The organism is Rheinheimera sp. SA_1, from assembly GCF_001669775.1.
In the GTDB taxonomy this organism is placed as follows: domain Bacteria; phylum Pseudomonadota; class Gammaproteobacteria; order Enterobacterales; family Alteromonadaceae; genus Pararheinheimera.
The window spans coordinates 519043-634385 of record NZ_LXWK01000016.1 but is presented as its reverse complement, the minus strand read 5'-3'; the positions used below and the strand labels follow the sequence as shown (position 1 = coordinate 634385).

The following is a 115343-nucleotide window of genomic DNA, read 5'->3' as shown; positions in this document are numbered from 1 at the left end:
CAGCGTAAACTAAACTTGCAAACTGTGCCGGCGCGCTGGTGCAGTCGCAAAGCTTAAAAAGAATTCTGGTTGACCTTCGTCAATCAAAACCGCTGACACAGTTCTTCTGAGCAGCAGGTAGCAAGAGTTCCGTTACAGCTTCTATAAGAAAGGCGCATCTGTTAAGATGCGCTTTTTTTTTAAGCCAGCATTTTGCCGTTATAAGAGAAGAAGCAAGCATGTTAGAAAAGATCAGAGAAGGTTCAAAAGGGATAGTCGCTCAGGTCATTCTGGGTCTGGTAATCCTGACATTCGCCGTATCCGGCGTTAGCAGCTACTTTGGCAACACCGGCGACCAGGCGGTTGCGGTGGTCAATGGCGAAGAAATCAGCCGGACTAAGTTTGAAGAAAGCCTTCAGACCGAGCGTGGCAGAATGGAGCAGCAATTTGGCGAGATGTTTGCCACTTTGGCCGCTGATCCACAGTATATGAACAACTTCCGCAATTCAGTGCTGGAGCGCTTAATCGGTGAAACCCTGATTAAACAACAAAGCGACACACTGGGTTTGCAAATCAGCGATGACTTGCTGATCAAAACCATCACGCAAATGCAGGAATTCCAGTTAGAGGGTACCTTTAACAATGACCGTTACCTGGCATTATTGCGTCAAAACAATTTAACCCCGAATAAATTCCGCGACATCCTGCGTGAGCAGTTTGTGCGTAACCAATTTATGGTGGGTGTCGCCGGTTCTGAGTTTGCGCTGCCTGGTGAAATGCGCAGTTTGATGTCTTTACAACAACAAAACCGCGACATCGAATATGCAGTGTTAAAAGCTGCCGATTTTGCAGCGGCCGTTGCAGTCACAGACGAAAAACTGGCTGAATATTACCAGTTAAACCAAAGCAGCTACGCGACACCGGAACAAGTTTCGCTGCAGTATGTCGAGCTTAAAGGTACTGATTTAGCCAGCACCATTAAAGTTACTGACGCTGATGTTGAAGCTTATTATCAGGCGCAGTCCGCCCGTTATTCTACTGAAGAACGTCGTCGGGTATCGCATATCCTGTTGGAATCAGCAGAAGAAGATAAAGCGGTTGCTGCTAAAGCTGAAGATTTGTTAAAGCAGCTGCAGCAAGGTGCTGATTTCGCCGCCTTGGCCAAGCAACATTCAGCCGACACTGTTTCAGCGGAAAATGGCGGTGATTTAGATTTTATTACCAAAGACGTGATGGAACCTGAATTTGAAAATGCCGTATATGCGCTGGCCAAAGCTGGTGATTTGTCAGGTGTGGTTAAAACATCCTTCGGTTACCATGTAATCAAGCTGACCGAAATTGAAGCTGGCACCGTCAAGCCTTTATCAGAAGTTCGTGCTGCAATTACCGAAGCGGTACAACAAGAAAAAGCTGCTGAGCAATTCGCCGATTTACAGCAGAAGCTGGCCGAGGTTAGTTTTGAAATCGCCGACAATTTAGAAGAAGCGGCGACTGCAATTAACAGCACTGTAAAAGTCATGCCGTTATTCTCTCGTGAAACCGCAGTTGCACCATTCGCCCTGCCGAAATTCCTCGATACAGTGTTTGGTGATGAATTTATTAGTGCTGGTACAAACACTGAAGTGATTGAACTTGCGCCACAACATGTAATCGTTGCCCGGTTAGTTGAGCATTTACCAGAGAAAGTGAAAACTCTGGAAGAAGTGAAAGCTCAGGTACAAGCTGCAGTGGTTGCCAAAGAGAGTAACACTCTGGCGACGGCAAAAGCCGATGCACTGCTGGCACAATTTAACGAAGGTAAAGACATTCGTGAGTTAATTGCCGCTGAAAAGCTGACGTTGCAAACAGCAGCTGCCACGCCGCGTTTTGGTGGTGCTTTGGATGCAGAAATCAGAACCAAAGCCTTCGAATTGCCAAAACCAGTCGCAACTAAGCCAATCTCTGCCGGAACTGCGGCGCTGGCATCTGGTGACGTTTCACTGGTATTAGTGACGAAAGTGACAGATGTACCATCTACTGCCGAGCCAGCAGCAGCCGAGCTGGAGCAGTTTGCCCAGCAAATCGGCCAGCAACATTTTATCGCAGTGCAGGAAGCATTAAAGCAACAGGCTGAAATTGTCCGGAATTTACCGGCAATGACCAGTCAGGATCTTTAAACCTGAAAGGTTATAAAGCATCGCTTGCATAAAAACCCCGCCAATTGGCGGGGTTTTGTTTTTAAGACTCAGGCTTTAACAAAGGGAAATGAGCAAGCTAACTCGCTACCGCTGGGGCGATACAAATTAATATTCAATACTCTTCATTAGCTTACGGCTGTACTCATGCTGAGGGTTTTCAAATACCGCGCTGGTGTCACCGTAATCGAGGCTTATGCCCTTATGTAGTACCAAGGTTTGATCGGCAATATGGCGCACCAACCGCAATTGATTGGTGATCAGTAGATAAGCCAGGCCGGTTTTTTGTTGCAGCTCCAGTAGCAAGTTCACGATTTGCGCCCGTAACGACGGGTCCAGTGCCGTTAAAGCTTCATCCAGAATGAGAATTTTCGGATCGAGAATTAAAGCTCGGGCCAGTGCGACCCGTTGTAACTGGCCGCCAGAAAACATATGCGGGTAATAGTTACCGTGCTCGTTGAGTAAACCTAACAGTTTTAACGTGTCGGCGATTTTACGTTCGCGCTGCTCAACACTAAGCACCGTACTGTAGCGCAACACGTCATGCAGGATATCGGCGATTTTTTGATTCGGGTTCAGTGAGCGGGCAGCATCCTGAAAGATGTACCGGATCAAATGATTGGTTTTTTGATAATCAGCGCAGTTCAGTTGCTGGCCAGCCAGTAGAATTTCGCCACTGTCCGGTTGTTCAATACCTACCAACAATTTTGCCAGGGTACTTTTACCAGAGCCGGTTTCGCCAACTATAGCGAGCGTCTGACCCGCTTCCAGGCTAAAACTGACATTCGACAATGCCTGCACGGTGTGGCGGCTAAACATGCCTCGGGCTTTTTGGTAGCTTTTGCTCAGGCCTTTGACTTCAATCAGATTACTCATTGGTTTTCCCCGACAACGGAAAATGGCAGCTGAAGTAATGGTTTTGCTGACGCTCGAACAGCGGCGTTTTAACGCATTCTTTGCGGGCATTTGGGCAACGTGGCCCAAGACGACAGCCAATCGGCAAATGTTGCAAGGTCGGAATGCTGCCATGCAGCGCATACAGTTGCTGTTTAAAACCCAGATCCGGCTGAAATTCCGGTACGCTTTTAATCAGCGCATTGGTATATGGATGCAACGGATGTTTTAACAAGGTGGCGGTATCACCAGCTTCCACCAATTGGCCGCAATACAGCACGCTTAAGGTATCAGTGTTGCGGGCAACGGTTTCCAGCTCGTGGCTGATTAATAAGATCGAGGTGCCTTTGAGCTGATTAAAGCTCGCCAATAATCGGAACAACTGCGCCTGAGTAGTACTTTCCAGTGCCGTGGTCGGTTCGTCGGCGATCAGCAATTTCGGATTTTTCGCAATCGCCATCGCAATCATGATTTTTTGGCAAACGCCTTCCGACAGCTGATACGGATAACTACTGAGCACTGCCGCATGGTCGCGAATACCCACTTTGTGCAATAGCGCAATAGCCCGCTTTTTGCGTTGTGAACCGCGTTGCCACCAGCTACCTTCCAGCAAATGATCCGGAATTGACTCGGCCAGCTGCTCACCAATCGGCGAAGTAGGGTCCATGCTGCGACTGGGCTCCTGATAAATCATTGCGATATCGCGGCTGATGATCCGGCGTTGCTCGTGGTAGGGCAGGCGCAGCAAATCCTGACCACACCAATTAAAACGATCGGCCGAGACTTTCCAGCGTTCGTGTAATACACCCATGATGGCTTTAGCAATTAAGCTCTTGCCGGAGCCCGATTCGCCAACCAGGCCACGAACTTCACCTTCCTTTAAGCTCAGATTAACCCGGTCGACCGCCCGGATCATGCCGTCAGGTGTGCTTAATTCCAGCGTAAGATTACGAATATCCAAAAGCTGCATCAGTTTTCCCGCCGTTTTTTCATCGCAACCCGAATACCGTCACCAACCAGATTTACCGCCAGCACTGTGACAAAAATCATCAAGCCAGGTAGCGCGACAGTCCAGGGGGCCAGATAAATTGAATCCAATGAATCGGCAATCATACTACCCCATTCTGCCGTCGGTGACTGTGCGCCAATACTCAGAAAACCAAGCGCAGCGATATCCAGTACCGCGGTCGATAAGGCCATGGTAAACATCAGCACCAGTTGCTCCCAGATATTCGGGAAAATCACAAACAGCAATAATTGCCGTTGACTGGCACCATCCAGCCGATAGGCCGTTACATAATCCTGTTTAAGCTGTTGCTGAATGGCGTTGCGTACGCCATGCACAAATTGTGGTAACAGTGCCAGCATGATGGCCCAGATGGTATTCATCAAACCTGGTCCGAGCACGGCAACAATCACAATGGCCAGCAACAATGAAGGGATAGTCAGCGCTAAATCCAGTAAGTGATTAAAAATACTTGATTTAACGCCTTTACTCATCCCGGAAAGTGCGCCCAGAATTACCCCTACGATCAGTGAACCCAGCACCGCCAAAATCGCCAGACCAAAGGTATAACTGGTTCCAAGCATTAAGCGTGACATCAGATCACGGCCTAAATCATCGGTGCCTAAGGGGTAGGAGACCAAGCCGGAATTTTGCCAGGAGGGTGGGACCAGCAACAGTTGTGAATTCTGCAGATAAGGATCATGGGGTGTTAAAAATGGCGTCAACACTGCCAGTAATAACAACAATAACAAAGTGATAAAACCAAAAAAAGCAAAATGCTGTTGGGTAAAATGCTTCCACAGCAGTTTAAACGGGCCTTTATTGTGTTCTTCGTAATAGAGTCTGAGTTTTTTCATCTCAGAACTTCCTTGCCAGTGGATTCAGCAGTGTATGCAGAATTTCAGTGAACATATTTACTGCTATCACCAACGAAGAGACGACTAACAATCCACCCTGAATTGCCGGAAAATTTCGTTGGTAAATGCTGTCAATCAGCCAGCGGCCAATACCAGGCCAGGAAAAAATGACTTCAGTAATCATTGCCAGGGTGATCAGCGTACTAAATTGCAATCCGACTTGCCGGGTCACCGGCAGCAAGGCATTGCGCAGACCGTGCGTGTACAGTACTTGCAGGCGGGTCAGACCTTTTGCTCTGGCAGTTTTAATGTAATTTTGCTCCAGCACGTCCAGCATTGATTCGCGGGTAAACCGGATCATCACTGTAGTCGGGTAGGTCGCAAGGACTAGCGATGGCAGCAACAAATGACGAATCGCATCGAACAGCGCCTCTTCGCGATAGGGCACGTTTGAAAGTAAGATATCGGGCAACATAAAACCAGAATGTGCCGGAATTTCATAAAGTACACTCAGCCGCCCTGACGTTGGCAGCCAGCCAAGCGTCAGCGAGAACACCATGATCAACAACAAAGCCCACCAAAAAATCGGGATTGAATAGCCGACCAGCGCAAAACCGGAAATCAGTTTGTCCAGCCATTTGTCTTTGCGCACCGCAGCGACGATCCCTAGCGGAATGCCAACAATTAATGACAACAACAAAGCATACGATGCCAATTCCAGTGTCGCCGGCATCACATTGATAATTTCATCCAGCACATTTTGTTGACTGGAAAATGACAACGCCCAGTTTCCGTCGAGAATGCGCTGATTAAAATAGATATATTGCTGCCAGTAGCTTTGATCAAGACCAAGCTGCTGCCTTAGTACAATTTCTTCTGCCGGACTGATATTGCGAAGGCCGGTGAAATTACCCAGCACGTCTCCCGGAAATAAATATCCCAGACTAAATGCAAATACCGTCAGCGCTACAAACACAAAGCTAAGTAAAAACAACCGGCGTAATAAATAATGAAACATCATAAGGATTTACCTGCCGCGGTAAAATTAATACCACCGTATGGGTTGATCCGGACACCGGAGATATTACGGCTGCGCACCTGAAAACGTTTGGAGTGAGCAATAGGGACCAGTGGCATTTGTTCCGCCTGGTATTGTTGCGCTTGTTGGTAAAAAGCCCGTCGTTCTTCCAAAATTGGTGTATGCACAGCTTTTGCGATCAACTCGTCATAGTTTTCATCACACCAATTAGCCCGGTTGCTGCCGGAAATTGCCGCAGCACAGCTCAGCAAAGGCCGCAAGAAGTTATCGGGATCAGCATTGTCGGCTGACCAGCCAATCAGCACCGAATCATGTTCACCCAAACGCAATTTCCGGCGAAAAGTATTCCACTCATACGACACAATTTTTGCACGCACACCAATCTGGGCTAAATCAGCCTGGATCAATTCAGCCATTTTTAACGCATTTGGGTTGTATAAACGCTGTACCGGCATGGCCCAGATATCCATTTGAAATCCTTCTGGATAACCAGCTTCAGCCAATAATTTTTTCGCAAGTAACGGATCATAACGTTGGATGTTCAGATTTTTATCATAGGCCCAGGATGTGGGTGGTAACAATGAATTGGCTGGTTCTGCCTGCCCAAAATATACCGCCTGCAAAATATTTGATTTATTAATGGCATAGGACAGCGCCTGTCGAACCTTTACCTGATCAAACGGCGGCATCCGGGTATTAAAAGCCCAATACCCAACATTCATACTAGTCTGGGCATCGATGACAAAATCATCCCGTTTTGATAATAACGACAACTCTGCTAAGCGCGGAATTGGAGCAACGTCACATTCGTGCGTCAGCAGTTTGGCAATTCGTTTGGTGTTGTCCGGCACTATATCAATCACCAGTTGTTCCATTGCTGGCAATTGGCGCCAATAGTTGGGATGGCGGTAATAGCGGATCAGTACATCTTTTTGATAATGCCGGTACAAAAAGGGCCCGGTGCCGACCGGCAACAGGTCTAAATCAGCCCGTGTATTGTTGCTGATTAGTTGTGCCCCGTATTCTGCGGATAAAATGGCGGCAAAATCGGTGGCCAAAGTTGATAAAAATGAACTGTCGGGTTTACTCAGAGTGAACTCAATCTCATAAGGCCCTGTCACCGTTAGTTTTGCGACCAGTTGCTGCCATTCAACGCTATCGAAATATGGGTATTCGGTGGCCGTCTGATGAAATGGGTGTTGTACCGATAATAATCGACCAAACGTAAACTGTACGTCTTCGGCGTTCATGACTCGGGATGGCGAGAAATAGCTGGTTTGGTGGAACTTAACGTCCTGGCGTAGCTGAAAACGGTAGGTTAAACCATCGTCGCTGATTTGCCAGCTCTGCGCGAGGCCTGGGATCAGTGTGCCGCTATCGGGGTCGATATCCAGCAAGCGGTCATATAAATGTTGGCTGATGGCATCAATGGTGGTACCAGAAGTGACCAATTGTGGATTAAAGCTCTCTGGTGAGCCTTCCGCACAATACACCAAGCCATGGACCCGTGTTGTTGGCAATACTGGCTGACAGGCACTGCTGAGAATACTCAACAGTACAACGGCAGCAAAAGAACCAGATGATTTCATTGTTGGCTGTCTAACAATTTGTATTTTTTCATATAACCACGAAGCTGATGATAGGTCAGGTTGAGTGCTTCCGCCGTTTTTTTCTGATTGTACTGGCAGGCGGCCAGCGCTTGCTTAATCAGTGTGACTTCGTAATGCTCTGACAACACTTTAAAATCCTGTAGCTGATTAAAGTCTGGCTGTTGTGGCAGTTGTTGCGACATCACAACTTCAGCCTGAGCCATAAGTGGCAGTGCATTATCACCTGAATGCAGCGCTTTAGCTATCGGTGGTTTTACACTGGTAACTGTAGCAATGCGATCCTGGGTTCTGACACGCGTCTGCGGCCGATAAGGCGAGGCAAAAGGATCGAGCAAAATATCGTGGACTGGTACATAAGGATTATTGGTGCGGTAGACGCTGCGCTCGACTACGTTTTTTAATTCCCGCACATTACCCGGCCATTCATAGTCGAGCAGCAACCGTTTGGCTTTTTCAGAAAAGCCGCTGAACAGTTCAAAATTAAGTTCACGTGCCATATTGATGGCGAAATGCTCGGCGAGTACCAGAATGTCTTCACGTCGTTCGCGCATTGGCGGTAAGGTAATCACGTCAAACGCTAGCCGGTCCAGTAAGTCGGCTCTGAACTCGCCCCGATCGGCCATCCCCGGTAAATCTTCGTTGGTGGCACAAATCAGTCGTACATCAACCTTAATTGCTCTGCTGCCGCCAACCCGTTCGAATTCACCGTATTCAATCACCCGTAACAGTTTTTCTTGTACCAAACCCGGGGTATTGGCCAATTCATCCAAAAACAGGGTACCAAAATTTGCCCGTTCGAAGCGCCCTTCATGACGTTTACTGGCGCCGGTAAAAGCGCCGGCTTCATGGCCAAATAATTCACTTTCCAGCAAGTTTTCATTTAACGAGGCGCAGTTAAGGGTTAAATACGCTTGATCCCACCGCTGCGACAGGTAGTGTAAGCGCGCGGCAATCAATTCTTTGCCGGTGCCCCGTTCGCCGATAATCAGTACCGGTTTATTTAACGGCGCAATTTGTGAAACCTGGTCAAGGACGTTTAAAAAACTATTGGATTGGCCAATCAGATTGTCTTGCTGGAATGCTCGTGCCATGTCGCTGCTACAAATTAGTGAATTTTACTAATAAGTAGTCTATTTCATACGGCATGATTTCAGAAGTAGTTGCTGAAAATAAATAAAAATTATATAAAACAATGCATTAAGCTTGTTTCGAAAGTTGGCAAGGAAACTGAATAAGGTATCTCGAGTCAATCAGACAATTAATGAGGTAATCATCATGGGTATTTTCTCTCGCTTTTCAGACATCGTGAATTCAAACATCAACGCTTTATTAGATAAAGCGGAAGATCCGGAAAAAATGGTGCGGTTAATCATTCAGGAAATGGAAGATACACTGGTTGAAGTTCGTTCAACCTCTGCAAAAACTATCGCTGAGAAAAAAGAACTGCAACGAGTCGTCAGCCGTCTGGAAGAGGAAGTGGTGGACTGGCAGGCCAAAGCCGAACTGGCACTTGCTAAAAATCGCGATGATTTAGCGCGTTCAGCGTTAATCGAAAAACAAAAATCTGCAGATCAGGCTGCTTCAGTCGCCGCCGACATTGCCAACTTAGATGCACATGTCAGCAAGTTACAAGATGAAGTGGCACAATTGCAGGAAAAACTGGCCGATGCCAAGGCTCGCCAGAAATCGATGCTGATGCGTCAAAAAACAGTAGCTTCAAGATTAGAAGTGAAAAAATCGTTAGACAGCAACCGCTTAAACGATGCAATGTATAAGTTTGAGCGTTACGAGCAAAAAATTGATTCACTGGAAGCTCAGGTTGAGTCCTATGATTTAGGTAAGAAAACGCTTCGTGACGAGTTTGCTGAACTGGCGGCTCAGGACAAAATCGATTCTGAACTGGCTGCATTAAAAGCAAAGTTGAATAACGACAATAACGCCTGATCTTCAGGCGTTTCGGAGTAAATAATGGAAATTCAAGAAGCTTTTGCTGTGCCACTAATGATGTTTATGGTCTTTGTGGCGCCAATCTGGGTCATTATGCACTATCGCAGTAAACGCAAAATGTCAGAAGGTTTGTCAGAAACTGAATTAAACCAACTGAATGACTTGTCAAACCGCGCAGAAAAAATGGCCGACCGGATCAAAACCCTCGAAGCCATTCTGGATGCAGAGTCACCAAACTGGAGACGGGATCATGACAAAGTTTAAGAAAGAATTGTTGCGGGATGACCGCAACGGCAAAATAGCCGGCGTCTGCGCCGGCATTGCAGACTACTTCGGCTGGGAGCTGTGGTTAGTCCGCGTGGTTGCTCTGGCTTCATTGTTACTTGGTTTTGGCGGATTTTTACCGGTACTTTACATTGTTGGCTGGATAGTGCTGGAGAAAAAATCTGTAGCCGAAGCCCGCAAAGGGACGTCATTTGTCCCTTCCATTGAAAAACCGGTGGAAGTGAAAACCAGAATTTGGCAACGTGGCGAAGCACCGAAACAAGCACTGGGCCATATCCAACAACAGTTTGATAGCATTGAACAAAGACTGCGTAAAATTGAAACTTACGTCACGTCGAGTAAATACCAGTTACACCGTGAATTTAACCGACTGTAGCCGCCCGCGGGTGGCTCGCCACTGGAGTGTGCATGAAGGGATGGGCTAAGTTACACGAACAATGGTCGCAGCAGAGTCAGCAATTTGGTCAGCGTCTGCTCGATCGCCATCTCAGACTCGGCATTACTGGTCTGAGTGGCGCTGGGAAAACCGCATTTATTACCAGCCTGGTGCAGCAATTAACCGGTCCTGTTGCTGAAGTTCAGCTGCCGTTTTTTTCTCCATTACGACAACAAAGATATCTGGGTGGCAGACTGCAAGCACAGCAGGCGATGCAAACACCACGTTTTCCTTTTGAACAAAATTTACAACAGCTTCAGCTTGGAAAGTGGCCGGTATCAACCACCAGTTGGAGTCAGTTGTCACTGACGCTGCGCTATAAACCGGCGTCGGGGCTTGCAGCCAGACTCACAGACTTTCGCGAATTGCAGCTAGATATCGTCGATTACCCCGGTGAATGGTTGCTTGATTTGCCGATGTTGCAGCAGGACTATCAGCAATGGTGTGAATTTAGCTGGCAGTTGTTTGCTAAACCACATCGGGTCGCTATTGCTCAGGCGTTTCAGGACTTGTTGGCTGCAACCGATTTAGACGACGATTCGGAACTGCAGATCCAACGACTTACTGACCGTTACTCGGCCTTGTTACAGCAATTCAGAGTCGAGGCAAAAGCCTGCTTGTTGCAGCCCGGTAGATTGTTACTACCCGGTGATTTAGCTGGTACACCATTATTGCAGCTGTTCCCATTGTTACCTTCGCAGCTGGCAAAGCCATCAAAGTTATTGCTGCGGCTGCAGCGCCATTTTGAAAGTTATCAACAATTGGTGGTAACACCATTTTATCAACAATACTTTGCCAGTCTGGATCGCCAGGTGGTGCTGGTGGATTGTTTGTCAGCGTTGAACGCCGGTTACCATGTACTGCAGGAATTACAACAAGCACTGATGCTGATTTTGCAAAGTTTTCACTATGGTCCAGCCGGTTGGTTACAACGGTTATTTAATCCGAAAATCAGTAAAGTGTTATTCGCCGCCAGTAAAGCCGACCAATTAACCCCTGAACAGCATAAAAATCTGACCTTGTTGCTACAGCAGCTATTGCAACAACCGCTGCAGGACAGCCGTTTTCAGTATTGCCAATCCGAAGCCATGGCGTTGGCTGCGGTCGTCACCACCGACGTCGGGCAAGTGCAGACTGGCGAAGGTGTGGTGCCATGTTTACAAGGCATTTCAGCCCTAAGCGGTGAGCGGCAGACCATCTTTCCAGGTGAAGTTCCGATGTCGATGCCATCACCTCTGTTATTTGAACATCATGCTTTTGCTTTTCCGGATTTTTTACCGAAGGTACTCGCGCCACAGCAGATACTGCCACAGCTGCGGCTTGATCAGGCGCTGGAGTTTTTGCTTGGAGATAAACTGCAATGAACGATCTGAAAAAGACCACTGCCTTTTCTGAAGCAGATTTTGTATCGTTGCAGCCAAAGCTGCAGCAAAATGAAGCGGCAGCACTAGCTGGCAAATTGCAGCAAGCACAAGAATTTACCACTGAGCAATTTAAAGTTGAAATTAACGAAGCGCCGGTAGCTGAAACCGCAGAAAGTCGTCGTGGGCTCTGGTTATGGGGTGGGGCACTACTGAGCCTGACCGCTGTAGCGGGTGTGCAATGGTGGCAGTTTATGGCGGACAGTTGGCAAAGTGGCCTGTTGCAGGGGACCGCTGTCACAGCACTGACCGGGCTTTCCGCGCTGTTGCTGGCGCGGTTTGGCTATCGTGAATGGCGATTACGGCGGCAGCTTAAAATGCGGCAACAATGGCGCGAAAAAAGCTTCAGGTTGCAGCAATCAATGCAATTTGGTGAAGCCTATCCAATGTGTCAGCAAATGATTTCGGCGATGAGCGATACGAGTCACAGCGACTGGCAACATTTCGAGCAGCAGCGAAAAGCTGAATTTACTGATGCAGAGTTATTGCAGCTGTTTGATTTAACCGTATTAACCAACATCGACAAAACGGCTGAGCTACAAATTCGCCAAGCAGCTATGCAAACTGGTGTCGCTGTTGCACTGAGCCCATTTGCGCTTGCCGATATGTTATTAGTTTTGTGGCGCGGGGCGTTGATGCTGCGTGAATTGTCGGTGCTGTATGGTGCGCCAGTAGGTAAGTTGCGAAGCCTTGCCATGATGAAACAGTTCGTGAAAACGGTATTTTTTACCGGTGCGGCAGAAATAGCTGTCGATGTTGGGGCCGATTTAGTGGGTGCTGAGTTGTCCGGACGATTATCGGCGCGGTTAGGGCAAGGGGTATTGGCGGGCGTGATGGTGGCAAGACTCGGTCGTTTTGCACAGCAGCAATTACGGCCACTGCCCGGGGCTATCAGCGATAAATCCTTAGTAAAACAGGTGCTGACTGATCTGGTAAAACGGCTGGCTCCGGGAGCAACTGCAAACTAAATGTTACATTTTCGACTGGTCAAAGTTGCATCTGTCATTTGCTCATAGACTGACAGATGTCTGCATGCCTTGTGCTTAATATAACTAATTTGTTTTAGTGATTGAAAAATCATCTAAGGCAATTTGTAGTATGAGCAGTCGCAGTAATCAACAGCCGTTTCAAGCCCCGCAACACCCCGAAACCCAGTGTATTCATGCCGGAAAAGTCAAAGATGCCCAGTATGGCGCACTGGCAACACCGTTATACCAAACCTCGACTTTTGTGTTTGATAGCGCCGAGCAAGGCGCCGCACGATTTGCCGGTGAACAGCCAGGTTATATTTATACTCGGTTAGGCAACCCAACCACCCGCGAACTGGAGCTGAAAGTCGCCGCTTTAGAGGGCATGGCCGATGCTGCTGCAACCGCTACCGGGATGGGGGCTGTCGCTGCTTCAACCATGGCATTTTTACAGCAAGGTGACCATCTGATTGCCAGTAAAGCGATTTATGGCTGTAGTTTTGCGCTATTTAATCATCAGTTTGCCCGTTACGGCATTGAAGTCAGCTTTGTCGATATGACCGATCACCAGGCGGTCGCTGCGGCACTCAAACCGAATACTAAAATGTTGTTTGCTGAAACACCGATTAATCCGAATTTGGTGGTGTTAGATTTAGAATTTCTGGGTAATTTCTGTAAAAAGCACCAGATATTGTCAGTGATCGACAATACCTTTTTGACGCCTTTATTGCAGCAACCCGCTCGTTTTGGGATCGATATTGTTATTCACAGCGCCACCAAATATTTGAATGGGCATGGCGATGTGGTCGCAGGCATTATTGTGTCGGACGCAGACAAAATTCAGACCATCAAACTCACCACACTCAAAGACATGGGCGCAACCATCAGTCCGCACGATGCCTGGCTGATTATTCGCGGCCTGAAAACCTTATCGGTACGGATGGAACGTCATTGCAGTAATGCGCAAAAAGTCGCGGAATATCTGGCAGAGCATCCGGCCATTGCCAAGGTGTTTTACCCCGGTTTGCCTGATCATCCTGGACACAAATTTATCGGTAAACAAATGTCTGCGGCAGGCGGTGTCTTAGCATTTGAGCTTAATGGTAGCCTGGAAGATGGTCGTTATTTTATAAATCAATGCCAGCTGCTGAGTCTGGCTGTGAGCTTAGGTGATGCTGAATCGCTGATCCAACATCCGGCGTCGATGACCCACAGCCCATACACGGCAGAAGAGCGGCAGATGGCTGGCATCAGCGATGGGCTGATCCGAATTTCGGTGGGTCTTGAACATGTTGTCGACATCATTGCAGACCTGTCTCAGGCATTGGTAAAGATGCAAGGACAGCAAAAAAAACCAAATGAAACATTAGCTTGCAACCTATAAGTGATTGCCTGTACAAAAATAATTACATTTATACCAAGGCCAATTTGGCGTAGGTGATTAACAGCCGGATCTCAATCATCTAGGATCCGGCCATCAAAGCCCGGCCGTCAGAGCTGCAGGCTACCCAATTTTCAACAGGTTGTCGTTATGAGTAATTATGTCTCGAAGCAGTCCGACGAGCATGGTTTTATCGCATGGAGCGATGAAGAAAATGCCATTTGGAGTGAGTTAATCGCCCGTCAGTTGTCCTGTATTTCCGGCAAAGCCTGTGATGAATATATGGCCGGTTTAGACAAGTTAAAATTACCTTTAGATCGCATTCCGCAACTGGAAGAAGTCAGCAAAGTGCTGCGCGCCACTACAGGTTGGGAATGTGCCGAAGTTCCCGCACTCATCAGCTTCGATCGCTTTTTTGAGTTGCTGGCCAATAAAAAATTTCCGGTCGCGACCTTTATCCGCAGCAAAGAAGAATTTGATTATTTGCAGGAACCGGACATTTTCCACGAAATTTTCGGCCATTGCGCTATGCTCACCAACCCTGATTTTGCTGAATTTACCCACATTTACGGTAAGTTAGGTTTAGCCGCAAGCAAAGAAGACCGCGTATATCTGGCCAGGTTGTACTGGTTCACTATTGAATTTGGCCTGATGCAAACACCAGAAGGTCTACGGATCTATGGCGGTGGCATTTTATCCTCACCGGGTGAAACGCAGTATGCGATGCATTCAGACATTCCCGAGCGTCATATGCTGGATGTTGTTGAGGTACTACGAACGCCATATCGCATCGATATTATGCAGCCAGCTTATTTTAAAATTGAAAAAATTCATGATCTGTTTGAAATAGCACAGATGGATTTAATGGCATTAGTGCAGACTGCGAAAAGTCTTGGCTTACACGCGCCAAAGTTTCCACCCAAACAGAAAAAAGCCAGTTAGCCGATGGGGGTAGTTGCCGAAGTTTAATCGGATATGCCCGAATTGTTTGCCGCCTAACCTTGTTAAATCCTGATTTTAAGAAACTGAGAATAAACATGACTGAATTAGCTGTAATGAAATGTGAAGCCTGCCGTGCCGATGCACCAAGAGTTTCTGATGAAGAATTACCCACACTGATGCGTCAGATCCCGGATTGGACGCCGGTGGTTCGAGACGGCATTTTGCAATTGGAACGCAGTTATAAATTTAAGAATTTTAAACTGGCCTGGGCTTTTCATAATAAAGTTGCCGAGTTGGCTGAAGCAGAAGGTCATCATCCGGCATTGCTGCTGGAATGGGGCAAACTGACCGTGACCTGGTGGTCACATTCAATTAAAGGTCTGCATAAAAACGATTTTATTTGTGCGGCTAAAACCGACACCTTGCTGGCAGAATAAGCCGGTTGCAAAAATGTCTTTAAAATAGAAAAGGCTGCTGCGGCGGCCTTTTTACTTTTTGCAGGTTCAAAGCGACACCAAGTTCGCTGGCAATCTGCCTGGTAGCGTTGGCTGATTTTGTAAGCGCTTCAATTGCAAAACGGTAACTTGTTCACAAAAGTTTACAAAAAGCACTGGTATCGACGGCTAAAAGTGCCGTATCATGCCTCAAACCCATCAGGAAAAGGTGCGTGAGGCGATGCGTTTAGAGATCCATTGTCAGGACAGGGTTGGTATAGCTCAGGAAGTTCTGAATATTCTGGTGCACTACCAGATTGATTTACGTGGCATTGAAGTCGACCCATTGCTTGGTCGGATGTATGTGGCATTTCCGGGAATTGATTTTGAAAAATTTCAGGAACTTATGGCGAAAATCCGCCGTATTCCTGGGGTTGACGATGTCAGAACCACCTCTTTTTTACCTTCAGAACGTGAACACAACGAGCTGTCAACGCTGCTGAAAACGCTGCCGGATGGTGTGATCGCCATCGATACCAAAGCCAATGTCACTATTATTAACGACGCTGCATTACAAGCTTTATCGGTAGCATCAGAAGACATTCTTGGCCAGTCGCTGGCGAATATGGTCAAAGGTTTTAATTTTCTGCGCTGGCTGGAAAGTGATGACGTGCTGGCGCAAACCCGTCGTTTTGAAATTCATGGCAAAAGATTTATCGCTGACGTGTTGCCAGTCATGGTGCCGGACGATTCTGGCCATGAAACTCTGGCAGGTGCTGTGATCAACTTAAAATCTGAAAGCCGGCTTGGCGAGCAGATGGTAGTGTTTAAAAAAGGCGATCAAGAAAGTTTCAACAGTCTGCACGCCAATAGCAATGTGATGCGAAAAGTGGTGCGCGAAGCTAAAAAAATGGCGCAGCTGGACGCGCCTATTTTAATTATGGGTGAAACCGGTACCGGCAAAGAACTGTTGGCGCGGGCTTGTCATGGCGGAAGTAGTCGGGCTGGCAAACCATTTTTAGCGGTGAACATTGCCGCGATGCCCGACAATGTCGCTGAATCTGAATTATTTGGCTACGGCCCAAATGCCTTTCCAGGAACTGTTGAAGGGAAAAAAGGCATTTTTGAGCAAGCCAACAAAGGCACGGTGTTTTTGGATGAAGTGGGAGAGATGTCCCGCGAGTTGCAAACAAAATTACTAAGGTTTTTGCAGGACGGCAGTTTTCGGCGTATTGCCGATGAAAATGAAGTGCGAGTTGATGTACGGGTGATTTGTACCACTCAAAAAGATTTACCTGGCTTGGTGCAGGAAGGTAAGTTTCGCGAAGATTTGTACTACCGGCTTAATGTCCTGACGCTGGCGTTGCCGCCGCTGCGTGATCGTAAGCAGGATATCGTGCCGCTTAGCGAATATTTTATCAGCCGGTTTTCAGCAAGGTTGGGGCGAAAAGCGCCGAGAATGACCGAAACCTGTGCCCAGTTTGTGCAGCAATATCCGTGGCCTGGCAATGTCCGGCAGCTGGAAAATGCGTTATACCGAGCTGTGACCTTGCTTGAAGGATATGAACTCGATAAAGAACAGCTACAGCTGCCAAGCTACACCAATGATTTTGGTTATCTGGAAAAAGACTTTGATGGCACCTTAGATGAAGCGGTCAAAAGATTTGAAGCAAATTTGCTGCGTAAACTGTTTCCGGCTTATCCAAGCTCGCGGCAATTGGCGAAAAAACTTGGGCTTAGTCATACCGCCGTCGCCAATAAATTGCGTGAATACGGCATTAATCGTAAGAGTGTAAAAATTTAACTACGCTTTGTGCGGTTAGTTGTACTAAATAGCCCCTAAGATCTACCGATCCGGGGCTTTTTTAGCAGGTTTTAGGTAAATAGCATCTTTCGTATAGTTAATTGTACAAAACGGCAGTTTTGAACTGTTAGCATCATGTTAGCCACGACCCTTCCTTTTTTAGCCAAACAGCTCAAGATATCAGTCACAAAACAACTATTTATGTTTGGAGTCTGCTGATGTTTGATCCTATTAATCCGTTAGGAACCGATGGTTTTGAGTTTGTTGAATACACTGCTGCTGACGCAGAGGGCATCAACAAGTTAAAACAGTTGTTTGTCTCTCTTGGTTTTACCGAAGTTGCCCAACACCGCTCCAAGCAAGCCTGGTTATACAAACAAGGCGACGTTAATTTTATCGTCAATGGCGAACCCAACTCTCAGGCCGAAGAATTTGCACGCACTCACGGCCCAAGCGTCTGCGCGATGGCGTTCCGGGTTAAAGATGCGGCCGCCGCGTTAAAACATGCTACCGAAAACGGCGCTAAAGAATACAAAAATCAAATTGGCCCAATGGAGCTGAATATCCCTGCGGTATACGGCATTGGCAGCAGTCTGCTGTACTTCGTAGACCGTTATGGTCAAAGCTCTGTGTACGATGTAGATTTTAAATTTTACGAAAACTGGCAAACCCAAATGGCTGCGCATGGCGTAGGCCTGGAAGTATTGGACCATTTAACGCACAACGTCCGTCGCGGCAATATGAATGTCTGGTCAGGTTTTTACGAGAAAATCGGTAACTTCCGCGAAATCCGTTATTTTGATATCGAAGGCAAACTGACGGGTCTGGTGTCGCGTGCCATGACCGCACCTTGTGGCAAAATCCGTATTCCGATTAACGAATCTTCTGATGATAAATCACAAATTGAAGAGTTCATCCGTGAATACAAAGGCGAAGGCATTCAGCATATCGCTTTAACCACGGAAAACATTTACGAAACGGTTCGTACATTACGTGCCCGCGGTATGGAATTTATGCCAACACCGGATACTTATTACAACAAGGTTAACAGCCGGGTCGTCGGTCATACCGAAGATACCGACATGCTGCGTGAACTACGCATTCTGATTGACGGCGCACCGGAAAAAGATGGCATTTTGCTACAGATTTTCACCAAAACAGTGATCGGTCCGGTATTCTTTGAAATTATTCAGCGCAAAGGCAATGAAGGCTTTGGCGAAGGTAATTTTAAAGCGTTGTTTGAATCGATTGAAGAAGATCAAATCCGTCGTGGAGTATTAGCCGATGCGTAAATGGGTGTCATTTCCGTTAAAAGAAGGTGATGTATCACGTCAGGCGCACGCAGATTTTCCGGAGCAGGCCATTTATGAACGTGAAGTAGGGCGCAGTGGCTTTTTTGGTCCGGCGACTCACTTACATCATACCCATGCGCCAACCGGCTGGAGTGACTGGCAGGGGCCACTGCGGCCGCGGTTATTTAACTTCAATAACATCGGTGAAGATCAGGCCAATTCTCCTTGGGCGGTGCCGGATTTACTGCACAATGCCCATTGTAAAATGCGCACCTGGCGTTTGACTGCGCCGATGGACTATCTGGTGCGTAACGCTGATGGTGACGATCTGCTGTTTATTCATGAAGGCAGTGCTGAGCTTTATTGCGATTATGGCCATTTAACCCTGCGCGATGGTGATTACGTGGTGATCCCACGTTCGACCATGTGGCGGTTAGTGCCAAACGAGCCATTATTTGTGCTGATGATTGAAGCGACCAACGATTCGTATCAGTTGCCAGAAAAAGGCTTGGTCGGCAATCATGCGATTTTTGATGCAGCGATGCTCGATACACCAAAAATCGATGCGGCTTTTCAGGCGCAATACAGTGAAAACCCGACTTCGGTGCAGATAAAACGTCACAATAAAGTGTCGACAGTGACGTTCCCGTTTAATCCGCTGGATGCGATTGGTTGGCATGGCGATTTAAGCGTGATCCGCATCAACTGGCGCGATATCCGGCCTTTGATGAGCCATCGGTATCATTTACCACCTTCAGCGCATACCACTTTTGTTGCGCAGCGTTTTGTGGTTTGTACCTTTGTGCCACGACCCATTGAAAGCGACCCTGGTGCGTTAAAAGTGCCGTTTTATCATAACAATGACGATTATGATGAAGTGCTGTTTTACCATGCCGGCGACTTTTTCAGTCGCGACAATATCGAGCGTGGCATGGTGACGTTCCATCCGGCTGGTTTCACCCATGGTCCGCACCCGAAAGCTTTCCAGGCCGGGCGGGAATATCGGAAAAAATTTACCGACGAAGTAGCGGTGATGCTCGATACCCGTGACTCGCTGGAAGTAGGATCTGCAGCCGAAACCACCGAAAATCCGGATTATGTCAACAGCTGGAAAATCAAACCGGCAACATCAGTTTAATTGGCGGTGCAGCTGACAACACAACGACAGCTGCGGCCCTTGTTTAAGGATCAGTAGTAATGAAATTAGCCAGTCTGAAAAATGGCAGCCGTGATGGCAAATTGGTCGTGGTGAGCCGTGACCTGAAAAAATCAGTGGCAGTGCCACAAATCGCGGCAACCATGCAATATGTGCTGGATCATTGGTCAAGTCTGGCACCGGCATTAGCCGAAGTGTATCAGGGATTAAACCACGGTACTGTGCAGGATGAGTTTGTATTTAACGAACAAGATTGCGAATCACCGTTGCCGCGCGCTTACCAATGGGCGGATGGCAGTGCATATGTCAATCATGTTGAACTGGTCCGCCGCGCCCGTAACTCTGAAATGCCACCAAGTTTCTGGACTGATCCATTGATGTACCAGGGCGGCTCGGACGATTTTATCGGACCACGTGATAACGTCGAAGTGGTCAGCGAAGAATACGGCATTGATTTTGAAGGTGAAGTGGCGGTAATTACCGGTGATGTGGCAATGGCTTCAACCCCGGAACAAGCACGCAAACAAATCCGGCTGGTGATGCTGGTGAATGATGTGTCGCTGCGCGGCCTTATTCCAAACGAACTGGCCAAAGGTTTTGGTTTTTTCCAGTCTAAACCTGCCTCGGCTTTTAGCCCGGTTGCAGTGACGCCGGAAGAGCTTGGCAGCCATTGGCAGGATGCTAAACTGCATTTACCGCTGATTTCGCATTTAAATGGCAAGTTGTTTGGAAAACCTAATGCCGGCGTTGACATGACCTTCGACTTTGGTCAGTTGGTGGCGCATGCGGCGAAGACCCGTAATTTAGGCGCTGGTGCGGTGATTGGCTCGGGTACAGTGTCAAATAAACAAGGCACTGAATACGGCACGTCAATCGACGAAGGCGGTTTAGGTTATAGCTGTATTGCTGAAGTCCGGATGATTGAAACCATTCGTGATGGCAAACCGGCGACAGGTTTTATGAAGTTTGGTGACCGGATCCGGCTGGAAATGCTGGACGCTGAAGGCAAAAGTATTTTTGGCGCTATTGATCAGCAAGTGGTTGCTTATCAAGCACCATAATTCGCCGCGTTTAGGTTAGTAAGTTATATAACAAAAGGCTGCCAGAATTTGGCGGCCTTTTGCTATCAGGCGCAAGCATTCGTTTCCTTGTGCCACACTATTCAAAAAGCCGTATGTTCTCACTAGTGTTTAAGGAGCTTTTTCATGGAGTTTTATAGTTACTGGCGATCTTCCGCAGCCTACCGGGTCCGGATTGCTTTGGCATTCAAAGGTATGCCTGCCGATATGCACTATGTTCATCTGTTAAAAGATGGTGGGCAACAAAGGCTTCCAGAATATAAATCGCTGAATCCGTCACAGTTAGTGCCCACTTTAGTCGATGGCGATCTGACATTAAATCAGTCGTTGGCCATTCTGGAATACCTTGAAATCAAACAGCCACAGCCAGCCTTATTACCGGCTGATTTGCAGTTGGCGATGAAGGTTCGGGCAGTCACTTTGGATATTGCCTGTGATATTCATCCGCTGAACAATTTACGAGTATTGCAGTATTTAACCGGACCGCTGCAATTGTCAGAGCAACAAAAATTACATTGGATCCAGCACTGGTTACAACAAGGTTTCCAGGCACTTGAGCTTCGTTTAGCGCATCAGGCAGGGAACTGCTGTTTTGGTGATACGGTGACCTGGGCGGATTTATGTCTGATCCCGCAAATTTACAATGCGCTGCGTTTTGGCCTCGATATGTCGCCATATCCGACCTTGTGGCGGGTTTATCAATATTGTCAGTCATTACCGGCGTTTATTACTGCAGCGCCAGAGCAACAACCGGACGCGCAATAAAGTCCGTCAACGGTCTGTCGGCGCCTGCGGTAAACTCAACAAAAATTCGGCGCCACCCAGCGCCGATGTTGGTTGCACGCTTAACTCGCCGCCATGTTGCTTTACAATGGTATGGCAAATCGACAGCCCAAGACCGGTGCCTTTACCAACATCCTTGGTGGTGAAAAACGGCTCAAAAATTTGTTGCAGGTGTTCCTGACGGATCCCCGGTCCACTGTCGGCTACAGCGATTAGCACCCGATGATTGTCTTGTCTGACAGAGATCCGGATGGTGCCTTGTGCCTGTCCAATCGCTTGTGCTGCATTAAGCAGCATATTGACAAAAACTTGTGATAAAGCAGCAGCTTGTGCGATAACTACAGGTTCGTACTCACAAAAATCCCGCTTAATTTGGATATGCGCTTTAAATTCATTGCGCGCCAGCCGGATGGTGCTTTCCAACAGCGGAATTAATGCCACTGGTTGCATGTCTGCATGATCAGGATGAGAAAAACGGCGCAAATCCAGCACTAAATCTTTCATACGGATGGCGCCAGCCACTGAATCGGCCAACAAGTCCTCACAGTCCTTCAATAAAAAATCTATATTTTCCTGTTGTTGTAATTCATTGATTTGCCGCTGCAATTGCAGAAACTCTGCCGTTCCGGGTGTACATTGTGCCTGTGTCTGATATAAACGGATCAACTGCTTAAACACCGCCAGGTAGATTTGAAAACTGCCAAGGTTGCTCAGAATGTAGCCAATAGGATTGTTGAGCTCATGGGCGATACCGGCCGCTAATTGGCCTAATGACGCCATGCGGTCAGTCTGCAACAGAAGCTGCTTTTGCTGTTCGGAAGTGGTCATGCCAAGCTCCGCCAATACCAAAAGTGTGGTGCCAAATCATGCGGTGTGGTGTTGTGAGTATATACCCAAAATCATTGAAGATTTGGGTAGGCGACGAGGAACGAGACTGGAACGCCAGCCCGACCCAGGAGCATAGTTGTCCTATGTGACTGGGGCGAGCGAGCGAAGGCAACAACCCCGCATCTTCAAGGATGACGGGTATAGTGGCGAATGTCAAAGACGCGTGCAACCAACAACTGTGCTTTAATCTTGTTAAACCCTTGTCGCTCAACGGCCTGTGGTGTCCATAAAAGCGGAGGTTTGCCATGTCAAAAGCAATACTGCTGGTCGATGACGAAGTTGCAATATTGCGCGCGTTACAGCGGGTATTGACCCGGGCTGGTTACCGGGTGTTTATTTGCGAGTCCGCAGCCGCCGGCCTGGCTTTACTTGAAGGGCAGTCAGTGTCGCTGGTTATTTCCGATTTTCGGATGCCAGGGATGAATGGCAGTGACTTTTTGGCGCAAGTCAAAGCATTATACCCCCAGACGTTAGGGGTTATTTTAAGCGCTTATGCCGATCGTGAAGCTTTATTGGCCAGCCTCAATAGTGGTGCTGCCTGGAAATTCCTGGAAAAACCTTGGGATGACGCACAGCTACTAAAAGACGTGGAAGCTGCATTGGCAGAAAAAGAACGACGACAGGCGGAAATTCAGCGCACTAATTTATTATTGTCCAGCGATGAAGCCTTACTTGAACTTTCCGCCAGTGGCGTAGTGACCCGCTTTAATCATGCGGCGGCAGTGGTACTGTCGATGCCACCGTCTGAGCTTAGGGCAAAGGCGTTGTCAGATATTTTCACCGAGATCAATCCAATCGAACTGGCCACGTTTTTTCATAAAAAAGATCATGATATTTGTCTGCAAAGCCAGCATGGCGATGCCATTAGTCTCAGCCACCGCATTTCGGATATTTATCACTATCTGTTAAAACTGACGTTAGTTGATGCCCTGAGTAGCGATGTATTTGACGGATTGACCGACTTATTGGATCAAAATACCTTGCTTGGGCGAATGGAAGATTTGATTTCCGTGCGAAGCGGACCATTTGCGGTAGTGGTGTTAACCATTGCTAATTTCCAGAACTTCGTCGACACCCTGGCTGAATCGATAGTTGAAGCGTTGTTGCTGAACATTGGCCAGATGTTGAACCGGCAATTGAGCGCTAAAGCATTGTTGGCGTATGTCGCCAGTGACCGCTTTGTGGTGGTGTTTCCAGCGATTAAACACGAAAGCGCAGTGCAGCAACTGATAGGTCAGTTGTTGCAACCATTTGCCCAGCAACTGTCGATTGCCACTGAAAAAGTGCAGCTGGCTTTTACTGTTGGTTATTCCTTGTCGCCGCAAGATGGTGACAGCGCCAAGCAATTATTGCACAACGCTGTTACGGCCTGTCACCACAATGAAATGAATCCAAAAGCATTTTACCTACGCTATGACCGGGCTATCGTTGAGCTGAAGCGGCAGCAATTTGAAATCAGCAATTCGTTGTATGCGGCGGTGGAAGAGCAACAATTGCAGCTGCATTATCAACCCAAAATTTCACTGCTACATGGCCATTGTCAAAGCGCTGAAGCCTTGTTGCGCTGGCATCATCCAAAAATGGGTTGGATCTCACCGGCGTTGTTTATTCCAATCGCTGAGCGCGACGGCCAAATTCAACTGCTTGGGCAGTGGGTGCTGGAACAATGTTTTGCCCAGCTCAAACAATGGCAGCAGCAAAATCTGGGGTTACAGCGACTGGCGATTAATTTGTCCGGCCGACAGTTACAGGACCCTAACTTGCCAGCTCAAGTGCAACAACTGTTGCAGAAGTATCAGTTAAATCCGGACGTGATAGAGCTGGAAATCACCGAAACATTTTTAATGGCCGACATCGAACAAAGCCGGCTGCTGTTACTGCAACTGAAACAACTGGGGTTGCACTTAGCGATGGACGATTTTGGAACTGGTTATTCTTCATTGGCCTATCTGGCAAAATTACCGGTAGATGTGTTAAAACTGGATCGGAGTTTGTTAATTGATCTGGAAGACTCACCACAAAGCGCCAGCATGGTGCGGCATATGATTCGAATGGCGCATGAACTTGGCATGGTGGTTGTTGCTGAAGGGATTGAATCAAAAGGGCAAGTTGCAATTTTGCGCGATATGCAATGTGATTTAATTCAGGGGTATGTGTTTAGCTGTGCCTTAACTGACACAGACTTTGCTGTTTACGTATCATCCAACACGGGTCAAACCCAATGGGAGCAGTTCGCGAATGACTGAACAACAGAAACCGTTGCGGGCAATTATCGTTGAGCAAGACCCAGCGTATCAGGCCGCTATCCGTCGGTTATTACTAAGGGTTGTGCCCCATTGGCAGTGTCATTATCTGTCTGATGCTGCAGCTGCGAGGGAATTACTACATAACGAGCCGATCGATTTGTTGCTGACTGAGCGCCTGGATCCTTCGGACAGCGGTGAAACGTTGCTTGAATTTTCCTGTCAGCACAGCCCGATGACCATTCGGGTGCTGATGAGTGCAGATAATTCCGATGCCATGTTGCTGGCAACAACCCATTGCGCGCATCTGGTGCTTGGGAAACCCTTTACCGAGCAGCAGGTTACCGAAGTTTTTCAGCGGGTTGAATTACTCTGCAACGGACCTTTTACTGCACATAGTCGTTACCAGCTCGGACAAATAAATACGCTGCCGATCCAGCGCAGTAATTATCAGACGCTGATGAAATTGCTGTCCGATGAAGACAGTTCTACGGTCGCACTGGCGTCGTCTTTGGCACGCGAGGCGCCGCTTGCAGCTAAATTATTGCAGATCGCCAATTCAGCTTATCTTGGTTTTAGCCGGCAAACGCTGGATTTAGCCGAGGTTGTCACCAGGCTTGGTCGTTCGATGATCAAGGCAGTCGCCTTTGCGGTGCAGTTACACAGCCAATATGATGGAAAAATTCGCCCTGATTTGCATCAGCGGTTATTAGATGATTCGTTTGAGCTGGCGACGATGGCCAGTCAACTGGCGAAAACCCAACAAAGTGGGGCTCATCTGGCGGAGCAGGCTTTTATGGCCGGTTTGATGCAGGTGCTGGGGCCGTTGGTGTTATTGTCGGCCATGCCGCATCACAGTCAACAACTGACTGAAGAAGATATGTTTCAGGAAGGGATCCCGGACCACTGTCTGATCAGCGCCTATTTAATGTTGCTGTGGGGTTTTGAAACTGAGGTCTGTGATGCCGTGATGTATCGGCTGAGTCTGAATGAAGTTACGCAGCCGACCTTATTAGAGACCATTATGCACCTGAGCAGTTATGTGATAGTTTTCCGCCGCCGGCGTCAGGATGAAGATTTGCCGGTGCCCTGCTGGACGGCGTTACAACAGTTTCAGCTGACGGATACTTTTAGCCACTTACAGCAATCTGAACCGGGTGTTCTCAATGAATAAATTCACAGCGCCGAAGCGGTGGCTCAATGCCTCATTGTTTTATATCGGCTGTTTTGGCGCGGTATTTCAGCTCACCGCGCAGTTGTATAGCTGGTGGATTGGTTTGGGGTTATTCACTGAATTTTGGTGGACATGGCCAGCGCCAGTAATATGTATTTTGTGGGGTTTAGTGCCGTCACTGCAGTTGCAAGTGGAGCCACAACCGCAGAAACCTCAATCAACTTTTGAAGTTTAACGTTTTGGCGTCATCATACTGTCCACTTCAATTTCGGTGATCCCTTTATCACTGAACATAAAGTGGATCTGGCCGCGTTTTTTACTGGTAAAAAAATAATCGGTTTTATCAATGGTCAGCTTGTACTGCCCAGCAATTGTTGATGTAGCTGGCTCTTGTCGGAGTTGCAGCTGATGGTTGCCAATGACCCACTCAAAGCCCGACAGCGGCTGTTTGCTGAAATCGCTGATCCAGATTTGTTGCTGGTCGTTCAGCACCAATTCCAATGTATAACGTTTTGGTACTTCATCGACGGCCATACTGAGCTTGCCTGCATTAAACCTATACTCTCCCTCATGCTGTAAAAACGAGAAGCCAAATTGAAAATTTTGCGCTTGTCCGGAGGCTTCAAACAGCTGGCCCTGACCTGAATACTCAAAATCTGCAACTGCAAACGTGCTCAGCAACATGCCGACAAGCAGAGCACTAACTTGAAGCAACCGACGCATTATTTGCAACATACTGACCTCGCCCGAGAGTTGGTTAAAATATCTGCCTGACCCTTGATTAAATAGACCACAGCAGTTTATTTATTTTAGCTGCAATTTCTGTCCGGGTTGCAGCAGACTTTCTGTTGTTAAGGCGTTCCATCGGAGTAAATCGGCTAATTTCACTTTTTGCTTTTTCGCAATTTTATCCAGCGAATCGCCGGATTTCACCAGGTAGACCCGGTTTTTGTCCGTTGTCCCTACTGTCGCTTTATTTCTGGAAGCAGGTATTTTCAGGGTTTGACCAGGTTTTAACCGACTGTTGGCAGACAATTTGTTGAATTTCGCCAATGCTGCACCATCGACTTTGAACTGTTTGGCGATCAACCACAAATTATCACCCGATTTCACCTGATAGCTGGCAGATTGACGGCTGGCCGATGGTTCTCGTCCATTTGATCCTGCCGTGGACGCTACACTCAGAAACAGTTGCTGACCCACTTTTAATTGATCGGACTTGAGTTGATTTAGTTGCTTGAGTTTCGCGACTGTGGTGCCATTTTTGCTAGCGATTAACCCGAGACTGTCGCCGGATTTTACCCGGTATTGTCTTGTTTCAGTCAGCCGGACGGCGCGCAGTTGTGGGCGGTTTTTGGCAAATAACGCCATTTTTGACAGAGGCAATACTAATGAGTGCTCGCCATGCGCAGTGTAACTACGTCTAAATCCGGGATTCAGGGTTTTGACGTCGGACAGTGACAATTGTGTCAGCTGCGCGACCTGATTTAAATCAACCGGGCCTGTGATGCTGGTAAAACCAATGTAGGGCTCGTTGGCAATTGCCGGCCATTGCACCTGGTATTTTTCTGCGTGCTGCAACAGGTCAATTAACGCCAGCCATTTTGGCAGGTAAATTGTCGATTGTTTTGGCAGGTTCAGTGACCAAAAATCAATAGCTTTTCCTTTGGCCTGGTTCGCGGCAATAGCTTTTTGTACCCGGCCTTCACCCGAATTAAAACCGGCAACGGCATTGAGCCAGTCTTGCCCAAGATTGTTGTAAAGGTACTGCAGATAATCGAGGGCGGCATTGGTTGAAGCGATCGGATCTTTACGCCCGTCGTACCATTCATTGCGTTTCAAGCCAAAATTACGCGCTGTTTGTGGCACCATTTGCCACAGGCCCGCTGGCGCACCAGCCTGGGCAATCGGATTAAAAGAACTTTCAACAATCGGTAACAAGGCCAGCTCGACCGGCATCTTACGACGCTCAAGCTCTGCCACAATGTGATACAAAAAGGGTTCTGCCCGCACTGAGACTTGTTTTAGCAAGCTTTGATGGCGGCGATAAAAGTCGCGTTGTTGCGATACATCAAGCGTATTAGGAACTTCAATCTGAATTTGTTGTTGGATCCGCAACCAGACATCCGGCAGCTCTGACAGAGATTGCCCGGAAGTATGATTAGATAAAGGAACTGGCTGATGGTCATTAGAGAGTTCAGCTTTTGTACCAGCCTGCTGCTGAGGCTCACTAGGCAAAGCTGACACTGAGTCGGTTTTGGGCTGATTTACACAGCCATTCAGCCAGATCAGCAGCGATAATAGCAGCAGTTTTTTCATGTTAAAACGTACCTTTTTGGAGACAACCCGACACCAAGCCGGTAGCAAAAAATGCGTATGTTACCTTTTGCGACACTGATTGCAAGTTTGGATCAAAAGCGGTTTTTCCAGTCACGCAGAAATGTGAACAAGTTTTGAGCATTAGTCTGTTGCCATTGTTGTTGTAATTGAGGCTGCTCGCAGCGCAAAAAAGGGTTGATTAACCGTTCAATTTTCAAAGTTGTCGGCAGGGTTATCTGACCCTGTTGCCGCAAATTCTGACAAAAGTCGAGGTGTTCGACTACTGCCTGATTGTCAGGTTCAACTTCAAGCGCAAATTTCAGGTTGGAAATAGTATATTCGTGGGTGCAAAACACTAAAGTGTCAGCAGGTAACTGATTCAGCAGTGTTAATGACTGGTGCATTTGGGCTGCGCTGCCTTCGAACAACCTGCCACAACCAGCGCTAAATAGCGTATCGCCGCAGAATAACCAGTTTTTTTCTGCATCCTCGGCAACGTAACAGATGTGACCCAGGGTATGACCAGGTGTACTGATGATCCGAAAGTTGATGGCCAGATCCGGGATGGTTATCAGGTCATCCGCGCTAAGGTATTGGTAATTCTGTGCTGCATGTTTGATTTTATGCTGCTCAGCAGCCGGCAGGTACAGTGTTGCATTCTGCCATTGCTGTTGTAATTGTGGTAATCCATCCACATGATCCCAATGATGATGGGTGATTAGGATAGCCACCAGCTGTAAGTTGTTTGCCTGTAAGTAGTGTTGGACAACGTCCGCATCGCCAGGGTCGACGACTATCGCTTTACCAGCTGAGTGGATGCACCAGATATAGTTGTATTTAAAAGCCGGTAAAGCGGTAACTTGGTGCATGTTGAACTCTCTGTAGTTATATTTGGTAAATCGGTATTTCATTGAACTGATGTATATACTGATTTTAATTCATGAAATTCTATTTGCAGCCAGTGGGTTGCAACAGTCAAAGGCGGCTTCGGATGAAACCTGCATTAAGCCGGCATACCCCAGCGACCATTCCGGCAAGTTGGCAACAGTTTGCGCAAGGCAAGGCTTTAGCGCAACAGCTGGAAGCCCAGTTTAATCTGTGGTGGCCACGAATATTTGGTTATCACTTATTAAAAGTGGGCAACCTCAGTAGCGCGCTGGACACCAGTGCCTGCAGTATTAAGCATCAAATCCGGCTGGCAACCGCGCCGGAACTGGCGACGTTGATTGCTGATCCGGACGATTTACCCTTGATTGAACATGCGGTCGATGCCGTGTTGCTGGCGCATTGCCTGGAATATGCGCAGGATCCGCATCACGTGATTCGTGAAGCACACCGGGTGCTGATGCCCGATGGTTATCTGCTAATCAGCGGGTTTAACCCAATCAGCGCCTGCGGGTTACTCAAACTCTGGCCGGGACTTCAAAGCCGTTTGCCGTGGAGTGGCCGTTTTTTTAGTATGGCGCGGGTGACTGACTGGCTGCATTTGCTCGGGTTTGAAATCCTGTATGAGCAGCGTTTATTTTGTACCAGTATGTTGGCGGATAAACATAGTCGGTCCGGGCTGCGGCAATGGGCGGATCAACATTTACATTATTTTGGCGCCGCTTACGTGATGGTCGCCCGAAAACGGACCTTGCCCTTAACGCCAATCAAACCAAAATGGCAATTAACCAACAATTTTAATCCGGCAGTGAAAGGGATCAGTGCCAGGCATCAGGGTTGATTGCGTTTTGGTCGTTTTATGCGATCAGTTATATAATTTAAAACAGTAGATTACGACTTTGGCTGTTGCTGCAGCCAGCGATCAAGGGCGTTGCCAAACTTCTGTTTGTCTTTGTTATCGAGTGGCGACGGACCACCCAAAGACACGCCACTTCCTCTGAGTTCTTCCTGCATGTTGCGCAAGGTCAGACGTTCGGTGATATTGTCGCGGTTCAGCTCGTCACCCCGGGGGGTAATAACGGTGGCGCCAAGGCTGACAACTTCTGCGGCAAGCGGGATATCCTGAGTGATCAGCAAATCTCCAGTGACAATTTCTTCTGCAATGCGTTGATCTGCGCGATCAAAACCAGCCTGTACCCGGATCACTTTAATATTGCGACTGGCTGGCAGTGGGATAGGGTGATTCGAGACAAATGTAAGCATCACGCCAGTGCGCTCAGCGGCGCGGCACAACATGTCACGAACAACTTTAGGGCAGGCGTCGGCGTCAATCCAGATCGGCATTGTGAGTTTCCTGAGGTTGGCAGCTGACAAACGCGGCAGTGAGCTGAAAATGCCAACCTCTGCTAGTGAGCAGTTGTCGCGCATCGTCGCAACTTAATTGCATAAAATATAAACCAGGATGTTCAGGACCTGGCTGTGCGGTTATTTTAAAGCCAAGCTGCTGGTAACAATGCAAGGCGACAGTGTTGTGACGAAAGACAAACAGCGAAAAATCCAGTTTGCTGTTTTGCTGCAATGCCCGGCAGATCAGCGACAATAGCAAAGCATAACTGAGGTTATTGCCACGAGCTTCCGGTAACACCAGCAAACGGGCGAGATGGTGTTTGCCAAAACGCTGACATATCTGACCAAAGCCGATAGTGGCTGCCTGTTGTTTCAACAGGTAGCTGCTGGTGTCAGGGCGATGCAGCTGCAGTAAAAATTGCTGTTGTTGCACTGGAAATACAAATCCTTCACCGCCCCATTCGGTGATAGCTGACAGGTCTTTAAAACAGCGGCTGATTTCGAGACAATCATCAATGTTTGCTTCGAACAGCTGGCAGGCTGCGGATGTCGTCACAGGATCAGAAACCTCCAACCAGCTTTGGCAGCATCAACAGTAGTCCGGGAACCGCAGTCAGCCATAATAACACCGTATTAAAACGCCAGGCGTTGCGATAAAACGGTTGGGCATAATAACTGGGATTGTTCCGGATCCAGAACAGCATCAGTGTCGCGAATATTGCCGGTACTGCATATTCCAGCCGAAAATCCTGGTTAAACCAACTGAGCCAGCTGGCCACGGTGCCAAATAGTGCCAGCACCAGATATGACACTACTGTGGTTTTACTGCGGCTCAACTGCACTCAGCGTTCCTTTTTTTTGGTTCAGATGTTGTATCGATGCGAGGATTACCACATCAAATCGTCTGGAATTTTGAAATCTGCATATGGATCATCTTCTGGCATCGATTCATCTTGCTGATTTAAAACAATAATGGCTTCAGGTAAACGTTGTTGCACTTTTTCAGCGATTTGAATAGGGATCAGATGATATTGTTCGCCTAATTTCGCAATCGCAATCAACCCTTTCACTAATTGCTGTTGAATTTTCGAGGTGACGTGGATCCTTTTTACCAGATTGCCGTCAGTAAAGTTAAAAGCGATGTCACCTTTATATTGCTGCGAGTTTAGTTCGACAATTTGTTTTACCTGCGCCGCCAATGCTTTTTTGGCAAGGGCTTCAGTTTTTTGGCGGTTCAGCTCCTGATCCCGTAAAATTTGCGCTTGCCGGCTTTGTTCAGCCAGAATGCTGGCTTCATTCACCACAACGCCTTTTTTGCCTGCTTGCACACGCTCTTTGTGTTTTTCTTTTTTAATCGCCGTTAATTTTTTAGCATTGCCAAGACCGGCTTTTAACAGTTGTTCCTGCAGTGATTTACTCATTATCTGCTCTTTAGATGATACCAATATTGGTATTGTTTCATGTTCTGCCCGGCTTGCAAAGTAGCGCCAGCACTTGGAAAAGCTGACGAGCAGAGCGATTTTCGGTTATGCTATCAGGGTTTTTCAATCAACAAGAGTGCCGACATTGCCATTTCGTGATTTAAGACTTGATCCCAGACTGATCCGTTCGATAGAGCATCTGGGCTTTACCCAGCCAACACCGATCCAACAGGAAGCTGTTCCAGCAGTGATGGTGGGCAAAGATTTAATCGTATCGTCGAAAACCGGATCTGGTAAAACTTTGGCTTATTTGCTGCCGATGATGCAGCGGATGTTAAAAAGCCGGCCTTTGTCACAGCAAGACCCTCGCGCCGTCATTCTGGCGCCGACCCGCGAATTGGCTTCGCAAATTTACGCCCAGTTGCGACTGTTTGTAGCCAATACCCGGCTAACCTGCGCCTTTATTGTTGGCGGCGAAAATTTTAACGATCAGGAAAAATTGTTAAAGCGCAAACCGCAGATTATCGTCGCCACTCCAGGACGGTTGGTTGACCATCTGGAACATAAGAGCTTTTTCCTGCAAGGTCTGGAAATGCTGATCCTCGACGAAGCGGATCGCATGTTGGACTTAGGTTTTATGCCGCAACTGAATACAATTCATAAAGCTGCTAACCATCGTTTGCGGCAGACTCTGATGTTTTCTGCAACCCTTGACCATGCCGATGTCAATGAACTGGCGTTGTCGTTATTAAAAGATCCGTACCGTGTGGCCATTGGTGCAGGTTACGACCCACATAAAGACATCAGCCAGCGCTGTTATTTCGCAGATAATTTAAAGCACAAAGAAAATTTACTGCAACACTTCCTCAAAGCAGAAAGTATAAAGCAGCTTATTATCTTCACTGCGACCCGGGAAGATACTGACAGACTGGCGTTAGTAGTACAGCAAGCAGGTTTGGCCGCGGTAGGATTAAACGGCAAGTTAACTCAGGCACAGCGAAATGCGGTAATGCAGGCTTTTGCAACCAATAAACATCAGGTTTTAGTCACCACAGATGTGGCGTCCCGTGGTCTTGATTTACTACAAGTGTCGCATGTCATAAATTTTGATCTGCCAAAACATCCGGAAGAATATGTGCATCGGATTGGCCGAACCGGTCGTGCTGGTCAACAAGGCCAGGCTTATTCATTAGTAGGACCAAAAGACTGGGATAGTTTTGTCCGGATAGAGCAGTTTTTACGTCGTCCGCTGGAAATGGCAGAAGTCGAAGGATTAAAGGCGAAGTTCAACGGCGTTAAAGCGGTCGCTGCAACTGTCACTAAAAAGTTGCCAAAAGCTAAACCTAAACCAAAACCTGTAAAAGCTGACGGTGCAAATTCAGAAACAGCTGTAACAATTAAGAAAACTCCGAAGTTTTTTCTGGGGGGAGATGATGGTTCGGCACCAATTAAAAAAAAGCAAAAAATAATTTAATTTGCTTGTTTTATATTCGTTAAATGGTGCTACACTCGAAAAGTTGTCCGCTCAAAAACTAAGCGAGTGTGATGGCAACATATTGTTTGTAAAGGATAGTCTTTCAAACAGTGGGTGCGGTCAGTATGCAGGGAATTTATTTTCTGTTGGGATAGCAATACCTATTGACCCAATTATTAGGTTCACTGATAATGGGGTTGTAATATGTACTAGCTCGAACGTGGCCGGTAATATTTAAGTCGCCAGTTTATGGCAAATCTAGTTAAAGTAAGAGAATGTTATGTCACAATTAATTTCCGGTACCGTTAAGTGGTTCAACGAAGATAAAGGTTTTGGTTTCATCGAGCGTGAAGGCGGCAAAGACGTTTTCGTTCACTTCCGCGCAATCAACGGCACTGGTCGTCGTACTCTGGTTGAAGGTCAGAAAGTGACTTTCGAAGTAACTGAAGGCCAAAAAGGTCCTCAGGCTGAGAACGTAACTGTAGTTGCTTAATTAGCAGCATATAGTCAAAGTTTCTGTAAAGAGCCGACTCATAGAGTCGGCTTTTTGTTGCCTGAAAATCAGGTGATTTTGATATAGTTTCTAGTACCGAAAATTCTAAATTTTCTCCATCTGCCACTAAAAAGTACAACATGAGCCAAGGTATCGCTATTGGAATTATATTTAACTATCAATATTTTGTTCAGGTTGAACAAGCACGCTGATAACTTATGAATTCTATTCAAACCTTAGTAACTCCTGTGAAAGTTCTGAATTCCTTTTATTGGTTGACTGCTTGATCTGTTCTATTAGTCCCAGCTAAACCCTAATTGTGCTTGTTGTTGCGGATTTTTTAAACCGACATGAATTCCAACCAGCCGTACTGCTTTACCTTCACCGCGCTGCCAGGCTTGATCCAATAATTGTTCCAACATCGGAAAGTTGAGCTCATGATGCTGCCGTTCAATAGTGGTCTGGTGGAAGTCCTGAAATTTCAGTTTGATGCCAATTTTTTGAATTTGATCTGCTGCTTCACAGCGTTGCACTCGTTGATGTAGCTTGGTATAGAGTTGTTGCAACCATTGCTGGCCTTGCGATAGTTGTTTCAAATCTGTACTGAATGTATGTTCCACTGCAATAGATTTTCGCTCGCGTTCCGTCTCTACCGGACGGTTATCAATACCCTGACTTCGTTCGAGTAAAACTTCAGCATAACTGCCAAATTCGCGGATCAATAACTGCAAGTCGGCATGCTGAATATCACGGCATAGATGTAAGCCTAATTTCGCCAATTTCTCGGAAGTTTTTTGACCTACACCCGGAATTTTTCGCAGCTGCAATTTTTCGACAAATGCTGCGACTTTTTGTGGCGGTAATACAAACAAACCATCTGGTTTATTTTCATCACTGGAGATTTTCGCCAAAAATTTATTTGGTGCAACACCTGCTGAAGCTGTAAGACCAGTTTCGGCATATATAGTCCGCCTAATATCTTCGGCAATTAAGGTTGCAGAACCAGAAAACATAGAACAATCAGAAACATCTAAATAAGCTTCGTCCAATGACAATGGCTCAACCAGATTCGTATATCGATGAAAAATTGCCTGAATAGCAGTACTCGCGGCCTTGTATTTTTCCATTTGCCCGGCGATTAACACCAGCTGTGGGCATAATTTTAAAGCTTGACCTGTCGGCATCGCTGAGCGCACACCAAAAGCTCTTGCCGGATAATTACAGGTACTGATCACACCACGCTCTGACCGGCTACCACCGATGGCTATCGGAACATCACGATAAGCAGGGTTATCGCGCATCTCCACAGCAGCATAAAAGCAGTCCATATCAATGTGAATGATTTTGCGCATTGGTCAGCTATGCCTCGATTGCTGTGTTTATATACAGCATATTTGCTGTTGCATGCAAATATGTCAAGGCCATAATGATAAGTAAATGATCTGAATGATATTCTTTACATAAGCAACTGCTCCTGCCAGTTAAACTCTCGTATATCAATTCAATAATAGAAGTATGGATGGCTATTTTAACAGTGCATCCTGCTATTTTTCGATGTATCATAGCGCCCAGTTTTTTAGCTACTTTATTCGCAACTTTCAGCCATTGTGCCGCCGCAGGAGTAAGCATGTTAAAGCGTGATATGACCATCGCCGGTTTTGATCCGGAATTAGCCCAGGCTATTCAGAACGAAACGGTACGTCAGGAACAACATATTGAATTAATCGCCTCTGAAAACTACTGCAGCCCACGGGTGCTGGAAGCACAAGGCTCACAACTGACCAACAAGTATGCGGAAGGTTACCCGCATAAACGTTATTATGGCGGTTGTGAATTTGTTGATATTGCAGAAGATTTAGCAATTTCCCGCGCAAAAGAACTGTTTGGCGCTGATTATGCCAACGTCCAGCCACATTCAGGTTCACAAGCGAACGCCGCAGTATTTCTGGCGTTATTAAATGCCGGTGACACCATTTTAGGCATGAGCCTGGCGCATGGTGGTCACTTGACGCACGGTGCTCACGTCAGCTCTTCTGGCAAACTTTACAAAGCAGTGCAATACGGTCTGCACCCTGAAACCGGTGTGATTGATTATGATCAAGCCGAAGCCTTAGCGCTGGAACACAAACCAAAATTAGTGATCGCAGGGTTCTCTGCATACTCAGGTATTGTTGACTGGCAACGTTTCCGCGATATCGCTGACAAAGTTGGTGCATATCTGATGGTTGATATGGCGCACGTTGCAGGTTTAGTTGCAGCTGGTTTATATCCAAACCCAATCTCTATTGCCGACGTTGTGACGACCACGACTCACAAAACGCTGGCAGGCCCACGCGGTGGCTTAATTCTGGCGCGTAAAAACGAAGAAATTGAGAAAAAACTCAATTCTGCAGTGTTCCCAGGCGGTCAGGGTGGCCCATTAATGCACGTGATTGCGGCAAAAGCCGTCGCATTTAAAGAAGCATTACAGCCAGAATTTAAAGTTTATCAGCAACAAGTTCTGAAAAATGCCGTTGCCATGTGTGACGAATTCCAGGCTCGCGGTTATAAAGTGGTTTCTGGTGGCACGCAAAACCATCTGTTTTTATTAGATTTAATTGATAAAAACATCACAGGTAAAGACGCAGATGCTGCGCTGGGCCGTGCTCACATTACAGTCAACAAGAACTCGGTACCAAATGATCCACGTTCACCATTTGTGACTTCAGGTCTGCGTATCGGTACACCGGCCATTACTCGTCGTGGTTTTGGTGAAATTGAAAGCCGGATTGTCGCCAACTACATCTGTGATGTGTTGGATAACATGGGCGATGAAGGTGTGGTTGAACGGGTTAAAGGTCAGGTCACTGAGCTTTGCGGCCGTTTCCCGGTCTATGGTTGATTGAAGGTTCGATGATATGATGGCCGCTATTGCGGCCATTTTTTTAAGGAACAGCGCCTTGTTTTGTCCGTTTTGTCGTGCAGACGATACCAAAGTTATCGATTCCCGTTTAGTTGCCGAAGGCCATCAGGTGCGTCGGCGGCGTGAGTGTGGCGCCTGTCATGAACGCTTCACTACGTTTGAAACTGCCGAACTGGTGATGCCACGCATTATCAAACGGGATGGTTCACGTGAACCCTATAATGAAGACAAGCTCAGAAGTGGTTTACAGCGCTCACTGGAAAAACGTCCGGTGCCGACGGAGCAGGTTGAGCTGCTGATCAGCCAGGTTGAATCGCAATTACGGGCGACCGGCGAACGGGAAGTGCAAAGTGAATTATTAGGCCATTTAATTATGGACGGTTTGGTGAAGCTGGACAAAGTCGCTTATGTTCGCTTTGCGTCCGTGTATCGCTCCTTTAAAGATATCCGCGAATTTGGTGAAGAAATTGCCAGGTTAGGGGATGAATAGGTGAGTTTTTCTGAACTAGATCACCAATTTATGCGCCGAGCACTAGAGTTGGCTGCGCTTGGTCGTTACACAACCTCGCCAAATCCAAATGTTGGCGCCGTGCTGGTTAAAGATGGTGTAGTTATAGGCGAAGGTTATCATCGGCAAGCGGGTGGGCCACATGCCGAAGTGTTTGCCCTGCGCCAGGCTGGTGAACTTGCGAAAGGTGCAACCTGCTACGTCACACTCGAACCTTGTAGTCATTACGGTCGAACACCGCCATGCGCACTGGCGCTGATTGCCTCCGGTGTGCATCGTGTTGTAGTTGCGATGTTAGATCCCAATCCGCTGGTTGCAGGCTTGGGCGTTAAATTGTTGCAAGAAGCTGGCATCAACGTTGAAACCGGCTTATTGCAAACCGAAGCCATCGCATTAAATCCCGGTTTTTTGCACAAAATGCAGTATCAGCGGCCCTTTGTCCGGCTAAAACTGGCGTCCAGCATTGATGGTGGAATAGCGCTTTCGAATGGCCAAAGTAAATGGTTAACCGGCACCGCCGCCCGCGAAGATGTGCAGCTGCTACGCGCGCAAAGCTGCGCTATTTTATCCACTGCCCAGACTGTACTGGCCGATGATGCGTTATTAAATGTTCGCTCAACGGCGATAACGCCACTTGAAAGCGGCCAGATACGGCAGCCATTGCGGGTTATTCTGGATAGTCGCGGTCGCCTGACTGGCTCCGAGCCAATCTTTGCCACTGGCGGTGATATTCTTATAATTCATCAGGCTGGGCTACAATTGCCTGAAATCAATAGTTCGGGATTAAAAATCGAGCGTGTTGCATTGCCATTAAACAATAAGCAACGTTTTGATTTGGAAGCAATACTTAAACTGCTTGCCAGCAAGGCCATTAATTTATTGTGGGTGGAAGCGGGCAGTCAGTTATCGAGTCAGTTCTGGAACGATGGCCTTATTGATGAATTGGTACTTTATCAGGCACCGATGTTTCTAGGGCAAAACGCTCAACCAATGCTGCAGTTGCCAGTTTTTAGCGACATGAGCGAAGCACCTCGCTGGCAATGGCAGGATGTTTGTAAAATTGGTGATGACTTACGTTTGATTGCTCGTCTTAAAGGACATTAACTGATGTTTACCGGTATTATTGAAGCGACCGGCGTGCTGGTGCAATTATCCCCACACGCGACCGATCTTTCTTTACGAATTCAAAGCGATACATTGGACTTTTCCGACGTAAAACTTGGCGACAGTATCGCCAGCAACGGTGTTTGTTTGACGGTGACCGCTTTGGGCAACGATTGGTTTCAGGCGGATTTATCCAATGAAACGTTGGCGCGGACTTTGTTTGGACATTACAAAACAGGTCAGCTGATCAACCTTGAAAAAGCCTTATTGCCAACAACCCGGCTGGGCGGGCACTTGGTCAGCGGCCATGTTGATGGCGTGGCTACTGTTAGCCGTGTCGAAAAAAGTGGGCGTGCCTGGCAGATTTATCTAAAAATGCCGGCCGATCTTAGTAAATATATCGCTGAAAAAGGTTCTATTACCATTGATGGCGTTAGTTTGACAGTCAACGAACTGACCGGTGATGAATTCCGCCTCACTATAGTGCCGCATACGGCGCAGCACACCACCTTACAGATGTTACAAGCTGGCCGTCAGGTTCATCTTGAAGTGGATCTACTGGCACGATATTTAGAACGATTATTGACAGGCCATCAGACACCGGCAAAACAAGGTGTCAGTCTGGAATTATTACAACAACGTGGCTTCCTCTGAGCCTGCAACGTCTTTATAACCCAAGGTGAGTTATGCAATTAAATACCCCGGCAGAAATTATCGACGATATTCGTAACGGTAAAATGGTCATTCTGATGGATGACGAAGATCGTGAAAACGAAGGTGATCTGGTGATGGCGGCCGATTATGTGACGCCTGATGCGATTAACTTTATGGCGACTTATGGCCGTGGCTTGATTTGTTTAACTTTGACCCGCGATCGCTGTAAACAACTGAATTTACAGTTGATGGTCGACAAAAATAAATCGCAGTTTGCCACCGCTTTTACCGCCTCAATTGAAGCAGCTGAAGGCGTAACGACCGGTATTTCAGCCGCCGATCGCGCCCGTACCGTGAAGGCCGCAGTGGCGCGTGACGCCAAGGCTTCTGATATCGTGCAGCCTGGTCATATTTTTCCACTGATGGCGCAAGATGGCGGTGTACTGGTGCGCGCGGGTCACACTGAAGCAGGTTGTGATTTAGCCCGGCTTGCTGGCTTAGAGCCGGCATCAGTCATCGTTGAAATTTTGAATGATGATGGCACTATGGCTCGCCGGCCAGATCTGGAAAAATTCGCCGCCAAACACGGCGTTAAAATCGGCACCATTGCCGATCTCATCGAATATCGTAACTTGCACGAAACCACTATCGAGAAAGTTGCAACCTGTAAATTACCGACTGAAGTCGGTGAGTTCGATTTGGTGACGTTCCGTGACACCATCGATAATCAAATTCACTTTGCGCTGGTTAAAGGTGACATCAGCGCCGAACAACCAACGCTGGTGCGGGTACATTTACACAATACCTTCAGCGATTTACTACTGGCAGACCGTGCAGCTAACCGCAGTTTTTCATTGCACAGTGCAATGAAGCGCATTAATGCAGAAGGCGGCGTGCTGGTATTGCTCGGTAAACATGAAAGCACTGAAGATTTGATGACCACAGTGCAGAACTTCGAAGCTGAAGACAAAGGCGAAAAACCAGTCACAGCACCATGGAAAGGCACGTCTCGCAACGTCGGTGTTGGTTCGCAAATTCTGGCAAGTCTTGGCGTGCGTAAGATGCGTTTGCTCAGTCAGCCAAAGCGTTACCATGCATTGTCGGGATTCGGTCTCGAAGTGGTTGATTACGTCTCTGAATAACCGGCGCGGCCGCAATTGTGAATAAACACTAGTCGGATGAGGCTATTGTTGTGCTATCATATGCGGCCTTTTTAGTTACAGTTTTTTTTACCCAAAATATTTGAAGATGCAGCGCGGCGACCAGCGAGTGAGACCCATGAACATAGCTGTTCTATGTGATTGGGCGAACGAGAGCAGGCAACAAAGCTTCAGCTTCAAGGATGAAGGGTATAACTTCCCACCATATCGAGGATAACTCATGCAAGTAATTGAAGCAGGTTTAGCCGCCAAGGGTAAAAAGTTTGCCATTGTGGTGGCACGTTTTAATAGCTTTATTGTGGAAAGTTTATTAGATGGCGCACTCGATACCCTGAAACGGGTTGGTGATGTGGCCGAAAACGATATAACAGTCGTTCGCATCCCTGGCGCTTTTGAACTGCCACTTGCAGTGCAAAAAGTAGCGGCCAGCGGCAAATATGATGGCATCATTGCCTTAGGTGCAGTGATCCGCGGTGGTACTCCGCATTTTGAATACGTAGCCGGTGAGTGTGTGAAAGGTATCGCCCAAGTGTCGATGCAATTTAGCGTACCGGTCGCTTTTGGCGTGTTGACTGTTGAAAGCATTGAACAGGCTGTTGAACGTGCTGGCACCAAAATGGGCAACAAAGGTGGCGAAGCTGCCATGTCTGCTCTTGAAATGGTTAACGTGTTAGCACAACTGTAGGATTTTTAGATGAAACCAAATGCACGTCGCCAGTCTCGTTCGCTGGCAGTCCAAGGGGTTTATAGCTGGCAAGTCAGCAAAAACCCAATTGGTGATATAGAGCAACAGTTGTTATTGGAACAAAACACCAAGCATCTGGATGTCAGCTACTTTCAGGATATCCTGCGTGGTGTTGCGGTTAATTTCGCCGTGCTGGACGAAGCAGTAAAACCTTTTATTGATCGCCCGTTTGAAGAAATCGATTTAGTCGAGAAAGCCATTTTACGGGTTTCCGCTTATGAGCTGAAATTCCGTCTGGATGTCCCTTACAAAGTGGTCATCAATGAAGCCATTGAATTGGCCAAGGCCTTCGCCGCCGACGACAGTCACAAGTTCGTCAACGGCATCCTCGATAAAGCGGTCAAACTACTCAGACCAAATTGATGGAGAGCCGGCGAAAGTCGGCTTTTTTATGGGCGAATTCGAACTCATTGCACAATGTTTTAGTCAGGCTGGCCGCAGCAGGACTGATGTAGTTATTGGTGTTGGCGACGACGGTGCTGTGGTACAGGTACGTGACGGCTTTGATTTGGTTGTCACCACCGATACAATGGTGGAAGGGGTACATTTTTTCCCCGATGTCGACCCAAGAGCACTGGGACATAAACTGGTCGCAGTGAATGTCAGCGATTTAGCTGCAATGGGTGCCGAACCGGCCTGGTTGTCGCTGGCGATTACGCTGCCGAAAGTTGAGGATGCCTGGTTGCAGGCTTTCGCTGAAGGCTTAAGCGAAACAGCTGACTATTACAACTGCCAGCTGATTGGCGGCGATACCACTCGTGGGCCTTTAACACTCACGGTTATCGCCAAAGGTTTTGTGCCGCGTGGTAAAGCTATCACCCGTGCCGGAGCCAAAGTCGGGGACTATATTTACGTTACCGGCACTTTAGGTGATGCAGCGCTTGGTTTAAAACTGGTGCAAAATCAGGTCGAAGTCAGTAAAAAACATCGCGCACATATTTTGCAACGTTTTCATTATCCGACAGCCCGTGTTGCGCTCGGGCAGGCGCTTCGCACCATCGCCAGCAGCGCGATGGATATTTCCGATGGCTTGTGTGGTGATTTGCCGCATATTCTAAATCGTTCGAAAGTTGGCGCTATTGTCGATGTTAGTAAAATTCCAATGTCGCAGGCGTTAAAAGACAGCTGTGACTGGCAAAGTGCCTTGCAATGCGCTTTGTCTGGCGGCGAAGATTACGAACTGGTGTTCACGGTACCGGAAAATAAACGCGGTTCGCTGGAAGTGCTGTTGTCACCTTATGGTGTACCGATCAGCTGCATTGGCCGCATCACTGGCCTTACCGGTAAGCTTGAATTAAAGCAAGGCGATCAACCGTTTACTTATCAACATAGTGGTTATCAGCACTTCTGATGAAACAACATCCATTTAACCTCAACAAATGGCAACACTGGTTGGCACTTGGATTTGGCAGTGGCCTCGCACCAAAAGCTCCCGGCACCTTTGGAACTTTGGCCGCTATTCCGCTGTTGTATCTGGTGTGGCCGTTTGGCATTTGGTGGGCTGCGGCTTTTGTGGTGCTGGGTACTTTGTTGGGTGTTTATATTTGCGACGTGGTTAGCCGCGATATTGGCACTGCCGATCACGGCAGTATTGTCTGGGATGAAGTGATTGGTTTTGCCATTACGATGTTCGCAGTGCCGCTGTCGCTGACCAATCTGTTGGTGGCTTTTCTATTATTCAGGCTGCTGGATATTGCCAAACCCTGGCCTATCCGCTGGTTTGACCGTAATGTTCATGGTGGTTTTGGTGTGATGCTGGACGATATTATCGCCGGAATACTGGCCTGCGCCCTGTTACATAGTGTATGGTTACCACTCCAGATTTAATCGCCGAACCCGTTGCAGGCTTCTATGCATTTTGCTCGTTTCTGCTTGTTTTGCTTAGCATTTTTCACTCTCAATGCCCAAGCACAGCCACAATCAATTTATGATTATGATATCAAGCAATGGACAGCCGCCGATGGCTTGTCTAACAACTCGGTCCGGGCACTGACTCAGGATCAACAAGGTTTCCTGTGGGTTGGTACTTTAACCGGCCTGAACCGGTTTGATGGTCATCAATTTGATGTGTTCACCGCTCAAACTAACCGTCATTTAATCAGTAATGCGATTACCCGCCTGTTTACGGACAGCAGCGGCTATATCTGGATCGGCACCCGTTCCGGTTTATCTGGCGTAACCTCCAGCACCTTAAAATTCGACCGTTATCCCATTCTTGGCGAAGTAACGTCGATTGTTGAAGTGGCGCCGGATGAAATCTGGGTGGCGGCGGATAATTTGTTCCGGATTAAAGAAGGGCAGATTAGCCGGGTAGAGGAAGTTAAAGAACCGGTCAACCAACTGGAAGTGACGCCGCACCATGTGTGGGTTAGTAGCAGTAAGTATTTGTATAAAATCGCTAAAAATGGCCAACTTGAAAAGCTGAGTCTGCCGGCTGATTTATCACAACACCCGGTGTACGACTTGTTATGGCATAACAACAAAATGCACCTGGCCAGCGAACAAGGTTATTTCCATGTCGGTGAAGATAACGACATTGTCCGCTGTAAACTGCCGCGGCAAGAGTCCAGCCCGGTATACAAATTGTTCCGTGACCAACATAACGGTGACTGGGTCTCTGGCTACAGTGAATTATTTCATCGCCATCAGGGCCAGGACTGGCAAGTGATCAGTCGCGACGAACTTGGCAGCTCTACCTTGTTTACTGATATTTATCAGGATCGGCAGCAAAATGTCTGGCTTGGCAGTTTTGGTGACGGCATTTACCGGGCGTCACGTGGCAAAATAAAACGCGTTGTTGGTAGCGGGCAACCGGACGATGTCGTCAGAAGTGTGGTCGAAGCGCCAGATGGTGAACTATTGCTGGCCTTACAGCAAGGTCTCGGATTTTTAAGCAAAGACAATATGTACCGACCGGCAAAACTGAATTTTACCGGTAATTTAAATACAGTGCAGGATCTGCAACCAGACAACGAGCATTGGTTGTTGGCCACTGACAGCGGTGTTTATCGCTGGCTGCCCCAAACCGGCGCTGTCGAACTTATTGATGGCAGTTTGCGTGGTGTTAAAAGCCGGGTGGTGAAGCCCAGGGCCGCTGGTGGTTATTGGATCGGCACCGCTATCGGCTTATTTACGTACGAGCAAGGTAAACTCACGCCTTTTGCCTTTAACAACGAACTTGAATCCACGGTCATTACCTATATCGAAGAGCAGCAGGACAAATTGCTGATTGGAACCACCCGCGGTGGCTACCAGTTCCAGCAGCAAAAACTACTGCGTATCGGGCTTGGCAGTCCGCTGTATCATGCATATATCAGTAGTTTGTTGTGGCTGAAAGACGGCTCGGTGTTGGCGGCTACCATCGATGATGGTTTGTTTGTCCGGCAATTTGATGGTAAATGGCTGCAATTTGACACGGCCAACGGTTTACCTTTTGAGCCGGTGATCAGTCTGTACGATGACGAACAATCCGGTTACGTCTGGGCCAGTACGCTTAAAGGCATTTTTCGCTTTCACCCGGCCGATTTAGCCCGGCATGATCAAAATAAAGCAGTGTTTGAACAAGTGCTGACCCCCTATGACCGCCAGCTCGGTACTGCGCCGGGGCGTTGTTGTAATGGTGTCGGTCATAGCAAGGTTGCGCGACGCGACCAGCAGTTATGGTACCCAACGTTAAAAGGACTGGTGGCGGTGCCACTTTCGTTTAAAGCCGGTTTAAATACCCACAGTGAACCAATGATGTTGCAGGTGCAGTCAGCGCAGAATTATTTGTTACAGCCGCAACAAGATAAACTGGTGATGGCGATTGATGAGCGAAACCTGACCTTACGCTATACCGCCATCGACTTTTTAACCACGGCGGCACTTGAGTTCCGTTATCAACTCAGCGGATTTGACGCTGGTTGGCAACATGTTGGCGCTCGCCGCGAGGCAATTTATACCAACCTGCCACCAGGCAGTTATCAGTTCAGATTACAAAGCAGGCAAAACAACCAAAGCTGGGAACTAGCGCAACAAACTGAATTGACGCTGGTGATCCCGCGCCGGTTTGATGAAACCGCAATTTACCGCGGCTTATGGCTGTTATTGGCATTAATCATTTTATATGGGTTGTTCTGGCTTGGGCGGCGTAATAATCAATTGCGGGAGAACTCGCTGACCAAGCTGGTGAAACAGCGTACTCAGGAGCTTGAAAACAGCAATTTCCGCTTAAATGAACTCAATGAGCAATTGTCACAGCTGACGCATAAAGATCCGCTGACCGGACTTCGAAATCGTCGTTTTATGTTTGAACAATTGCCAAAAGACATTGAACATTATCAGCGCAACCGTGATTCGATGCTGGCGCAGAATAAATGTATTGCGCTTATTCATCTGGATATTGATGGTTTTAAACTGATCAACGACAAATACGGTAACAGCGCAGGCGACAGTTTGCTGCAACAAATCAGCGGTTTATTGATTAAAGAAACCCGCGGCTCTGACTACGTCGTGCGGTACGCCGGCGAAGAATTTATGCTAGTGCTACGCGATGTGCCGCAAGATCTGGTGAAGGAATTTGCACTGCGCTTAAACGAGCTGGTCGCGCTCGAGCCGTTTCAGTTGCCGGACGGTCGTGCGGTGCCGATGAACTGTTCAGTTGGTTATGCACTGTATCCATTGGAATTATTAGGCGGGCAGTTGATAGGCTGGGAAGTGTCGTTGCAATTGGCCGAGCTGGCGTTGTTTCATGTCAAGCATTCAGGCCGCAACGGTGTTGCAACTATCTTATTTGATAATCAGGTTGATGCGTTTGAGTTTGAAGATAGCAATCACATTGAAGCACAGATTGAAAAGTTACTGGCTGATAGTGTCGCCTGGTTTGATTTAACGTTATGTAAAATATCCAGAAGCTAACAAAAAGCCAGTCGCTCGTCGCGACTGGCTTTTGCATCAAGTTGGGTTTTTCATTAAGTTAGTGTGCGATAAAATCTTTGATCCGCTGCAACATTCCAGCGCTATCCAGCCCCAGTTCTGTGTACAGCTGCTCTTGTGAGCCGTGCCGGATAAATTGATCCGGTAACCCCAGATTTAACATCGAAAATGACAGCCGAAGTGCTGCGACAGCTTCATTGACAGCCGAACCCGCGCCACCGGCAATGGCATTGTCTTCGATCGTCACCAGTGTTTGGTGGTTGGCTGCTAACTTCTGTAACAAAGGCAAATCAAGCGGTTTCACAAAACGCATATCAACCAGTGTGGCATTAAGCTGCTCTGCCACTTCGGCAGCACTGTGCAATAAAGTTCCAAATACCAATAACGCTATGCCTTCACCCTGACGAATAGTGCGGCTTTGGCCTATTGGCAGCAGAGTCATGTTCTCATCAGGTGCGACACCTGTGGCGGAACCACGCGGATAACGTACAGCGGCCGGCCCTTGATGCTGATAGCCGGTGTACAACATTTGCCGACATTCGTTTTCATCGGATGGCGCCATAATGACGATATTCGGGATACAACGCAGATAACTTAAATCAAAAGCACCCTGGTGGGTGGCGCCATCAGCGCCAACGATGCCGGCCCGATCAACTGCAAAGAGTACGTTCAGGTTTTGCAGCGCAACATCATGAATAAATTGATCATAACCACGTTGCAGGAAACTCGAGTAAATCGCCACCACTGGTTTTAAACCATCAATCGCCATGCCAGCCGCCAAAGTAACAGCGTGTTGCTCGGCAATTGCGACGTCAAAATAACGATCCGGGTAGGTTTTTGAAAACCGAACCAAATCAGAACCTTCGCGCATGGCCGGGGTAATGGCTTGCAGTTTGTTGTCCTGCGCCGCCATATCGCAAATCCACTGGCCGAAAATATTGGAAAAACTGGGTTTGCCAGCCTTTTTCACCGGCTGGCAGGAGCTGCTTGGGTCAAATTTACTGACCGCATGATAACCAATTGGGTCTTGCTCGGCCGGTGCGTAACCTTTGCCTTTTTTGGTGACGACGTGCAGCAACTGCGGGCCTTTGAGCATGCGCATATTGCGAATGGTATCAACCAATGTTTCCACGTCATGGCCATCAATTGGGCCAATATAGTTAAAACCCAGTTCTTCGAAAAAAGTGCCTGGGGTGACCATGCCTTTAAAGTGTTCTTCGGCGCGGCTGGCTAATTCATGCAATGGTGGTACACCACTTAAAATCTTTTTGCCGCCTTCGCGCAGGCTGGTGTAAAAGTTGCCGGATAAAATGCGGGCAAAATACCGGTTTAACGCGCCGACGTTTTCTGAAATCGACATTTCATTGTCGTTCAAAATAACCAGCATATCCGGTTTCACTTCACCGGCATGGTTCAACGCTTCAAACGCCATACCGGCGGTAATAGCGCCATCTCCAATCACTGCAACGACTTTACGGTGCTTTTGCTCGGCTTTGGCGGCGATGGCCATACCAAGAGCAGCGCTGATTGAGGTGCTGGAATGGCCGACGGTTAAAGTGTCATATTCACTTTCTTCGCGACATGGAAAAGGATGCAAACCATCGAGTTGGCGGATAGTCGGCATTCGATCACGCCGCCCGGTCAGAATTTTGTGTGGATAAGCCTGGTGACCGACATCCCAAATCAGCCGGTCAAACGGCGTGTTGTAGACGTAATGCAGTGCAACCGTCAGTTCAATAGTGCCAAGACCGGAGGCAAAATGACCACTGCTTTGGCTGACCGTTTTCAGTAAATAATCACGCAGCTCATGGCTGAGTTTTGGCAATTGCTCTTGCGGGATCTGACGCAGGTCGGATGGCACATTGGCTTTGGCTAAAAGTGGGTAATCAAAAATATCGGGAGCCATATACTGAACCTTGGTCAAAAGCTGCGTGCAATTACGTAATGAGCAAATGCGCTGAGTGGTTGGGTGTCATAAGGTAACACAGATAAAGCGTCGTTGGCTTCTGCAAACAGTTGCTGCGCCTTGGCTTTGGCTGCCGGTAAACCGAGCAGGGACGGGTAAGTCGCTTTGTTGGCTTCTAAATCAGATCCCTGCGGTTTACCAAGTGTGGCTGTGTCACCTTCAATGTCGAGAATATCGTCCTGCACCTGAAAGGCCAGGCCTAAAGCGCGGGCGTAACGCACCAGGGCTTCGAGTTCTTCTGGCGCTGTCGCCGGACTTGCCAGCCAGGCCATCTGCACAGCACATTCAATCAATGCGCCGGTTTTTAGCTGGTGCATCGCTTCCAGAGCTTCGACTGTCATCTGTTTATTGGTATGAGCCAAATCAATGGCCTGACCGCCGCACATGCCGCTGTAGCCAGCTTGCCGCGCCAATTGCTGCACCATCTGCAGACGGTTTGGGTAAGCTACCTGCTGATAGGGATGGCTGCTTAACAGTTCAAAAGACAGTGCTTGCAGTGCGTCACCTGCCAGAATCGCGGTCGCTTCGTTAAAAGCTTTATGGCAGGTTGGGTGGCCACGACGTAAGTCATCATCGTCCATCGCCGGTAGATCGTCGTGGATCAGTGAATATGTGTGTAAACATTCGATCGCAGCAGCTGGCGCATCAAGGTCATGCAGGCTTGCACCAAGCATCTGACCAACGGCATAAACTAAAAACGGCCGTATTCTTTTACCGCCAGACAACAAACTATATTGCATCGCTGCCAGCAGTTCTGGATCGGTAATAGGTTGCGCGGCCAATGCCGCCGTCATCACTTGTTCAACCCGTTGTTGATAAAGCGCTAATGAGCTCTTCACCGTGTTATTCTCCGGCAGGATTGTCAAAGGCGGTCAGCTGTTCCTGTGCGTTAGGTTGCAACAGAATTTGTACTTTTTGCTCGGCAGCCTGCAATTGTTGCTGGCTGGCACGAGTTAACGCGATGCCACGCTCAAATTGTGCCAACGCATCATCAAGGGATAAGTCACCTTGTTCAAGCTGCTGCACAATGCTTTCAAGTTCGGCGATCATTTGCTCAAACTGCTGCGGATTTGCTTGTTTTTTACTCATAACCCGACCTTTTGATAAGAGTGCGCAAAGTTACCTTAGCCAACTGTTATGGTCAATCAGAATGGCTTTTACGGCAACTAAATTAGTGAAGTAGTTGAAATTAATTTAAGCAATAAATGTCATTGGTCGATAACTCACGATAAGCTAAGATAAATTCGTTGTTAAGCGTCGATTTAAACGGGAGAGTTTTGTGGATTTAGCAACCATCTTGGGTTTGGTCGCCACGATCGGGATGATGGTCTGGGCAATGTATCTGAGTGCCGCCGGCGATCTCATGATGTTCTACGACTTTATCTCCATCGTGATCGTGTTTGGCGGCAGTATCACCGTCGTATTTATGAAATTTACCCTGTCACAACTAGCCGGCAGCTTTAAAGCCGCTGGTAAAGCTTTTATGTTCAAGATGGAATCGCCGGAAGAATTGATTGAAAAAGCCGTGCAGTTGGCCGACTCCGCCCGCAAAGGTGGTTTTTTAGCATTGGAAGAAGCCGAAATTCCCAACGCCTTTATGCAAAAAGGCATCAATATGCTGGTTGATGGTCACGACGCTGATGTTGTCCGTGGCACCTTAGAAAAAGATATCGATCAGACCTACAGCCGCCATGGTATTTATATCGGCGTATTTAAGCAATTAGGTGACCTCGGTCCGGCGATGGGGATGATCGGTACTTTGATTGGTCTGGTAGCGATGCTGGCCAATATGTCCGATCCAAAGGCAATTGGACCGGCAATGGCCGTTGCACTGTTAACCACTCTGTATGGTGCAATTCAGGCCAACTGCCTCTGTATGCCGCTTGCTGACAAAATGTCCGTTCGCAATGAAGAAGAAAAAACCAACAACCAGTTAATTCTGGACGCAATTATGGGGATCCAGGACGGGCAAAACCCGAAAGTCATTGAAGGGATCCTGCGCAATTACCTGATGTCGAAAAAACGTGAAGTCAAAGTTGACAGCGAATAGGAGGCTCCATGGCTGAATGTCCAAAGTGCCCACCGCCGGGTTTACCGGCCTACATGGGAACCTTCGCTGACTTAATGTCATTGTTGATGTGCTTTTTTGTACTGTTATTGTCGTTTTCCGAAATGGACGTGCAAAAGTTTAAACAATTGGCAGGTTCCATGGCATTCGCCTTCGGTGTGCAGAATAAAATTGAAGTCAAAGATATTCCCAAAGGTACCAGCGTCATTGCACTGGAATTCCGCCCTGGTCGTCCTGATCCAACACCCATCGATACCATTCAGCAACAAACTGTTGATATGACTCAGCAAACCATGGAGTTCCAGGCGGGCGAAGACGATTCAGCTGGCGGACGACAGGAGCAGCGTGAAGATAAAACCGGTGGTGCCAGCGATAGTACCGATGAACAGTCACAGGCACCAACTGAAGCAGAAACTGCTGAAATGCAGGAAAAAATTAATGAAATGGTGAAGAAGATTGCTGAGCAGATGGAGCAGCAAATTCAAGACGGCGCCATTGAACTGGAGTCACTCGGTCAGCAAATTATTATCCGCATTCGGGAAAATGGCTCCTTTCCATCTGGGTCAACTTTTCTGCAGCCAAGATTTAAACCAATCATTCAACAAATTGGCGTGATTTTAAAAGACATTCCCGGAGAAATTACCATTTCTGGTCACACGGATAGCGATCAGGTGTCTGACGAATTGAACAGTAATAACTGGGAGTTGTCAGCCAAACGTGCAGTTTCGGTGGCAGTCGAACTGTTGCAAGGCACCGGTTTGGAGAAAGAACGGTTGGTCGTGGTTGGCCATGCCGATACCAGACCGCTTGTTCCTAATGATACGGCGCAGAATCAACGCCGCAATCGGCGGGTCGAAATTTCTATCATGCAGGGTAAGGCAAAAGAATCTGACCCAATCCAGTTAAATCCGGTGCCACCACCGGGCGGTTAAAGTATGCGAGTTGCTGCTTTGGGTGCTGTGTTTTTGCCTATCACCCGATGCAGCGCCAGTTTTATCGGCGGTAAAACAGCTGGGAATGTTAGTTTTGCCGCACATTCATCAAATATGACGTTATAATGCGCGCCAGTTTTTTTGTGGTGGCAGCGGCTTATGATCGAATTTATTATCAAGTTACATCCGGAAATTTCCATCAAAAGTAAGTCGGTCCGCAAACGCCAGACTATGTTACTGGAGCAAAATATCAAAACGATTTTGCTGCAGCTTGACCCCGCCATCGAAGTTCGCAATTTTTATGATCATTTGACCGTCACTGCCCAACAGGACTGCGACAAACTGCGGCGACAATTGCTTGAGCATCTGCAGTGTATTCCCGGCATCGTGCAATTTGCTGAAATGCAGTCCGGTAGTTTTGAGTCGTTGCATCATATTTTTGAGCAAGTACTGGAGCTGTATCGCGCGCAGCTGGAGCACAAAAGCTTCTGCGTGCGGGTCAAACGCACCGGCGATCATCCTTTTTCTTCGATTGAAGCCGAACGTTATATTGGCGGCGGATTAAATCAACATATTGCCTCAGCGCAAGTGCGGTTAAAAAATCCGGATCTGACAGTTCATGTTGAAATTAAACGCGATAAACTGATGATTGTGCGCCAGATGTATCACGGCATGGGCGGTTTTCCACTGCCATCGCAAGGCGATGTATTGTCGTTAATTTCCGGTGGTTTTGATTCGGCGGTAGCTAGTTATCTGATGATCCGCAAAGGCCTGCGCACCCATTTCCTGTTTTTTAATCTCGGTGGCGCGGCACATGAAACTGGCGTGCGACAAATGTCTTTTTACTTGTGGCAAAAATATAGCCTATCGCACAAGGTCAAATTTGTGTCGGTCGATTTTGCACCAGTTGTCACTGAAATTCTGGAAAAAATCGACAGTGGCCTGATGGGCGTGGTGCTCAAACGAATGATGATGCGCGCCGCCGCAACAGTCGCCGAAAGCCTGAATATCAAAGCTGTGATTACCGGTGAAAGTGTCGGCCAGGTGGCCAGCCAAACCATCGTTAACTTGAATGTGATTGACCGCGTTACTGAAATGCTGATTTTAAGACCACTTATTTATCAGGATAAACAAGAGATTATTGATATTGCGCGGGCAATTGGCGTGGAAGATTTAGCCAAAACGATGCCCGAGTATTGTGGGGTCATTTCAAAAAGCCCAACGGTTAATGCAGTGCTGTCGGAAGTGAATGCTGCGGAACAACGTTTTGACTTCACGATTTTGGAGCATGTCAGCACTAACGCCAAAGTGATGGATATTCGAACCATTGAATATCAGGCTGAGCAGCAGGTTGCGACCGTCTCGCTGGAAACTGTATTGCCGGCAGGTGCCATAGTGCTGGATGTACGGGCGCCGGATGAAACCGAGCGTTTTCCATTGCAATTAACCGATCACGCGGTAATTGAACTACCGTTTTACAAAATCGCCAATGGCTTCGCTGCTTTGGATCAGGCACAGCAGTATTATTTATATTGTGATCGCGGCGTGATGAGTAAGCTGCAGGCTTTGCTGCTCAAAGAGCAGGGTTATCAGAATGTGGCGGTTTATAAAAAGCCAGAGTAAGCGACGACTGGTAATTGTTGCAGAAATTAATACTGCCAGGGCTGTAACCTGGCAGTTAGCTGCTGATAAAGCGTCTGATGTGCCGGAAGTTGGATTTGATTAGCCGCCGCCTGCTGCAATAAAAAGCCGGTGATGGCATTGAGCTCAGTTCGACGTTGGTTGGCGACATCCTGTTGCATTGACGAGAAATTTTGTGCCGTGGTTTGTTGCACTTTTTCAATCAGTTGCTGTAACTGTTCCAGGCTAAATTGTTGGCCACAGGCCTTCGCCACCAATACAAACTCACTCAGCAGTTGACTGATTTGCACCTGATATTCTGCTTTTAATAATTCGCCATTGCGAACCTGCAATAACGCCGTCAGCGGATTAATCACACAATTGATTGCCAATTTTTTCCACAAGTAAGGTGTGATATCCGGCACTTGCTGCAATGGACCTAAAGCTGTATTCAGCTCGCTGGCTATGGTTGTGACAGAACTTCTGGCGGCAGCGTTACAAGCGCCGAGCATGGTTTCGCCAAAACCCGTATGCCGCACTTGCAATGGAGATGGTTTGTAAGCACCTTGGGTGGTGCTAGCGAACCAGAGGCTCTGTGTTGGCAACAGTAACGGCTGGACTTGCTCGAGGGTGCCCATGCCGTTGTGACATAACACGATTTGCGCGTTTTCGGTAAGATGCGGCAATAACTGTTGCACTGCGGCGACGGTATCAAAGGCTTTGACCGGGATCAGCACTTTGGTAAAAGGACCGTGGCTTGCGGCAGCAAGTTGCATTGGATAATCGCGACTGCCAACACTAAACCGGAAATTCAGATGTTGCGGCTGACGTAGCCACAAATGTACCTGCTGATTTGCTAATGCCAAGCGGCTGGCAGCGAGCAGGCCAATAGCACCACGCCCAACTACCAGCCAAGGTGTTTGTGAAATTCCGGTTGAAACCTCTGATTGAAGTTGTTCCATGCGATGACCTTGGGTTTAAGTGCTGACGGTTTTAAAGCGGGCAGGCCGCCATCTCCAAAGCAGCAGCGCCAGTAAAATACCGCAGATATCGGCCAGCCAGTCCCACCAGTCACCCTGACGGACTGTCAGATAATGTTGTGCCAGTTCAATCAGGCCGCCATACATACTCATCAGCACCAACCCTGCCAAGGTGCGGCCGTGAAAACTCAATTGCCATAACAGCATCAGCACCATAAAGACCCCTAAATGCATCAGCTTGTCATTTGGCATCCAGCTTGAGGGTACGCCACTGACATCTTTTAAAAAACCATAGCTGCATATCATCAGCGCCAGGACCAGTAGAATACGGAAAACATGTGGGCTCAGTGTCATAGGTATGTTCATTTATATGTGTTGCCACTTGTATTCGAGTGCCGGTCTTTACCCTAGTTCAGAGCTACTCACCCACAACAGCGATTTCATAAGTTTGCTTGTATAACCGTCATCCTTGAAGATTCGGGGTTGTTGGCCGCCTTCACTCACTGAGGCGTCAGCCCGACTGGGACGCCAGCGCGGCCAGTCACATAGGACTACTATGCTCCGGGTCGGACTGGCGTTCCAGATTCGTTCAGTTGCCGCGGTTCCACCGTGGCCTTTCCGAATCTTCAATGATTTTGGGTATATATCGCAAACCTATTGTCTGTGGTAGCTCTGAATTACAGGTTGATAAAGAACTAACTAGTCTCTAAAGTTTTTAAATTGGAAAGGCTGGCCGAGGTCACTTCCCCGAACCAACTGTATTGCGGCTTGCAGGTCGTCACGATTTTTTCCAGTGACCCGTAACTCTTCTCCTTGAATCGCTACTTGCACCTTAATACTACTTTCTTTGACGATTTTAACGATTTTTTTCGCGAGTTCTTTGTCAATGCCCTGCTTGATCACGATATGGCGCGTAATGTATTTGCCATGACGATCTTCTTTTTCAAGTTTGAAACTACTGACATCTAACTGAAGCTTACTCGCTTTGGTTGCAAAAATATCAAACAGCTGCATCACTTGCTGATCGGCTTCTGCGGTCAATTCAATGTGGTCTTTTTTAAACTCAATTTTGGCATCAACGCCACGAAAATCGTAACGGGTTTCAAGCTCGCGTTTCGCGTTCTCAACCGCGTTATTTGCTTGATTCATATCAATTTCTGAAACAATATCAAATGAAGGCATGGCTTTCTCTTTTTCGATTAAAACTTAGCTGCCTATTATAAGCGAAACTCTGCAACGAGCGAACCTCTTCTGCATCCAATAATTTGACAACCTAAGTGCTTTAGAGGGCAAATAAGCGGTAAACGGTACCATTCAGTTCTGGACAGTTCTATTTCAACAGCTTTTTCTAACATCAGTATCAAAATTTCCGCGAATAAATCAAACTCTAGCGCTACATCTTATTAGCCATCTGGATTTCTATTGACAATGTAGCCGCGGCCGTTACACTGAGGCCGCATTTTTTCAGGTGCTGTTTTAGCCATTGGTCATCCTGCCAATCGCAAACAACAGTGAAACGGGAATCTGGTTCGAAGCCAGAGCTGCCCCCGCAACGGTAACACTCATCATGAACTTCATGATGGAGATCGCTCAACCACTGTCAGTCGATGGGAAGGTGCGATCTTGGTCAAACTGAAAAGTTTGACAGTGCAGCCCGGAGACCGGCCTGAGAAGTTCATTCACTCAACTGCACGCGGTGGGCGTGTACCATGGAGTTATTATGTTGAAGTTCTCAATACTGAGCACTGCTGTGTTCAGTACCTTTGCTTTTGCCGCAACAGCTGCGGTTTCTTTACCAGCCAATAATTTACCAGCCGATCATTCATCAGCAAAAAATACATCAGCAACAACTGACCAGGCAGCAATTGAGCATATCAGCGTCTACGCCAACCGTCAGGCACGGCCGGTATCAGCATCGCTGACCAGCGTCACCGTGCTTGATCGTGTCGACATTGACCGCCGCCAGGTGCGGGATTTACCGGCGTTGTTACAGCAAGTGGCTGGTGTCAGTGTCGCTCGTGACGGTGGTCGTGGTCAGAACAGCAGCGTGTTTATTCGTGGTGGTAGCAGCGGCCATACCTTAGTGCTACTCGATGGCGTGCGGATTGGTTCGGCAACGCTGGGCTATCAGGCATTGGCGATGGTACCGCTGGAACTGGTTGAAAAAATCGAAGTGATCCGTGGCCCGAAAGCGGCCTGGTATGGTTCAGATGCTTTAGGTGGTGTGATTGCCATTACCACCCGTCAGGGCCAAAAGGTTGAATTTAATGCCAATATCGGCAGCTTTGGTCAGGCCGAAGCCAGTTTATCCGGCAGCACCAAGGTGCAGGATAATCTAAACCTGTTTGGCACTGTCGGTACTTCCCGCGCAGAAGGCTTTTCTGCCAAATTAAATGCCGATCCGGATGATGATGGTTATCAGCAAAGTTATCTCAAAGCAGGTGCCGATTATCAGTCTGCCATTGGCTTATTCAAGTGGCAGTCGCAGCTCAATGACGGCTATTACGAGTTTGATACCAGCTTTGGTGGTGATAAAGCCAATACCCAGCAAGATTCACATCAGCTGGACTGGAGCCTGCAGCAAGACGTGGTCAACCATCAGCTGAAGCTTTCACACAGTATTGACCGTGATACCAGCTATGGTTTGAAAGTGGCAGATTCGTTATTTGAAACCAAACGCGAAGAAGCCAGTTATCAGGCAACAGTGACCTTGAACCAGCAATGGAATTTGATTGGCGGCACTAACTGGTATCAGGAGCTTGTTAATAAAAACGCGCCGAAATATTCGCAGGATAAAAGAACCAACCAAAGTGTGTTCAGCGGGATCGGTTTTCAGGGCGAACAATGGTTATTTGACGCGACCGGTCGCCACGATAACGTAACAGGTTACGGCAGCAAAAATACTTATCAGCTGAGTGGCGGTTATCGCTTTACCGAACAGTTGACCGGTCGTTTAAGCCAGGGTACCGCCTTTAAAGTGCCGACCTTTAACGATTTATATTGGCCAGACTTTGGTAACTCATTATTAAAGCCGGAAGAATCAACTTCACGTGAAGTAGGCCTTGCTTATAACGGTTCGAAGCTACAGTTAGATGTGGTGTTGTTTGACCGTGATTTAACCAATCTGATTATCGGCGGCAAAACGGCTAGCAATGTGCTGTTGGCGAGCGTTGAAGGTGGGGAAGTCACTGCTGGTTTTGATTTATTGGGTACCAGTCAAAACTTTAGCTACGGTTATCTCAACGGCAAAGATGAAAAAACTGGCTTAAAACTGGTGAAACGTCCGGCGCATAAAGTAAGCTGGAACAGCAGCAAACAATGGCAAGACTGGACGTTCAGCAGCCATGCTTTGTATCAGAGCCGCTCGTTCTCTGGCAAAACCTGGGATGGTAAATTACAACCGGAATTAGGCAGCTACCTTATTTGGAACTTAGGCCTGGCCTACCAATGGCAGCCGAATATTACCCTGCGGGCAAAAGTGGATAACCTGTTCGATAAAGAATATCAAACCAACCTGGGTTATCGCACCGCTGGTGTTGAGTTTGGGTTATCGGTTCAAGTACTGTCCTACTAGTCTGGTTGTAGAAAGAGATTACTAAAAGTATCAACACCAAGCCGCGCTCGTCGCGGCTTTTTTACAGCTGTTTTTTGATGCGTTTGCTGGCGATGAAGCGCCAGCTAGCTCGGTTTTTGTAATGTCGCAAACTGCTGCCGAAACTTAGCAAGTTTGGGCAGCACTAAAAACTGGCAATAAGGCTGATTGGGGTTTTGCGCAGCGTAACCCTGATGATATTGTTCCGCCGGATAAAAAGTCGCAACTGGCTCTATGCTGGTGACAATCGCTGCCGGGTAAACTTGATGCTGCGTCAGTTCTGCGATGAACTGTTGCAATTCAGCCTGCTGTTGTTCGTTATGCACAAACACTGCTGAACGGTATTGTGTACCCACGTCATTGCCCTGACGATTTAACGTGGTCGGGTCGTGCAGGAAAAACAAAATTTCCAGTAATTGCCGGTAACTCACCACTGCAGGGTCAAACTGCAGTTGTACCACTTCAGCATGCCCGGTCTGGCCGGTACAAATATCACGATAGTTCGGGTTTGCGGTCTGACCGCCCATATAGCCACTGGTGGCGCTGATCACGCCTTGCAGTTGATTAAAGGCCGCTTCGATACACCAGAAACAACCGCCGGCGAAAGTGGCAACTTGTGTGTTCATTAGATACTCCGGTTATTTATCCAGTTGATCTGTCAACATGGGGGCATCGTAGTCTAAACCAATAGTAAGGTAAATTTTAGTGCTGGCTATCGTGAGTAGGGAGTGCTGGTTTGGTTGTTTTTGTATTGAAAACGTGCACTGCTGATTTTTTGGACAATCGCTGTTTTAGATCACAGGAGTTCAAGTGAATATTGCCATTATTGGAGCAGGCGTCAGTGCGGCGGCTGCAGTAAGTGTGCTGAAACAACGAGGCTGTCAGGTCAGTGTGTTTGAGAAATCGCGCGGGCCTGGTGGGCGGATGAGTAGTAAAAGAGCGTTGGCCGGCAGTCTGGATTTAGGCGCGCAGTATTTTACCGCCCGTGATGTTGGTTTTATGGCGCAGGTTGAACTGTGGTGCAGTCAAGGGCTGGCGCAGATTTGGTCGATGCAGCCATGGGTGTCTGAACATGGCGTGTTGTCGCGCTCTGATGATCAACAAACCCGTTATATCGGCACGAGCACCATGCATCAGATGCTGGTGCCGGCTTTTGGCGGTGTTGATATTCATTATCAATGCAAAATCAATGAATTAAGTTTTATCACTAGTAATGTCAGCAGTCATTCGCACGGGCAGTGGCAACTGTGTTCTGAGCAAGGTGAATGCTATGGCGGTTTTGATGCGGTGCTGCTGACCTGTCCGCCGGAGCAGAGCTTTCAGCTCCTTATCGGCGCGCCTATTTGTACACAAATTCCACGGCAGAGTTTGATGCCGTGCTGGGCCGTGTTGCTGGAACTGGCGACTCCCACCCACGTCAGTATGGATGCCATTTTTGTGAAAGATGGCGCTGCCAGTTGGATAACGCGTCAATCCACCAAACCCGGTCGGCAAAGTGCACGCCTGCGCGATGTGCCAGAAGCGCCAGAGCAATGGTTGCTGCATTTTAGCGCCGATTTCAGTGCCCAAGAACTGGAAGCCAGTGCCGAACTGATCACCGAACTTGCCGCAGCCGAGCTGGTTCGGGTGTTAGGGCGCACGGTCGATGTGGCTGCTGCTTTGTGCCATCGTTGGTTATATGCCAGCTACAATCCGGCCATCGCGCCTTGTGGTGTGCTTTATGATGCGAAAATGCAGTTAGCTATAGCAGGCGACTGGACCTTAGGCGGTCGGGTGGAAAACGCCTGGATTTCCGGAGTCACAGCAGCTGAACAGCTACTCAGTGCGCAGCATAAAAGCGGGCCGCAACGTTGAGCGGCTGTTTACTGGTGTTAGGGGCTAGCAGTGGTATTGGTCAGGCGTTGCTGCAATTGGCCGTTGAAAAAGGTTGGCAAGCAATTGGTGTCAGCCGTCAGGCGCGACCAGCGACACTTGTATCGTCAATCGTCTGGCAACAGCTTGATTATCATCAACAAGACCTGCAAGCGCTGGAACAAACGCTTCCAGAAATTTGCCTGCAATATCAACCGCAAGTGCTGTTTATTTGCCATGGTTTACTGCAACTCGCGGAGGTAAAAGCTGAAAAGACTATCCGACAATTGGACGTGGCTGGCGCGGGGCGAAGCTGGTGGGTCAATTATCTGGTGCCAATGCTCCATCTCAAAACCATCTGGTCTTATTTACTGCAGCAACCTTGCAAAGTTCTGGTTTTAAGCGCAAAAGTCGGCAGTAATACTGACAATCAGCTGGGCGGCTGGTACAGCTATCGGGCGGCAAAAGCAGCACTGAATATGGCTGTGAAAACGGCGGCCATTGAGTTACAGCGGCAGCAGCGACAAACGTGGATAGCCACAGTACATCCAGGCACCACCGATACTTTGTTGGCTGCGCCATTTACTAAAAATCTGCCGGTAGGGCAATTACAAACAACGGCAGAGACGGCGCTGCGGTTGTGGCAGGTTGCTGAACATCTGCAAGCGGCCGACCACGGTGCCTTGCTAAATTGGGATGGCAAGCAGTTGCCTTATTAAAGTCTGTGCGAATTTCGATGCGTTGACACCTGCGTCGCGATTAGCGTTTCGCTATTGAATCAGAGGTCACTCGCAGGCTAAGCTAAGGTTTTCGTCAGACAGGGAATTAAAAAATGGGATTATTCAGTGGTTTATTAGGCAATGCCGGTGAAGTTGATGTGGCCGAAGTTGAGCAAGAATTAGCAAGTATCATGGCGGATGGCGAAAAACCGGAACAGGTGTTTAAGCTTATTCGCGATATGATTGTGTTTACCAATCGGCGATTGATTTTGATTGATAAACAAGGCCTGACTGGATCAAAAAAGGAATATATGTCCATTCCTTATCGGTCGATTGTGCGTTTTGCGGCTGAGACCAAAGGTCATTTTGATTTGGAATCCGATTTAAAAATCTGGTTGAGCGGCTCAGAGCAGGCAATCAGCAAAACCTTTAGTAAAGACGGTAATATTATGTCAGTGCAAAAAGCACTGGCGACTTATGTTTGCCGCTAGTTGTCGCTAGTGCAGATACATGACCCGCTGCAGCATCAGCGTAGCGGGTCATGTATCAGTTGGTTTAGCTCGCAACTGCCGGTTGAGCAGCAGCTTTATCAGCTAACGTCTTTTCGCGGAAACTTTGCAAACCTTGCTGAATGAGCTCATAAGTTTCGTCGATGTCTGAAGCTACTTTACCTTCAAGCTGCTGTAATCCTTTAAGAATATCTTTGGCATCAGCAAAACCCTGATCAATACCACCGCCAATTTTCGCCATAAAATCGTCCATCGCTGCTTCTTCAGTCAAATCCTGATTGCGTTCGCGATAATTGGCGTAAAAGTTGGTGGCAAATGCCACGATGCGATCGGCAGTGGCTTGTGGTGAGGTGTCCTGATCCTGGCTATAAGGATTGCTGGCGGTGGTTTTTTCCGGCGCTGCGACACTGTCATCGTCGGCTAAGCGTTTTTCGATGGAAGCGGTGATGGTTTTATACAACAAACTCATCGATTTGTTGTCAGATTTTAAGCTGATTTCAAGTTGATTTTGCAAGATAGTCTGATTCAGTTCCTGCCGGTTGGCCTGGGATAATTCCGCGGCGGATGGTTTGTCTTTGGCTGCTTCAGTGCTGGTTTTATCGGTGTTAGTTTTATCGGTATTAGATGTTTTGGTGGTGCTGTTGCTTGCTGGTTGAATGTTCATGTTGTCGCCGCCTGTCGCTGGATTATGCACACAATAGCCTGCTTATCGGCCGCTTGCTGCCGGAACTTGAGCATAAAATTGCCGACTTTTTGCAATTTCGCGGCAAAGAGTTGCCACCCCATCGAGTGTGCGTAAGGTTGCGCGGTGCAATAAGTCGCTATCTGGTTGAATTATTTGCTTATATTTAGTGGCCCGCAATTCTGGCCAGCGCTGCCACGACACTAAAGTTCTTGGCTCATTTTCAGAAATTGGTTGAATAATTAACGCCGGATTGGCAGCAATCACCTGTTCCAGGCCTACTTGTGGATAAGCAGCGCTGGCATTTTCAAAAATATTCTTCACGCCACAGACGTTCAAATGCTGCTGCGGCCAGGCATCACGGCTAATCGTCGACAGTGGGTTGTCCCATAATTCGTAAAATACGCTGACAGGTGGTTGTGTCTGATACTGACTCTTTAATGCGTTAAGTTGCTGCAAATACGCTGTGGACAGTTCCTGTGCAGTTGTTTGCTGACCAACCAATGCGCCAAGTTGTAGTAACTGGCTGGCGATGTCTTCCAGTTTGGTGGTTTGGAAATGCAGTACTTTCAGCCCCAATTGCTGCATTTTTTTGATGTCCGCCGCTGGTGTGCCGGTATCCCACACCAACACCAGATCAGGTTGCAGCGCGACTACTTTTTCCAGCTGAATGGCGGCGTAATTGCCGACGCGTGGAATGCTGCGAGCCGCCTCCGGATAATCGGCATGATCGGTTGTGGCAATGATTTGCGCGCCACCGCCAAGGCTGAAAATGAGTTCTACCAGATTGGGCGCCAATACGACCAGCCGTTTTGCGGCGGCTTTTTCGGGCACTGCGGGTTCGGCAAAAAGCGGTGGTGCAGTTATCAAGCCAGCAAACAGCATGCCTGTTATCGCAATTTTTAATGATTTGCATGCTGTATAGACACAATGAACTCCGGAACAACCTCTCACCAGTCGACTCCTTGTTGTACCCGTACGCCCGCATCAAAAGCGTGTTTGATGGATTGTACTTCGCTGACGGTGTCGGCAAGTTCAATCAAAGCGCGATGACAAGCACGTCCGGTAATCACAACATGTTGCATGGCGGGGCGGTTTAACAGCGCCGCTAACACCCGATCCAGTGCAATATAGTCGTAAGTAATCATATAAGTGAGTTCATCCAGCAGCACCAAAGTAATGGCCGGATCTTGCAGATAAAGCTCGGCTTGTTGCCAGACTGCTTCTGCCGCGGTTTGATCCACCTCTCGATTTTGGGTTTCCCAGGTAAAGCCGGTTGCCATTACCGCAAAAGGCACGCCATGGCTTTGCAACAAATTACGCTCGCCACATTCCCAGCTGCCTTTGATAAATTGCGCCACAGCGGCGGTTTTACCATGACCGACGCTGCGCGCCACCATACCAAAACCGGCGGTGGACTTGCCTTTGCCATTACCGGTGATTACCAGTAACAAGCCTTTATCCTGCGTGGCAGCAGCAATTCGTTGGTCGACTTGTTCTTTTAGTTTCTGCTGGCGCTGTTGATGGCGGCTGGCGGTTGGTGTGCCGGTTACTGAAACAGTGTCTTGGTGGTTCTCGGTCATATAAAACCTTCTGAAGCGTTAAATTACAGCTGGCGCTGGCCTTTTCTGCTTAACAATAATAAAAAAAACAAACTGCCGATGCCGGCGGTAATCACGCCGAGTGGCAATTCCTGTTCGGGTAACAGAGTACGGGCACCGGCATCTACCCAGATCAAAAACATACTGCCACACAGCATACTGCCGCACAGCAGCACCAGAGTTTGGCCGCCAAACAGTAAGCGTACCAAATGCGGGATCATCAACCCGACAAAACCAATGCCGCCGCAATAAGCTACGATGCAGGCGGTCAGGGCCGCCGTCAGCAACAGGAACAACAAGCGCACCGGAAGTACTGCCACACCCAGACTGTAGGCTGTTTGATCCGACCATTGCAGTGCATCCAGCTGGCGCCGGTATAAACAACCAAGCGCAAAACACAACAACAAACAAGGGGTGATGACTGCAAGCGCCTGGTAATCTGCGCGTGCCAGGCTGCCCATCAGCCAGAACATCACCCGGTTGGCGGCAAAGGCTTCACTTTGATACAACAACAAGGACGTGACGGCACTCAATAAAAAGCTGACTGCAACGCCTGCAAGGATCACCGTATCCAGCCGCTGCCAGCCACCTAAAGCTGCGAAGCCAAGCACCAGCACCATCGCCAGCAACGCACCGGCAAAAGCCGCTAGCGGCAACGCGATGGCGTATTGTGGCAGCAACAAAGTCGCTAATGTCGCGCCAAGTCCGGCGCCGGAAATAATGCCAAACAAATAGGGATCGGCCAGCATATTTCGACTTAGATTCTGCAGTAAAGCACCAGACAGAGCCAAACCTGCGCCCGCCACCAAACCAAGTAACAACCGCGGTAAACGCAGTTCCAGCAAAATTTGGTGCTGCGCAGAAGCATGGCATTGATCAAATAAACAAGGCCATAATAGCTGCCAGTCCAACGCAACAGCGCCGGTATTCAGGCACCACAGGCAGCTGAACAGCAGGAGGAATAACAGCAGTACCCAGCGAAAGGGGCGTAGCAACTTAGTCATTGCAGGCTCCCGGCGCGAAGGTGACTCTGGGTTTGCCATCAAACGGGTTCAAATCAACCAGGCAGCGCCGACCGAATACTTCGCTGATGAGCTTTGGTTGTAACACCTGCTCCGGACTGCCCGCAGCCACCACTTTGCCATGTTGCAGCAACAGCAGTTGATTACAGTAACTGGCGGCAAGATTCAGGTCGTGAAAGCTGGCTATCAGCGACAAATCCGTACTAACGATATTTTGCAGCAATTGATGCTGGTACTGTACGTCGAGATGGTTGGTAGGTTCGTCCAGTAACAAAAGGCGGGCGCCTTGTAATAATACCCTGGCAAACTGGGCACGTTGAAGTTCGCCACCTGACAAACTGCTAACGCTGGCTGTTGCTTTGTCTGCCAGCCCAACCTGCGTCAATACTTGAGAAATTCGTAATTTGTCGTCTTGATCGGTGCGTTGCCATAATTGCTTGTGTGGCAGTAAACCAAGCTCGACCAGCTCAAATACTGTGCTGGCGGTGGCTTGTTCAGTGTCTTGTGCCAATAAGGCCAGGATGCGGGCTTTTTCCGATAAAGCAAAGTGCGGCAATGGCTTACCGCACAACAGAATTTCACCACTGGCCGGGCGTAATAAACCTGCCAGTAATTTGAGTAAAGTAGATTTGCCTGCGCCATTCGGGCCAATAATTCCCAGCCGGTCGCTGACATACAGCGTCAAATCAACCTGCTGCAACCCGGCATGCGGGTGCCAGAGAAAGTTCAGGTTGGTACAGGATATGAGTGGTTGGTTTGACACCTGGAAATTCAGCCCCGACAAATGAAATAAATTCAAAGCGTTGCAGCAGACTTAATACCTTCGCTGCAACAACGCTGGAAGGCTGGCAGTCTAACAAATAATAAGCGGTGACGGCACTAGTTCTGGCAGTTAAAACTGCGGTGAATGCCGGATCTGCTGCAGTGTTGAACGAACACCGTAATGCAGGCGATAAATGCGCCAGATCAGCAGCAGATAAATCAATAACAACCATTGCAGTTGCTTCACCAGTTGCTGAAAAACTTGTTCAAGTTGCAGGTCCATTTGATGTGCCTGTAGCAGCAATTGTTGACACAATTCAGCGCGCAATTGGTAAATTTTTTCCATTCTGGTGCTTGCCAGGGTAAACCACAAGGTCGCATCGCCATCAAAGTCTTGCGCCAGCGCTTGCTCGCGTTGTTCAATAAAAGCCCCATTTTCAAACTGAGATTGCACCATCAGCCATTGTTGTTGCAGTTCTGGCGAACTCAGCGCGGCAAATTGTTGTAAATAATCCATTTGCTCATTCACCAGAATGACATAACTCTGGTAGCGACTGGCAGACATTTGTTGTTCGGCGAAAGCGACATGTAAGGTGGCGCGCTCTTGCCCGGCGAGCTCCAGCGCTTCCGTCAGTACGACAATCGCCGCTAATGGCTTGGTTAATCCGGTCAGTTCATTTTTTTGCTGTAAATAGTCAGCGAGATCCAATAATGGTCGCAACAAAGCTGAATATGCCCGTTTGATGTCGCTACTATTGAGCTGCTGATCAGAAATTCGCTGACGTAGCAACAGTAACTGAGTTTTCTCCGGCAGAGTCTTCAGATAATCCGGAGCGGTTTCGCTGATGGCCTGCTGGTCTGCAAGCGTTAATTCCAGATCGCGCCATGCCGCATCCGTCTGCAATTGTTGTAATTCGATCGGGGGGCGCGAAGGTAATTGCTGGGTGGCGAACCCGGCTAACATGCCGCGTTCGGTCTGCAGTTGTTGCGTCAGTTGCTGGACTGGCAGCAGCAACGGCAATGCGTTGAGCGTGGTTTGCAGTTTGTACTGTTGTTGTTTGTTGTTTAAAACCCAGTTCAGGGTCAGTGCCAGATAAATGGATGCGATGATTAAAAGTAACCAGAAAATCCATCTTTGGCTGCTGCGCTGTGCATCAATCATCTGTGTCATTCCTTGTCACGTGAGCCAGATCCAAAGCTTAGGCTGTTTCTGAAATTATGCCAAACTTAGCGCTGACAAATTTAATACCGAACATTTAACCATCGACTATTTAACACGGTTGAATGAAACAAGGCCTGGCAGCTTGTTGACTGTCAGGCCAGCCGTTTGCTATTGGATGTTTTGATCCTTAGCCTGTTGCAATGCGTCCAGTTCTTTAGCGATTGATTCAGGCGAGCGGGTATGCCGCGCAAGCGCCATATAAGCCACCGGTACCACATACAGGGTCAGTAATGTGGCAAATCCAACTCCGGCACAAATCACCATCCCGATCACCATCCGGCTTTCAGAACCTGGACCTGAGGTGACAATCAGCGGAATACTACTCATCACTGTGGTGAAGGCTGTCATGGCGATAGGGCGTAAGCGTTGAACCGATGCTTGATGAATCGCTTGGCCGAATTCCACCCCGGCATCACGTAGCTGGTTGGCAAATTCGACAATTAAGATGCCGTTTTTGGCCACCAACCCGATAATCATCACCAGACCTATCTGGCTGTAAATGTTTAGTGTCATATCCGCCAGATATAAACCTCCCAGCGCACCGGCAAGGCCAAGCGGCACCGTTAGCATGATGATCAGCGGATGGACAAAACTTTCAAACTGCGCGGCCAGCACCAGATAGGTGATGATTAGCGCCAGCGCGAAAATAATCACCGTTGATTCGCCACTGTCTTTGTACATCAGTGATTCGCCTTTGTACTCTATCCCAACGTTGTCGGTGATTTCAGTACGAACGGTTTCTTCTAAAAATTCCAGCGCCTCGCCCAGGCTATAGCCAGGTGCCAGGTTCGCGGAAATGGTAATAGCCCGCATCCGGTTATAGCGGTTCAGCGTGGATGACGTGGCTTCTTCGCGCAGCGTCACCAGGTTATCCAATGGGATTAGCTGATTGGTCGCTGCTGAGCGGACATAAACGTTCGAAATATTGTCCGGTTTGCTAAAATCCTCGTTCGCGCCTTCGAGGATCACGTCATATTCTTTACCGCGATCAAGGAAAGTGGTGACCCGCCGTCCGCCAAGCATCGCTTCCAAAGCCCGGCCAACCACGCCGACTGAAATACCTAGATCAGCAGCCCGTTCGCTGTTAATTTCGACCAAAATTTGTGGCACCGTTTCTTTGTAGTCATGGTCGAGCATCAACAGATTGGGGTTTTGCTGGGCTTTGGCGAGCACAATATCGCGCCATTTGGCTAATTCTTCATAGGTATTACCCTGCATCACAAACTGCACTGGTCGGCCACCGCCACCCCTGCCGCCACTTAAACCGCTGCGTTGGTTGATAAAGGCTCGCACATCCGCCAGTTCATTAATCTTGCCGCTGATTTCCGGGATCAATTCTGCGGTGCGACGCTCGCCGTTGGTCCAGTTTTCACTACCAACAATCGCCATACCACCAGTATTGCCAAAACCTGGCACCCGGATCAGCAACCGGTTTAATTCACCTTTTTCGTAGTAGGGCAGCAGGATATCTTCAATCAGCTTCATATTGCGGCTGTTGCTGCTGTAGCTGGCGCCTTCAACCGGGCTCATCATCACAAAAAAGGTGCCGCGATCTTCTTGGGGCGCGAGCTCAGACGGGATGATTTTTACCAGCATCGCGCTGGCGATAAAACACAGCGCCAGCACGGCAAAGGTCGGCCATTTATGGGTGGTCACATGTTTTAACTGCGCCAGATAACCTGCTTCAATGGCGGCAAAACGACGGTGCAAAAAGGCACTGAATTTGCTTTCGCGTTTTTGCCGGGTCAACATTTTGCTACACAACATCGGCGTCAGGGTTAAAGCTGCAACCGCAGAAAATGCCACTGCAGCAGCTACTGCCAGGGCAAATTCGGTAAAGAGTTTACCCAGGTCACCTTGCATAAACACCAGCGGCACAAATACCGAAATCAGTACCAGCGTCGTGGCGACCACCGCAAAACCAACCTCACGGCTGCCATGGTAAGACGCCAGTAGTGGATGCTCGCCGTTTTCGATGCGCCGGTAAATATTCTCCAACACCACAATGGAGTCATCGACCACCAGGCCAATCGCCAGCACCATCGCCAGTAACGTCAATAAGTTAATCGAAAAATCCAGTGCATACAGCACGGTAATGGCGCTGATTAACGCTACCGGCACCGTGACGGCAGGAATAAAGGTCGCCCGTAAATTACCCAGGAAGGCAAAAATCACTACCACCACCAACAGCAGGGCAATGCCAAGGGTGTTGTAAACTTCGTGAATAGATTCGGCAATAAATACCGAGGAGTCATAGCCACTGACAATGGTGGTGCCGGCTGGCAAGGTTGCTTTGATGCGTTCCGCTTCAGCGCGGGCATTTTTCACCACATCCAGCGTATTGGCTTTGGATTGCTTGATGATGCCAATGCCCAACACACTTTTGCCGTCACTGCGAAATTCGCTTTCTTCATCTTCGGATGCAAGCACCACTTCGGCGACTTCACCCAGACGAACCAGATAATTGTTGTCGCCTTTTTTAACCACTAGCCGACGGAAATCATCCTGGGTTTTGTAGGTACGAACCACCCGCACGATAAAATCGCGATCAGACGATTTAACATTACCGGCAGGCAATTCGACGTTTTCGTTGCGCAGCACGTTTTCAATATCCTGCACTGTCACGCCACGTGACGCCATGGCGTCTTTGTCCAGCCACATCCGCATCGCATATTTACGTTCACCGCCAATTTGCAGGCGGGCAACACCATCGACCACCGAAAACCTTTCGGTAATAAAGCGGTCGGCGTAGTCGGTCAGTTCGAGGTTGGTCATGTTTTCGCTGGACAGTAAAAACCAGGCGATGGTGTCATCATCACTGTTGGCTTTAAATACTTCCGGTGCCCGCGCCTGATCCGGCAGGTTGTCCATTACCCGCGACACTCGTTCGCGCACGTCATTCGCTGCCGCATCGATATCCCGGTTGATATTAAATTCGATGGTGACGTTGGATCGGCCAACCCGGCTATTGGAGCTGACGTTTTTAATCCCTTCGACGCCGCTGATCATATCTTCAATCGGCTGAGTAATTTTGGATTCGACAATTTCGGCAGAAGCGCCGGGATAGTCGGTACTGATCGATACCACCGGCGAGTCAATATCCGGAAATTCGCGCAGCGGTAACATGCTGAAACAGACGATGCCGAAAATCATCAGCACCAGATTGACGACGGTGGCGAACACCGGGCGTTTGACGGAAACATCAGACAACCACATAGCTATTGCCCCACTCGGGTAATAACCACACCGTTGCGTAGTTTTTGCGTACCTTCAACCACAACTTCATCGCCTTCGGCCAGGCCGGACAGCACTTCAATACTGCCAGGCACCCGTTGCCCCAGAGAAATTTCCACTTGTTTCACACTGTCATCGGCAGCCACCACAAACACATAATGGCGGTTTTGCAGCGGCACTATGGCTTTTTCCGGCACCTGCAATACTTTGTTGTTGGCTAGTTCGACCGTGACGTTTAACAACATGCCGGGTCTGAGTTTCAGGTCGCTGTTGTCGATGGTGCCATGTACTTTAATCGAGCGGGTGACGGGGTCGAGCCGTGGGTCCATCGCTTTAATTTTGCCGACGAATTTGCTGTCGCCATAAGCAACATTGGTAATGGCCAGTGGCATATCCAATTTTAAATCCGCGATGTAACGTTCAGACACGTTAAATTCAACCCGGATCACCGAAATGTCGTCCAGCGTGGTCAGCACAGTGCCGGTTGAGATATAAGCGCCTTCGCTGACCTGACGTAAACCAAGCAGGCCATCAAATGGTGCTTTAATTTGCATTTCACTGAGGCGAGCCATCACCGCATCCAGCTGCGCCTGAGTAGCGTTGACTTTAGCCTGTTGTTCATCTTGTAGCGAAATAGCACTGGCCTGAGTACGTGTCAGGTTATTGAGTCGCGCCAGCTGGCGTTTTTGCTCATTGAGTAAAGCTTTCAGCTCATTTACTCTGGCTTTTTCTTCGGTATCATTCAGCTGTGCCAATAATTGGCCTTTTTTGACCTGCTTGCCTTCGTTAATATCAAGCAACGTCAGGTAATCACTGGTGGCAGCAACAATTTTGGCCGAGTCATAAGCCAATGCTGTACCCAGGGTTTTCACCTGGCGCGATAACTCTGCGCTGGTAATTTTGGCCGTTTTGACCGTGGTTTGGTTGTTGCCGCCGCGTATTTGGGCTGTGTTATTGTCTGCGGTGAACCAGATGTAAGCAATAAAGCCGAGCAATGCAGCTAGAATTATGAAAATTAAACGGGTTGGTTGCTGAGACACTTCGGCTCCGGTGCATATCAGATAAAAATAAAGTACGGTATTGTATGGAAAAGCGGCCATGGTGGATGTTGAAGTTATCGCATCACTGGCGGCGTTGGTCGAATCGTTGGAGGAAATCATGGCAGAAAAACCATGCGAACGTTGCCGGATGATTCGGTTTTATGTGGTCTGGACCATTTTAATGACCGTTTTCACGCTTTATTATCTTGATAGCCCGGGTTAAGCCGATGCGATATTTATACCGAAGCCGCAGTGGCCAGGGCGGCGGCGCATTAATGCTGTCATCGGCTATCGTGCTGATATTGTTGGTGTTGTTACTGGCAATCAGCCCTGATCTAACGTCCATGCAAGGCTGGGTGGTGTTGTTTTTATTGTTGTTGCTGGCGATTTTTGTCGGATATAGCAAAATAACCGAGCCTTATTATGCGGTCGAACTCAACACACAGGGGGTTTGTTACCACCATCGACGTGGCAGTTGGTTATTACCATGGCAAGCGTTTGCGTTTGCCAGCGTGCCGCAGCTCGCTGGCGGCGGCGAGCTGAGTTATGTTGGTTTTAAAGTGACAAATTACCCGGGTTTTCTGCAGCATTTACCGCTGCGGCTGGCTGTAAAATTGTTGACAGAACAACGGCATTTACTGATAGTGGCGTTGCGTCGAAATTGCCCGGATGGCACTTGCCCCAGTGAGATGTTGCTGGAAAGTACCGACCTTCATATCGACAACATTCGTTACCACGGTGTGCTGGCCATGTTTGCGCACCGAATGCGGCATTTATCCGGGTTACTGGGCGCAGAACTGTTTATACCAGCCGACAGTCTGGCTATAACACCTGCTGAATTTTGCCGGATGGTAAATCAGAGCCGTCTGAACTACATCAGTACCCGAGATGGGTTGATGACACCTCCGACACAGTTGTAATGCCGGAAAACCGTTGCTAAACAGCCGTTTCAGGCTCTGGACACATTTTTCTGCCTGTATCATAATGCAGTGATACACAAGCCAAACGATGGTGAAAACAATTATGAGTACTTACGAAAGACCCTTTCTGGTAAGCGGACGCAACACCGTAATTCACAAGCAAAAAAAGCTCGATCTGATCGTTATCAACAATGAAACTGATCCAGTGGTCATCGTATCCCGCACCGGCGTTAGAATTTTCACTGAAGAAGTGCCTGTCAACCGCGTGGAAGCAAAAGAACGTTACATGGATATCGTCGATATCGGCAGCAGTGATGTGTTCGGCGAAACCAAAACTCTGTTATTTGTGCAAGCATTGAACAACAAAGAATATAAAATCGATTACACAAAAATCGGAACGGATTTATTTATCCGGGTACATCAGGAAAACTATATCTGAAGATTGGCTATTGTTCCGATGGTTAACAGGCGCAAAGATTGCGGCTGCTCTATAAAGAAATCGCTACGGCGGTTTTTTTATTGGTCGTGAACCCGCTTCAGATAAATACCAGCGCTGAAGCATTTGACAAACTGCGCAAATAATTTAACGCAAAAATTTGCAGAAAGGTTACTGATTTTACGCAATCACTTGCGTTTACAGTGAAAATTTGCTTCAGTAGCCAGTAATTATGGTTATAGTTGTGATCCCGCTGTGAACTCTATTTCAATGCAATTTAGTCGTAATCAAGACACGATCATTATCGACGTGATGGTGACACTGTTGCCTTTAACCCCAGCGCTGGTGCGCGAAGGCATGGCCGAAGCTGGTTTTGGCCGCTGCTTTGTGGTGAACGATCAACTCACTAATTTACTTGCCGATTATCAGGCACTGCAATCCGAACTTAAACTGAAAAAAATCCCAGATGGCTACCGCGCCCAGCGCAAAATCGCCGTGCGTAAAAATGCTGAAGTTAAATTTGATATCGCACCCGATGCGATGACTGCTACGGCCACTATTGTTGCAGCCTGGGGCGGCGCGCCGGTGTCGGCCAATGATTTAGTCAAAGGGGCTCAGGAATACGGCATCAGCTTTGGCTTTCAAAAAGAACAAATTGTCCATTTAGTCGCGACGGCGAGCCGGGCTGAACCCGGAGTCGTGACAACGCAGGTGATTGCCGTCGGCCGCGTGATGCAACCCGGACTGAATGCGCGGTTTGAAGCCTTAGTTGCCGGGATGTCGGTGCGGGTGAATAAACCCGTGATGATTAGCAACAGTCGTGCTGATTTACGCGACTTTGGCGTGATCCCTGCGGTACAGCTGGGGCAAGGTATAGTGCGTCGCCTTCCGCCAACCAAAGGCGTTGACGGCATTAATGTCCGCAGTGAAGTAACATTGGCACCGCCTGGTACACCTATCGAATGGAATAACGGTGAAGGCGTTGAAGTCAGCCCTACTGATGCGGATTTACTGATAGCGGCGCGTGATGGAATGCCCCGTATTTTGGATGCCGGCGCTACTGTTGATGAAGTGTACGCGGTGAAAAAAGTCGATTTAGCCACCGGTCATATTCAGTTCCGTGGTTCGGTGATCGTCAACGGCGATGTCACCCAGGGCATGAAAGTGATTGCAGGCGGTAATGTCTTTATCAAAGGTGCGGTTGAAGGCGATTTGGTCGAATCAGGTGGTGATATTTCGATTGGCGGTTCTATTATCGGTCATCAGGTAAATGTCGGAACTGATGAAGAACAGTACAGTACGGTGGTCAAAGCAAAAGGTGACATCCGTTGTACTTTAGCGCAGTACGTCAAGATTGAATGCGAAGGTGATTTCCACGCGGTGAAGCAAATTAACCATTGTGATGTATCCGCCAGAATGGTGGTGGCCGGACCCGAAGATAAGCTGACCGGTAAAGTGGTAGGTGGGCATTTTTATCTCGATTTGGGCATTAAATGTGGGGTACTTGGCTCACCATCCGAAAGCTCGCTGCAGCTGAATATCAATCGGCGCATTGACCCGGTTGCCGAAAAACAGCAGGCGCTGCGGCAAAATGTGGCCGCGGTCAAAGTGGAAATGGAACAAATTAAGTCCAGTATTGAGCAGATGAAAAAACTCGAGAAATCGGACGCGACCACCGAGCATATGAATGCTTTTGTGGAAGAATTTGAAGCGCAAAAAACCGTCGCTTTAGCAATGATTGAAGATATCAAACGGCTGGAAGCACAGCGTGTGGCGTTGATGATTGAAACTGCAGTCATCGTCAAACAGCAAATGTTTGGTGGGGTTGAAGTTCACGTGGGGAGTGAAAAGCTGCCGGTCAAACGTGAGTACGGACCAAGTCAGGTGAAAATTATCGAAGCGGCTTTGAAAATTGATCCGTTAATCCACTGAGTTTATTTCGACCCCCTGTTTTGCGACAAAGACGGATAAGCTCAGCGCCACTGCGTGCGATACCAAATGCAGGCCGAGCCCCTGTCTGACGGCACGCTTTGCGTTTATCCGACCTACCAAAAACTGGTTTGACCAAACTTAGATACTCTGTTATCCGATAAATTGTGCGCTGGCTGCGATAATGCCAGCTGCCCTGGCCGTTTTAATAAGTTATGCTGCCATTTCACATCACGAACTTTCGGGCTGGTTGTCAGGAGAAAAAGTTGCGAGTTTTATTGCTATTGTTTGGCCTGCTGAGTTTCCACCTTTTTGCCAATGAATGCCAGATGGCGTTCCGGCACGGCATTCTGATTTCGCCGGATCAAATCCGGGTCATGACCGCTGATCGCACCCAATTTCAGATTAACTATGACCGCCAGTTATTTATTCAGGGACAGTGGATTACCTTATCCGAAGCAGATACTGAAGTTGTTGCCCAATACAGCCAGGGCATGCGCAAATTTGTGCCGCAAGTGGTTGGCATCGCTGTTGACAGCGTCGAGCTCGGTTTATCAGCAATTGAAAGTATGTTGATTGGCGTCGGTAATCCGACCCAACAGGAAGAATGGAAAGCGCTGGTGCAGGAAACCACCTATCAGTTGATGTCGCGGTTTGTCCGAAGTGGCGAGCATTTTTATCTGGCACCACAAAGCCTGAATGAAATGGATGCATTTTTGCATGGCGAGCTGAAAGAAAATCTGACGCAGCTGGCTAAAAATACCGTGGGTGCGGTGTGGGGCGCGCTACGTGACGCACTGCGGCAGACCGACGATAATTTCGAACGTAGTGAAAGCCAGGACTGGCAGAGTGTCGAGCAGCTGATTGATAAAATAAATTTGGGGCTCGATGCCAAAGCCGATGAGCTTGAAGCACAATCGGCGTTATTTTGTACCCGCTTGCTGGAACTTGATCATATCGAAAGTCAGCTGCAACAACGGGTGCCGCAACTGCTGCAGTACGATGTGGTGATTGCCAAGTAGGCCGCTGAGCTCATTTTTACCCCGAATCTTCAAGGATGACGGGTATATACCCAAAATCATTGAAGATTCGGGTAGGCGGCAACTAAACGAATCTGGAACGCCAGCCCGACCCAGGAGCATAGCTGTTCTATGTGACTGGGGTGAGTGCAGGCGGCCAACAACCCCGAATCTTCAAGGATGACGGGTATAGCTCAGACCAACCCAAATTCTCCGCCCATTACCGCCGGCATCGCACTATCGACTTCGTCGCTGATCGCATCAATGGTTTTTTCCGCTTCATCCAGTTCACTGACTTCAGCAATATGGAACAGCGCTTCGCCTTCGTTGATCAGCGGTAAGTTATTGCGGCCAATGATAATACCGCTGAAAGTTGCTACCACAGCGACTTCAAAATCGGAGTAGGGCGAGTAGATATGCGCCAGCACATCACCCACTTCAACTTTTTGGCCTAAACCATAATAATAGCGGGCGATACCATCATGCTCGGCGCGGACCCAGCTACTTTTTTTCGAAAATAACGACTGGGTTTTCTCGACCTTTCGCACCGACCGTAGCATGCCGAGACTGTGCATCACGTTGACGATACCGCGCACACCAATTTTGATCGACTGCTCATCAAAACGCAGCGCTTCACCGGCTTCATACAAAATAATCGGAATACCCAGATTATTGGCGGTGCCGCGCATGGTGCCGTCGCGACTAGCAGCTTTGATAATAATCGGCGCATTAAAACTTTCGGCCATCTTCAGCGACACTTTATCTCTGGAAGTAGCGCGGACTTGCGGCAGGTTACTACGGTGAATAGCGCCAGTATGTAAGTCGATGACATGGGTGCATTTCTTTAGAATACGGTCGGTGAACTGCCAGGCCATCCGACTGCCTAATGAGCCTTTTTCACTGCCAGGGAAACTGCGGTTTAAATCTCGGCGGTCCGGTAAATAACGGGATTGTTGTACAAAACCATAGGTATTGACGATCGGAACCACGATTAAAGTGCCGCGTAAACTATTTATTTTTGGAAGTTTCAGCAAGCGACGGCAAATTTCCACGCCATTAATTTCATCACCATGCAAAGCCGCGGTAATCAGCAGTACCGGGCCAGGTCTTTTGCCATGCAGCACATGGGCGCCGATATTAAGCTCGGTGTGAGTGTAAAGTTTACCAAAGGGGATATCCACCACCACGCGGCTACCTGGGGTGATGGTGCTGTTGCCAAACTCAAAATCTTCGGCGACAGCGGGCGGCGGGCGGTTGCTGACGGCTGGGGCATTATCCGGTTCCGGCACTTCACTCATCAAGACGATCTCCGTTGTTTGCTTTGGTGGCGGCTTACTTGTTGTTCCAGATACTGCACTATTGTGTCAGCAACATCAATTTCGCTTGCAGCTTCAATGCCTTCGAGGCCAGGTGAGCTATTCACTTCCATCACCACCGGCCCCTGATTGGAGCGCAAGATATCAACACCCGCCACATTTAAACCCATGCAGCGCGCCGCTTTTAATGCGGTTTGCCGTTCGGCTTTACTTAAACGGACTTTACTGGCGGTGCCGCCGCGATGCAAATTAGAGCGAAATTCACCTTCTTTAGCTTGGCGTTTCATCGCGGCCACCACTTTATTGCCAACCACAAAACAGCGGATATCGGCGCCTTTGGCTTCGCGGATATATTCCTGCACCAGAATATTGGCGTTCAGGCCCATGAAGGCTTCAATCACACTCTCGGCGGCGGTGCGGGTTTCGGCCAGCACCACGCCGATACCCTGGGTGCCTTCCAGCAATTTGATCACCAGCGGCGCGCCACCGACCATTTCAATCAGATCAGGAATATCACCGGGTTTGTCAGCAAAACCGGTGATCGGCAAGCCAATACCGTCGCGTGCTAATAGTTGCAGTGAATTGAGTTTATCGCGCGCCCGGCCGATAGCGGCGGCGTTATTCAGGCAATACACATTCATCATTTCGAACTGGCGTAAAACGGCGCTACCGTAAAAGGTAATTGAAGCGCCGATCCGCGGGATAATCGCATCAAAAGCCGACAGTTCTTCGCCTTTGTAGTGGATAGATAACGCATTGTGATTGATGTTCATGTAACACAAAATCGGATCAATCACTTCAATCTGGTGGCCGCGGGCTTCGGCGGCTTCGACCAGTCGCTTGGTCGAGTACAATTCGGCATTTCGGGATAACAAAGCTATTTTCATGCAGACTCCGGCTACAGCTGTGGTGATTGTCCACACTGCAAAAAATAATAATGAGTTTAAATAGTTACGACTTGGTGATTTGGCTTTGTTTTAAAAATCTATTGTCAGCGTCAAACTTTGGAATATTTAAGGCAACAGTAACAAGGAGCCTAGACCGAGAAACACAAAAAAACCAATCACATCGGTGATGGTGGTGAGAATAACCGAGCCGGATAATGCCGGGTCAATTTTGACTTTTTCCAGCAGCACCGGGATAACCACCCCGGAAGCTGCCGCCACCAGAATATTAATCACAATGGCCAGGCCAATCACAGTGCCGATGATCAGATCGTTAAACCAGAAGTAAGTAACAACGGCAATCACTGCCGCCCACAACACGCCGTTGATCAAGCCCACCCCCAGCTCCTTTCGCAGCAAAGTCCAGTAGGTTTTGGGAGTGATTTGCCCCAGAGCTAAACCGCGAATTATCAAGGTCAAGGTTTGGCTGCCGGCAATGCCACCCATACTGGCGACAATCGGCATCAGCACCGCCAATGCGACCACCTGTTGCAAGGTTGCTTCAAACAGACCGATGGTCCATGATGCCAGAAAAGCGGTCAGCAAATTAATACCCAGCCATACGGCACGGCGCTTGGCGCTGTTCATTACCGGGGCGAACAAATCTTCGGTTTCATCTAAACCGGCAGTGTGCATAAACTGGCTTTCGAGGCTGCGCCGGACGTTTTCCAGCGCTTCACCAATGGATAACCGGCCGAGCAACTTGCCTTCCTCATCAATCACCGCTAAAGCGGTATAACCGGAGCGTGCCACGATGTCGGAGCCTTGGTCCAAGTCCATTTCACCGTCGACAACCGGCGCTTCGTCATCAATAAATTCCACGATTGGCAAATGACTGGGCTGACCGAGCAAACTAATGCTCAATAACATGCCGACATAACGACCGGTGCGGTCCACCACCATCAGCGCGTCATGGTATTCCGCGTCTTCATTTAGTTTTTTAAATAACCGAATGGCATCACGGATTTTGGCGTTATTGCGAATGGTTAATACATCGTGGTCAGCGTAACGACCACATTGTTCGTCGGTGTATGCAAGAGCGGTGGCCAGCCATTCTTTATCGGTGGCGTCCAGTTTAGAGCAGGCTTCCTGATAAACCGCTGCCGGCAATTCATCAAGCATTTCAATCAGATCGTCAACGTCCATCCGGTCGACCAACACGGACAGTTCAGGCGCTTCTAATTGTTTAAAGATGTTTTCACGCGCATCGTCGCGCATATAAGACAGAGCATGAATTTGCTCATCGGGGTGCAGGCTTTGCCAGGTGCTGATCCGCTGCTCCAGCGGCATCGCTTCAAGCGCAACTGCAATTTCTTCTGGTTCCAGCTGGCTGAGTTTGACGCCAAGCTGTTCAACTTCCTGCTCATCGAAGCTGTCGCGAACAATTTCTTTGATATCAAGTAGTTGAGTGTCAGCCATCGCTGCGTCCTTACACCAGAACTTAACACCAGTTTGGCAGATTGCCGCTGGTGAAACCGGTTATTTTAAAAGTTGGCGATAATACCGCAGCTGCGCGTCAGTTTTATAGTCAATTCAAAGACATTTCCAATCTTTTTTCGCTGATTGACCGAGTTGGCTGGTGACTGTTAAAAATTGTCACCACCAGCGTTTGATTTTAAAGCCCAGCAGCATCGCCAGTGCCAGAACGGTCATGACAGCGATTGTCCAGTAATACCCGGTTTCCAGATGAAGTTCCGGCATATTGTCAAAGTTCATTCCGTACATGCCGACGATAAAGGTTAGTGGAATAAACACCGTCGATACCATGGTGAGGAGTTTCATCCGTTCGTTAATTTGGTGCGATGATGTCGACATATAACCGCTAACCAAATCGCCGAGCTGGTCGTAGTACATTTGCGTCATGCTGAGCAGACGTTCGAATTTTTCGTAAAAGTCACGCAGTTCAACCGGTTGAAACAGGCTTTTCAGCAGGTGTTCGCTTTCCAGATCCAACAAATCGGCAAACATTTCTTTTTGATAAGCGAGGTTACGGTCCAACTTTCGAAACACTGAACGATATCGCATAATTTGCGCCATTTTCTGGTCGTCACCATGGTTAAGCATGGCGTCTTCAAATTCGGACAGTTCATCTTCAAAATTGATCAGTTTTTCCAGATAGCTGGCAGAAACGGCATGAATATAATGTTTTACCCAATCCTTAATCGGCATTGCTGGCTGCTGCAAATCAAAAGTAGGCAGGGCGTAGGCATATTCCTGCTCCGGCAACTGGCATTTGTAGAGCAGCACCTGATTGGAGAACAGCAGGCTGAGCTGGGCATGGCCCGGATAATCCTTAAAATCTTTGCCGGCATAAGCGCGCAAAATCATCAGCGTAAAGCCATTGGAACTTTCCAGCTTTGGCGGGTGGCGTTCGCGCAGGAAGTCTTCGGCTATTTCCGGATGAATATTAAATTTCGCCAGTAACTGTTGCTGTTCGTCTGTGCTGGCATTGGACAAATTCAGCCACAGCCGCTGATCGCCGTGCAGTGGTAACGACAACAGCTTGATATCACCGTTTTGCCAGGTTTCGGTTTCCGGGTTGTACAGATGAAGCACAATCATCTTATTTTCCAATACGTTGTTTTGCCGAGCATACGCAATTGTTTCACAGGCTGGCAAGCAACATCAATGGCTAATGTTCCGGCCAGGCTGTGTCATTACTGCAGTTCTCGACCTGTAGCACCTGTTGTTGCAAATTATTTGGTTGGTTATTTGGCCGGGTATTTGGCAGAAAGACCTGATTGTAAGGGGAGGCGGCATAACTTAGCTGATCAAGAGGGCAAGCGGCACTTTGACCCGGGCCTACGACCAGTTTGCTGCCAACCTTCACCTGGCAGACGCTGATCCGGGTAAGCGGATTCCATTTCGGACAAATAGCGTAGTCAATCCGGTATTGTGCGCGGGTGCTGGCAGGCCTGGTAAAAGTCCACCAGGAGCCAAATTGAGAGTTTGGATCGGCGTGGTTCCACCCGCGGTAAACCAGAACTGGCTGGGTGGCCACAAACACTTTGCCTTTGCACAGTCGGCCCTGCATTGGCTTGCCTATGGCTGCTTGTAATAACTCTGGATCGTCAATGGCAATTAAACCACTGGGCACAGGTTGAATGTCGCCGATGCACGCTGTTGCGTCAATTGTGCTCGTTGAGCCAGCTGTGATCGTTGTGTCAGCTGTTACAGCTTGGTGCGGTGACGTACTGCAGCCAGTGAGCAACCCAACAGTAACTATCAATCCACATAGAAAATGAAAGCGATGCCGCGCTGGTTGTCGATATTCAGTCATCGGCGCCCAGTGTTTATCCTGCTTCAGCATTTGCATGTCTGCATCCTACAAGCGCCAATGCATCAGAATGTAGTTGTTGAACAAGCAGTATGCCAGTTTGCGCAAACGTAAAAGGTCACCGTACGGAGCTACTATGATCTAAATGGCTTTACAGGCCGCCTAAATATTGAACAATTCAACGACCCTGCTACATTCTATTCTCTGTGATCTCAGTTCTAATTATGATTCAGAAAACTTTATGCTGCACGAAGTGAAAAGGAGATTCCCATGGCAATATTTACGGCTGATTTACTCAAAACCTTGCTTCCAAAATGCAAAAATCCTGACAGTTGGGTGGCACCTCTCAATGAGATTTGCCCCAAGTACGGTATTAACTCTAGTGATCGTTTAGCCTGTTTTCTAGCTCAAGTGGCATATGAATCTGGTTCATTTAACATTTTGACTGAAAATCTAAGTTTCAGTGCCAAACGATTAATGGAGGTGTGGCCAAAACGCTTTCCGACATTGGACTTTGCAATGCAATATGCTGGGAATCCCGAAAAACTGGCGAATTATGTCTATGCAAATCGGATTGGGAACGGTGATATCGTTTCAGGAGACGGTTATAAGTATCGTGGGCGAGGTCTTATTCAACTAACCGGACGTTCCAATTACAAGCGCGCAGGAGAACACCTAAATTTACCTCTATTAAATAAGCCTGATTTGTTAGTGGAGCCACACAATTCATTGCTTTCCGCTGCATGGTTCTGGTCTTCTTTGGGACTCAATGAGTTGGCTGATGACAAGACGGATGATGATGATCTAGAAGATTTCACGCTCATCACAAAAAGAATCAATGGCGGACTGAATGGATTAAAAGACCGCTTAAAGCTTGCAATCGAAATTCGGTCAAAACTATAAAGCTTTAATCGGCTCACTCGACTGCTTGTATCGGCGAAGCGGTGTTTTGTTGTGTCAATTTGATACTCTCTCACATCAATATCAGCCTTTGCGTGCACTTGTCGTCTTGATGGTCAGGAGTGGCTAAAAAAGCATACTGCAAGATGCAGGGTCAGGTCTTGTGCAAGACCTGACCCCGGGTTCCTATAAAGCAATCACACTGAAGGTGTAGTTGCTGTTACGGACACGAGCAATCTGCGCAGACCTTGGCTTTAGCGTTATGCCATCCTGACATGAAATACGTGAATCTTTAAGATCTGCTGCAAAAATGTTTATGCAAATATTTGGCGATGAAACGATGGGTGGCCTGAAATTATCAGAGGAGATGGTTCCCTACTTGTTTGAATTATTGGGAACCATCCGTTTTAAAAGCGGGCAATCATGCCAACAAAAGCACCTTTAAATTCAAGATCGGTAGATAAACTGTTTAAATTTTCGAATTCCATTTTCACCACTCGATAACCTAAGTTCACATGAAAATCCGCCATTTTGTTTCTCATCAGATTGTAACTTAAGCCAACTTGATAGTCAGAAAATGTATGGTCATCTATTAATAAAAAGTCAGCTTGGGCAAATACACTTAAACTAGTTAACGGCAAGCTCATGTTGGTGGCAACGTACAACATAGGCTTAATTTCGTCAGTTTTTATTTTACCGCTGGAAATAGCAGTATTTTCTTCGTCTGGACAAGGACTGTCAGGAGAAGGATTAGGATCATCACAATTGTCAACAGAACTTTTTGCAGCCCCGGTAACGGTAACGCCACCATTCAAATCTCTAGCGGTTAATCCCAACTCAAATGAAAATCTTTCATTATCAAACAAATCATAATAGAAGGTGTAATCGACATAACTGACGTTAAAACTGGCATCAACTTTATCACCAATAGGAAAGGTCTGATCGTCGAAGCCAACCTCTTGCGTTAAAGTAGTTTTACCTGAGGTATCCAGTTGGGTATTCGAAATGCGTATATTAGGAAGAAAAGAAATAGGGTGCTTAATATCAATAAAGGCGTTAATTTGCTGTTCTTTTTTTAAATTAAAATCAATGAGCGTATTTTCTTCACCAAAAATACCACTTGGTTCACTTTGCCAGATTTGGACGCCCAGATATAAACCAACATAATCACTTGATTTTGGCGTATAAGTGAATTGTGCAGTGGCTGGGGCGGTAAAAGTAAAAAGTGCTGCAAGAGTTGCAGCAAAAGCTGTTTTTATCATCTGTTACTATCCTTGTTTACGAATCAGGGCGAGAACGTAAGCGTTCTTTTTTTGTTCAGATTGCTTAACAACCGGTCTCGCTGATGTAAAAGACGAAGTTAAATATGCCAGCGCCGTTCACAAAACTTTCAAACATCGGGTTGAAATCGTTTAAAAAACGTTGGTGATCTTGCCCTGGGCAAAGAACTCGCAAGACGCAAATTCTATTGCCTTCGTTCATGAATTTTTCTTAAAAGAAGTTAACCTTTAACTCACGTTAATTCAACCGATTCCGTACATATTAACCAACATAGGTAAGTGCTGGAACCTGATACATGCCAATTTCTTTTGGCAGCATTTCAGTGTACAACCCCTGGTCTTCGACATAGGCAGTATAACCACCAAATTTACGGAACTTCGGCACATTTTCCAGTACCTGGGCGATGGCGATTTGAACACCAAAAGGGTCAGGTCTTTTTGCACCATCGATATGATTATTCATTCGAAGAATGCAATAAACGAAAAGCAGTAATTCATTCGCAAATAGAGACTTCGTCAGACTCAAGCCGATGGTAGCTGTATAAAAATACCCCGTACATTGATGGATTTAAGAGTTCCGAAGATGGCGTTGTGCATCAGTTAAATAGCTAGTGTCTAAAGCAAATCGAACGGTTTTCGATCCAATAGACAGTCGATAAACGCACCGAGCACGGCCGGTCGATGTTGTCGGCTTGGATAGTAGAGGAAGAGTCCCGGACGAGAAATTGTCCAGTCCGCAAGAACCTGGACTAGCTTGCCTTGCGCCAACAGTTCAGCCACGCCGTCTCGTTCAAAGTGATAGGCGATGCCAAGTCCGCTGACCGCCGCGGCAACCCCGATGTCAGCATGATTGGTCACGACTGAGCCTTCCACCGCGATTTCCAGTCGTTGTCCTTGTTTATTAAACTCCCAGCGGTAGTAACTGCCGTCCATTTGGAGCCGCCAATTAATGCATGCATGATGATGTAACTCGTCAGGCGTCTTCGGTGTTCCGCGGCGAGCGAGGTAGTCCGGGGATGCGACAGCAACCATCTTGAGATCTGGCGTCAGACGCACGGCAACCATGTCTTTTTCCAGCTTGCCACCGACGCGGATGCCCGCATCAAAGCGGCCAGCGACTATATCGGCTAGTGCGTCGTCGACGACGATGTCGAGCACCACCTCTGGGTATACTTGACGAAACTTCGCAAGCCTTGGCGCAATGACAGTTCTCGCAGCGATCCCCAGCGTGTTGATGCGAAGTGTGCCGCTGATCTGTCCTGTTGCCTCACTGACTTGTGCGACAGCATCTGTGATCTCCCGAAACAAAGGCGCTATGCGCATATAGAGCAGTTCGCCACTTGCCGATGGTGCAACACTGCGAGTCGTGCGGTTTAACAGACGGGCGCCGATACGGCCTTCCAACTGTCGAATAGTCTGGCTGAGAGCGGAAGGCGACAGGCCAAGATGTTCTGCCGCCCGGGCAAAACTTTGACGCTCGACGACTGCGACAAAGGCCTTGAGCTCAGCAAAGTCTGATCCACGCATTATGCACTCCTTTCTTCATAGCCCATGCTAATTCTATGGTATTCACTAATCTAACGCCAGCGCGCATGCTGTGAACCATCCCAACCAAGGAGTTCACTATGTCAGCTTTCACTCTGCCCGAACCAATTGCCGCTTATTTCGAGGCGGACACTCAAGGTCCCGACGATGTCGCTCGTTGTTTTACAGCACAGGGTATCGTCAAGGATAACGGCCAGACTCATACCGGTCGCGACGCGATTAAGGCGTGGAAGACCGAGTCGTCGACGCTGTACACCTATACCAACGATCCCTTTTCGTTGGCACTGGTTGACGGTGTCCATGTCGTTTGTAGCCACACGGTCGGCACTTTTCCTGGAAGTCCGATCGACCTGAAATTGCACTTCCGCCTTGAACGCGGCCTTATCGTTAGCCTGGAGATCACATTATGAGCTTCGACCTTCATCTGAATGGCCTGCGGGCAGTCGTTACCGGCGGCACGCTGGGCCTTGGCGCTGCAGTGGTGAAAACGCTGCTGGATGCCGGTGCCCGGGTGGCAACATCCGCCCGTACTTTGCCAGAACAGCCGGTAACGGGGGTAACCTACGTCGCTGCCGACCTGTCGACGGCACCAGGTGTGAGTCATTTTGCAGAGACCATGCTGCAGGATTGGGGCGGTGTCGACATCGTGATTAATGTACTGGGTGGCTCAAAGACACCTGGTGGTGGTTTCGCTGCGATTAGCGATGAGCACTGGTTCGCCGAGTTAAAGCTAAACCTGATGCCTGCTGTACGCTTAGATCGCGCACTTCTGCCATCGATGCTGGCTCAAGGCTCCGGTGTCATCATCCACGTGAGCTCGATCCAGCGGGTGCTGCCACTGCCCGAATCCACAACCGCCTACGCCGCGGCCAAGGCGGCGCTCACGACATACAGCAAGTCGTTGGCAAGAGAAGTAACGCCAAAGGGCGTTCGGGTGCTGAGCGTTGCTCCGGGGTGGATTGAAACCGAGGCTTCCGTCGAATTCGCAAAGCGGACGGCTGCCGAGGCCGGAACAGACTACGAGGGGGGCAAGAAACTGATCATGGATTGGCTGGGCGGCATCCCGGTCGGCCGACCAGCCAAGCCAAATGAGGTTGCCGATTTAATCGCTTTTCTGGCATCCCCACGATCCGCTTCTATCGCTGGTGCGGAGTATAGGATTGACGGCGGCACTGTTCCCACGTTGTAGCCGTTTACCTACCACCGCTTTCGGCTATTTGAGCGCAGGCACCAAAAGGGTCAGGTCGTGCGTTTTGCTGTCCAACTAGAATAGGCAAAAATAAGACCTGGCCCTCAGCGTTCAATAAATACGCTGTGCTCGAAGCCGTTTGCGCATTACAAGTAGGATCATTTATCCAATGACTGGTATGAGCGAATTGCAGCTGTTGAGATCAGCCGCTCTTGAAAGAACGAATCTCTGCTTTGCTTTAATGGCGGACATTATTAGTCGTCTTCCTTTTCTAACAACGTTAGACCGCAGACTTAACTTCTGGAAATTTGATCTATAACTTTGTCTCATGTGCAAATTCATTCTTCAATGCATGGAAGCTATCCGGCGTGCGTAACTGACGCATTGCAAAAAATTGAATACTAATGACCTGCTAATATCTGCACTTGATTTCGCCCACGATGTTTTGCCTGATAAAGCACCTCATCTGCAGCTTTCATCATCGCTTCAGCGTCTGAATAGTTAGCAGAGCTACAGACGATACCAGCAGAAAATGTGCATGAAAAATGTTGTGGGCCAGCGCTAAAGTGAATTTCTCTAAAGGAATCTAAAATGCTATCGAGCAGCAATTTTGCATCTGCAGCACTGCACTTTGGCAATACGACTAAAAACTCCTCCCCACCATATCGACCGGCACGATCGCTGCGCCGAAGCCTTTTACGTAACAGTGTTGCGATGGTACTGATGACTATGTCACCCGTAGCATGTCCATAACTGTCATTCACGTTTTTAAAGTGGTCTAAATCAACCATTGCGACGCAGAAATGCTCACCACTGCGGCTCATCCGGTCAAATTCACTGAGTACTGCATCCTTAATAGCACCGTGCTTTACCAAGCCTGTTAGGCTGTCGCGCTCAATCAAAGATTTAATTTCTCGATTGCGTGCCAACCTTAACTTAACTGAGGTCACCAGATTCTCATTAGATATCGGTTTGGTTATAAAGTCGTCTGCACCAAAGGACAATGCTTGTAGCTGCTGGCGAATATCGTGTTCTGCTGATAAAAATGTGACATGCAGGCTACTTAGCGAATCATATTGTCTAATCACACCTGAAATTTCAGCACCAGAAAATGCTGGCATATGCATGTCCAGTAACAAAACATCTGGTTTAAATGTTAACAGTGAAGCAATCACCTCATCAGGATCTCGAATGACCTGAACCTCAAATCCAGCCGATTTCAGCACCCAACCATAATGTTCGGCTAGCAACAGATCATCATCCAAAATGCTTACTTTTTTATCCGAATAAGTACTTTCATCAAATAACTTGCTGATCCGTTGCAGCATACTTGGAATATCAAGTGGCGACACAAAACACCCCTGTGCTTTGTGTCTGACCGCTTCTATCCGAAGTTCAAAACTGTCTTCAGTGGAAAAAACCATCAGCGAGGATTGTTTTTCATTTACCGTTTGCAGTAATTCATACTGGGCGAATAAGACTTCGTTACCCAGAGCCACAGCACAAAACAATAAAGCTGGCGAGCGCTTGCGAAGCTCAATGATACATTCTTGATAGGTGACAAAAGTCCGGACTTCGAAACCAAAAGCATGGAGTTGGGCGCTTAATTCATCTCTTAAGGTTGAAGGTTCAAGTAACAGCCAGACATCCTGTCGTGATTCTGAAAGCGAAAATTGGTTTTTTAACTCAAAATCAGGCTCTAAAGAACCCTTTTCAACCTCTGTGACAAAAACCCGAATAGCTTCAGTCAACTTTTGCACAATCATTAGATCAGGTGCCGTTTGGCGGCTTAAATCTAGAGCATTCACCTCAATTTGCCGGGCAAGCAAGCCTAAATGCGGTAACTGGAATGTGCCACAAGACCCTGCCAGTTGGTGTGCCAGGCTAATAATTTCTTGGATTAAAGTAAAATCGCCTTGCTCAAGTCGCAGTACCATCTCAGAAAAATGGGTTGCTTTTAACCGTAAAGTTGACCAAAAGCTTGTCTGTAGAGAAGCCATTGCCTGTTGAATTTCTTCAAGAGTTTTCTTCGTTGGCAAAAGGTGTACTCCTGATATTTTGCGCGAGAGAACATTAGTTTACTTAGCGATCGGAAGCCTTAAATAGAATCGCGCTCCTGCGCCTGCGCCTGAATGAAAGCCAATAGACCCCTGCATTGCCTCAACAAGCTCTTTACACAAAGCCAAGCCCAAACCGGTTCCGCCTTTCATTTTGGCGCTGCTGGCATCTGCTTGTGAAAATCTCTGAAAAATCTTGTGCTGGAAATCTTCGGGTATACCTGGACCCTGATCCTGAATTGCAATCTCTATTTCATCACCAACATGCATGGCAGACAACACCACTTTACCACCAGAGGGGGAAAACTTGACCGCATTCGAAAGCAAGTTCGTTAAGATTTGCATCAGCCGGTGTTCATCCACTTGCAGTTGGTAACAATCAAGCTGCGGTTCAAGATCAAGCACTAACCTAATTTTTAGCTGATCAGCATAAGGCTGATGATCGTTCATTGCTCTTTTCAGTACCGGTGAAATACAAACTTGTTTCATTTCGAATAACATTTTACCGGCGACAAGTTTTTCAATATCAAGTAAATCATTGATCAGCCGACTAAGCTGCTGACAATTACTGCTGGCAATTCCAATTAGTTTTTCGGCTTTTGGCGGAAGCTGAACTAAATTGCCTGCCTGCAACAAATTTAGAGCACCATAAATGGATGTTAGCGGGGTGCGTAACTCATGACTAACAGTCGAGATAAATTCATCTTTGACTTGCTGCAATTTCATCCTTTCGGTGATGTCTTGCACTGAACCTATCAACATCAAGTCGGGGTTTTCATCTTCAGGCACTAACTGAGCGAGTTCATGTACCCAACGCACTTCTCCGTCAGGGCGAATAATACGGTGAACGACATTATGAATACCGGTTAGCTTTGCTTGCTGCTCGCTTTGTTCCACTTTAGCCACGTCATCCGGATGGACCGTGCTTTTAAATAAAGCAACGCTCGGCACAATTTCATCTGATTCAAAACCAAAGATCTGGTAGATCATAGGTGACCACCATAACGAACCGTGTTTCAGTGAGGCCTGCCAATAACCTATTTTGGCTTGTTCGCTTGCTAAATCAAGACACTGCTGTGCCACTTTTAATTGTTGGTTGAGTGATTCCAATTGCAGGTAATATTCTTTTTTTTGGGTGATATCTTCAATATAACCGTGCCATAAAGTACTGCCATCCGGTAGAAGTTCGGGCGTCGCTTTGCCCGATAACCACTTTAAACTTTGATCGTTTTTAAATACCCGATATTCGTGTTGCCATATTTTTTGCTGTTGGCGCGAATCATCAATACTCTGGGCTACTGCAGCTAAATCTTCAGGATAAATCTTTGAAAATGCAATTGAGGCATCGGTCCTGACATCTTCCGACTTTACACCATAAATTTGTTCGATACCTGCACTGGCATAAGGAAAAGCAGTTTGTCCATCTGGCCACAACTGAAACTGGTAAACTACACCGGGCAATTGCTGAGTTAGTTTAACCAGTTGCTCTTGTAATTTTTGTTCATTACTGACATCCAAAATAAAACCATCAAGATAAAGCACTTGCCCGCGCTCATCAAACTCAGCGGCGCCGCGTTCTTCCGCCCAGCGCACAGAACCATTGGCGTGCAAAATACGATACCTAAGAACCCAAGGCGTTTGATTCGTGATGGCTTCAGCCACTTCCTGTTCTACCGAGGAGCAATCATCAGGGTGGATAACGCTGGCATAACTTCGTACCGCATTATCAATAAAATCACTTGCCGGATAACCAGAGATAAAATCAATATGCCCACTCATAAAAAGCATGGTCCAATGCTCGTCTGCCTTGCAGCGGTAAGTAATACCAGGAATATTAGCGACCAATGTTTTGAATTGATCTCTACTTTGCAACAATGCCATTTCACTCTGCTTTTGTTCGGTAATGTCTGCATGAGTGCCATACATCATCAAAGGTTTACCATCATCGGTCCAAGACACGACCCGTCCCCGATCGTGGACCCAGACATAATGCCCGTCTTTATGTTTCATCCGGCATTTAAAGTCATAAAATGGACTATGGCCCGCAAAGTGCGCCTGCAAGAGTTGCCCTGATTCGTCTAAATCAGCCGGGTGAGCCAACTTCAACCAGGTTTCAATGGAAATAGGAGCTAGTTCTTCAAGTGTATAACCAACGATTTCTGCCCAGCGCTGATTAAAAATGGTATCACCCGTTTGCACGTTCCACTGCCAGGTGCCAATGCGAGTGCCCTCGAGCACAGACCGGTACATTTGCTCGCTGGCTGCAAGTTGCTGATGAGCCTGTTCTTGCAACCGATCTTCAATTTCCTGCTCTACTGTTTTGGCAAATCCGGTCGCAATTTCTCGCTCTTTGCTGGAAAAAAGCCGGGGGGTGGAGTCGATAAAACACAAGGTACCAATCCGCAGCCCACTTCGCGTTAATGGGACTCCGGCATAAAAGCGAATAAATGGCGCATGGATGACCAGCGGATTATCCGAAAAGCGGACATCTAAGCTCGCATCCGGTACTTCAAATATATGCTCGTTGAGAATGGCATGTCCGCAGAAGGAAATATCCCGCCCCGTCTCACATGCATCGATACCCTGTTTTGATTTAAACCACTGCCGCTCAGAATCCACCAGAGATATCAACACAATCTCAGTGCCCAATGCCAGTTTTGCTAAATGAGTTAGTCGGTCAAAGCGCTGCTCTGGCTCAGTATCTAATAAACCCGTGAGTTGGAGCGCTGATAACCGTTCTTGTTCATTCAAAGGCAAAGCAGGAGTTTGCATCTATTAATCCTGAGCAATCGCTACTGAGGACGCGATAAAACGCTGATAAATGGCCTCTAAATCGTCTCCAAGCGACGTCGCTTCAAATGGCTTTTCTATAACCGCAACGGCGCCGGCATCAAAATATTGTTGCTTTTCAGCCTGTTGAATACGAGCGGTCATAAACACCACTGGAATGTTGTGACAATTCGGATTCTCACGAATTTTAACCAGTGTTTGCAACCCATCCATACCTGGCATCATCGCATCCATTAAAATTAAATCCGGCTCAAACTGTTCTACTTGTGCTACCGCATCAGCACCATTCTCACAAGCGAGTAAAGTAAATCCCGACAAATCAACCAACGCCATTTCGACAATCATCCTAATGGATTCATCATCTTCGACATGTAACACTTTATCTAACTGCATGAAGACTCCGGCTTGTGGTTATTTCACACCTAATATCTGACTAATTTGCTCAACTAATGCTGATGGCTCCACTTTAGTTTTACCAAACACCGCTGTCGCCTGATTTTTTTGATTGACACTGACATCTTGCGCTGAAAAAACAATGACCGGGACTTTGGCATGATACAACTGTAAATCTGGTATCAACTGCCAACCATTGCCATCCGGTAATCCAATATCTAATAACACTAAATCATAGCGGTTGCTTCTGAGTTTAGCTCTGGCCTCAGCCAAATTGCCGGCGTGGTGGTAATGAAACTTACATTCAAGCTGCATTTGCATAATGGATACGATGTCATCATCATCTTCCACATGTAATATCCGGGCTGATGTCAGTCGTGTACCGCTTTGCGATAGCAAGTATTCAATTTTTGTACTCAGTAAATCCGTGTTCACCGGTTTCTCTAACCAATCAACGGTATGCGCAATGGCATTCAGCAGCAATTTGCCTTGCTCGATAAATGCGGATACAACTAATACAGGCAATTTTGAAAAATCTGCTGTATCTCTTAATTTTAAAAAGAATTCGCCGCCACTTTCACCATTTAAATTGAGATCAAGCGTGACCAAATCGTACTGCCGTTGCTGCAATAACAACCACGCTTGCTTCACTTCATGGGCAACATCAGCATCATAACCACTGGCTTGCAGTAATTCTTTGAGAGTAAAAGCGGTATCAGCATCATCCTCAACCACCAAAATGCGCTTTTTCTGCACTGGTAAAACCGGTTTTTCCGCCAATGGCAATTCAATCCAGAAGGTGCTGCCTACGCCTGGCTCCGATTCAACGCCAATTTGTCCACCGCTTTGCACCATGATTTCACGGCTGATGGCAAGCCCTAGGCCTGAACCCGGTTGCTCCTTGTTGCTGGAATTATCCAATTGCGAAAAGCGTTCAAATAATTTCGAAATTTGTTCAGCCGTTAAACCGCGACCTTGGTCGGTGACGGCGATTCGAATAACATGCGGTTTTAATTGACTATGAATGAGCACATCTGAATCCGCAGGTGAAAATTTCGCAGCATTAGAAATCAGATTCGCCAGCACTTGCTGGATGCGGTCTGCGTCGATGTAGAGACGGACATCCTGTATTTTCCCTAACCGCAAGCTGACTTTATACAGCTCGGCGAAGGGGAAATTGTTCTCTATCGCGTTTTGCATTAACGCTTGACTGCTAACAAACTCCGGCTTAAACGCAAGTTTGCCTTGGGAAAGTTTTTCCATATCTAGCAAATCATTCACCAACGCAATCAATCGTTTATTGTTTTTAACAGCGATACCAAGCAGTTTTTGTGCTTTGGGTGGCAATTCGCCAGCAGCACCACTGAGTAGTAAATCTAAAGAGCCGTTCACTGAGGTTAAAGGGGTGCGTAGTTCATGACTAACTGTTGAAATAAAGTCTGTTTTCAACCGTTCCAATTTCATATTTTCACGTCGATCGGTAATGATGGACCAAATCATTGGCTCACCGGACGGACTGATAAATTTCACGCCCCGTAATTCGATATCGATTAGTTCACCATTTTTATGCCGGTATTGCTTGCGAAAAGGCCCATATCGTCCCGTTTCGTTGAGTTGGCGAAGCTGCTCTTTTTCTTGCTGTTCATATATTTGCGGCGTCAGGTCAAAGTAACTAAGCTGCTTTAGCTCATCAAAGGTATACCCTGTTAATTCAGTCATAGCCGGATTCGCATCCAGATAGACACCATCCGAAAGTCGGTTTAATAAAATTGAGTCAGGTGACAATTCAAACAAAGCATTCAGTTTCTGCTGTGACCACAACAAGTCTTTTTGCTGCTCAGCCATGGTCGCAGCGGTACTTTCTTGCAGCTTTTTACTGATGAAGTAGACCAAGAGAACGCCGACGACCAGCGTGATAAACCAAATGAGATTAATCATCAAATCAGTCTGAGTTTTCTCCTGGTACATCTGCGTGACATCTTGCCAACTGGCAAGGACAACATCGGCATTTAGGGCAGTTGAGCCAAATTGGTACCAAGGCATCAAAGTCAGTAATAATTGTTTTGAGTCACTTTTGATGAACAAAAACGTTGGTTTATCGATTTTTTCCGGGATTTGCGAAAGAATTTTTGTTTGGTTTAAAAAATCTTGATCGGTGACCCAAGCAGCATCGCTGTTGACTATAAACTGGTCACGAACTTTTCCATCAAGAACCTCAAGCACTGTTTTGTTAAAAATAAACGCAACACCAGCCGAGTAGTTAACAGTCGGTAACTGCTCACCCTGATTCAACGTTAAGATACCCGTCAATCCATACCCAACTTCGACGGCTGCTATTACCTCGCCAGATACAATCAATGGCACCACAGCTCTCAATCCAAGACCATTACGACCCACTTCTAGTCCACTATTCGGTTGTGCCGAATGAAACACATCCATTACTAAAGGACGAACTTCTGCCAGAATATCACTATGAAAATCAGGACGATGTGCACGATAAAGTGTAAACGCATTTGGTGCTAAGTGAAAATGCAGCTGCTTGACGCCACGTTGTTGTAAGTATGTCCAATAGGGATGAGCAATTTGATGCAGTTGCGTGCGGATTGGCAACAGTGCGTCTTCGGCGCCTCCATTCTTCCGGGCTTGGGCTGCATCTACTAACAACTGAACGAAGTTTTGATTTTCTTTGACAAGGTGGGCGGTTAGTAACGCCTGCTGAGTTAACTCGGTTTGAACCCGCTCCATAGCGCGAAGGTCTTTATAATGGTTGTTGTCAAATCGGCTTTCAAATTGATCATTACGTAACACATTCGTTACTATTGCCGCCAGCGCAATCATCATGGCAAACAACAAACAAATGAGTACAGTCCAAAATTGGGGGGAACGAAAACGAAATACATCCATGGACCACGACTCTCCGTTCTAAGCTAGCGCTGAATTTAACTTTTTATACTTAAAAAGTTAAATATGATTAAAGCACAGTTGTGGTTTTTCAGGTACACACTCAGTGAAATCAGCTATAAATTCTAATCTCCAACCTTGTTCTAACCTGAACCACTTTTGGGTGCATAAACTTGATAAAATAGCATCGAATAAAAATGCATATTTTTAGCTGTTAACCATTACCTTATATCAGCTAAAAGCGATATAGTTTCGGCAAGCTTAATTGATTCAGAATTTTCCTACATTAGCGGGTTTAAATTTCAAATCAAGCTAAATTAATTTCTACTGTGTGGGTTAACCAAAAGGCGGATTCTGCGATGAATATTTTGCAGCGTAACAACGTACATATCAATGGCACAAAAGACCGACCAGTCCTAATGTATGCCCATGGCTTTGGCTGTAGCCAGGCGATGTGGAGTGCAATCACTCCCGCATTTAACCAGCAAGCTCGCCAGGTGTTATTCGATTTTGTCGGCAGTGGTCAGTCTGACATTGATAACTACAATTTTGAGCGATATGCAACGCTTGATGGATATGCTAAGGATATTCTTGAAATCTGTGATGCTTTAGAACTGAAAGAGAATGTGATTTTCATCGGGCATTCTGTCAGTTGCAGTATCGGAGTGTTAGCGGCAAATGCCAGACCAGGCCTGTTTCGGAAAATGGTATTACTCGGCCCATCCCCCTGTTTTCTGAATATACCACCTGATTATTTTGGTGGGTTTGACAAAGATGATTTGGAAGGTTTGCTTGAACTGATGGATCAGAATTATCTGGGGTGGGCAAGTTATCTTGGACCCGTGGTCGCAGGCACCGGGAACGATCCTGCCATTTCGGGTCAGCTTTCAGACAGCTTTTGTTCAACCGATCCAATTGTCAGCCGGAATTTTGCTAAAGCAACTTTCTTTGCCGATAACAGAGCGGATTTCGCGAAGCTGCAGGTACCAAGTCTTATTTTACAACACGCTGAAGATGCGCTGGCACCTATAGCTGTAGGTAAGTTTGTTAATCAACAAATAAAAAATAGTCAGTTGCAGGTGCTCAATGTCACTGGCCATGCTGCACATATGACCAATCCACCGTTAGTGATTGATGCAATTCGTCAGTTTATCCAGCCTGAGCTTCAGAATTGACCGCCTCCCTCGAACTTGACGCCTTGCCATGCCCGGTCATCGTCACTGATCTATGTGGGCAAATAATTTTTATCAATAAATTTGCATTAAACGACTTTTACATTGGAAAAAAAGCGCAAGTTAACCGTATTGAAGAATTATTCCCACCTGCTGCAAATATTCTACTACAAACACATCTGTGGCCAATGTTGCGTAAAGAGGGGGTGATCAAAGAGTTTTACCTAAAAATAAAACGAAAATCAAATACGCCATTACCCGTTTTGCTAAATATTCAGGAAGGCCGTTTTGAACAACAAGCGTGTTACCGCTGGGTGATTTTACCCGCAGAGCAACGCGCCAATTTTGAACAAGAATTGTTAAAAACAAAAAATCAACTGCAAGCCTTGGCTAAAGATGCTGAATCTAGCCGGTATTTCTTACGCTCGGTGTTGGACGGCGCAAAGGATATCGCAATCCTTGCTGTATCAGAAACTGGATGTATACGCTTTGCTAATGCGGGGGCGGAAATTTTACTGGCGCAGACACATGCTCGCTTGATGGATGCTCATGTACTCAGCTTTTTTACCGACGACACTTTTTCGGCATACTTCACGAAAACGAAAATTCCAGAACAGGATGCTACGCAAAAAAATCTTCCCGACAACTTTGTGGCAGAGACGTATGAAACGCTGATTTGCCGCAGCAGCGGTGAGAGAATTGATGTGCAACTACAGATCAGACAACTTGATCAAACGCTTCTCGTCGATGATATAAAATATATCGTTCTGCTAACGGATATTAGCCAACGGAAACAGTACGAAAAATTACAGAATGATTTTATCGCCAACATTAGCCATGAACTTCGCACGCCGCTCACCGCAATTCTTGGAAGTCTTCATCTGCTGCATTCAGGTAAATTTGGCGATATCCCGCTAAAAGCCAAGAAGCTTATTGATATCACACTTAATAATGCCAACCGACTGAAGCACTTAATTACCGATGTGTTGGATTTTTCAAAACTTAAAACCACAAAAATGTCAATCGAACTGCAAGCGGCACAACTACAACCAATGCTCGAGGATGCGGTTGCAGAACATCGCTATTACTTAGCAGATAAAAAAATTCAACTTGACCTAAAACCTCTATGCCAGCCAATTAGTATTACCGTTGATCCACAACGATTTATGCAAGTCATGTCAAATTTGCTTTCGAACGCTATAAAGTTCTCACCGCCAGACTCACAGGTGAACGTTGTCGCAACGATAGAAAACTTATTTGTCACTATTGCAATCGAAGACCAAGGGCCTGGCGTAAAACCTGAATTCTTACCTTATTTATTCACCCAATTTAGCCAACAAGACAGCGCTACCAATCGCCAGTTTGACGGTTCCGGTTTGGGTTTAGCCATTAGTAAAAGTTTAGTTGAAGCGATGGGAGGCGACATTGGCTACAAAGCAAGACCAGACGGCGGTGCTATTTTTTGGTTTCGTGTCAAGCGAAGCTTGACGTAGCCAGTTGCTCAATAAAAATACAAGTAAGGCAATTTTTAAAATCTCATCTGATGAGACTTGTTACTTTGCTAATAACTGATGGATATCAGACAATTCTTGCTGCGCGACAAAATTTAACCGGTCGATAAGACCTGAATAAAGCTGGATGAGGTCCGATTCTGAACGGTCAATTTCTTGCTTGCACTTAGTTTCAAGATGACAAATCACTTTATACAAGGTTGCAAGTCCAATAGTACCAGACGTCCCCCTGATGGCATGCAGAATTGCCAGAACTTCCTGATGATCGCTTTGTTTAATTTTTTCCTGTAGGCTCAGTAATTGGCTGGCAAAGTTTTGTTCGAACACTTGGATTAAGCGTCGATAAAACGCCTCTTTCCCGCCAAAAGGCTTGAGCAGCACTTCAAGATTTTTCCTATTAATATGAATCTCCTGCAGTTCAATCTCAGCAAGGTAAGTCGTTTCGTCATGCACTTTCTGGCTTGTCGTTTCAACAAGGCCGCCATCTGCATGACCAGCAACATAACCATCAGCTTTACCAGACGGGCGCATTGCGAGGAGCCCCGAAGGCTCGTTCAACTCATCGGTTAACATGGGTATATGAGTATCTTTATCAACTGACTTGTTGGTAAAAAATAAAATAGTTTCAATAACTTTATCTAAATCAAAAGGCTTGGCTAAATGCCCGTTCATGCCTGCCTTCAGGCAGTCTTCCTGATCGGATGTATAAACATTCGCTGTCATCGCAATAATAGGCAGTGATGCAAAACGAGCATCAGCACGGATTTGTCGTGTGGCTGCTAAGCCATCAACGACAGGCATCTGCACATCCATCAATACCAGGTCGTAACTGATATCTCCTTTCATTACTGCATTAATGCCTTCCTGCCCACCAATGGCCATAGACACCACTGCACCTTCGTTTTCCAGCAGTTCAGAAGCAACCACACGATTAAATTCGTTGTCTTCCACCAGCAATAAATGCAGACCATGCAAAGGCGCGGTGCTTAGTTGCGGTTGCACTTTCAAAGATGGCTTTAATATATCTCCGGAAATAGAGCGCTCAATAACCAATCCGACTTGTAGTGGTGTAACTGGCTTCGTCAGATAAGCCGCGTAAGGAACAACTTCTGTAGTTTGCGCTTTGATAATTTCGTCACGGCCAAAAGCACTGACCATAATCATCACTGGCAAATCGCTTGCTGCGAATTTTGCTCTGATACGCTGAGCCACTTCCAAGCCATTCATGCCAGGCATGCGATAATCCATCAACACCACATGCAGTGCTTGATTTGTAGCAAAGCAGTGCTCAACACAGGCCAACGCTTCTTCACCAGAACGCGCCAGCATGACACTCGCACCGAGTTGCTCTACTGTTTTTTGCAGGATCTCCAAAGCAGTTGGATTATCATCCACAATCAACACCCTAGTATCAGAACCTATAGTAACGGGGCGCTCTGCCTTCATTTCTGTGGCAACATTAAACTCAAGGTCAAACCAAAAACAACTGCCTTTGCCTGGCTCACTTTGCAACTGCAACTCTCCCCCCATCAACTCAACAAGACACTTGCTGATCACCAGCCCAAGACCGGTGCCGCCATACTGACGGGTTGTTGAGGCTTCGGCTTGAGTAAAACCTTCAAAAATACGTTGCTGCTGAGATGGGCTAATACCAATACCAGTGTCACGAACACTAAAACGGATCCGTGTTTTTTTGTCTTGTAATTGCAGTAGCGTTAATTGAAGAACCACTTCACCGTCAGTTGTGAACTTAATCGCATTGCTGGCTAGGTTGACCAATACTTGCTGTAATCTCAGCCTATCGCCTTCGACTGCCGCGGGTAAAGCACTGTCAATATCGAACAGCAGCTCAATATTTTTTTTACCTAGACTGGGGGATAACACCACATCAAGTTCCCTCAACAATGCTTCGGTGTTAAATGGTTGCTGCTCCAGCTCAAGTTTACCTGCCTCAATCTTGGAGTAATCAAGAATATCATTGATTAAATTCAGTAATGATTTGGCTGCGATCTGCGCTTTACTGGTGTAGTCGTGTTGCTGAATCGAAAGTTCCGTTGATTTCATCAGCTGCAACATCCCCAAAACCGCATTCATCGGTGTGCGGATTTCATGACTCATATTGGCTAAGAACATCGACTTGGCGCTATTTGCCGCTTCTGCTAAATGTTTAGACTCTCGCAATTGCAGCTCAAGTTCACGTTCAGCGGTAATGTCCCGATTGATACCCACCACGCGGATGGCTCCGCCTTGAGCATCACGCTGAACATAAGCAGCACCTTGGATATAACGAGTTTTACCGCAAGGCAACTGTAGGCGAAAAATTGGCGTGTATTCGCGGATACCAGCAACCGCATCCTGCAGTAGAGAAGCTGTTGCATTGCGATCATCAGGATGCACTCTGGACTCCCAATGCGAGTAATTCAAGCCGTTGTGATTTAACGCAGTAGGCTGTTCGTATAATTCGAACATTTTGTCATTCCATACCAAGGAATTATCAAGCAACCGCCATTCCCAAATGCCTAGTTCTGCAACTTTATAAGCGAGCGTCAGCTGTTCTGTTTGACTGAGCAGCTGTTGCTGTGTGGCTATCAGTTCAGTTTGTTTTTGTTTTTGCAGAGTAATATCGGTAGCAATAAAGAGATAACCAACCGGCCGATGTTCATCATCACGTATTGTCGTGATCACCAGATTGACATCTATCTGTCTTCCTTCCTTGTTCAAGTAGCACCATTCCATGGAGCCCTCGTGATGCTCAGAAAACTTAATCAGGTTTTGAAAGTCCGGCTGAGATAAGAGCGAATGCTTCTCTTCAACCGCATAGAGACGAAGTGTCAGCTCTTCTACAGAATGGAAGCGCAGCGGCGTTGTTTTACCAATCATCTCATCAGCGCTATAGCCCAACAAAAGCTCAGCCCCCCCATTAAATAACTGGATAGTTCCCCGGATATCTGTGGCTACGATGGCGAAGTCGGATGCTGAGGCTAGTACGTTTTTGAACAATACATTGAGACTGGCGATCTCCGCTGTTCGTTGAGCTACTTTGGCTTCTAAATTGCTGTTTAATTCGCGCACTTTAGCTTCGGCTAATTTTTGTGCTGAAATATCCCGTACTGTTTTTGATGCCGCAACGACCTTGCCGTTTTCAGCGTATATTGGAGATAAAGTGATAGATACATCAATCAGTGAACCGCCTTTGGTTTTATGGACTGTATCGTAATTAGTGATTGATTTACCTTGCGCAACATCGTGCAATCTGGCCGAGAGTTCGTCAGTCAGCAAAGGCTGCGCAATCAAATTTTGTAGCTCTGTGTTTACTGCTTCGGCACTGGAGTAACCGAACAGAGTTTCTGCGCCTTTGTTCCAACTTAAAATTTTGCCATCGAGGGTGCAAGAAATAATGCCATCGGCTGAGCTCTCCACTAACGAAACCAGTTTGGCTTGCTGTGCAAACAATCGTTCTTTATTTCTTCGATTAGTCTCGATTAAGCCAGTCAGCAGTCCCAGAAGCAAAGAGGCAATAGCACCAAACAAACTAAGCTTTACAGGCGATTGCAAATGCATGCTTTGAATAAATGCAGGCTGTGCCGCCATGTTAAAACGCCAGCTGCGACCATAAATAGTCTGCACTGTGTTGATAGGATATAAGCCCGCGGCTTCGGAACCATTACTAAAAAAACGAATTGGAGTTTCTGATTCAGTGACATCATCCAGGCTAAGGATAAATTTGCCGGCATCTAATCTGACATGAGCCAATACCTCGGCCATGATCAGTGGAGCGTAACTCCAACCAAAGGCCTGTTGCTCCCTTTCTGTCTCTGTCTCAGGTGTTTTGACGCTACGGTACAAGGGCATCAACATTAAAAAAGACTGTTGTGGTAAACCTGACGCCTGCACCAGTGTAATGGGTCCGGTTAACCTGACCTCGCCACTAAGCATGGCTGATTTTGCCGCAAAGAATCTATTGTGCTCTGAAGCTATATCTAAACCCACAGCAGCTGTATTCCGTTCTACAGGCTCAATGTATTGGATCACGTACCGCTCGTTTGAGTTCGGCGCCAATTCTCTGATATTAAACTGAGGCCAGCCATCGGCACGTGCTTTTGCTAAAAACTGCTCCTTTTCGCTGGCAGGCACACGACGGATAAAACCAAAACCGCGCGCCCCTGGGAACTCCAGATCAACATCTCGGGTTAAACTATAACGATAAAACAGTGCTCGATTTATACTATGCTCACCAGCGGTTAAAACTGCTCCACGGGCGCCGCGTAAACCATACTGATAAAGCTTTACTTTGGTTAAGATGCTGTCTGAGGCTTGGTCAAGCGACTCTTGCATTGTCTCGTGAATACGCGTCGAATTATTTTGATACGTTTGATATCCCAACAAAACACTGAGCATGATGCCTATTAGAAAAACCAGCAAAGACCATCGGTACTTCAAAAATACTTTTAGCTGCTTTTCCAATACATACTCCTTGTATTTATCATCATACGCCGCTGCAATACCCTAAAAGTAAAGACTTATAAAATTGCTATGTTCAAACCTTACTAGTTTTTGAATATATTCGCAAAATTCGGGAGAGTTAATTCTTCGTAATTCGCGTTATCAGAATTGTAATGGATAATTTCAGCCTCATTTGTAAAAACCTTTAGCATCAAGATGCGATACTTTACTGCGCTTTACCGAACTTAACTCTTTCCTGCTTGGTACAGTGGTAAACGGATTTGATCCCGCCATTATCTTCAAAACGCGCAACCTCTTGAAACGCCATTTGAATGATGCATGCGTTTTTAACAATTTGCGACTGCAGTGAACCCTCGAAATTTTTGTGAGTAGCTGTTTGTTATTTGTCTGAATAGTCCGCTTACAGTGAAATGCGCCGATTTAATCGAATCTCGGTGAATTTCGGCTTTTGGCACAGAACCGGTCAACGCTATGAGCGAAAAACGGCTGTTCAGATCAGGTGCTCTCGAAACAACGAATCTGTATTTGCCTTAGTTGCGGACATGTTACTTTTGCAAGCTTTTAGAGTTTGAATATCAAGCCCGTTTTAGCGGAAGATTTCCTTCGACTTCAGACAATTTATTGGGTGGCACAAAGACTTGGAGCAAGTTTTGAAGCTTTCAATATCGACAACACTTTCTGGATTTCCCTTATCAACTCAGTGGCCTTTAGCAAAATTCAAAAAGTTAACAAATTGATTCAGCGAGTGACTTTAATTAAGTAAATCGAAATATCAATAGGTCGTTTGCTATCATCTATTCCTGATAGTGACTAACTTTCACAGTCTATTTTTCTTGCTAAGATGATGAAAGTTTAATCACATTGAGAACCACAAAAATGAAGTTAAGTCACTTGTCTATGCTCATTGCAAGCGCATTTCTATTCAGCTGTAAGCCAGCAGGCGCTGATGAAGATGCAGTAAATACCACAGCTAAAGTCGATAAATCGGCAATTGTCCTAACGAACGCTGTTATTTATCAACATCAAGCAGCAGACACAATGGTGATCAAAGATGGCCGTATTGCCTTTATAGGTAATGCAGAGACTGCGCAAAAACAGTATCCAAATTTGAGTAACTGGCAAGATTTAGAAGGGGCGTTTATCGGTCCTGGGTTTATTGATAACCACAACCATGTCTTTGAGGCAGACGCTGAAATTGGCGGAGATTGTGATTTGTCTGATGCTCGTAATATCCGTGGTTATGAGCAAGAACTGATTCAATGCAAGCGCGAATTGGTCCCAGAGTCAGATGAATGGTTAATGGGCTATGGCCATGAGCTGGCAACGTTGCTTTCCCTGACAGATGAATCACCACTAGAAATGCTCGATCGCCTGTTCCCGAGTAATCCAGTTGTCATTATGGAGCAAACCTCTCACTCCATGTGGGTCAATAGCAAGGCATTGCAGCTTGCCGGATTGAATGATAAATCTGCCGATCCCCAAGGTGGCCGCATTTTACGTGAAACCGATGGCAGTCTCAGCGGAATTCTGCTGGATAATGCCGGAGATCGCTTGTTTGAGATCGCCTGGAATCAACAACCTGATTTGCAAAATGCGCACAAGTGCGGGCTGCTCAACGGACTTCGCCAATTAGCTGAAAACGGAATCACAACTGTGGGTGATGGTCGGCTGTATTGGAAACGTGGCTGGCTGGATACCTGGCAACAACTTGAACGGCAAAAGAAATTAACTGCGCGCGTGAGCATTCGGCCATGGATTTACCCCGCCGATCCTGCAGCGCCGCAGCTGGAGTTCTTCCGCAAAGTTTATCAACCGGATCCAAACCGGTTGCTGGTGATCAATCAGGTTAAGCTTTACAGCGATGGTTTATTACATAACGGCACCGCTCGATTACTGCAGCCATATCGCCAAACCATTAATCCTGACCTCCCGACAGGGTTGGATTATATAGCGCCAGATCAAATGAAGTGGTGGTTGGTGGAACTCGATAAAATTGGTTACGGCGCGCATATTCATGCCATAGGTGATGGTGGAACGCGAAATGCACTTGATGCAGTTGCATTTGCCCGTCAAGAAGGTTCGGCGCAATTATATGGCTTAACACATCTCGAATTGGTGCAAGTCGAAGATTTCGGCCGATTTAAACAATTATCAGTTGATGCTGATATGCAAATTGGTAATGAAGGTACTTTGCATGCTGATCACCATTGGGCGGAACCATGGTTAGGCCATGAACGCGCAGCGCATTTAATGCCAGTTCGGGCGTTTCTTGCTGCCGGCGCAAATTTAACTCTGAGTAGCGATTGGAACGTCAATGAGCTAAATCCGCTGATCAGTATCGCCAACGCACTGGAGTTAAAAGGTCAGGCTTTCCCTGATGTGGATACAGCTATTGCGGCCTATACCATTAATGCTGCAAAAGCTTTAGGTCTCGCTGAACAAACTGGATCACTGACTGTCGGTAAAGCTGCCGATCTGGTGGTGATTGATCAGGATATCAGTCGGGCTAAACCGGCTAAAATTCGCCAGGCGAAGTTCTTATTGACCATGCTCAACGGTAAGGTGGTGTATCAGAGTCCGGATTATTAAGCGTTTGACAGACCAGCCGCAACCAACAGCTGATTAAAGTTTTGTGCTGGCTTCCCAGAGGCCAGCGCAATTCCAGACGACGGCGAATGGTCGATAACTCATTATTTACCCGCAACAACGCCAATTGACCTTGATGAATGCCAGATGCCACCATCAAGGTTGGTAATAAGGCAACGCAATCCGTTTTTAATAGCACACCTTTGAGCGTGCCAAAGTCAGCAATCTGGCTAGAATGCCCACTGTAACCACTTTCCTCGGCAGACTGTTGATAATGCTCCGTCCAAATTAATTCTCGAAATGGCGCTAACTCTTCGACCCCAACACTTGGCTTTCCGGCAAGCGGATGGCTCGACCGTACAACGAATACTTCATCATAGTAACCGACGCGGCAATAGTCGTACCGGCTGTTATGCAATTCGATACTTTCGTGCAACAGCACCACATCAAATATTCCTTCGATCAAGCCTTGAGTTAAGACTTCTTCACTATGTGTATTAATGCGCATCTGAATCTGAGGCTGCTCTTGCATAAAACTGACAATTGCATCAGTTAACAGTTGCTGTGGAATATGGGGCGCAACCCCAACTACAAGCACCAGTTGCTGATGTTGCTGTAACGCATGAGCTGCAGCTTGCAAGCGGTTTGATTGTGCCAACGCATGCTGTGCCAACGGTAATAAAGTATGGCCATCAGGACTTAACTGCAGGCTGTTACCACTACGAGTAAACAACTCCAAATTAAGCTCTGCTTCCAAATCCTGGATCCAGCCACTTAGTTGCGATTGTCGTTTACCCAATGCTCTTGCCGCAGCAGAAATAGACCCTAACTCGGCACTTAGCACAAAAGCCTGAAGGTAATGGAGCGTAATAGTACTTAACGATTGCATAGCCTCAACCTTGATAACGGCTTTTTAATGATTATAACGCGGCCCACAGTGAAGATGTCATTCAAATAACTAGCGGTTTCATATTGTTACAGACTGTTAGTTTGCAATTAAAACAAGAGAAGTAAAAAATGTTTATGGAATCGTAAACATTATAATGACTGAGAATTTCTAAGTTGCCGACTTCGATATATTCAGCAACGTCCGCTTTCAAGGAAAAGCGCCGATTTAATCGAATCTCGGTGAATTTCCGCTTTTGGCACAAAGCCTCAATTCGTCGAAGTGGTGCTTACACCTTCCCACCTTTTGCATCAGCCAAATAAAACGCCGCTAAAAAGCGGCGTTTGCATCAAAACCATTTACCAATTACCAGTATTAAGCGGCTTTATTGCTCGCAATATACTGATCAACCAGCGTTTCCAGTACATCCAGCGGCACTGCGCCATTTTTCAGAACGACATCGTGGAAAGCACGGATATCAAATTTGTCGCCAAGTGCGGTTTTGGCTTTTTCGCGCAGCTCAACAATCTTGATCATACCAATTTTGTAAGCCGTAGCTTGAGATGGCATCACGATATACCGTTCAATCGCGTTGTCGACTTCAGATTTGGCGTTTGGTGTGTTGGTTGCTAAATAGGTAATGGCCTCTTCGCGGGTCCACTTTTTCGCGTGAATACCGGTATCGACCACTAAGCGGCAGGCGCGCCACAGTTCCATCGCTAAGCGGCCAAAATCGGAGTAGGGGTCCTGATACATGCCGATTTCTTTTGGCAACATTTCAGTGTACAAACCCCAGCCTTCGACGTAAGCGGTGTAACCACCAAATTTACGGAACTTCGGCACGTTCTCCAGTTCCTGGGCGATGGCGATTTGCATATGGTGGCCCGGAATACCTTCATGGAACGCCAGCGCTTCCAGCTCATATTTCGGCATGCCTTTCATTCGGAACAGATTGGCGTAATACACACCAGGGCGTTTGCCGTCCATTGATGGCTGCTCGTAGAAAGCTTTGCCAGCTGATTGCTCGCGAAACGGTTCGACCGCTTTGACAATCATGTCGGCTTTAGGCTTGACCAAAAACAACGAATCCAGTTTGCCTTTCATCTCGTCGATGACGCGGGTCGCTTCGGCTAAATAAGCGGCTTTACCTTCGGCAGTGTCCGGGTAATAGAACTGGGCATCGTCACGCATAAAGCTGAAAAAGGCTTGTAAATCACCTTTAAAGCCAACTTTGTGCATGATGGCCTGCATTTCCTGATGGATACGCGCTACTTCAGACAGACCCAAATCGTGAATTTGATCAGCGGTCATGGTGGTGGTGGTGGTACGGGCTAAGGCATTGTTGTAGAACTCAGCGCCATCTTTAAAGCGCCATACGCCATCATCGGTACCGGCTTTGGTTTCAAGTGTGGTCAGGTAGCTAATCAATTGCTCGTAGGCTGGTTTAACGCTACTGACCAACGCCACTTCGGCTTCTTTGATCAGCATCTGTTTGGCGGCATCGTCAATAGTTAACTTGTTGACTTTACCTCGGAAATCTTCGAGCAGCGTACTGTCAGCGCCTTCCGTGAATGGCGCGCCTTTGATCAAGTTCTGACTGGCGCCAATGACGTGAGGGAACACGAATTTTGGTGGAATGATGCCAAGTTCAACCCGTTTATCCAGCTGCGTCATCAACTGTTGAAACAACGTCTGTACGCCGTTTAACCGCGCGATATAGGCTTTGGCATCGGATTCGTCGGCAATTTGGTGCTGGTTAATCAGTAACGAAGCGACCATCGAGTGGGTGCCGTACATCTGATTGACCGGGTAGTTGTATAAACGCCATTTATCGTCTGCGATTTGTTGTTCAGCTTGTTGCTTAAACAGCTGATAACTCAGTTTTGATTGTTCGTCCAACGCTTCGATATTAAAGCTTTTTAGTTGCTCTAACTGCTGTTTGGTCAGCTCAAGCGTTTTCGCCGCTTGTTCGTCAGTCATTGGCTCCCATTTGTCGTAGTCTTTTTTAATGCCTAAATAGGTGAGCGACGTTGGGCTTAATTCGACTTGATCCATAAAAGCTTTTTCAAAAAAAGCGCTGATTTTTTCGTTTTCGTTCTGGACCGTTGCAGTCGCTGCAGGTGTTGCAGCTTCGGTGCTGGCAGTGCTGGCTTTTTCGGCCGGCGAACAGGCACCGAGCAAGGCTAAAGTGACGGCCAGGGCCAGCGTCGATTTGGTTAATTTCATTGTTACCTCGAGATGTGCTGCGTTTTGTTGTAATTCAGCTGATTGTGGTGTTGATGCGGCAACGGTTACGATAATACCGCCATAGCCAGTTGTTTATCATGTTGCTGCTTTCGCTGCAAAGCTTATAAAAACATCTGCAAGAGATCATTCAGATATCGCACGCCATGTGGCGAAATTTGATAGTGCTGATCTGGTTGGATAACTAATCCTAATTGCATCGCTTTGACAAGGATTGGCTCGACTGTTGCGGCAGGCAGCCCGGTATATGCGGTAAATTCAGCAATGCTGCAAGGTTCTAGCAGCCGGAAGCGATTCATAAAATATTCAAAGGGTAATTCGTCAGCCGGCACAGGCATCGCGCTATCCAGATATGGCTTACTTAAATCCATATAACCCTTGGGATGTTTCACTTTCAACGTGCGGACAATGTGGCCTTGCTCAGGCAGGGTAATTTTGCCATGTGCACCACAGCCAATGCCTAAATAATCACCAAAGCGCCAGTAATTCAGATTGTGCCGGCACTGAAAACCGGTTTTGGCATATGCTGAAGTTTCGTACTGTTGATAACCGGCCGCCGTTAACAAGGCGTGACCTTGTTCCTGAATATCCCACAAAATATCATCTTCCGGCAGGAGCGGCGGCTTTGAGGCAAAAGCGGTATTGGGTTCAATCGTCAGCTGATACCAGGATAAATGCGGCGGCTGCAGGGCAATGGCTTGCTGTAAATCGCTCAGCGCATCGTCGATACTTTGCTCCGGCAGGCCGTGCATTAAATCGAGGTTAAAACTTTTTAACGGGCTGTTGGTAAGTAATGCCGTCGCAAGTTGTGCGGCGTGGTTGGCTTCATCGCCCTGATGAATACGACCAAGCCTGGTCAGTTTATCGTTTTGAAAACTCTGTACACCAATGGAGAAACGGCTGACGCCAGCTTTCACGTAGCCAGCAAATCGATCGGCTTCGACCGTGCCTGGGTTGGCTTCCATGGTGATTTCGATATCATCGGCAAACGGAATTCTGCGTTGCACACCGCTTAAAATAGCGGCAATACCTTCAGCGCTAAATACACTGGGCGTGCCGCCGCCGATAAAAATGCTGTGCAGCGTACGGCCTTGCACGTATTCAAGATCGAGGTCTAAATCGGCCAATAAATGTGCGATATATTCCTGTTCCGGAATACCTTGTTTCACCGCATGGGAGTTAAAATCGCAATAAGGACATTTTTGGATACACCAGGGAATGTGGATGTATAACGACAGCGGTGGCAACTGAAGCCTTGTTTGTAGCATCGTTTGAAGCATTATTTAAGCCTTATGCTGCCATTGTTGTTGTAACAGTGACAACGCTTTACCACGATGACTAATCAGCGCCTTTTGCGCTTTTTCCAGTTCCGCCGACATCATACCCAAGTCTGGTAACCAGAAAATCGGATCATAACCAAAACCATGCTGGCCTTTGACTTCGAAGGCTATTTCACCGGTCCAGATGCCGTGGCTGATCAACGGCGTTGGGTCGTTGGCATGGCGTAAGTAAACCAGCACACAATGAAATTGCGCCTGACGTTCGCCTGCGGGTACATCAGCCATTTTTTCCAGTAACAGTTTGATGTTGTCAGCGTCTGTCGCATTCGCACCGGCAAAACGGGCGGAATAGATGCCGGGGGCGCCACCAAGTGCATCCACCGCCAGCCCCGAATCGTCGGCAATGGCTGGCAGTCCGGTGATGGCCGCCGCATGGCGGGCTTTGAGAATGGCATTTTCAATAAAAGTCAGGCCGGTTTCGTCTGCGTCACTGACGCCAAGACTGGTTTGTGGAATAATTTCACAGCCCCAGGGCGCCAACATGGCGGCAAGTTCGGTTACTTTTCCCGGATTGCCGGTGGCAAGTACAATTTTTTGAGTCATGGGTACCTTCGCCATCAGAGGCTTAATTTTTGATGCGCAATGGCATTCAGCAGGGTGAAAGCGGGAGCCGCTAACTCTGGCTCCTTGCGATTAATCGACGTAAAACGTATGGGTAAATTGCAGTTGCTGGCTGACGTCACCTTGCTTGATTTGCAACGTGAAGGTAAAACGCTCTTCATTGCGATAGGGCAGCTGCGCCAGATAATAGATGGCCTTACCTTCAACAACTTCACGGAAGACCAGCTCTTTTTGTTGGCCCAGCAGATTTTTGGCCACACCTTCGATACTGACTTGCTGCGCCGACAGATCGGCAGTTTTCAAGACCGAAATATTCACTAACCCCTGAAATTTGGTGCGTTCCAACTGATAAGCTTTAGCAATGGCCGGATCAATTAATGTCGATGGCATCGCAATATAATGTACATCCCAGGGGCCTAACTGCGTTTTTTGCTCGGCGCTGGCCTGGCCTGCGCTTAACAAACCCACTGAAAGCAACAGTAGGGTGAGACGGATCTGTGCTCCGAGCAATTGCCCGAACCATTTATCGAGTGAAAAACTGCTTGATTTCATGATTCATTTTCCTTTTTCTGAACAAAATCAACGAATTCTGCCGGTATCACAAAAGGCGCTTTAATCAGCACTTGTTTATGCCGGCTTAATTCGCCTTTGTGTAAGCTTACTTGGCTTTGACTGACCTGAAACAGTTTAGCTAACAATTTGCGGACATGAGCATTAGCTTTGCCATCCACTGGCGGCGCGGTGATTGCCAGTTTAATTTCAGCACCATGTAAACCCATCACCTGATCCCGGCTGGCTTTGGGTTGGACATAAAGTGCCAGCAGCAAATCAGCGCCGAGATACTGTGACGTATTCAACACAAGTTGCTCAAAACAGGCCGGATACCAGGTTTTGCACCAGAATTTGTAAAAATTGCAGGCCAACCAATAACACCAGTACCGATAAGTCCAATCCACCCATCGGCGGGATGATTTTACGGATTGGGCTCAGCAATGGTTCGGTCAGTTGATGCAGCAGATGTTCCATCGGGTTTCGCCCTTGGCTGAACCAACTCATAATGGCGCGGATCACAATGACCCAAAACAACAGGCTGAATGCCTCTTTTACCAAGAGCACCACAGCGCCAAGCACAGTTGCACCCAGGTTAATTTGTCCGGCAAGCAACAACTGGATGGTGACTACTTTTGCTGCTGCAATCAACAATGCCAGCACCAAAGACGCGGTATCAACCGGCCCCATACTCGGAATAAATCGGCGCATCGGGATAATCAGTGGATTGGTGGCTTTCACCACAAACTGGCTGAGCGGATTGTAGAAATCAGCCCGCACCAGTTGCAGCCACAATCGCAGCATTACAACCATTAAAACCAGGGTGAACACGGTGTCAATTAAAAAGAAAAACGCTTCGTTCATAACATCAGGATCCTGCATTAAAAGAAAACATCAGCACGCTTTATATCCGCATCTTTAATGATGTTGGGTATATGCCCGCTCATACCTATAAAGTCGTTGCCATCGCTTCGGCTCTGGCAATTGCTGCTTGCATCGCTGCAGCGACGGTCTGTTCCAGCTCACGCGCCCGGAAAGTTTCAATCGCTTCGTGGGTGGTGCCGCCTTTGCTGGTGACTTCTGCGCGTAAATCGGCAAATGACAAATCAGACTTCGCCGCTAAGGTCGCCGCGCCTAACGCCGTTTGCGCTACCATGGCCCGGGCATCTTCACTGTTAAATCCAAGGGTTTCTGCTTGCTGTTGCATGGCCTGCATAAAATAAAAGAAGTAGGCCGGCGCACTGCCGCTGACCGCAATAATGTGATTAATTTGTGCTTCGTCATCCAACCAGACATTGCGGCCACAGCCTCGGAATAACTGATCGACAAAAGATTTTTCGTAGTTGGAACATTGGCTTGGGAAAAGCCCGGTTACTCCCAGACCAATTTGCGCCGGCGTATTAGGCATAGCGCGAACGATGCGGACATCACCAAGCCAGTCACGATACCGGCTGACTGGTAAACCGGCAGCGACAGTGACAAAAAGTTTTTCGTGGATCTCCGGCGCTCCGGCCAGCATGGCCTGACAAACTTCTGCCATCAGTTGAGGCTTCACCGCCAGCACAATCACATCGGCGACTTGCGCCGCATGCACGTTATCTTCGGTGGTTTGAATGGCAAAGTCGGTGGCAAGCGCGGCCAGTTTTTGTGGATTACGATTGCTGGCGATAATATTTTCTGGCGGATAACCCTGTTTCACCAGGGCGGCTATCAAACAACGCGCCATATTACCGGCGCCAATAAAAGCTACTGTGTTTTCATTCATGAGGTTGCGGTTCCCGCGCGCCGAAAATGGCTGTGCCTAATCTTATCATAGTTGCACCGAAAGTCAGGGCTTGTTGCCAGTCATCTGACATGCCCATCGAGAGAGCCCTGGCCTGCGGAAATTGTTGCTGTAGTTGGGCGGACAATGCTTGCATCCGGGCAAAAGCCAGGCTGTTGTCGCTATCAATTGCGGGGGCAGGAATGGCCATTAAGCCTGCCAGCTGTAAGTTTGGCAAAGCGGCAATCTGGGCTGCAAAAGGCAGAACTTCAGCGGCGGCGATACCTGCTTTACTTGATTCATCGCTGATATTCACTTGGATAAGTACTTTTAATGTCGGCATGTCTGTCGGGCGCTGCGCCGATAACCGTTCGGCGATTTTCAGCCGGTCGACGCTGTGCACCCAGGATGCAAATTTTGCGATATCGCGAGTTTTGTTGGACTGGATTGGACCAATAAAATGCCATTCTAAATCAGTCAGTTCAGCTAATGCAGTGGCTTTATCGACCAACTCCTGCACATAGTTTTCGCCAAAAAGACGTTGACCGGCCAGATATGCTTCTTGAATCAATGAGATGGGTTTGGTTTTACTGACGGCGATTAATTGTGCATCTGCACGCACACTGGGGTTTTTCTGCTTAATTTCTGCAAGCTGCCGGTAGGCTGAATTCAGTCGTTCTGCTATGTTGTTATCCATTGGGACCTGACTTTTCGTGATTATTTTTTTAGTTTCTGGCAAACAGGAGTACATTTTGTCATGGATATTACCGAATTATTAGCCTTTAGCGTGCAGCATAAGTCGTCGGATTTACACTTATCTGCCGGTGTGCCGCCGCTGATCCGGGTCGATGGCGACGTGCGTCGCTTAAACATTCCGCCGCTGACGCATAAAGATGTGCACGCTTTGGTGTACGACATTATGACGGATAAGCAGCGTAAAGAATACGAAGAACGGCTGGAGTCAGATTTTTCGTTTGAAGTGCCTGGTTTGGCGCGCTTTCGGGTCAACGCCTTTGTGCAAAACCGCGGTGCCGCGGCGGTATTCCGGACCATCCCCAGTGAAGTGCTGAGCCTTGATGATTTGGCGGCACCTGACGTGTTTCGCACCATCGCCGAAAACCCACGCGGTTTAGTGTTGGTGACCGGCCCAACCGGTTCGGGTAAATCCACGACGCTGGCGGCGATGGTTGATTACATTAATACCACCCGCCATGAACACATTCTGACCATCGAAGATCCGATTGAATTTGTGCACCACAACAAACTTTGTCTGGTCAACCAACGGGAAGTCCACCGCGATACGTTAAGTTTTAGTAATGCTTTACGCTCGGCATTACGGGAAGATCCGGACATTATTCTGGTCGGTGAATTACGGGATTTGGAAACTATTCGTCTGGCAATGACTGCCGCTGAAACCGGTCACCTGGTATTCGGCACCTTGCACACCACGTCTGCCCCTAAAACCATTGACCGGATCATCGACGTATTCCCGGGCGAAGAAAAAGCTATGGTGCGTTCGATGTTATCGGAATCATTGCGCGCAGTTATTTCACAAACGCTGCTGAAAAAAGTCGGTGGTGGCCGGGTCGCGGCGCATGAAATTATGGTCGGATTGCCAGCAATTCGAAATCTGATCCGCGAAGACAAAATTGCGCAGATGTATTCGGTGATCCAAACCGGTGCCGCACACGGCATGCAAACCATGGATCAATGTTTATTGAATCTGGTAAACCGCGGCCTCATCACCAAACAAGACGCGCTCGCCAAAGCACAAGACAAAAACGCTTTTGGTGCTATGGGCCGGATTTAGGAGCATTAAGGTGGAATTAGTTCAGTTATTGCAAAAAATGGTGGATGCCAAAGCGTCCGATATGTTCGTCACGGCAGGTATGCCGGTCGCAGCGAAGATTAACGGTGAATTGCTGCCGATCGACGACACGCCGCTGACAGCAGAAGACTCGCTGGCCATTGTGCTGGCGGCGATGAATGAAAAACAAAAAAATGAGTTTCTGAAAGTCAAAGAATGTAACTTCGCTGTGGCCAATGAGGCTGGTCGTTTTCGGGTGTCAGCGTTTTTTCAACGCGATCAGGCGGGTATGGTGGTGCGTCGCATCGTTACGACCATTCCGAATGCTGACGATTTAGGCCTGCCGCCGATCCTAAAAGAAATCATCATGTCTAAACGTGGGCTGGTGTTATTTGTTGGGGGTACCGGTACTGGTAAATCAACCTCGTTGGCTGCTTTAATTGGTTATCGCAATAAAACGTCCCGTGGCCATATTCTGACCATCGAAGATCCGATTGAATTTGTGCACGATCACCAAAAAAGTCTGATCACCCAGCGTGAAGTCGGCATTGACACCGATTCGTTTGAGTCCGCGCTGAAAAGCTCGTTACGCCAGGCGCCCGATGTCATTCTGATTGGTGAAATCCGCAGTCAGGATACGATGGAATATGCGTTGTCCTTTGCCGAAACAGGGCATTTATGTATTGCCACATTGCACGCTAACAATGCTAACCAGGCTATTGACCGGATCATGCATTTAGTACCCAAAGAAAAACACGGCAAGTTGCTGTTTGATTTGTCGTTAAACCTGCGGGCGATTGTCGCACAGCAATTGATCCCAACGCCGGATGGCTCACGCCGGATCGCCGCGATTGAAGTGCTGCTCAATTCACCTTTGGTGGCCGATTTAATCAAACGTGGTGAAATTGATGAAGTGAAGGCGGTGATGACGAAATCCCGCGAGCTTGGGATGCAGACCTTCGATCAGGCTTTGTACGATTTATATCAGCGCAGCCAAATCAGCTATGCCGATGCACTGCACCATGCTGATTCACCGAATGACTTACGACTGATGATTAAGCTGCGTAACAATGAAACGTCAGGTGCTGGTTTTCTGGCGAATGTCACAGTGGATGGTCTGGAAAAACCAGAGAAAAACTAAGGTTGAGGAAAAAGGGTTGTTAACGTCGGGGTCAGTGTCAATTGTTAACAGAAAACTGTTAACAATTGACACTGACCCCTGCATTAACATTTACGGTGCTGGGCGTTCAGTACCAACAAACTGAAATCTTGGTACTTCTTCACCCTGAATGGTCACAGTTTCAGTGAACATCGACAACGGGCGCACCCACAGGCCGTAATCACCATACAAAGCCCGATACACCGCGTAAGGCAGTTCATCTTCGCTGTGCATGGCAATCGCCAGCAGTTGGTAGCAAGGGCCTTTGTAATGCTGGTAATAACCCAGTGGCACCGAGCCATCGCCGTGATCCAGCAATGCGGAAATACCATTGTCAGGCAGAATGATTGTCAAACCAGCTCTCCAGGATCAATTTGGCCGACCAGCAATCGACGGCATCTTTACTGAGTTTTTTAAAACCACCTTGCGCAAATAAATCGGCACGGGCATCGACTGTGGTTAAACGTTCGTCCTGCGTCACGACTTTGAGGCCAAAACGACCGTGCAGCCGATTGACGAATTTATGCACCCGGGCGGTAAATGGCTGTTCAGTGCCGTCCATATTTAACGGCAAACCGACGACGACCAGGCCAGGCTGCCATTCGCTGATCAGCTTTTCAATCTGAGTCCAATCTGGCGTACCATCAACAGCTTTTAGCGCTTTTAAGGTGCTGGCGCTGCCGGTTAGTTGCTGACCCACAGCCACGCCGATACTTTTCAGGCCATAGTCAAAGGCCAGAATATTTGGTTTTTCACTCATCAGGCATGTCCTGCCACTGGGCTTAATTGCCATGACTGGATGCCAAGGCGTTTGGTGGCGCCTTGCCATTTTTCGGCATGACTTAAATCAAAAATAATCTGGTTATCGGCCGGGATCACCAGCCAGGAATTGTCCGCAATTTCCTGCTCCAGCTGCCCGGCGCTCCAGCCAGCGTAACCCAAAGCCAGAATGAATTTTTCTGGTGCATTTTCGGAAGTTAACTGCTCCAGAATGTCTTTGGAGGTGGTGACCATCAAATCATCGGTCAGTCGTAAGCTACTGACAAAGCCTTCTTTGGGCGTATGCAGCACAAAACCACGTTCGTTTTGCACCGGACCACCGGCACAGACCCGCGCTTTGGCAGCCGCGCAATCGGCGTTATGCTCAATTTCCAGCTGCCGTAATAAGTCGGAGACGTTAATCGACAGCGGATGATTAATGACAATGCCCATGGCACCATCGGTATTATGCTCGCAAATATAGGTCACGCTGCGGCCGAACAGCGGGTCTTCCAGCGCAGGCATCGCGATTAGTAAATGGTTTTGCAAACTGGCCATGGTGCTATCTGTCATCGACGTCTCCATTTCAGTCTGACTGCTTTTGAAGCAGCAGCTCAATTTGATCAAATAATAGTCCGGTAATGCTGATTGGAAAGGCCGCTTCAATTTCGCGGATACAAGTTGGGCTGGTGACGTTAATTTCAGTGAGCTTATCGCCAATAATATCCAGGCCGACAAAAATCAGTCCTTTGGCTTTTAACGCCGGACCAACAGCCCGGGCGATGGCCCAATCCGAGTCGGTTAACGGCCGCGCTTCACCGCGACCACCAGCTGCCAGATTGCCGCGGGTTTCGCCGCTGGCCGGAATACGCGCCAGGCAATAAGGCACTGGCTCGCCGTTAATGACCAGCACCCGTTTGTCGCCGTCTTTAATTTCCGGAATAAATTTTTGCGCCATCGCATAACGGCTGCCATGTTCGGTCAGGGTTTCAATAATCACGCTGACGTTAGCATCTTCCGGTTTTAAGCGGAAAATCGACGCTCCGCCCATGCCATCCAACGGTTTCAGAATGACGTCTTTTTCCGCCTGATAAAAAGCTTTCAGTCTGGCCGCGTCGCGCGTCACCAGGGTCTTTGGCGTGTGCTGACTAAACCAGCTGGTATAAAGCTTTTCGTTGGCGTCACGCAGGCTCTGCGGTTTGTTAACGATTAAAGTGCCTTCATCTTCCGCCCGCTCCAGAATGTAGGTGGCGTAGACAAATTCGGTATCAAACGGCGGATCTTTGCGCATCAGAATCACGTCAAGGTCAGAGAGCGCAATGTCCTGCTGGCCATTAAATTCATACCATTTGGCCGGGTTTTGCTCGACCTGCAGTAGTCTGGTGCTGGCTCTGGCCTGGCCTTCCAGTAAATACAAATCGGCCATTTCCATATAGTGCAGCTGATAACCACGTTTTTGCGCCTGTAACAACATGGCAAAACTGGAATCTTTTTTGATATTAATGGACGAAATTGGGTCCATTACAATGCCTAACTTGATCAAATCTTTGCTCCCGGACTGGCTTATGCCAAATCACCCATCTGTAATTGCAAGGCGCTGATCGCGGTCAGCGCGGCGGTTTCGGTGCGAAGGACCCGTGGCCCAAGCTGTACTGCGACAAAGCCGGCACTGGTGGTGAGTTGTACTTCACGGTCGCTGAAGCCACCTTCAGGACCAATCACCAGCCGTACTGTGGTTACCGGCGTTAAGGTCTTAATGGTGTCTTTGGCCCACGGATCCAAGGTCAGTTTTAATTCTTCGGTCGGCTGGCCCAGCCATTTGTCGAGATTAAGCGCAGGATGCACAGTTGGCACCACACTGCGGCCACTTTGTTCACAAGCGCTGATTGCAATTTTTTGCCATTGCTCGGTGCGCTTTTGCAGACGTTCAGCGTCCAGCTTAACACCACAACGTTCGGTAAACAGCGGCGTGATTTCTGTCACCCCAAGTTCAACCGCTTTTTGAATGGCAAAATCCATCCGATCGCCTCTGGAAATACCTTGTCCCAGATGAATTTTTAACGGTGATTCGACCTGATTTTCAATTTTAGCGTTAATTTGCACCAGCACCGATTTTTTACCGGTCTCGG

108 protein-coding genes and 1 riboswitch (2 of these 109 only partly in view) are annotated in these 115343 nt (G+C 47.7%); of the genes, 51 read left to right on the top strand and 57 right to left on the bottom strand.

What is annotated here, in order from left to right; translation table 11 throughout:
* Positions 1–13, top strand: the final stretch of a protein-coding gene (gene hupB / locus A5320_RS14815) for a nucleoid-associated protein HU-beta (protein WP_031565609.1). Its footprint begins 260 nt before the window's first position; 13 of the gene's 273 nt are visible here — the last part of the coding sequence; the start codon falls outside the window, past its left edge; the stop codon is at positions 11–13.
* Positions 14–218: 205 nt separating this feature from the next.
* Positions 219–2135, top strand: coding sequence for a SurA N-terminal domain-containing protein (locus A5320_RS14810; protein WP_082971791.1), 1917 nt, complete (start codon positions 219–221; stop codon positions 2133–2135).
* A 126-nt stretch (positions 2136–2261) separates the two neighbouring features.
* On the opposite strand, the gene A5320_RS14805 is transcribed toward A5320_RS14810, so the two are convergent.
* The 6 genes from A5320_RS14805 to pspF are packed head-to-tail and all read right to left on the bottom strand — an operon-like array spanning position 2262 to position 8650.
* Entirely contained in the window at positions 2262–3029 is a 768-nt protein-coding gene (locus A5320_RS14805; protein ID WP_068066244.1) for an ATP-binding cassette domain-containing protein, read from the bottom strand.
* Positions 3022–4017, bottom strand: a complete 996-nt coding sequence (locus tag A5320_RS14800; protein WP_068066242.1) for a peptide ABC transporter ATP-binding protein — start codon at positions 4015–4017, stop codon at positions 3022–3024. Before A5320_RS14800 ends, A5320_RS14805 begins: the two co-directional genes overlap by 8 nt.
* A complete protein-coding gene (locus A5320_RS14795) occupies positions 4017–4910 on the bottom strand; it encodes an ABC transporter permease subunit (protein WP_068066239.1) in 894 nt (297 codons plus the stop codon). Before A5320_RS14795 ends, A5320_RS14800 begins: the two co-directional genes overlap by 1 nt.
* Before the next feature lies 1 nt (position 4911).
* Positions 4912–5931 (bottom strand): ABC transporter permease, encoded by a 1020-nt coding sequence (locus tag A5320_RS14790; RefSeq protein WP_231916742.1) that lies wholly within the window; start codon positions 5929–5931, stop codon positions 4912–4914.
* The gene (locus A5320_RS14785; protein ID WP_068066236.1) at positions 5928–7538 is read right to left on the bottom strand and encodes an ABC transporter substrate-binding protein; all 1611 of its coding nucleotides are present in this window, start codon (positions 7536–7538) and stop codon (positions 5928–5930) included. The genes A5320_RS14790 and A5320_RS14785 overlap by 4 nt, the downstream gene beginning before the upstream one ends.
* Complete coding sequence (gene pspF / locus A5320_RS14780; RefSeq protein WP_068066233.1) at positions 7535–8650, bottom strand: phage shock protein operon transcriptional activator; 1116 nt, start codon at positions 8648–8650, stop codon at positions 7535–7537. Before pspF ends, A5320_RS14785 begins: the two co-directional genes overlap by 4 nt.
* Positions 8651–8834: 184 nt before the next feature.
* Between pspF and pspA the strand changes: the two genes are divergently transcribed.
* From pspA to maiA, 13 genes are all read left to right on the top strand, one after another.
* On the top strand, positions 8835–9503 hold the full coding sequence (pspA, locus tag A5320_RS14775) for a phage shock protein PspA (protein ID WP_068066230.1): 669 nt from the start codon (positions 8835–8837) through the stop codon (positions 9501–9503).
* Between the two features lie 24 nt (positions 9504–9527).
* A complete protein-coding gene (gene pspB, locus A5320_RS14770) occupies positions 9528–9770 on the top strand; it encodes an envelope stress response membrane protein PspB (RefSeq protein WP_068066227.1) in 243 nt (80 codons plus the stop codon).
* A complete protein-coding gene (pspC, locus tag A5320_RS14765; protein WP_068066224.1) occupies positions 9757–10167 on the top strand; it encodes an envelope stress response membrane protein PspC in 411 nt (136 codons plus the stop codon). The genes pspB and pspC overlap by 14 nt, the downstream gene beginning before the upstream one ends.
* A 32-nt stretch (positions 10168–10199) precedes the next feature.
* Positions 10200–11591, top strand: coding sequence for a YcjX family protein (locus tag A5320_RS14760; RefSeq protein ID WP_068066221.1), 1392 nt, complete (start codon positions 10200–10202; stop codon positions 11589–11591).
* Entirely contained in the window at positions 11588–12616 is a 1029-nt protein-coding gene (locus A5320_RS14755; RefSeq protein ID WP_082971790.1) for a TIGR01620 family protein, read from the top strand. The genes A5320_RS14760 and A5320_RS14755 overlap by 4 nt, the downstream gene beginning before the upstream one ends.
* Before the next feature lie 130 nt (positions 12617–12746).
* Complete coding sequence (gene megL / locus A5320_RS14750; protein WP_068066217.1) at positions 12747–14000, top strand: methionine gamma-lyase; 1254 nt, start codon at positions 12747–12749, stop codon at positions 13998–14000.
* 84 nt (positions 14001–14084) lie between these two features.
* Complete coding sequence (gene phhA, locus A5320_RS14745) at positions 14085–14939, top strand: phenylalanine 4-monooxygenase (protein WP_331712113.1); 855 nt, start codon at positions 14085–14087, stop codon at positions 14937–14939.
* Positions 14940–15034: 95 nt separating this feature from the next.
* On the top strand, positions 15035–15376 hold the full coding sequence (locus tag A5320_RS14740) for a 4a-hydroxytetrahydrobiopterin dehydratase (RefSeq protein WP_068066212.1): 342 nt from the start codon (positions 15035–15037) through the stop codon (positions 15374–15376).
* 202 nt (positions 15377–15578) lie between these two features.
* The gene (gene tyrR / locus A5320_RS14735; RefSeq protein WP_231916741.1) at positions 15579–17177 is read left to right on the top strand and encodes a transcriptional regulator TyrR; all 1599 of its coding nucleotides are present in this window, start codon (positions 15579–15581) and stop codon (positions 17175–17177) included.
* Between the two features lie 218 nt (positions 17178–17395).
* Entirely contained in the window at positions 17396–18469 is a 1074-nt protein-coding gene (hppD, locus tag A5320_RS14730) for a 4-hydroxyphenylpyruvate dioxygenase (protein ID WP_068066206.1), read from the top strand.
* Entirely contained in the window at positions 18462–19607 is a 1146-nt protein-coding gene (locus A5320_RS14725) for a homogentisate 1,2-dioxygenase (RefSeq protein ID WP_068066203.1), read from the top strand. Before hppD ends, A5320_RS14725 begins: the two co-directional genes overlap by 8 nt.
* 59 nt (positions 19608–19666) lie before the next feature.
* Positions 19667–20686, top strand: coding sequence for a fumarylacetoacetate hydrolase family protein (locus A5320_RS14720; RefSeq protein WP_068066201.1), 1020 nt, complete (start codon positions 19667–19669; stop codon positions 20684–20686).
* A 144-nt stretch (positions 20687–20830) separates the two neighbouring features.
* Complete coding sequence (gene maiA, locus A5320_RS14715; protein WP_068066198.1) at positions 20831–21469, top strand: maleylacetoacetate isomerase; 639 nt, start codon at positions 20831–20833, stop codon at positions 21467–21469.
* A 6-nt stretch (positions 21470–21475) separates the two neighbouring features.
* Here maiA and A5320_RS14710 read toward each other — a convergent pair whose 3' ends face one another.
* Positions 21476–22315, bottom strand: coding sequence for a sensor histidine kinase (locus tag A5320_RS14710; RefSeq protein ID WP_068066195.1), 840 nt, complete (start codon positions 22313–22315; stop codon positions 21476–21478).
* Positions 22316–22620: 305 nt separating this feature from the next.
* Here A5320_RS14710 and A5320_RS14705 point away from each other — a divergent pair, with 305 nt between their 5' ends.
* Genes A5320_RS14705 through A5320_RS14695 form a run of 3 tightly spaced genes read left to right on the top strand, consistent with a single transcriptional unit; the run spans position 22621 to position 26027 of the window.
* Positions 22621–24621 carry a putative bifunctional diguanylate cyclase/phosphodiesterase gene (locus tag A5320_RS14705; RefSeq protein ID WP_068066191.1) on the top strand — a complete coding sequence of 667 codons (2001 nt, stop codon included), beginning with the start codon at positions 22621–22623 and terminating at the stop codon, positions 24619–24621.
* Entirely contained in the window at positions 24614–25792 is a 1179-nt protein-coding gene (locus A5320_RS14700; protein ID WP_068066188.1) for an HDOD domain-containing protein, read from the top strand. The genes A5320_RS14705 and A5320_RS14700 overlap by 8 nt, the downstream gene beginning before the upstream one ends.
* Positions 25785–26027, top strand: coding sequence for a hypothetical protein (locus A5320_RS14695; RefSeq protein WP_068066185.1), 243 nt, complete (start codon positions 25785–25787; stop codon positions 26025–26027). The genes A5320_RS14700 and A5320_RS14695 overlap by 8 nt, the downstream gene beginning before the upstream one ends.
* Here the strand turns inward: A5320_RS14695 and A5320_RS14690 are convergent.
* From A5320_RS14690 to gloB, 3 genes are all read right to left on the bottom strand, one after another.
* Entirely contained in the window at positions 26024–26476 is a 453-nt protein-coding gene (locus A5320_RS14690) for a hypothetical protein (protein ID WP_157605882.1), read from the bottom strand. The genes A5320_RS14695 and A5320_RS14690 overlap by 4 nt on opposite strands.
* 120 nt (positions 26477–26596) lie before the next feature.
* On the bottom strand, positions 26597–28111 hold the full coding sequence (locus tag A5320_RS14685) for a LysM peptidoglycan-binding domain-containing protein (RefSeq protein WP_068066179.1): 1515 nt from the start codon (positions 28109–28111) through the stop codon (positions 26597–26599).
* 92 nt (positions 28112–28203) lie between these two features.
* Complete coding sequence (gene gloB, locus A5320_RS14680) at positions 28204–28980, bottom strand: hydroxyacylglutathione hydrolase (RefSeq protein ID WP_068066176.1); 777 nt, start codon at positions 28978–28980, stop codon at positions 28204–28206.
* A 122-nt stretch (positions 28981–29102) separates the two neighbouring features.
* Between gloB and A5320_RS14675 the strand changes: the two genes are divergently transcribed.
* Entirely contained in the window at positions 29103–29837 is a 735-nt protein-coding gene (locus A5320_RS14675) for a class I SAM-dependent methyltransferase (protein ID WP_068066173.1), read from the top strand.
* Positions 29838–29887: 50 nt separating this feature from the next.
* Here A5320_RS14675 and A5320_RS14670 read toward each other — a convergent pair whose 3' ends face one another.
* Genes A5320_RS14670 through A5320_RS14655 form a run of 4 tightly spaced genes read right to left on the bottom strand, consistent with a single transcriptional unit; the run spans position 29888 to position 31764 of the window.
* Entirely contained in the window at positions 29888–30340 is a 453-nt protein-coding gene (locus A5320_RS14670) for a YaiI/YqxD family protein (RefSeq protein WP_068066170.1), read from the bottom strand.
* Complete coding sequence (locus A5320_RS14665) at positions 30324–30899, bottom strand: GNAT family N-acetyltransferase (RefSeq protein ID WP_197490125.1); 576 nt, start codon at positions 30897–30899, stop codon at positions 30324–30326. The genes A5320_RS14670 and A5320_RS14665 overlap by 17 nt, the downstream gene beginning before the upstream one ends.
* A gap of 4 nt (positions 30900–30903) precedes the next feature.
* On the bottom strand, positions 30904–31185 hold the full coding sequence (locus A5320_RS14660) for a hypothetical protein (RefSeq protein ID WP_068066163.1): 282 nt from the start codon (positions 31183–31185) through the stop codon (positions 30904–30906).
* 45 nt (positions 31186–31230) lie between these two features.
* Positions 31231–31764, bottom strand: coding sequence for a DUF2058 domain-containing protein (locus tag A5320_RS14655; protein ID WP_068066162.1), 534 nt, complete (start codon positions 31762–31764; stop codon positions 31231–31233).
* 145 nt (positions 31765–31909) lie between these two features.
* Here A5320_RS14655 and A5320_RS14650 point away from each other — a divergent pair, with 145 nt between their 5' ends.
* On the top strand, positions 31910–33238 hold the full coding sequence (locus tag A5320_RS14650) for a DEAD/DEAH box helicase (protein WP_068066159.1): 1329 nt from the start codon (positions 31910–31912) through the stop codon (positions 33236–33238).
* Positions 33239–33518: 280 nt separating this feature from the next.
* Complete coding sequence (locus A5320_RS14645) at positions 33519–33731, top strand: cold-shock protein (RefSeq protein WP_031565533.1); 213 nt, start codon at positions 33519–33521, stop codon at positions 33729–33731.
* 296 nt (positions 33732–34027) lie between these two features.
* Here A5320_RS14645 and dinB read toward each other — a convergent pair whose 3' ends face one another.
* Positions 34028–35083 (bottom strand): DNA polymerase IV, encoded by a 1056-nt coding sequence (gene dinB, locus A5320_RS14640; protein ID WP_068066156.1) that lies wholly within the window; start codon positions 35081–35083, stop codon positions 34028–34030.
* A gap of 275 nt (positions 35084–35358) precedes the next feature.
* Between dinB and glyA the strand changes: the two genes are divergently transcribed.
* The 10 genes from glyA (at position 35359) to A5320_RS14585 (ending at position 45700) form a co-directional block, all read left to right on the top strand.
* Positions 35359–36612 (top strand): serine hydroxymethyltransferase, encoded by a 1254-nt coding sequence (glyA, locus tag A5320_RS14630; RefSeq protein ID WP_068066151.1) that lies wholly within the window; start codon positions 35359–35361, stop codon positions 36610–36612.
* A gap of 58 nt (positions 36613–36670) precedes the next feature.
* Positions 36671–37123, top strand: a complete 453-nt coding sequence (nrdR, locus tag A5320_RS14625) for a transcriptional regulator NrdR (protein WP_068066845.1) — start codon at positions 36671–36673, stop codon at positions 37121–37123.
* A complete protein-coding gene (gene ribD, locus A5320_RS14620) occupies positions 37124–38245 on the top strand; it encodes a bifunctional diaminohydroxyphosphoribosylaminopyrimidine deaminase/5-amino-6-(5-phosphoribosylamino)uracil reductase RibD (RefSeq protein ID WP_082971789.1) in 1122 nt (373 codons plus the stop codon).
* A gap of 3 nt (positions 38246–38248) precedes the next feature.
* The gene (locus A5320_RS14615; protein ID WP_068066148.1) at positions 38249–38899 is read left to right on the top strand and encodes a riboflavin synthase; all 651 of its coding nucleotides are present in this window, start codon (positions 38249–38251) and stop codon (positions 38897–38899) included.
* A gap of 32 nt (positions 38900–38931) precedes the next feature.
* On the top strand, positions 38932–40041 hold the full coding sequence (gene ribBA / locus A5320_RS14610) for a bifunctional 3,4-dihydroxy-2-butanone-4-phosphate synthase/GTP cyclohydrolase II (RefSeq protein WP_068066145.1): 1110 nt from the start codon (positions 38932–38934) through the stop codon (positions 40039–40041).
* Between the two features lie 238 nt (positions 40042–40279).
* Positions 40280–40744 (top strand): 6,7-dimethyl-8-ribityllumazine synthase, encoded by a 465-nt coding sequence (gene ribH, locus A5320_RS14605; protein WP_068066142.1) that lies wholly within the window; start codon positions 40280–40282, stop codon positions 40742–40744.
* A gap of 9 nt (positions 40745–40753) precedes the next feature.
* Complete coding sequence (gene nusB, locus A5320_RS14600; protein ID WP_068066140.1) at positions 40754–41167, top strand: transcription antitermination factor NusB; 414 nt, start codon at positions 40754–40756, stop codon at positions 41165–41167.
* Between the two features lie 28 nt (positions 41168–41195).
* On the top strand, positions 41196–42155 hold the full coding sequence (thiL, locus tag A5320_RS14595) for a thiamine-phosphate kinase (RefSeq protein ID WP_068066136.1): 960 nt from the start codon (positions 41196–41198) through the stop codon (positions 42153–42155).
* A complete protein-coding gene (locus A5320_RS14590; protein ID WP_068066133.1) occupies positions 42155–42631 on the top strand; it encodes a phosphatidylglycerophosphatase A family protein in 477 nt (158 codons plus the stop codon). Before thiL ends, A5320_RS14590 begins: the two co-directional genes overlap by 1 nt.
* A 24-nt stretch (positions 42632–42655) precedes the next feature.
* On the top strand, positions 42656–45700 hold the full coding sequence (locus A5320_RS14585; protein WP_068066130.1) for a ligand-binding sensor domain-containing protein: 3045 nt from the start codon (positions 42656–42658) through the stop codon (positions 45698–45700).
* Between the two features lie 58 nt (positions 45701–45758).
* On the opposite strand, the gene dxs is transcribed toward A5320_RS14585, so the two are convergent.
* From dxs to xseB, 3 genes are read right to left on the bottom strand one after another with little or no spacing between them, the layout of a single operon-like run.
* Positions 45759–47624 carry a 1-deoxy-D-xylulose-5-phosphate synthase gene (gene dxs / locus A5320_RS14580; protein WP_068066127.1) on the bottom strand — a complete coding sequence of 622 codons (1866 nt, stop codon included), beginning with the start codon at positions 47622–47624 and terminating at the stop codon, positions 45759–45761.
* A 14-nt stretch (positions 47625–47638) separates the two neighbouring features.
* A complete protein-coding gene (ispA, locus tag A5320_RS14575; RefSeq protein WP_082971788.1) occupies positions 47639–48523 on the bottom strand; it encodes a (2E,6E)-farnesyl diphosphate synthase in 885 nt (294 codons plus the stop codon).
* A gap of 4 nt (positions 48524–48527) precedes the next feature.
* On the bottom strand, positions 48528–48773 hold the full coding sequence (gene xseB / locus A5320_RS14570) for an exodeoxyribonuclease VII small subunit (protein WP_068066124.1): 246 nt from the start codon (positions 48771–48773) through the stop codon (positions 48528–48530).
* Between the two features lie 190 nt (positions 48774–48963).
* On the opposite strand from xseB, the gene pomA reads away from it, so the two are divergent.
* From pomA to thiI, 3 genes are all read left to right on the top strand, one after another.
* Positions 48964–49734 (top strand): flagellar motor protein PomA, encoded by a 771-nt coding sequence (gene pomA, locus A5320_RS14565; RefSeq protein WP_068066121.1) that lies wholly within the window; start codon positions 48964–48966, stop codon positions 49732–49734.
* Positions 49735–49742: 8 nt separating this feature from the next.
* Positions 49743–50684, top strand: a complete 942-nt coding sequence (locus A5320_RS14560; RefSeq protein ID WP_068066118.1) for a flagellar motor protein MotB — start codon at positions 49743–49745, stop codon at positions 50682–50684.
* Positions 50685–50843: 159 nt separating this feature from the next.
* Positions 50844–52307, top strand: a complete 1464-nt coding sequence (thiI, locus tag A5320_RS14555; protein ID WP_068066115.1) for a tRNA uracil 4-sulfurtransferase ThiI — start codon at positions 50844–50846, stop codon at positions 52305–52307.
* A 26-nt stretch (positions 52308–52333) separates the two neighbouring features.
* Here thiI and A5320_RS14550 read toward each other — a convergent pair whose 3' ends face one another.
* The 3 genes from A5320_RS14550 to A5320_RS14540 form a co-directional block, all read right to left on the bottom strand.
* Positions 52334–53266 carry a ketopantoate reductase family protein gene (locus A5320_RS14550; protein WP_068066112.1) on the bottom strand — a complete coding sequence of 311 codons (933 nt, stop codon included), beginning with the start codon at positions 53264–53266 and terminating at the stop codon, positions 52334–52336.
* Between the two features lie 15 nt (positions 53267–53281).
* Positions 53282–53638, bottom strand: coding sequence for a VanZ family protein (locus A5320_RS14545; protein WP_068066110.1), 357 nt, complete (start codon positions 53636–53638; stop codon positions 53282–53284).
* A 345-nt stretch (positions 53639–53983) separates the two neighbouring features.
* The gene (locus A5320_RS14540; protein ID WP_068066107.1) at positions 53984–54466 is read right to left on the bottom strand and encodes a YajQ family cyclic di-GMP-binding protein; all 483 of its coding nucleotides are present in this window, start codon (positions 54464–54466) and stop codon (positions 53984–53986) included.
* Positions 54467–54739: 273 nt separating this feature from the next.
* A riboswitch (cobalamin riboswitch) is annotated at positions 54740–54968 on the top strand.
* A gap of 36 nt (positions 54969–55004) precedes the next feature.
* Here A5320_RS14540 and A5320_RS14535 point away from each other — a divergent pair.
* Positions 55005–56858: a TonB-dependent receptor domain-containing protein gene (locus A5320_RS14535; RefSeq protein ID WP_082971787.1), complete on the top strand. Its 1854-nt coding sequence runs from the start codon at positions 55005–55007 to the stop codon at positions 56856–56858.
* Positions 56859–56962: 104 nt separating this feature from the next.
* Here the strand turns inward: A5320_RS14535 and msrA are convergent, their stop codons facing one another.
* On the bottom strand, positions 56963–57502 hold the full coding sequence (gene msrA, locus A5320_RS14530) for a peptide-methionine (S)-S-oxide reductase MsrA (protein WP_068066105.1): 540 nt from the start codon (positions 57500–57502) through the stop codon (positions 56963–56965).
* 184 nt (positions 57503–57686) lie between these two features.
* On the opposite strand from msrA, the gene A5320_RS14525 reads away from it, so the two are divergent.
* The 3 genes from A5320_RS14525 to A5320_RS14515 all read left to right on the top strand — a co-directional run bounded on the left by A5320_RS14525 (position 57687) and on the right by A5320_RS14515 (position 59937).
* Positions 57687–58730, top strand: a complete 1044-nt coding sequence (locus A5320_RS14525; RefSeq protein WP_068066103.1) for an NAD(P)/FAD-dependent oxidoreductase — start codon at positions 57687–57689, stop codon at positions 58728–58730.
* The gene (locus A5320_RS14520) at positions 58727–59446 is read left to right on the top strand and encodes an SDR family NAD(P)-dependent oxidoreductase (RefSeq protein WP_068066100.1); all 720 of its coding nucleotides are present in this window, start codon (positions 58727–58729) and stop codon (positions 59444–59446) included. The genes A5320_RS14525 and A5320_RS14520 overlap by 4 nt, the downstream gene beginning before the upstream one ends.
* Before the next feature lie 113 nt (positions 59447–59559).
* Complete coding sequence (locus A5320_RS14515; RefSeq protein WP_068066097.1) at positions 59560–59937, top strand: PH domain-containing protein; 378 nt, start codon at positions 59560–59562, stop codon at positions 59935–59937.
* 64 nt (positions 59938–60001) lie between these two features.
* On the opposite strand, the gene A5320_RS14510 is transcribed toward A5320_RS14515, so the two are convergent.
* The 8 genes from A5320_RS14510 to A5320_RS14475 form a co-directional block, all read right to left on the bottom strand.
* Entirely contained in the window at positions 60002–60619 is a 618-nt protein-coding gene (locus A5320_RS14510) for a DUF5610 domain-containing protein (RefSeq protein WP_068066096.1), read from the bottom strand.
* Positions 60620–60661: 42 nt separating this feature from the next.
* Entirely contained in the window at positions 60662–61522 is an 861-nt protein-coding gene (locus tag A5320_RS14505; protein WP_068066095.1) for a cobalamin-binding protein, read from the bottom strand.
* 65 nt (positions 61523–61587) lie between these two features.
* Positions 61588–62220, bottom strand: coding sequence for a cob(I)yrinic acid a,c-diamide adenosyltransferase (gene cobO / locus A5320_RS14500; RefSeq protein ID WP_068066094.1), 633 nt, complete (start codon positions 62218–62220; stop codon positions 61588–61590).
* 23 nt (positions 62221–62243) lie between these two features.
* On the bottom strand, positions 62244–63242 hold the full coding sequence (locus A5320_RS14495; RefSeq protein ID WP_068066091.1) for a FecCD family ABC transporter permease: 999 nt from the start codon (positions 63240–63242) through the stop codon (positions 62244–62246).
* Positions 63235–64023: an ABC transporter ATP-binding protein gene (locus A5320_RS14490; RefSeq protein WP_197490124.1), complete on the bottom strand. Its 789-nt coding sequence runs from the start codon at positions 64021–64023 to the stop codon at positions 63235–63237. Before A5320_RS14490 ends, A5320_RS14495 begins: the two co-directional genes overlap by 8 nt.
* Positions 64024–64152: 129 nt before the next feature.
* On the bottom strand, positions 64153–65184 hold the full coding sequence (locus A5320_RS14485) for a nitrate- and nitrite sensing domain-containing protein (protein ID WP_068066089.1): 1032 nt from the start codon (positions 65182–65184) through the stop codon (positions 64153–64155).
* 168 nt (positions 65185–65352) lie between these two features.
* The gene (locus tag A5320_RS14480; protein WP_068066087.1) at positions 65353–68460 is read right to left on the bottom strand and encodes an efflux RND transporter permease subunit; all 3108 of its coding nucleotides are present in this window, start codon (positions 68458–68460) and stop codon (positions 65353–65355) included.
* A gap of 2 nt (positions 68461–68462) precedes the next feature.
* The gene (locus A5320_RS14475) at positions 68463–69518 is read right to left on the bottom strand and encodes an efflux RND transporter periplasmic adaptor subunit (RefSeq protein ID WP_068066833.1); all 1056 of its coding nucleotides are present in this window, start codon (positions 69516–69518) and stop codon (positions 68463–68465) included.
* A 58-nt stretch (positions 69519–69576) separates the two neighbouring features.
* Between A5320_RS14475 and A5320_RS21980 the strand changes: the two genes are divergently transcribed.
* The 5 genes from A5320_RS21980 to A5320_RS14455 all read left to right on the top strand — a co-directional run bounded on the left by A5320_RS21980 (position 69577) and on the right by A5320_RS14455 (position 73825).
* On the top strand, positions 69577–69741 hold the full coding sequence (locus A5320_RS21980) for a hypothetical protein (RefSeq protein WP_157605876.1): 165 nt from the start codon (positions 69577–69579) through the stop codon (positions 69739–69741).
* A 4-nt stretch (positions 69742–69745) separates the two neighbouring features.
* On the top strand, positions 69746–70438 hold the full coding sequence (locus A5320_RS14470; protein WP_068066086.1) for a DUF2982 domain-containing protein: 693 nt from the start codon (positions 69746–69748) through the stop codon (positions 70436–70438).
* Between the two features lie 103 nt (positions 70439–70541).
* Entirely contained in the window at positions 70542–70877 is a 336-nt protein-coding gene (locus A5320_RS14465; protein WP_068066831.1) for a hypothetical protein, read from the top strand.
* 252 nt (positions 70878–71129) lie between these two features.
* Positions 71130–72806, top strand: a complete 1677-nt coding sequence (locus A5320_RS14460) for a DUF342 domain-containing protein (protein ID WP_231916740.1) — start codon at positions 71130–71132, stop codon at positions 72804–72806.
* 263 nt (positions 72807–73069) lie between these two features.
* The gene (locus tag A5320_RS14455; protein WP_231916739.1) at positions 73070–73825 is read left to right on the top strand and encodes a DUF2884 family protein; all 756 of its coding nucleotides are present in this window, start codon (positions 73070–73072) and stop codon (positions 73823–73825) included.
* 191 nt (positions 73826–74016) lie between these two features.
* Here the strand turns inward: A5320_RS14455 and A5320_RS14450 are convergent, their stop codons facing one another.
* From A5320_RS14450 to A5320_RS14430, 5 genes are all read right to left on the bottom strand, one after another.
* Positions 74017–75120: a succinylglutamate desuccinylase/aspartoacylase family protein gene (locus A5320_RS14450; protein WP_082971783.1), complete on the bottom strand. Its 1104-nt coding sequence runs from the start codon at positions 75118–75120 to the stop codon at positions 74017–74019.
* Positions 75120–76025 carry a 30S ribosomal protein S6--L-glutamate ligase gene (rimK, locus tag A5320_RS14445; RefSeq protein ID WP_068066084.1) on the bottom strand — a complete coding sequence of 302 codons (906 nt, stop codon included), beginning with the start codon at positions 76023–76025 and terminating at the stop codon, positions 75120–75122. Before rimK ends, A5320_RS14450 begins: the two co-directional genes overlap by 1 nt.
* A 126-nt stretch (positions 76026–76151) precedes the next feature.
* Positions 76152–77501: a magnesium transporter gene (mgtE, locus tag A5320_RS14440; RefSeq protein WP_068066083.1), complete on the bottom strand. Its 1350-nt coding sequence runs from the start codon at positions 77499–77501 to the stop codon at positions 76152–76154.
* Between the two features lie 177 nt (positions 77502–77678).
* On the bottom strand, positions 77679–78644 hold the full coding sequence (locus A5320_RS14435) for a magnesium transporter CorA family protein (protein WP_068066079.1): 966 nt from the start codon (positions 78642–78644) through the stop codon (positions 77679–77681).
* Between the two features lie 70 nt (positions 78645–78714).
* On the bottom strand, positions 78715–79398 hold the full coding sequence (locus tag A5320_RS14430) for a hypothetical protein (RefSeq protein WP_157605873.1): 684 nt from the start codon (positions 79396–79398) through the stop codon (positions 78715–78717).
* 231 nt (positions 79399–79629) lie between these two features.
* On the opposite strand from A5320_RS14430, the gene A5320_RS14425 reads away from it, so the two are divergent.
* Positions 79630–80262, top strand: a complete 633-nt coding sequence (locus A5320_RS14425; protein ID WP_068066076.1) for a glycoside hydrolase family 19 protein — start codon at positions 79630–79632, stop codon at positions 80260–80262.
* A 404-nt stretch (positions 80263–80666) separates the two neighbouring features.
* Here A5320_RS14425 and A5320_RS14420 read toward each other — a convergent pair whose 3' ends face one another.
* From A5320_RS14420 to A5320_RS14410, 3 genes are all read right to left on the bottom strand, one after another.
* On the bottom strand, positions 80667–81521 hold the full coding sequence (locus A5320_RS14420; protein ID WP_068066073.1) for a TIGR04219 family outer membrane beta-barrel protein: 855 nt from the start codon (positions 81519–81521) through the stop codon (positions 80667–80669).
* A 280-nt stretch (positions 81522–81801) separates the two neighbouring features.
* Positions 81802–82002, bottom strand: a complete 201-nt coding sequence (locus A5320_RS14415) for a DUF885 family protein (protein ID WP_068066070.1) — start codon at positions 82000–82002, stop codon at positions 81802–81804.
* A 152-nt stretch (positions 82003–82154) separates the two neighbouring features.
* Complete coding sequence (locus A5320_RS14410; protein WP_068066068.1) at positions 82155–83066, bottom strand: LysR family transcriptional regulator; 912 nt, start codon at positions 83064–83066, stop codon at positions 82155–82157.
* Between the two features lie 98 nt (positions 83067–83164).
* Between A5320_RS14410 and A5320_RS14405 the strand changes: the two genes are divergently transcribed.
* Together A5320_RS14405 and A5320_RS14400 are read left to right on the top strand one after the other, a co-directional pair.
* On the top strand, positions 83165–83494 hold the full coding sequence (locus A5320_RS14405; protein WP_068066066.1) for a nuclear transport factor 2 family protein: 330 nt from the start codon (positions 83165–83167) through the stop codon (positions 83492–83494).
* The gene (locus A5320_RS14400; protein ID WP_068066063.1) at positions 83491–84273 is read left to right on the top strand and encodes an SDR family oxidoreductase; all 783 of its coding nucleotides are present in this window, start codon (positions 83491–83493) and stop codon (positions 84271–84273) included. The genes A5320_RS14405 and A5320_RS14400 overlap by 4 nt, the downstream gene beginning before the upstream one ends.
* 401 nt (positions 84274–84674) lie before the next feature.
* On the opposite strand, the gene A5320_RS14395 is transcribed toward A5320_RS14400, so the two are convergent.
* The 4 genes from A5320_RS14395 to A5320_RS14380 are packed head-to-tail and all read right to left on the bottom strand — an operon-like array spanning position 84675 to position 92417.
* Positions 84675–86312, bottom strand: a complete 1638-nt coding sequence (locus A5320_RS14395; protein ID WP_068066060.1) for a diguanylate cyclase — start codon at positions 86310–86312, stop codon at positions 84675–84677.
* A 39-nt stretch (positions 86313–86351) separates the two neighbouring features.
* A complete protein-coding gene (locus A5320_RS14390; RefSeq protein ID WP_068066057.1) occupies positions 86352–89102 on the bottom strand; it encodes a PAS domain-containing protein in 2751 nt (916 codons plus the stop codon).
* Between the two features lie 3 nt (positions 89103–89105).
* Complete coding sequence (locus A5320_RS14385; RefSeq protein ID WP_068066055.1) at positions 89106–89513, bottom strand: response regulator; 408 nt, start codon at positions 89511–89513, stop codon at positions 89106–89108.
* An 18-nt stretch (positions 89514–89531) separates the two neighbouring features.
* Positions 89532–92417, bottom strand: coding sequence for a response regulator (locus tag A5320_RS14380; RefSeq protein WP_068066052.1), 2886 nt, complete (start codon positions 92415–92417; stop codon positions 89532–89534).
* Between the two features lie 356 nt (positions 92418–92773).
* On the opposite strand from A5320_RS14380, the gene A5320_RS14375 reads away from it, so the two are divergent.
* Both A5320_RS14375 and A5320_RS14370 read left to right on the top strand, forming a co-directional pair.
* On the top strand, positions 92774–93589 hold the full coding sequence (locus A5320_RS14375) for an alpha/beta fold hydrolase (RefSeq protein ID WP_068066051.1): 816 nt from the start codon (positions 92774–92776) through the stop codon (positions 93587–93589).
* A complete protein-coding gene (locus A5320_RS14370; protein WP_068066050.1) occupies positions 93586–95079 on the top strand; it encodes a PAS domain-containing sensor histidine kinase in 1494 nt (497 codons plus the stop codon). The genes A5320_RS14375 and A5320_RS14370 overlap by 4 nt, the downstream gene beginning before the upstream one ends.
* A gap of 60 nt (positions 95080–95139) precedes the next feature.
* Here the strand turns inward: A5320_RS14370 and A5320_RS14365 are convergent, their stop codons facing one another.
* Positions 95140–99561 carry a CHASE domain-containing protein gene (locus tag A5320_RS14365; protein WP_068066049.1) on the bottom strand — a complete coding sequence of 1474 codons (4422 nt, stop codon included), beginning with the start codon at positions 99559–99561 and terminating at the stop codon, positions 95140–95142.
* Between the two features lie 1038 nt (positions 99562–100599).
* On the opposite strand from A5320_RS14365, the gene A5320_RS14355 reads away from it, so the two are divergent.
* The gene (locus tag A5320_RS14355; protein ID WP_197490123.1) at positions 100600–102150 is read left to right on the top strand and encodes an amidohydrolase; all 1551 of its coding nucleotides are present in this window, start codon (positions 100600–100602) and stop codon (positions 102148–102150) included.
* Here the strand turns inward: A5320_RS14355 and A5320_RS14350 are convergent.
* The 9 genes from A5320_RS14350 to A5320_RS14310 all read right to left on the bottom strand — a co-directional run bounded on the left by A5320_RS14350 (position 102113) and on the right by A5320_RS14310 (position 110186).
* Positions 102113–103036: a LysR family transcriptional regulator gene (locus A5320_RS14350; RefSeq protein WP_068066042.1), complete on the bottom strand. Its 924-nt coding sequence runs from the start codon at positions 103034–103036 to the stop codon at positions 102113–102115. The genes A5320_RS14355 and A5320_RS14350 overlap by 38 nt on opposite strands.
* A 372-nt stretch (positions 103037–103408) precedes the next feature.
* On the bottom strand, positions 103409–105259 hold the full coding sequence (locus tag A5320_RS14345; RefSeq protein WP_068066034.1) for a DUF885 domain-containing protein: 1851 nt from the start codon (positions 105257–105259) through the stop codon (positions 103409–103411).
* A 122-nt stretch (positions 105260–105381) separates the two neighbouring features.
* Positions 105382–106557, bottom strand: coding sequence for a radical SAM family heme chaperone HemW (gene hemW / locus A5320_RS14340; RefSeq protein WP_231916738.1), 1176 nt, complete (start codon positions 106555–106557; stop codon positions 105382–105384).
* 3 nt (positions 106558–106560) lie between these two features.
* Positions 106561–107160, bottom strand: coding sequence for an RdgB/HAM1 family non-canonical purine NTP pyrophosphatase (gene rdgB / locus A5320_RS14335; protein ID WP_068066031.1), 600 nt, complete (start codon positions 107158–107160; stop codon positions 106561–106563).
* Positions 107161–107250: 90 nt separating this feature from the next.
* Positions 107251–107730, bottom strand: coding sequence for a DUF4426 domain-containing protein (locus A5320_RS14330; protein ID WP_068066028.1), 480 nt, complete (start codon positions 107728–107730; stop codon positions 107251–107253).
* Positions 107727–108035, bottom strand: coding sequence for a DUF167 family protein (locus tag A5320_RS14325; RefSeq protein ID WP_068066026.1), 309 nt, complete (start codon positions 108033–108035; stop codon positions 107727–107729). Before A5320_RS14325 ends, A5320_RS14330 begins: the two co-directional genes overlap by 4 nt.
* Positions 108036–108045: 10 nt before the next feature.
* The gene (locus A5320_RS14320; protein ID WP_068066023.1) at positions 108046–108591 is read right to left on the bottom strand and encodes a YggT family protein; all 546 of its coding nucleotides are present in this window, start codon (positions 108589–108591) and stop codon (positions 108046–108048) included.
* Positions 108592–108676: 85 nt separating this feature from the next.
* Positions 108677–109492: a pyrroline-5-carboxylate reductase gene (proC, locus tag A5320_RS14315; protein WP_068066020.1), complete on the bottom strand. Its 816-nt coding sequence runs from the start codon at positions 109490–109492 to the stop codon at positions 108677–108679.
* Complete coding sequence (locus A5320_RS14310; RefSeq protein WP_068066818.1) at positions 109485–110186, bottom strand: YggS family pyridoxal phosphate-dependent enzyme; 702 nt, start codon at positions 110184–110186, stop codon at positions 109485–109487. The genes proC and A5320_RS14310 overlap by 8 nt, the downstream gene beginning before the upstream one ends.
* Positions 110187–110246: 60 nt before the next feature.
* On the opposite strand from A5320_RS14310, the gene A5320_RS14305 reads away from it, so the two are divergent.
* Together A5320_RS14305 and A5320_RS14300 are read left to right on the top strand one after the other, a co-directional pair.
* The gene (locus A5320_RS14305; RefSeq protein WP_068066017.1) at positions 110247–111299 is read left to right on the top strand and encodes a type IV pilus twitching motility protein PilT; all 1053 of its coding nucleotides are present in this window, start codon (positions 110247–110249) and stop codon (positions 111297–111299) included.
* 10 nt (positions 111300–111309) lie between these two features.
* A complete protein-coding gene (locus A5320_RS14300) occupies positions 111310–112437 on the top strand; it encodes a PilT/PilU family type 4a pilus ATPase (RefSeq protein WP_068066014.1) in 1128 nt (375 codons plus the stop codon).
* A gap of 90 nt (positions 112438–112527) precedes the next feature.
* Here A5320_RS14300 and A5320_RS14295 read toward each other — a convergent pair whose 3' ends face one another.
* The 5 genes in view from A5320_RS14295 to rsmE are tightly spaced (at most 20 nt apart) and all read right to left on the bottom strand, a layout consistent with a single transcriptional unit that may run on beyond the window.
* Positions 112528–112809: a DUF1653 domain-containing protein gene (locus A5320_RS14295; protein WP_231916737.1), complete on the bottom strand. Its 282-nt coding sequence runs from the start codon at positions 112807–112809 to the stop codon at positions 112528–112530.
* Positions 112790–113215, bottom strand: coding sequence for a Holliday junction resolvase RuvX (ruvX, locus tag A5320_RS14290; protein WP_068066011.1), 426 nt, complete (start codon positions 113213–113215; stop codon positions 112790–112792). The genes A5320_RS14295 and ruvX overlap by 20 nt, the downstream gene beginning before the upstream one ends.
* On the bottom strand, positions 113215–113787 hold the full coding sequence (locus A5320_RS14285) for a YqgE/AlgH family protein (RefSeq protein WP_197490122.1): 573 nt from the start codon (positions 113785–113787) through the stop codon (positions 113215–113217). The genes ruvX and A5320_RS14285 overlap by 1 nt, the downstream gene beginning before the upstream one ends.
* A gap of 13 nt (positions 113788–113800) precedes the next feature.
* Positions 113801–114757, bottom strand: a complete 957-nt coding sequence (gene gshB / locus A5320_RS14280; RefSeq protein ID WP_068066008.1) for a glutathione synthase — start codon at positions 114755–114757, stop codon at positions 113801–113803.
* A 20-nt stretch (positions 114758–114777) separates the two neighbouring features.
* Positions 114778–115343: the 3' portion of a 16S rRNA (uracil(1498)-N(3))-methyltransferase gene (gene rsmE, locus A5320_RS14275; RefSeq protein WP_068066006.1), read on the bottom strand. Its footprint extends 163 nt past the window's final position; only the last 566 of its 729 coding nucleotides appear in the window; the start codon falls outside the window, past its right edge; the stop codon is at positions 114778–114780.

Coding starts and splice junctions, on each gene's coding strand:
- A5320_RS14810 (WP_082971791.1), top strand. CDS start 219: ATGTTAGAAAAGATCAGAGAAGGTTCAAAAGGGATAGTCGCTCAGGTC.
- A5320_RS14805 (WP_068066244.1), bottom strand. CDS start 3,029: ATGAGTAATCTGATTGAAGTCAAAGGCCTGAGCAAAAGCTACCAAAAA.
- A5320_RS14800 (WP_068066242.1), bottom strand. CDS start 4,017: ATGCAGCTTTTGGATATTCGTAATCTTACGCTGGAATTAAGCACACCT.
- A5320_RS14795 (WP_068066239.1), bottom strand. CDS start 4,910: ATGAAAAAACTCAGACTCTATTACGAAGAACACAATAAAGGCCCGTTT.
- A5320_RS14790 (WP_231916742.1), bottom strand. CDS start 5,931: ATGATGTTTCATTATTTATTACGCCGGTTGTTTTTACTTAGCTTTGTG.
- A5320_RS14785 (WP_068066236.1), bottom strand. CDS start 7,538: ATGAAATCATCTGGTTCTTTTGCTGCCGTTGTACTGTTGAGTATTCTC.
- pspF (WP_068066233.1), bottom strand. CDS start 8,650: ATGGCACGAGCATTCCAGCAAGACAATCTGATTGGCCAATCCAATAGT.
- pspA (WP_068066230.1), top strand. CDS start 8,835: ATGGGTATTTTCTCTCGCTTTTCAGACATCGTGAATTCAAACATCAAC.
- pspB (WP_068066227.1), top strand. CDS start 9,528: ATGGAAATTCAAGAAGCTTTTGCTGTGCCACTAATGATGTTTATGGTC.
- pspC (WP_068066224.1), top strand. CDS start 9,757: ATGACAAAGTTTAAGAAAGAATTGTTGCGGGATGACCGCAACGGCAAA.
- A5320_RS14760 (WP_068066221.1), top strand. CDS start 10,200: ATGAAGGGATGGGCTAAGTTACACGAACAATGGTCGCAGCAGAGTCAG.
- A5320_RS14755 (WP_082971790.1), top strand. CDS start 11,588: ATGAACGATCTGAAAAAGACCACTGCCTTTTCTGAAGCAGATTTTGTA.
- megL (WP_068066217.1), top strand. CDS start 12,747: ATGAGCAGTCGCAGTAATCAACAGCCGTTTCAAGCCCCGCAACACCCC.
- A5320_RS14740 (WP_068066212.1), top strand. CDS start 15,035: ATGACTGAATTAGCTGTAATGAAATGTGAAGCCTGCCGTGCCGATGCA.
- tyrR (WP_231916741.1), top strand. CDS start 15,579: ATGCCTCAAACCCATCAGGAAAAGGTGCGTGAGGCGATGCGTTTAGAG.
- hppD (WP_068066206.1), top strand. CDS start 17,396: ATGTTTGATCCTATTAATCCGTTAGGAACCGATGGTTTTGAGTTTGTT.
- A5320_RS14725 (WP_068066203.1), top strand. CDS start 18,462: ATGCGTAAATGGGTGTCATTTCCGTTAAAAGAAGGTGATGTATCACGT.
- A5320_RS14720 (WP_068066201.1), top strand. CDS start 19,667: ATGAAATTAGCCAGTCTGAAAAATGGCAGCCGTGATGGCAAATTGGTC.
- maiA (WP_068066198.1), top strand. CDS start 20,831: ATGGAGTTTTATAGTTACTGGCGATCTTCCGCAGCCTACCGGGTCCGG.
- A5320_RS14710 (WP_068066195.1), bottom strand. CDS start 22,315: ATGACCACTTCCGAACAGCAAAAGCAGCTTCTGTTGCAGACTGACCGC.
- A5320_RS14705 (WP_068066191.1), top strand. CDS start 22,621: ATGTCAAAAGCAATACTGCTGGTCGATGACGAAGTTGCAATATTGCGC.
- A5320_RS14700 (WP_068066188.1), top strand. CDS start 24,614: ATGACTGAACAACAGAAACCGTTGCGGGCAATTATCGTTGAGCAAGAC.
- A5320_RS14695 (WP_068066185.1), top strand. CDS start 25,785: ATGAATAAATTCACAGCGCCGAAGCGGTGGCTCAATGCCTCATTGTTT.
- A5320_RS14690 (WP_157605882.1), bottom strand. CDS start 26,476: ATGTTGCTGAGCACGTTTGCAGTTGCAGATTTTGAGTATTCAGGTCAG.
- A5320_RS14685 (WP_068066179.1), bottom strand. CDS start 28,111: ATGAAAAAACTGCTGCTATTATCGCTGCTGATCTGGCTGAATGGCTGT.
- gloB (WP_068066176.1), bottom strand. CDS start 28,980: ATGCACCAAGTTACCGCTTTACCGGCTTTTAAATACAACTATATCTGG.
- A5320_RS14675 (WP_068066173.1), top strand. CDS start 29,103: ATGAAACCTGCATTAAGCCGGCATACCCCAGCGACCATTCCGGCAAGT.
- A5320_RS14670 (WP_068066170.1), bottom strand. CDS start 30,340: ATGCCGATCTGGATTGACGCCGACGCCTGCCCTAAAGTTGTTCGTGAC.
- A5320_RS14655 (WP_068066162.1), bottom strand. CDS start 31,764: ATGAGTAAATCACTGCAGGAACAACTGTTAAAAGCCGGTCTTGGCAAT.
- A5320_RS14645 (WP_031565533.1), top strand. CDS start 33,519: ATGTCACAATTAATTTCCGGTACCGTTAAGTGGTTCAACGAAGATAAA.
- dinB (WP_068066156.1), bottom strand. CDS start 35,083: ATGCGCAAAATCATTCACATTGATATGGACTGCTTTTATGCTGCTGTG.
- glyA (WP_068066151.1), top strand. CDS start 35,359: ATGTTAAAGCGTGATATGACCATCGCCGGTTTTGATCCGGAATTAGCC.
- A5320_RS14615 (WP_068066148.1), top strand. CDS start 38,249: ATGTTTACCGGTATTATTGAAGCGACCGGCGTGCTGGTGCAATTATCC.
- ribBA (WP_068066145.1), top strand. CDS start 38,932: ATGCAATTAAATACCCCGGCAGAAATTATCGACGATATTCGTAACGGT.
- ribH (WP_068066142.1), top strand. CDS start 40,280: ATGCAAGTAATTGAAGCAGGTTTAGCCGCCAAGGGTAAAAAGTTTGCC.
- nusB (WP_068066140.1), top strand. CDS start 40,754: ATGAAACCAAATGCACGTCGCCAGTCTCGTTCGCTGGCAGTCCAAGGG.
- thiL (WP_068066136.1), top strand. CDS start 41,196: ATGGGCGAATTCGAACTCATTGCACAATGTTTTAGTCAGGCTGGCCGC.
- A5320_RS14590 (WP_068066133.1), top strand. CDS start 42,155: ATGAAACAACATCCATTTAACCTCAACAAATGGCAACACTGGTTGGCA.
- A5320_RS14585 (WP_068066130.1), top strand. CDS start 42,656: ATGCATTTTGCTCGTTTCTGCTTGTTTTGCTTAGCATTTTTCACTCTC.
- dxs (WP_068066127.1), bottom strand. CDS start 47,624: ATGGCTCCCGATATTTTTGATTACCCACTTTTAGCCAAAGCCAATGTG.
- xseB (WP_068066124.1), bottom strand. CDS start 48,773: ATGAGTAAAAAACAAGCAAATCCGCAGCAGTTTGAGCAAATGATCGCC.
- A5320_RS14560 (WP_068066118.1), top strand. CDS start 49,743: ATGGCTGAATGTCCAAAGTGCCCACCGCCGGGTTTACCGGCCTACATG.
- thiI (WP_068066115.1), top strand. CDS start 50,844: ATGATCGAATTTATTATCAAGTTACATCCGGAAATTTCCATCAAAAGT.
- A5320_RS14550 (WP_068066112.1), bottom strand. CDS start 53,266: ATGGAACAACTTCAATCAGAGGTTTCAACCGGAATTTCACAAACACCT.
- A5320_RS14545 (WP_068066110.1), bottom strand. CDS start 53,638: ATGACACTGAGCCCACATGTTTTCCGTATTCTACTGGTCCTGGCGCTG.
- A5320_RS14540 (WP_068066107.1), bottom strand. CDS start 54,466: ATGCCTTCATTTGATATTGTTTCAGAAATTGATATGAATCAAGCAAAT.
- A5320_RS14535 (WP_082971787.1), top strand. CDS start 55,005: ATGTTGAAGTTCTCAATACTGAGCACTGCTGTGTTCAGTACCTTTGCT.
- msrA (WP_068066105.1), bottom strand. CDS start 57,502: ATGAACACACAAGTTGCCACTTTCGCCGGCGGTTGTTTCTGGTGTATC.
- A5320_RS14515 (WP_068066097.1), top strand. CDS start 59,560: ATGGGATTATTCAGTGGTTTATTAGGCAATGCCGGTGAAGTTGATGTG.
- A5320_RS14510 (WP_068066096.1), bottom strand. CDS start 60,619: ATGAACATTCAACCAGCAAGCAACAGCACCACCAAAACATCTAATACC.
- A5320_RS14505 (WP_068066095.1), bottom strand. CDS start 61,522: ATGCTGTTTGCTGGCTTGATAACTGCACCACCGCTTTTTGCCGAACCC.
- cobO (WP_068066094.1), bottom strand. CDS start 62,220: ATGACCGAGAACCACCAAGACACTGTTTCAGTAACCGGCACACCAACC.
- A5320_RS14495 (WP_068066091.1), bottom strand. CDS start 63,242: ATGACTAAGTTGCTACGCCCCTTTCGCTGGGTACTGCTGTTATTCCTC.
- A5320_RS14485 (WP_068066089.1), bottom strand. CDS start 65,184: ATGATTGATGCACAGCGCAGCAGCCAAAGATGGATTTTCTGGTTACTT.
- A5320_RS14480 (WP_068066087.1), bottom strand. CDS start 68,460: ATGTGGTTGTCTGATGTTTCCGTCAAACGCCCGGTGTTCGCCACCGTC.
- A5320_RS21980 (WP_157605876.1), top strand. CDS start 69,577: ATGGTGGATGTTGAAGTTATCGCATCACTGGCGGCGTTGGTCGAATCG.
- A5320_RS14470 (WP_068066086.1), top strand. CDS start 69,746: ATGCGATATTTATACCGAAGCCGCAGTGGCCAGGGCGGCGGCGCATTA.
- A5320_RS14465 (WP_068066831.1), top strand. CDS start 70,542: ATGAGTACTTACGAAAGACCCTTTCTGGTAAGCGGACGCAACACCGTA.
- A5320_RS14450 (WP_082971783.1), bottom strand. CDS start 75,120: ATGAGTGAAGTGCCGGAACCGGATAATGCCCCAGCCGTCAGCAACCGC.
- rimK (WP_068066084.1), bottom strand. CDS start 76,025: ATGAAAATAGCTTTGTTATCCCGAAATGCCGAATTGTACTCGACCAAG.
- mgtE (WP_068066083.1), bottom strand. CDS start 77,501: ATGGCTGACACTCAACTACTTGATATCAAAGAAATTGTTCGCGACAGC.
- A5320_RS14435 (WP_068066079.1), bottom strand. CDS start 78,644: ATGATTGTGCTTCATCTGTACAACCCGGAAACCGAAACCTGGCAAAAC.
- A5320_RS14430 (WP_157605873.1), bottom strand. CDS start 79,398: ATGCAAATGCTGAAGCAGGATAAACACTGGGCGCCGATGACTGAATAT.
- A5320_RS14425 (WP_068066076.1), top strand. CDS start 79,630: ATGGCAATATTTACGGCTGATTTACTCAAAACCTTGCTTCCAAAATGC.
- A5320_RS14420 (WP_068066073.1), bottom strand. CDS start 81,521: ATGATAAAAACAGCTTTTGCTGCAACTCTTGCAGCACTTTTTACTTTT.
- A5320_RS14415 (WP_068066070.1), bottom strand. CDS start 82,002: ATGAATAATCATATCGATGGTGCAAAAAGACCTGACCCTTTTGGTGTT.
- A5320_RS14410 (WP_068066068.1), bottom strand. CDS start 83,066: ATGCGTGGATCAGACTTTGCTGAGCTCAAGGCCTTTGTCGCAGTCGTC.
- A5320_RS14405 (WP_068066066.1), top strand. CDS start 83,165: ATGTCAGCTTTCACTCTGCCCGAACCAATTGCCGCTTATTTCGAGGCG.
- A5320_RS14400 (WP_068066063.1), top strand. CDS start 83,491: ATGAGCTTCGACCTTCATCTGAATGGCCTGCGGGCAGTCGTTACCGGC.
- A5320_RS14390 (WP_068066057.1), bottom strand. CDS start 89,102: ATGCAAACTCCTGCTTTGCCTTTGAATGAACAAGAACGGTTATCAGCG.
- A5320_RS14385 (WP_068066055.1), bottom strand. CDS start 89,513: ATGCAGTTAGATAAAGTGTTACATGTCGAAGATGATGAATCCATTAGG.
- A5320_RS14380 (WP_068066052.1), bottom strand. CDS start 92,417: ATGGATGTATTTCGTTTTCGTTCCCCCCAATTTTGGACTGTACTCATT.
- A5320_RS14375 (WP_068066051.1), top strand. CDS start 92,774: ATGAATATTTTGCAGCGTAACAACGTACATATCAATGGCACAAAAGAC.
- A5320_RS14355 (WP_197490123.1), top strand. CDS start 100,600: ATGGTGATCAAAGATGGCCGTATTGCCTTTATAGGTAATGCAGAGACT.
- A5320_RS14350 (WP_068066042.1), bottom strand. CDS start 103,036: ATGCAATCGTTAAGTACTATTACGCTCCATTACCTTCAGGCTTTTGTG.
- A5320_RS14345 (WP_068066034.1), bottom strand. CDS start 105,259: ATGAAATTAACCAAATCGACGCTGGCCCTGGCCGTCACTTTAGCCTTG.
- hemW (WP_231916738.1), bottom strand. CDS start 106,557: ATGCTTCAAACGATGCTACAAACAAGGCTTCAGTTGCCACCGCTGTCG.
- rdgB (WP_068066031.1), bottom strand. CDS start 107,160: ATGACTCAAAAAATTGTACTTGCCACCGGCAATCCGGGAAAAGTAACC.
- A5320_RS14330 (WP_068066028.1), bottom strand. CDS start 107,730: ATGAAATCAAGCAGTTTTTCACTCGATAAATGGTTCGGGCAATTGCTC.
- A5320_RS14320 (WP_068066023.1), bottom strand. CDS start 108,591: ATGAACGAAGCGTTTTTCTTTTTAATTGACACCGTGTTCACCCTGGTT.
- proC (WP_068066020.1), bottom strand. CDS start 109,492: ATGAATGAAAACACAGTAGCTTTTATTGGCGCCGGTAATATGGCGCGT.
- A5320_RS14310 (WP_068066818.1), bottom strand. CDS start 110,186: ATGGATAACAACATAGCAGAACGACTGAATTCAGCCTACCGGCAGCTT.
- A5320_RS14305 (WP_068066017.1), top strand. CDS start 110,247: ATGGATATTACCGAATTATTAGCCTTTAGCGTGCAGCATAAGTCGTCG.
- ruvX (WP_068066011.1), bottom strand. CDS start 113,215: ATGAGTGAAAAACCAAATATTCTGGCCTTTGACTATGGCCTGAAAAGT.
- A5320_RS14285 (WP_197490122.1), bottom strand. CDS start 113,787: ATGACAGATAGCACCATGGCCAGTTTGCAAAACCATTTACTAATCGCG.